Below are 111,851 nucleotides of genomic sequence, written 5' to 3'. Positions count from 1 at the left end.
GGTGATGCAAAGATCCCCGCCTGGGAGATGATCAAGTTCTCGGTGACGATCATGCGCGGCTGCTTTGGCGGCTGCACCTTCTGCTCGATCACCGAGCATGAGGGCCGCATCATCCAGAACCGTTCGGAGGGCTCGATCCTGCGCGAGATCGAGAAGATCCGCGACAAGACGCCGGGCTTCACCGGCGTGATCTCCGACATCGGCGGCCCTACCGCCAACATGTACCGGATGGCGTGCAAGGATCCGAAGGTCGAGGCGGCGTGCCGGCGGCCGTCCTGCGTCTTCCCCGAGATATGTCCGAACCTCAACACCTCGCATGACGATCTGATCCGGCTCTATCGCAAGGTGCGCGAGACCCGCGGCATCAAGAAGGTGATGGTCGCCTCCGGCGTGCGCTACGATCTCGCGGTCGAGAGCCCCGAATACATCAAGGAGCTCGTCACCCATCACGTCGGCGGCTATTTGAAGATCGCGCCGGAACATACCGAGCGCGGCCCGCTCGACAAGATGATGAAGCCGGGCATCGGCGCCTACAACCGCTTCAAGCGGATGTTCGATGAAGCCGCCGAGCAGGCCGGCAAGAAATATTATTTGATCCCCTATTTCATCGCGGCACATCCCGGCACGACCGACGAGGACATGATGAATCTCGCGCTCTGGCTGAAGAAGAACCGCTATCGCGCAGATCAAGTGCAGACCTTCCTGCCCTCGCCGATGGCGACCGCCACCGCGATGTACCACACCGGCGTCAACCCCTTGCGCGGCGTCCGCCACGGCGGCAGCGACAAGGTCGAGGCGATCAAGGGCCTGCGCCAGCGCCGCCTGCACAAGGCGTTTCTGCGCTACCACGACCCCGACAATTGGCCGGTGCTGCGCGAGGCGCTGAAGGAGATGGGCCGCGCCGATTTGATCGGCTCGCAGCCCCACCAGCTCGTCCCCGCGCACCAGCCCCCCGGCACCGGCAAGGCCGCCGGCACGAAGCGCCCGGTGCGCCCCGGCGGCAGGACGCAGCGGTTTACAACCAAGGGCGTGCGGGTGATGAAGTAGCGGGACGAGGGAGCTTTCGTGCCCCCCGCAACAAAAAATGTCGAAAACAACCCCATGCACAGTAGCCGCCCCTAGCGGGATCAATGGCTTGGACACCTTGCAGAGACGCTGACCCGTCGGGCAAAAAGTCGTTGCCCCGTCGGGCAACACAGGCGCATGATGGCATCATTGGGCAGGCGGGATAGAGCGAGCCCGGTCTCTGCCCGCATCGATATCCTCGAGCTTCACACCGCGTCCCGCGCGCAGGCTGTCACACGCCTGTTCGACGCGTGCAGGGGGATATACTCCCCGGGGAATTAGCACTTTGGCACCGTGTGACACCGGCTTCACCCTTCGCGGCTGGTGGTCCACGCCCGAGCCGTCACAGCTTCGTCAACACGGCCGACACCAAATCCGAGGCGCTAGGGCGTGCATTTATCGATCAGCCCCCAAGCAGGCTGCGTCCGTTCTGCCTTCGAAAGCAGACCTGGCCGGTTCGCCTTTGGAAGTCAGCTAAGGGCCACATGCTGAAGCGAAGAGACTTCACGCCCCTAATCCGCTCTCCACCTCAAAGCAGACGGTCGTTGCATGGTCGGGCGAGGCAGCTACAGGCCAAGAGGGTGCATCGGCGCGAGAGCCAGCAGTTGGTGTTAAGTTGTCCGCTCTATGATACAATTTTCACCATGGCACAGGTTGCGACATCACTCTACGACCTCAGCGTTCCGACTTTCCTGCAGACCGCTAGGGCCGTCGGAGGCTTTCTCGACCGCACGACCAAACATTGCGCCGAGACCGGGGCCGGCCTGGAAGAAGTTGTGAAGGCCCGCCTCTTCCCCGACATGGCACCTTTTCACTTCCAGATCGAAGCCCTGACGCATCATGCAATATGGGGGATGGAGGCTGTGAAGACCGGCGTGTTCGCCCCACCGCCCCTGGTCGGCGCGATGCCGTTTGCCGACCTACGAACGATGGTCGGCCACGCAATAGTGGCGCTGGAAGCGTTCTCACCCGATGAGGTCAATAGTTGGTCCGGCAAGAATCTGGACATCGAAATCTATCAGCCGCTCGACGTGGACAATCCCACAACTTCGGGCTGGGTCCCGCGGACATTGGCCCTCACGCCAGAGACTTTCCTCCTCTCGTACTCACTACCCAACTTCTATTTCCATGCTGTCACAGCGTACAACATCCTGCGCACGCGGGGCATACCGCTTGGAAAATACCATTTCCAGGGACAGTTGCGCACCAGACCGATCTAAGCCAACGGCGCATGCACTCTAATGGAGGCGAGTAGTCGGCTAGCAGAGCATGCATCTTGCCGACGGCACGCGCCCATAGATGCCCGCTCCGGGTCACGAGCAGCGATCGCGCTGGGGCCGAACTATGTCCAGTTAGTCCCAGCGAGCAGACTTACGGATGGAGCATTCGGTCTTCAGCAGGCCAACAGGCGACATTCTGACGAGCGACGCCGCGAAGCGAGGCGGCTTACTCGCGTCGTCAAACCTTGACCACTGAGATGACCAAGATCGCAGCCAGTCCCGGCAACAAGATTGAACTCGCCACGATGCCCAGAAGCAACGGGCGAATGAACGTCCCGATCATTGATCTCTAGTCCGGGACTTGGGGGCTGTAAACACGGGATCGCCAATGTGTTAGGCTTTGCCCAGCCGATCAGGGAGAAAAGCCATGACCGCCGAGTTCGATGAAGACCGCTTCAATATGGCTATCCGTAAGTTTCTGAAGCATGTCGGAGTTACATCGCAGCGTGAAATCGAGAATCTAGTGCGTAGCGGGGCGGTGAAAGGTGGCGAGCTCAAACTGCGAATGACGCTGTCCGCTGAGGGGACGCCGCTGAAACATGTTGTCGAGGAAACAGTCGCACTCTGACGAGGGCACACCGACCCAACGTCCGTTCAGGGTCAGAACCAGCCGTTTAATAGCGAGGACCGCCGTTGATAGCGTCTCGGCGCTCTGACGTGATCGAGAGCCATCGGCGAAGCTCAGGCGTTGGCGGCCGAATGACTTGCTTTGCGCGACGGCCAATCGATCTGGCATGTCGGAAGAACCCATACGCGGTGAGCAGGATCACAACCATTGTGGTCGCGAAGTAACCAGCCTCAAAAAAGACGATACACCACGCGACGAAGAACACGACCTGCCAGAGCAAGGCGAACCCGAGATAAGTTTTGCCGGTTGGGATGCCTTTGCTCATACTGATCACTTATGCATCCTTGCAATCCGCGGCACCCCCCAAGTTGATCCTTCCGGCTTGCGACGAGCCCATGGTAAAGATTGCGTTGCGCGTCGAAACGCGGAACTTCCGCTCCGGGTCAAAAGCGCCTATTGGGCAGCTGGAGTGCCATTTCCGGTTTGCCCTGACGAGGAGATGGCTGAACGGTGAGACCCGACTTCGCATTCGGCCCACAATCGGACTCATCCAGTGCAGAACAACCATCAAAGATCTTCCCGCAGTGCGCCTTGAAAGAGCCGTGGGTAAGCAGCGGTGGGTGCCCAGCTCGATTATAGATCGAGAGGGCAGTTCAGTTGGACTTAAAGCCCTGAAGAAGGTTGCCAGGTAGTACGACAGCCAGAACGACGGTGATATCGATGACTGTTAAGGCGGCCTGTTTAGCTGAACCATGGCGCATGCCAACGCCTCCTTCAGTTCGACACGCCGAGTACCCTCCATGGTCGCCTGTTTTGGCCTGGCGCTTGGAACTCGATGGCCTGGCCAACCGATAAGTCGAACAACGCAGTTCCAACCGGCGCAAGAACCGAGATGCTTAGCGAAGGATTGTTCCAGGTTCTCCAGCATCAGACACGAAGCATGCGATGCGGCGGGTGCCCCGGCTAACTGGCCTTGGTGCGATACACCTTGCTGTATGTAAATGCGTGCCATGGCCGAAGTTGCCAGATTTTCCCGCGGGTCCAGCGAACGGGCAAGTCTTAAAAGAAGAGGGGCTGGCAATGCACTACGTCCGCGCGCACGAAGTTGTAGTTCTTCACGACCGCCTTGAAGCGCTCGTTTTTCAACTTGCCGAGTTGGAACAGTTGCGAGCGCAAGTGCTTTTAGCCGAGCAGAAGGCGGAGAGAACTGGAGGAAAGTGCGAGCGCGGGGAGGCTCACGGGAAGCGCCAGTTGCCTGCGAAATAGGGCCGCTGCCGGAAGGCAACAACCGGTGCTCCGGTCTGCGCCTCTTTGCGGCAGGTAAGGGACATTACCAGCACAGAGGCAAGATTTTCGGTCTCCGTCGGTTGAATTCAGGCGACGATAATGAGCCAGTACGTAGAGGCGCGTTACGCGCTCCTGATATTGCAAGAAGCGCGGGAGACCTGCGAAGATCAAGCAGCAATATTGCTCAACAATCTAATGCAAGACCTTAGGCCAGCACAGCAAGATGACCCGCGTCGTGCCGGTGCGTTAGCTTCTATCCGGCATTTGGCCGTAATTTTACGCGAGCACCGGATGCCCGCATCGTCTTATTGGGAAGCGGCGCTAGACGCTGCGCAGGCATGGCGAGACCATGCAGAGCGATGACGGGGCCTCGGCTCTGGGCTGTCGGGCGAAGATGTTTTCCAAATGCGTCGCTGTCGGCAACATTTAGTCGTCTGTTCAGCGTCAAAACGCGACGCCGACCCCAGAGGCCCGAACGCCTGCGATGGGTCAAACTGCGAAATGACGGCGTTGTCTGCTTAGGTCTGCTTCTCCCCAAAGGGCGGCACTTGCGAGTACACGCCTTCCGCTCTGTCCAACTTTCCTCCAGCCGTATCGCAAACTCCTGCGATCATACTTACTTTGCCTCCATGAAAAAGATTGGATTCTTGTCCTTCGGACACTGGACGCCCTCGCCGCAGTCACAGACCCGCTCGGCCGCGGACACGCTGCTGCAATCGATCGAGCTTGCGGTTGCGGCGGAACAGCTCGGCTTGGACGGCGCCTATTTCCGCGTCCACCATTTCGCCCGGCAGCTCGCATCACCCTTTCCGCTGCTCGCCGCCGTCGGCGCCAAGACCAGCAGGATCGAGATCGGCACGGCCGTGATCGACATGCGTTACGAGAACCCGTTCTACATGGTGGAGGACGCAGGAAGCGCCGACCTCATCGCCGGAGGGCGGCTCCAGCTCGGCATCAGCCGCGGCTCGCCCGAGCAGGTGATCGACGGCTGGCGCTATTTTGGCTATCGCCCGGCCCAGGGCCAGAGCGATTCCGACATGGGTCGGCGCCACGCGGAAGTCTTCCTCGACCTGCTCCGCGGCGAGGGTTTTGCCGAGCCCAATCCGCAGCCGATGTTTCCCAATCCGCCCGGGCTGTTGCGCCTCGAGCCGCATGCGCAAGGCTTGCGCGAACGCATCTGGTGGGGCGCCGGCTCGAACGCCACCGCGGTGTGGGCAGCAAAGCTCGGCATGAACTTGCAGAGCTCGACGCTGAAGAACGACGAGACCGGCGAGGCTTTTCATGTGCAGCAGGCGGCGCAGATCCGCGCCTATCGCGCGGCGTGGAAAGAGGCGGGGCACAGCCGCGAGCCGCGTGTATCGGTGAGCCGCAGCATCTTCGCGCTGATCGACGATCGCGACCGCGCTTATTTCGGCGGGGAGCGCGGAGGGGAGGATCAGATCGGCTTCATCGACCCGCGCACCCGCGCGATCTTCGGCCGCTCCTATGCGGCGGAGCCTGACGTGCTGATCGAGCAACTGCGCCAGGACGAGGCGATCGCGGAAGCGGACACGTTGCTGCTGACGATTCCCAACCAGCTTGGCGTCGCCTATTGCGCGCATGCGCTCGAGGCGATCCTGACTCAGGTGGCGCCGGCGCTGCGGTGGCGGTGAGGCAAACGACCGGCAGCTGTCGCTCGTACGATGCCGTTCAGTTTTTAGAAAGCGGGCGACGTAGGGCTGACGAGGTCGTCGAGAATTCCTTGCAGCTATGCAGCCCCGGCTTCTTGCATTCAGAAACCGGGGCCTTTGCATTTAGTGCATGTGGCCAATGAGATAGATGCCACCGCCGACAACCAGGATCGCCGGCACGGCCCAGAGAATCAATACAGGCATTATCCTCTCCTCCGAATAACTGCTCCCGAGGAAGAAACAGGAAAAAACGGCAAACGTTCCGCGTTCCTGCGGAACGGCCGAGCTGATGGCGAGTTCATCGCAGCGCCGCATCAAGCGGCGAGGGAGAATGCGATGAAGAAGTTCATGCTGATTTCGGCCGCCGCTCTGCTCGTGTCGACGAGCGCGATGGCGCAAACCACCGTCACCACGACGACCGGGGCCGGACACGGCGCGACCGTGCAGATCGAGCCGGAATACCGCACCAAGATTCGATCTTACGTCACCGAGCACAAGATCCGTCCGGTCGAGACCCGCGAAAAGATCGTGGTCGGCTCGCCGGTCCCGCGCGACGTCGAGCTCGCCAGCGTGCCGGCCGATTGGGGCCCGTCGCTGACGAAGTATCGCTACGTCTATTCGGGTAACCGGGTCATGCTGGTGGACCCCGAGACCCGCATGGTGGTCCAGGAGGTGGATTAACTGCGCCGCGCGGCGGGCCGTGGAGGAGCGGCTCGCCGTGCATCCTGCTTTCATTTCGCGGTAGGGGGCCCGATGCCCATCATTCGATATTTCCTGTTTGCAGGCGCATTGGTCGTGGCGCTGCTCTTCGCACTCGATCGCAATCTGCCGCCACTTGGCGAGCGCTCCGTCGGCCCGGAGGTCGACAGAAGCATCATTCGCATCCACTCCGCACGAGCCTTGCCTGAAAAAATCATCTTCGACACGTCCACTCAGATCGCCGCCACCGTCTCTTCGCCTCTGCTCGCCGCCGATCCGCCGGGCCACGTTACGAGCAACGCATTGGCGATGGCTGAACCGCGGAAGCCAGACACGAACACGCCCGCACCTCAGCGCGCCACGACGCGAGCAGCCGGTCTCCGTTCAAATCGCGCAGCTCGCTCGGCGTCCTCACGTCGACTCTACGATCGCCAGGTGATGGTCGGGGCATTCTGAGATGTGCTGATGCAGCGTGATCGCGGCGCAAGAGGCGCGCAGCCGTTCGCGCTCGCTCCAGATGAACGCCAGATGAATAAGAGGATGCGTGGCCGTGTTCGCGGATCGCGGAACTTCACTTCAGGTTGCGCAAGAGCGTCAACGTGTCCGACGCAAGGAACGTTTGCGTGTTTGCCAATTTATCCCGTGCCTGATTTGGCGATTTGTTTTTGGAAACCCTGGAGGAAATGGACATGAGGATCCTGAAGCTTTCCGCGGCTGCGGCCGCGCTGTTGGCCGGCACGGCACTCGCTGTTGCGCAATCGAGTTCGACGGTCGGCACCGGCGGCTCTTCGGCCGGCGGCGGCACCAGCAACTCGACGGTCGGAACCGGCGGTTCATCAGCAGGCTCGGGCAGCGGATCAGGCTCCGCGTCAACGCTGGGCACTGGCGGCTCGTCTGCAGGCGGCGGCACCAGCAGTTCGACTGTCGGTACCGGTGGCTCCGCGGCCGGCAGCGGCTCGGGAAGCGGCTCGGCCTCGACGCTCGGCACCGGCGGTTCGTCGGCTGGTGGCGGCAAGAGTTCGTCAAGCGTCGGCACCGGCGGCTCGGCGGCTGGCTCGGGCTCCAACTCCGCATCGACGGTCGGCACCGGCGGCTCTTCGGCCGGCGGCGGCAAGAGCGGCTCGACGGTCGGCGCGGCCGGCTCGTCTGCGGGCCATGCCAGCGACATGGGCATGGAGAAGGGCAAAGGCCACCACAAGGACGAGATGAAGAAGGACAAGGATTGAGCCTTTACCCGGAGCGGCAGCAATGCCGCTCCTTCGTCTTTGTTGGAGGAGGACGCGCATGAACAGATCAATCATAGCGATCGCAGCGTTGGCTTTGATGAGCGGCGCGGCTCAGGCAACAACCATGGAAAAGACAGGAAAGACGGCTTCGGGCGAGACCTGCAAGGTGACGGTCGAGAAGCACGCTGACGGTAGCATTACCGCGGTCGGCTCATCTGGTTCAGGCACGACCGGATCGACCTCATCGAGCGGTTCGCTGTCGAGCTCAAGCTCGGCCGGCGGATCATCGGTGCACGTGCAGGCCGGCGGCGGCAACGTCTCGAGCTCGTCGTCGACGGCTGGCGGTCCTGGCTCCACCAGTGCCAGCACCATCACCGTCAATGGCTGCACAATCTCGACCTCGTCACCCTAAATTTATAGAGGATTGAAACATGAGAAACTTACTCACGACCGCGGCGGCCGCGGCCCTGCTTGCTGCCGCTTCGCCGGTTCTTGCACAGAAGAGCGTCACCGGCGGAAGCGGCGGCTCGGCTGCCGCGGGCGGCACCTCCGCCTCCACCGTCGGCACCGGCGGCACGTCCACGTCGCCGACCGGCAGCACCGGCTCCTCGATCGCGGCCGGTGGAAGCGCCGCTTCCGTCAACGGCAAGTCCCAGACCGGCGTCAGCATGAACAAGGGCAACGGGCCCGTGCTGAATTCCAACGCGCGGGCGCAGGCCCATGAAGGCGGCACGTTCAGCCGCTCGCATACGCGCACCAAGGTCAAGGCCGGCGAAGAGGTCGGCTCGACCACCAAGTCGATGTCGCATGTACCGGGCTCGAAGCCGACCATGTCGACGACATCGACGACGGCTCGCTAGGGCGTATCGGTTCTGGTTGAATCAGAACCGAAGCTCCTTGTCTTGAAGCTCCTTGACGCGTTTTCGTCGCGAACCAGTATCCACGTCGCTAGAAAACGCGCTCATCCTCACGACCTGCTGCCCGAGTCGCTCGGGCAGCCTTTTTTGTGTTGTTTGTGTTGTCTTCCGGTCAACCGGCACTCAGGCTGTGGCTGATGCGCGTCACGATGCCGTCCCATTGCCGCTTCTCAGCCGCCGGATAATTGATCAGCACGCAATGGACGTAGCGCCGCGAGAAATTGCAACGGTCGTACCAGATCTTGCCGCGCTTGATGCTGGAGACTACGAAAAATCTCGGTGTGATCCGTTTATAGATGATCCCGGACGGCGGATTCTTCCTGGCGAGAAATTCGGCCGGCGAGAGACCTTGATTGGGAACAGCTTGCACGGTGAGATCGGCGCGGCCATCGGAGGTGCGAAATTGCTGGCCGTATCCGTCGGGCTTTCCGGCGGGCTCGGTGAAAAGCGAGGCGGGAATGTCGGCCGACGTTCCGGATTCCGGAATCCGGTAGGTCGTCCAGCTGTCTGCCCCGGCAACGGATGATGTCGCCCAGAGCGCGATGACCACAGCAGCTGCTGTCCTCATGTCGGCCTCATCAATGACGCGGCGCCAGTTGCAATTCCATCAAGGCGATCCTCTGCAAGGCGGCGGGGTTGCGCTCACCCGCACCGGCCGTGCGCAGGACGGATTCGGCGAGTGCATTGACGTGCGAGGAATGCACGGGCTCCGGCAGGGTCGCAATCGCAGCTTCCAGCGCGGTGGTCATCAGCTCGATCACCTCGGGGGAAAACTCGGTATTGGCAAAGTTCTTCATCGGTGGACCGTGCGAGCCGCCTGCTCAACGTCGGGAAAAAGTGGAAGTTCCTGCGGGGCGGCAAGCCCGGCATCAATCCGAGAGGGCGACGCGGATGACTGGGCAATGGCAATTCGATGATGCCCGGCCCGCCGTTACAGAGCGTTCTTTGTGTCCATCCTTCGAGACGCCCGCCTCTGTGGCGGGCCCTCGAGGGCTCGTCTCGCGGCGAAGGGCGATTTTACTGGCGCGACCTCAGAATAATGCGGCCTTCAGCGCCTGTCCGTAGATCATGGCGGCAACGAGGAAGATTAGCGCCCACGCTCCCGCGAAGATCATGAGGATCTTCAGGGTCTCGACGTCGATGGTGATTCTCATTGCACGGGATAGTGCTTTTGCCAGTGCAGCCATCATCGCCAGCTCCGGACCAGGCCGCGCAGAGCGCGGTCTGATTCGTCTAGCGTCATTGGGGGCGTTTGCGTGTGAAACAGATTACACGCGGCGGTCAGCTGAGTTCAGAAGAGCACTTATGCCGAAGACCATCATTGCTTCAGCTCAATGATGTGGCACCAAGTTCGAGGGACGGCTGACGGCCGTGACATGGAGACGCTGGAACGAGAATGCGAAGCACGGCGTTCGCCCGAAGGAGTCCCCCATGCCGACCAAACCGACCATCGCCCGCATCTGGCGCGGCCGTACTCGCCGCGAGGTCGCTGACGCCTACCAGGCCTACCTGCAGGCGGAGGGCATTCCGCCGCTGTTGAAGACGGCGCTCGGCGTGCAGCAGCTGCGCGAGGACCGCGATAAGGAGACGTGGTTCACGACCATCTCCTACTGGGCGGACGTCGAGGCCATGACGGCTTTCACCAAAGGCGAGCCGATCAAGGTGCATCATCTCCCGCGCGATCCGGAATTCCTGATCGAGTTACCGGAACGCATCGAGATCCACCGCATCCTGATCGACGAACAGGGGCTGCGGTGATTGCCACCACGCGTATCCCAGCCGAGCGAGGCTCCGGTTCGGGATACGATGTCGAGCGCATTTTGACCACGGCGCCGTCGCGCGTCACCGCCCCTGATATTCGGCCCAGCAGTCCGCCGTTTCGTAAACGCGGACAGCCGAGATTTGCCGCATGCTCGGCACCAGCCGGTCCCATATCCAGATCGCAATGTTCTCGGCCGTCGGGTTCTCGAGCCCCTCGACGTCGTTCAGGCACCTGTGGTCCAACGCGCCCACGATGTCGGCGAAGCACTTCTCGAGATCGAAAAAGTCCACGACGAAGCCCGTGCGCGGGTCGACCGGTCCGTCGAGCTGAACCTCTACTCGGTAGGAATGACCATGCAGCCGGCTGCATCGGTGCGTCTCGGGCACCTTCGGCAGCCGATGCGCCGCCTCGAATTTGAATGCCTGCGATATCTTCATTTGGTTCCCGACAGGGCGCGGCCGATCCGCGATCTCGGATGCCGGTTGCCTGACCGGCGTCAAGGAATGGCGCGCCCGGAACGATTCGAACGTCCGACCCTCAGATTCGTAGTCTGATGCTCTATCCAGCTGAGCTACGGGCGCGTTTTTCGCAAGCAGCGATGGCGGGCATGGCCCGCGACGCATCTCCCGGAGGGCCGGGAGGGGTGCGAAAGAGCGCTCTGACTAGCCGCTCTTGTCCCTGTTGGCAAGATCCGGGATGGGGAGATTTTGCAAGGAGATGACCGTCAGCGTGACCCCGCCAAGCGAGAAGTGCGGAATCTCGCGCCGAAACCTCTGATTCCGCGCCCGTCCCTTTGGGCCGTCCCGGAATGACGAGAGACTGTCGGCTGGCCGGCTACGCCCGCGCCCGCTCGTTGCGGATGGAGAGCAGTTCCACGGGGCGGTCGGGGATGACGATACGGAAGGTGGCGCCGATGGTGCCTTCGACGAGGTGGATGTCGCCGCCATGGGCGCGGACGAGCTCGGCGGCGATGGCAAGGCCAAGGCCGCTGCCGCCGGGGCGACCGGAGGTTTGGAACGCCTCGAACAGGTGCTCCCGGGTTTTCTGGGGCACGCCCGGGCCGGTGTCGGAAACCTCCAGGATGGCGACCGCGCCCTCGCGTTTTCCGGTGATCCGGATCTGCTGCACGCCGCCGTCGCCGGACGAGGCATGGCTTTCCAGCGCCTGGGCGGCGTTACGGACGAGGTTGAGCAGCACGCGGAACAGCTGGTCGGGATCGGCATCGACCGCAAGCCCGCGCTCGATCGCCGAAACCCAGGCGATCGAGGCGTCGTTGGCGAGGCCAGCGGTCTCGCGCACCTCCAGCACCACCGGCTCGATCAGGATCATGCGGCGGTCTGGTGCGGCCTCCTGAGCGCGGCCATAGGACAAGGTGGATTGGCAGAAGGCGATGGCGCGCTCCAGCGAGCGCACCAGTTTTGGCGCGAAGCGCTGCACCCGCGGATCCGGCACGCTGGCGAGTTGGTCCGACAAAAGCTGCGCCGAGGCCAGCAGGTTGCGCAGATCGTGGTTGATCTTGGAGACGGCGAGGCCGAGGGCGGCGAGCCGGCTCTTCTGATTCAGCATCGACATCAGGTCGCGCTGCATGTCGGACAATTCGCGCTCGGCCACCCCGATCTCGTCGCTGCGCTGGCTCGGCACGATGATCCGCGCCGAGCTCTCGGGATTCTCGTGGAAGCCGACCAGGCTCGCAGTGAGCCGCCGCATCGGGCGCACGAAGAGATAATGCAGAGCGAGATAGACGAGGCCCGCGGTCAGCGCCGCGATGATCAGCGCAACCACCACGACATTACGGGAGAAGCGGTACATCTGCTGCCGCAGCGGCAGCTCGTCGGTGACGATCTCGATGAATTGGGCGTTGCCGACGCCCGGCCCAACGATGCGGATGGCTTGGTTGCCGGTCTCCAGCATCATCCGGAACGAGCCGGTGATCGCCTCCCACGCCGTCACGTCGCGCAGATCGATGTCATGCTCGATGGCCGTGGGAAGGTTGTCGCTGGCGAGCAGCCGGCGCTGCTGGCCCATCTTGATGGCGACGGCGCGGGCATTGATGCTCTTCAATATCTGCCGCGACAGCGAATCGGGAACCATGCCGAGCGGCGCGGCGTCCAGCACCAGCGCCGCGGTGTTGGCCGCCGCCACCCGGTCGTTGAGCCGGTTGACCCAGAAGTTGGCGATGGCGGGCACGTAAAGCAGGCTGGCCGCGATCATCACCAGCGGGACGGTAAGCAGCAGCAGCTTGCCTGACAGCCCGAGCCCGCGCGAGCCGCGCGGCCGCATCGCCGGCTGGTCCGGCTGATCCAGATCCTGGATCGGCTGGCGATCTGTGGCTGCCACGAAATTCGCCCCTGTTGGCCTTGGCTGATGCAAGATGCGACCGGCCCCGGGCCCGGTCAAATTACGGATCGCTAATCTGCCGAGGTGAGATGTAAGCGCTGATAAAGCGAGTCGCTACCTCAAGGGTTAAAAACCCCGCACAAACAGCGATATTCACTGGAAACGCGCGCTTGTGCGGCGTTGACGAAAACAAGGCGCTCGCTTATAAGCCGCGCGAATTGTCCGCGATGACCCGGTGCGACACCGGGAGCGGCTCTCTTGGGGCCGGAAAAGGGCCCGTTTTGGGCCGCATCTTCCGGACTTTACCATCAATTCTACAGGCAAATTGCCCGGTCAGCGGAGAAAAACCCGTGAAGCGGACTTATCAACCCAGCAAACTGGTGCGCAAGCGCCGTCACGGCTTCCGTGCCCGTCTCGCCACCGCCGGCGGCCGCAAGGTTCTCGCCGCCCGCCGCTCCCGCGGCCGCAAGCGTCTGAGCGCCTGAGCCGGACCCCCTTTTTCCGGGATTCATCATGGATCGGCTGAGGCAGCGGGCGGATTTCCTCGCCGTTGCCAATGGCGCGCGGGTGAATAGTCCCGCGTTCGTCCTGCAAAGCCGTCGCCGGGACGACGGCGGCCCGATCCGGATCGGCTTTACCGTTACCAAAAAGAACGGCAACGCCCCCGAGCGCAATCGTATCCGGCGCCGGCTTCGCGAACTGGTGAAGCGGTTAGATCCGGTGTCGATGCAACCCCATCATGATTATGTGCTGGTCGGCCGAAGGGACGCGCTCTCGCGCGACTTCGCGACCATGCTCGACGATCTGCGCATAGCATTCGCGAAGCCCGCGCGGCATACGCCCAAGGGACCGGCGAAAGCCGGGCCCCGCGATAAGCCGCAAACCGGATTGATGACGAGAGAATGATGACAGACAATCGCAACACCATCCTCGCCGTCATTCTGTCCGGCCTGGTGCTGATCGCCTGGCAGTATTTCTACAACGTGCCGCAGATGGAGAAGCAGCGCGCCCAGCAACAGACGCAGGCCGAGCTCCAGAAAGGCACACCGCAGCCGACGGCGTCGCCGACGCCGGGTGCCGCGCCGCAGGCGGGCGGCACTCCCTCGGCTCCCCCTGTCGCGAACCAGCCGGCCCAGCCGATCGTCAGCCGCGAGGCCGCGATTGCCGCCTCCCCTCGTGTCAAGATCGAAACGCCTCGTTTGACCGGCAGCATTTCCTTGAAAGGCGCGCGCATCGACGACCTCGCGCTCGTGCAGTATCGAGAAACGGTCGACCCCAAGTCGCCGCCGATCATCCTCTATTCGCCCTCGGGCACGGCGGAGCCGTATTACGCCGAATTTGGTTGGGTGGCCGCGACAAGCGACACGAAGGTGCCTGACCGGACCACCGATTGGCAGCAGGAGGGCTCCAACAGCCTGACGCCGTCCACGCCGCTGGTGCTGAAATTTGATAACGGTCAGGGCCTCACCTTCCGCCGCACCATCACGATCGACGACCGCTACCTGTTCAGCATCAAGGACGAGGTGACCAATGTCGGCAACGCGCCGGTCAAGCTCTTTCCGTTCGCATTGATCTCGCGCCACGGCACGCCGCAAGTCTCAGGCTACTACATCCTGCATGAAGGCCTCATCGGCTATCTCGGCGACCAGGGCTTGCAGGAGAAGGCTTATAAGGCCGTCAGCGAAGCCCCTGCGATCGGCAACGGCGGACACGGATTCGAATTCAACAAGGTCACCAATGCCTGGCTCGGCATTACCGACAAATACTGGGCATCCGCGCTCCTTCCCGACACGTCGGCAACGCTCAAGGCACGTTTCGTCGCCGAACCAGGTACCCAGATCCGATACCAGACCGACTACCTGCAAGATGCGCAGACCGTCGCAATCGGCGGCACGACGACAGCCAACACGCGGCTGTTCGCGGGCGCCAAGGAAGCCGGCGTGGTCGGCATCAACTTCCCGCTCGCAGGCCTCGGCGGCTACAACAAGGAGCTCGGCCTCAACCATTTCGATCTCTTGATCGACTGGGGCTGGTTCTACTTCATCACCAAGCCGATGTTTCTCGGCCTCGACTTCTTCTATCGCTTCTTCGGCAATTTCGGCATCTCGATCCTGCTCGTCACGGTGATCGTGAAGCTGTTGTTCTTCCCGCTGGCGAACAAGTCTTACGCCTCCATGGCGAAGATGAAGTCGATCCAGCCGCAGCTTCAGGCGCTGAAGGAGCGCTATCCCGACGACAAGGTGAAGCAGCAGCAGGAGATGATGGAGATCTACCGCAAGGAGAAGATCAACCCGGTCGCCGGCTGTCTTCCCGTGGTGATCCAAATCCCGGTGTTCTTCTCGCTCTACAAGGTGCTGTTCGTCACCATCGAGATGCGGCACGCACCGTTCTATGGCTGGATCAAGGACCTCTCGGCGCCCGATCCCACCAACCTGTTCAACCTGTTCGGGCTGATCCCGTTCGACCCGACCACGATCCCCGTGTTCGGCCACTATCTCGCGCTCGGCATCTGGCCGATCATCATGGGCATCACGATGTGGTTCCAGATGAAGCTGAATCCGACGCCGCCGGATCCGACGCAGCAGATCATCTTCAACTGGATGCCGCTGATCTTCACCTTCATGCTGGCCGGCTTCCCGGCGGGCCTCGTGATCTACTGGGCCTGGAACAACCTGCTCTCGGTGGTCCAGCAGAGCTACATCATGCGCCGCAACGGCGTGAAGGTGGAGCTGTTCGACAATCTCAAGGCGACGTTCGCGAGGAAAGCGACGTAGGCCGAGGACTTCGAACCTCATCCTGAGGAGCGGCCGCGAGGCCGCGTCTCGAAGGATGGCGACGGGCTCCCGGGCCTGCATGGTTCGAGACGGCGCTTGCGCGCCTCCTCACCATGAGGAACTAGCACTGGGCCTTGAGCATGACCGACGACAAAGATGCGAAGCTGATCGAGGCCGGGCGCAAGCTGTTCGCGCGCGACTGGCAGTTCATCTGGGCCTCGCCCTCGATTGCCACGTTGCCGCCGATGGCGGGGCTGGAGATCGCCTTTGCCGGCCGCTCGAACGTCGGCAAGTCCAGCCTGATCAACGCGCTCACGGGGCGCAACGCGCTGGCGCGCACCTCGCATACGCCGGGCCGCACCCAGGAGCTGATCTTTTTCGAGGTCCCGGGAAAGAGTGACCTGCGCCTCGTCGACATGCCCGGCTACGGCTATGCCAAGGCGCCCAAGAGCCAGGTCGCGTCCTGGACCGAGCTGATCCACAAATTCCTGCTGGGACGTGCCTCACTCGCGCGCGTCTACGTGCTCATCGACGCGCGACATGGTCTCAAGGACGTCGATCTCGAAGTTCTGAAGACACTCGACCGCTCCGCCGTCAGCTACCAGGTCGTGCTGACCAAGGCCGACCAGGTGAAGGCGTCCGAGCTGCAATCGCGCATCGCCGAGACCGAGGCCGGGCTGGCCAAGCATCCCGCTGCATTCCCGAACGTGCTCGCGACCTCGTCGCGGAGTTCGATCGGCATGGCCGAGCTGCGCGCCGCCATGGCGAAGCTCTTGGAAGAGCGGACCGCCTGATGACGGCACAACGCCTGCTGATTGGGCTTGCCGGCTTGATGGGCGCCGCCGGCGTTGCGCTGGCGGCCGCCTCGGCGCATGACGGCGATGCGAGCCGGCTGGCATCTGCCAGCGCCATGCTGCTGTTTCATGCAACTGGCATACTTGCAACCGTCGCCTTGCTCGCGCGCGGCCTTCTGCATGGCGGAATTGGCCTCGTTGCCGCGTTCGGCCTTGCAGCAGGCGCCGCGCTGTTCGCGGGCGATCTCACCTTACGGCAATATGCGGGATCTGGGCTATTTCCGTATGCAGCGCCGACGGGTGGAACGGTGATGATGTTGGGCTGGCTGGCGGTGAGCGTGGCGGCGGTGGCGGTGAAGACGTAGCTCTCTTTCTTACCCTCGCCTGGAGGGAGCGTAAGAGCACTTTGCGCCACGCCCGCCAATCGGATAGAACGCAGCCCGCGTTAGTCCCGCCAGCGAGATCCGCCTCATGACCGACATCTCCCCGCTCGACCAGGCCCGCATCCTGTCCGAAGCGCTGCCGCACATGCAGCAGTATGACGAGGAAACCATCGTCATCAAATATGGCGGCCATGCCATGGGCGACGAGGAGACGGCCAAGAACTTTGCGCGCGATATCGTGCTGCTGGAGCAGACCGCGATCAACCCGGTGGTGGTGCATGGCGGCGGGCCGCAGATCGCGACCATGCTCAAGCGCCTCGGCATCGTCTCGGAATTCGCCGCCGGCCTGCGCATCACCGATGCCGCGACCATCGAGATCGTCGAGATGGTGCTCGCCGGCTCCGTCAACAAGCAGATCGTCGGGTACATCAACGAAGCTGGCGGCAAGGCCGTGGGTCTGTCGGGCAAAGACGGCAACATGGTGAAAGCGTCGAAGACGACGCGGACCATCATCGATCCGGACTCGAACATCGAGAAGGCGATCGATCTCGGCTTCGTCGGCGATCCCGAGAAGGTCGATCTCACCCTGCTCAACCAGCTGATCGGCTACGAGCTGATCCCGGTGCTGGCGCCGCTCGCGACCTCTCAGGACGGCCAGACGCTGAATATCAACGCCGACACGTTTGCGGGTGCGGTGGCCGGCGCGCTCAAGGCCAAGCGCCTCTTGCTACTCACCGACGTGCCTGGCGTGCTCGACAAGTCCAAGAAGCTGATCCCGCAATTGTCCGTCAAGGACGCGCGAAAGCTGATCGCCGACGGCACCATTTCCGGCGGCATGATCCCGAAGGTCGAGACCTGTATCTACGCGCTCGAACAGGGCGTGCAGGGCGTCGTCATCATCGACGGCAAGATGCAGCATGCGGTGCTGCTCGAGCTCTTCACCAACCAGGGCACGGGAACGCTGATCCACAAGTGATGCGGGAACGGGCAAGGAAAGAGGGCGTCATGCCCGGGCTTGTCCCGCCTGCGCGGCCGAAGCCGCTTCGGCGAGGCGAAGGCCCGGCCATCCACGACTCTCGCATTGCTCGGTCATTTCGGAGCGCCCGAAGGGCGAATCCGGAATCTCGAGATTCCGGGTTCGATGCTTCGCATCGCCCCGGAATGACTGGATCGCAGCACCGCCGCTCGCCCCTCACCCGCTGCCTGATGACGCTGCCTGCCGCAGCCGCCTCGTTCTTCTTCTCCTCCGCGCCGGCCTTTGCGGACCTCAAGATCTGCAACCGCATGTCCTATGTCGTCGAGGCCGCGATCGGCATCGACGACAAGGCCGCGACCGCGACGCGGGGCTGGTTCAGGATCGATCCCGCCACCTGCCGCGTGGTGGTGCAGGGCATGTTAACCGCCGACCGCATCCTGCTCAATGCGCGCGCGCTCGGTGTCTATGGCGCCTCGCCGATCCCGCAGAACGGCCGCGACATGCTGTGCGTGGCGCAGGACAATTTCGTCATCGCGGCGGCGCGGCAGTGCCGCAGCGGCCAGACCCAGGCCGCGTTCACGCAGGTGACACCGACGCAAGGCGCGGACGGCAACCTCATTGCCTATCTCGCCGAGGATTCCGAATATGACGACGAGCAGGCGCGCCTCGCCGGCATCCAGCGGCTGCTGGTGATCGCGGGCTACGACGTCGGCGCGATCGACGGCGTCGATGGGCCGAAGACGCAAGCCGCGCTGGCTGCCTTTTTGAAGGGCCGCGGGCTGTCGTCCGACGTGGTGTCGTCGCCAAATGTCTTCAAGACCATGATCGATGCGGTGCAGACGCCGTCGGCGACTGGCCTCACCTGGTGCAACGACACGCCGCACAAGGTGATGGCGGCGGTCGCGACCGACGACGGCAAGTCGGTGACGAGCCGAGGCTGGTATCGCATCGATCCAAAGACATGCCTGCATCCTGATGTGACCGGCCAGCCCCGGCAGATCTTCAGCTTCGCCGAAGCGGTCGATGCCGACAACCGCGTCATCAAGCTGAAGGACCGGCCGCTGAACTGGGGCGGCGACAAGCAGCTCTGCACGCGCGAGACCAAATTCGAGACGAGCGAGCAGGCCGATTGCAGCGCGCGCGGATTTGCGGCAACGGGGTTTGGGGCGGTGGATATGTCGAGCGGCGGCAAGACGCTGCGGTTTGCGATGCCGTGAGCGAGAGTGTTGTGATGAAATCTCCCCGCGCCTTTGCTCAGGTCGACACCTGGGTGTTCGATCTCGACAACACGCTCTATCCGCATCACGTCAATCTGTGGCAGCAGGTCGATGCGCGGATCGGTGAGTTCGTGTCGAGCTGGTTGAACGTGACCCCAGAGGAAGCGCGCAAGATTCAGAAGGATTATTACCTGCGCTTCGGCACCACCATGCGCGGCATGATGACCCTGCACGGCGTCTCCGCCGACGACTACCTCGCCTACGTCCACAAGATCGACCACTCGCCGCTGGAGCCGAACCCGGCGCTCGGTGCAGCCATCGCTGGACTGCCGGGCCGCAAGTTGATCCTGACCAACGGCTCGGTCGACCATGTCGATGCGGTGCTGGCGCGGCTGGGCTTCGCCTCGCATTTCGACGGCGTGTTCGACATCATCGCCGCCGAGTTCGAGCCCAAGCCGGCGCCGCAGACCTACCGCAAATTCCTCAGTCAGCACGCCGTCGATCCGACCCGCGCCGCTATGTTCGAGGATCTCGCCCGCAACCTCGCCGTCCCGCACCAGCTCGGCATGACCACGGTGCTCGTGGTGCCCGACGGCGCGAAAGAGGTGGTGCGCGAGGACTGGGAGCTGGAGGGCCGCGACGCCGCTCATGTCGACCACGTCACGGATGATCTGACGGGGTTTTTGGCCAAGCTGTCGGGGTAGGCCTTATCGCTCAACCATGCATCGTCATTCCGGGGCGCCCGAAGGGCAAACTACGGTGCGCAATTGCGCACCGGAGAATCTCGAGATTCCGGGTTCGATGCTTCGCATCGCCCCGGAATGACGGTGGAGATACCCGGGGCAAGCCCGGTAGCGACGAATGTGCGCTTGACTTGACCTTTCCAAATCCCGAAAAAGCGCCCCAATCCATCAAAATTCCCGTTTCCTTTGAGGAAATCCCGATGTCCCTTGCAGCCCTCGAATCCACCATCAACAGCGCCTTCGACGCGCGCGAGACCATCTCGACCACGACCAAGGGCGAGGTGCGCGAGGCCGTGGACCAGGCGCTGGAAATCCTGGACAAGGGCGAGGCGCGCGTTGCCGAGCGCGGCAGCGACGGCAAGTGGAAGGTCAACCAATGGCTGAAGAAGGCCGTGCTGCTCTCCTTCCGCCTCAACGACATGGACGTCATTCCCGGCGGATCGGGCAAGGCGACCTGGTGGGACAAGGTGCCCTCGAAGTTCGAAGGCTGGGGCGAGAACCGCTTTCGCGATGCCGGTTTCCGTGCCGTCCCCGGCTCCATCGTGCGCCGCTCGGCCTTTATCGCCAAGAACGTCGTGCTGATGCCGTCCTTCGTCAACCTCGGCGCCTATGTCGATGAGAGCACCATGGTCGACACCTGGGCCACCGTCGGCTCCTGCGCCCAGATCGGCAAGCGCGTGCACATCTCCGGCGGCGCCGGCATCGGCGGCGTGCTCGAGCCGCTCCAGGCCGAGCCCGTGATTATCGAGGACGACTGTTTCATCGGCGCGCGGAGCGAGGTCGCCGAAGGCGTGATCGTGCGCAAGGGCGCGGTGTTGGCGATGGGCGTGTTCCTGGGCGCCTCCACCAAGATCGTCGACCGCGAGACCGGCGAAATCTTCATGGGCGAAGTGCCCGAATATTCCGTGGTGGTGCCGGGCGCGCTGCCCGGCAAGCCCATGAAGAACGGCCAGCCCGGTCCGAGCACCGCCTGCGCCGTCATCGTCAAGCGCGTCGACGAGCGCACGCGGTCGAAGACGAGCATCAACGAGCTGCTGCGGGATTGATCGGACGCGCATGACCGATGCTCTCTCCATTGCCCGCGATCTCATCCGCTGCCCCTCGGTAACCCCGGCCGATGCCGGTGCGCTCGGGGTGCTTGAACAAGCCCTGAACGCAGCAGGCTTCACCTGTCACCGCGTGACCTTCAGCGAACCCGGCACCGCCGACATCGACAATCTCTATGCGCGGATCGGCAGCGAGGGCCCGCACATCACCTTTGCCGGCCACACCGACGTGGTGCCGCCCGGTGACGAGAGCGCCTGGAGCGTCGGCGCGTTCTCGGGCGAGGTCCGGGATGGTTTCCTGCACGGCCGCGGCGCGGTCGACATGAAGGGCGGCATCGCCTGCTCGGTGGCGGCGGTGCTGGAGCATCTCGCCGCCAATGAGGGCAAGCCGCGCAAGGACGGCAAGGGCTCGATCTCCTTCCTGATCACCGGCGACGAGGAAGACGTTTCGATCAACGGCACGGTCAAGCTGCTGGAATGGGCCGCCGAGCGCGGCGAAAAGTTCGACCATTGCGTGCTGGGCGAGCCCTCCAACGTCGAGACGCTCGGTGACACCATCAAGGTCGGCCGCCGCGGCTCGCAATCCGGCACGCTCTATGTCGACGGCGTGCAGGGCCATGTCGCCTATCCGCATCGCGCCTCCAACCCGGTGCCTGATATCGCGCGGCTGATCGTGGCGATCTCCGACGAGCCGCTCGACCATGGCAGCGCCCAGTTCCAGGCCTCCAATCTCGAATTCACCTCGGTCGACGTCGGCAACAAGGCCAGCAACGTCATCCCCGGCGAGGCCCGCGCGAAATTCAACATCCGCTACAACGACAACCACACGCAAGCATCCTTGCGCGAATTGGTCGAGGCGCGCCTCGCCAAAGCCTGCGGCAACCGCATCCGCGCCCGCATCGTCTGGGATCACTCGAACTCCAACGTGTTCGTGACCAAGCCCGGCCCGTTCACCGATCTTGCAGTGTCCGCGATCGAAGAAGTGACGGGCCGCAAGCCGGAGCTGTCGACCTCGGGCGGCACGTCGGACGCGCGCTTCATCTCCAGCTACTGCCCAGTGATCGAGTTCGGCCTGGTCGGCCAGACCATGCACCAGATCGACGAGCGGGTGCCGGTGACGGATCTGGAGAAGCTGACGCGGGTGTATCGGGGAATTTTGGCGCGGTATTTTGCGTAAGGTGCTGCTGCTTTGCCTGCGGTGTCTTCGCCAAATCCTCCGCCGTCATGCCCGGGCTTGTCCCGGGCATGACGCTACTGGCGGCATTAGGCTCTAATAATCCACCTTCACCAGATACAGCCCCTGCGGCGGGGCGACGATGCCGCAGGCGGCGCGACTGCGGGCGGCGAGTGCGGCCGACAGATCATCGGCCGTCCAGCGTCCCTCGCCGACCCAGACCAGCGATCCCACCATCGAGCGCACCTGGCTGTGCAGGAACGAGCGCGCAGAGGTGACAATGGTGATCTCGCGGCCGTCGCGTATCACGTCGAGCTGATCGAGCGTCTTCTCCGGCGACTTGGCTTGGCACTCGGTATCGCGGAACGTCGTGAAGTCGTGCTTGCCGAGCAGACGCTGGGCTGCTGCATGCATCGCGTCACTGTCGAGCCGGCGCGGCACGCGCCAGGCGCGACCGACGTCGATGGCGAGATTGGCGCGGGTGTTGATGATGCGGTAGCGGTAGTGGCGCTTGATGGCCGAGAAGCGTGCCTCGAAGGTCTCGGGGACGATCTCGGCCTCGAGCACCGCGATCGGATGCGGGCGCAAATGCGCGTTGAGCCCGTCGCGAAAACGATCCGGCGCAAATTGCTTGCCGATGTCGACATGCGCGACCTGGCCAAGCGCGTGCACGCCGGCATCGGTGCGGCCAGCGCCATGCACCCGCGCGCCCGCGCCGGTCATCGCCTTGACCGCGGCCTCCAGCGCGCCCTGCACCGAGGGCAGCGTCTCCTGCACTTGCCAGCCGAAGAACGGCGCGCCGTCATATTCGATGGTGAGCTTGTAACGGGGCATCGTGTCCAGTTTCACCGTCATTGCCCGCGAAGGCGGGCAATCCAGTACTCCGCAGCCTATCAGATCAACCGAGAAGCCTCGGCGTACTGGATACCCCGCCTTCGCGGGGTATGACAGTGTCAGCTGAATTTCGCGCCCGCCCTCACAGGCACGCCGCGCAGAAAGTCCGCGGCCCGCATCCTGGCCTTGCCTTCGCGCTGCAGCTCGAGGATGCGAACCGCACCCTCGCCGCAGGCGATGGTGAGGTGGTCGTCGAGCACCTCGCCCGGCGCACCTGAGCCGTTCGCCAATTCACATCGCAGGATCTTGACGCGCGCATTTTCGCTGACGTCCACAAGCTCGGTCCAGGCGCCGGGAAACGGCGACAGGCCATGGATGTGGCGCAGCACCGCGCGTGCGGGTTTGGTCCAATCGATCCGCCCCTCGGCCTTGTCGATCTTAGCGGCATAGGTGACACCGTCCTCGCTCTGCTTTTTGAGCTGGAGCCCGCCGCGTGCGAGCGCCGCCATCGCGCGCACCATCAAATCGGCACCTAACCGGGACAGGCGATCGTGCAGATCGGCCGCGGTCATGCTGTCGGTGATCGCGATGCGCTCGGCCATGGCGACGTCGCCGGTATCTAAGCCGACATCCATCTTCATCACCATCACGCCGCTTTCGGCATCGCCCGCCATGATGGCGCGGTTGATCGGCGCGGCGCCGCGCCAGCGCGGCAAGAGCGAAGCGTGCAGATTGTAGCAGCCGAGCTTCGGCGCATCGAGGATCGCCTGCGGCAGGATCATGCCATAGGCGACGACGACGGCGGCATCGGCATCGAAGGCGCGAAACTCGTCGAGCGCTTCCGGCGTCCTCAACGTCTTCGGCGTCAGCACGTGAACGCCGAGTTTTCGCGCGGCTTCTTCAACCGGAGTGGGCTGCAATTGCAGGCCGCGCCGTCCGCCCGGCTTCGGCGCGCGGGTGTAGACGGCGGCGATCTCGTGGCCATGCGCGACCAGCTCGAGCAGCGTCGGCACGGAGAAATCGGGCGTGCCCATGAAGATCAGGCGGAGGGGCATGTGGAAGACCTGCGAAAGGCGCAATCCCGTGACAGTCATTCCGGGGCGGCGCGAAGAGCCGAACCCGGAATCTCGAGGTTCCGGGTTCGATGGTTCGCATCGCCCTGGAACGACAGAAAGCCTACTCTACCCCGCGCGCTTGGCGGCCTTCTCGAACTTCTTCATGACGCGGTCGCGCTTCAGCTTCGACAGGTAGTCGACAAACAGGACGCCGTTGAGATGATCGATCTCGTGCTGGATGCAGGTGGCATAGAGGCCTTCGGCATCCTCTTCGTGCAGCTTGCCGTCGAGATCGGTGAAGCGCACGCGCACCTTCGCCGGGCGCTCGACCTCCTCGTAATATTCGGGGATCGAGAGGCAGCCTTCCTCGTACACTGAAAGTTCCTCCGAGGAGGAGAGAATCTCCGGATTGATGAAGACGCGCGGCTCGTGCCTGGTCTCGCCGTCCTCGTCGCGCTTGGCGAGGTCCATGGTGATCAGCCGCAGCGGCTGCGCGACCTGGATCGCGGCGAGGCCAATGCCAGGCGCGTCGTACATGGTCTCGAACATGTCGTCGGCAAGCTTGCGGATCTCCGACGTGACCTTCTCGATCGGCTTGGAGACCAAACGCAGCTGCTTGTCGGGCAGGATGATGATTTCTCTTAGGGCCATGGCCGCGATTTAAGCTGCGTGTCGGGTGCGGTCAATCCGGCGCGGAACTCCGTTAACCCTCCGCTAACCATAAAACTTCAGATTTCGTTAACCATAAGAATCAACGGGACTTTGGCCATAGACGTTCGCTATTCGTTCGTGGAGCCCGGCGAATCGGCTAGAAGGGTCGGCATGAACGAGATCATCTTCGTGCTCGGCGACTGGCCGGTGCGCACCATCGACGCGCTGATCGGCTTCGGCGCCCTCGTCCTCATCCTGCTGGTGGTGATTGCCGTGGTGATCGCGCGCTCCGGGCGGCGCGGCGCGGAACTCGCGATGGCCAATGCCATCCGTGCCGACGAGCTCGAGGAGCGCGTGAGCGAGGTGCTGCGGGCGCAGAGCGAGGCTTCGGGCCGGGTCGACGCCATGACCCAGGCGCTGGCCGGCCGCCAGGCCGAGATGGCACGGGCGGTCAATGAGCGGCTGGATTCGGTGACGCATCGCGTCGGCCAGTCCATGGAACACTCCACCCGCAACACCATGGAGAGCCTGCGCGCGCTGCATGAGCGGCTCGGCATCATCGACAGCGCGCACAAGAACCTCACCGACCTCACCACCCAGGTGACGACCCTGCGCGACGTGCTCGCCAACAAGCAGTCGCGCGGCGCCTTCGGCCAGGCGCGGATGGAGGCGATTGTCCAGGACGGTCTTCCAAAGGGGTCCTACGAGTTCCAGTTCACGCTCTCGACCGGCAAGCGGCCGGATTGCGTCGTGTTCCTGCCCGACCAGCGCCCGCTCTGCATCGATGCAAAATTTCCGCTGGAGGCGGTGACGGCCCTGCACGATGCCCGCACCGACGAGGAGCGGCGGATTGCCACGCAGCGGCTACGCGGCGACGTGATGAAGCACGTCAGCGACATCGCCGAAAAATACCTCGTCACGGGCGAGACCCAGGAGATGGCGCTGATGTTCGTGCCGTCGGAATCGGTCTATGCCGAGATCCATGACGGCTTTGACGACGTGATCCAGAAAGCGTACCGCGCTCGCGTGGTGCTGGTGTCGCCGTCGCTTTTGATGCTCGCGATCCAGGTGATGCAGCAGATCATGAAGGACGCGCGCATGCGCGACGCAGCCGACCAGATCCGCACCGAGGTTATCAAGCTCGGCGACGATTTGAGTCGTCTGCGCGACCGAGTGCTGAAACTGCAAAAGCATTTCTCCGACGTCAACGAGGACGTCCGCCAGGTTCTGATCTCGGCCGACAAGATCGAAAAGCGCGCCGGACGTATCGAGGAGCTCGATTTCAGCAAGAGCGATGCCCCCGATGCCCCACGGCTGGTAGCGACGGGCGCGGGCGAGGTGTTCCCGAGGAAGCTGCAGGCAGGGGAGTGAGATTTGGGGCACACTGTCATGCCCCGCGCAGGGGGCATCCTGTACGCCGCGGCAATCGTGGTTGAGCCGAGGCGCTGGTGATTACTGGATCGTCCGCCTTCGCGGACGATGACAGCAGTAGGGGTGTCGCATGAGTGCACGCCATTACTACGTCTACATTCTCGCCAGCAAAATTGGCGCAACGCTCTATATCGGCGTGACAAATGACCTCATCCGCCGGGTCGCAGAGCACAGATCAAAAACTCGTCGAGAGCTTCACGGAAAAGTACGACGTCGCAAGGCTGTCTACTTTGAGCAGTTCGATGATCCCGAGAACGCAATAAAGCGCGAGAAGCGCCTTAAGAAGTGGAACAGGGCCTGGAAGATCCGGCTGATTGAGCAGCACAACCCGAACTGGGATGACTTGTATCCCGGAATAGCCGGGCTGCCATAAGGTCGTCATGCCCCGCGAAGGCGGGGCATCCAGTACGCCGCGGCGGTCCTATTGGATCGAGACGCTGGTGGATACTGGATCGTCCGCCTTCGCGGACGATGACAGCGGAGAGGGCGACGACACCTCCCTTGTGGCGGCCAGAATCTGCTAACACCTCCGCATGACCGCACCCGACGCGACCTCCTCCGCCGGCGCTGCCGCCGCCTCTTGGCGTGACAGCCTTGCCGTGTACCTGCAACCGCGGGTGCTGATCGTGCTGTTCCTCGGCTTCTCATCCGGCCTGCCGCTGGCGCTGTCGGGCTCGACGCTGCTGGTGTGGATGCGCGAGGCCGGAGTCGATCTCAAGACCATCGGGCTGTTTGCGCTGGTCGGCACGCCCTACACGCTGAAATTTTTGTGGGCGCCATTGGTGGATGCGATGCATGTGCCGCTGTTCACCCGCGCCTTCGGGCGGCGGCGTGGCTGGCTCTTGTTCTCGCAGATGTTGCTGATCATCGCCATCCTGCTGCTGGCGCTCACCGATCCCGCGCGCTCGCCGTTCTACGTCGCGCTCGGCGCGCTGCTGGTCGCAACCATGTCCTCGACCCAGGACATCGTGGTCGATGCCTTCCGTGTCGAGAGCTTGCCCGAGAGCGAGCAGGCAGCCGGCATGGCCGCTTATGTCGCGGCCTATCGCATCGGCATGCTGGTCTCGACCGCGGGCGCGCTGTTCATCGTCTCCGGCTTCGAGGGCACCGGCATTAGCCGGCAATCGGCCTGGATGTGGGGCTATGTGGTGATGGCGGCGATGGTGCTGATTGGCACCATCACGGCGCTCCTCGCAACCGAGCCCGAGCAATCGGTGCGGGCGGAAGCTGCGACAAAGGCCGAGACCGCGTTCGCGCGCGTGCTGCGCGCCGCGATCGGGGCGTTCTCGGAATTCCTGTCGCGGAAAGACGCGCTCGCCGCGCTCGCCTTCGTCGTTCTGTTCAAGTTCACCGACGCGTTCTCCGGCACGATGACCGCGCCGTTCGTGATCGACCTCGGCTTTTCCCGCAACGATTATGCGGCGATCGTGAAGGGGGTCGGGCTCGCCGCGACGTTGCTCGGCGGCTTTGCCGGCGGTTTTGTCGCGCGGCGTTATTCGCTCGCGACCAGCCTGTGGATCGGCGGCGTGGTGCAGGCACTCGCCAACCTTTCGTTCTCCTGGCTGGCGTTCGTCGGCACCAGCCAATGGGCGCTCGCCTTCGCCATCACGGCTGAGAACTTCACCAGCGCCATCGGCACCGTGATCTTCGTCGCCTATCTCTCCGCCCTGTGCAAGAACCCGTTGCACACGGCGACGCAATACGCGCTGCTCACCGCGCTCGCGGCGGTGGGGCGAACGTATCTCTCCTCAGGTGCCGGCTTCGTGGCTGATACGACCGGCTGGGCGCTGTTCTTCGTGATCTGCGTGCTGGTGGCGATCCCGAGCCTGGTACTGCTGGCCTGGCTCCAGAAGCGCGGGCATTTCAAGACGCTGGGGCCAGTCAGGGTATAGGACCGACGTCTCGCCTTCATCGTTGCGAGGAGCTCTTGCGACGAAGCAATCAAGACCGTTTCCGCGGAAGAATTTCTGGATTTGCTTCTTCGCTCGCAATGACGGCGGAGAAAGCCGCGGCAAGGGGGCAATCGCGAGCCATTCCTACTGCTTCTTGATCAAACTCCACTTGGTGATCACGGCCTCGCTCATCTGGCCGGCATCGCTGGCGCAGGCGATCTCGTCAACCTTGACCGAGATTTCCTTGCCGACGAATGATTTCAGCTGCGCGGCCTGCGCGTCGCTGGAGGTGACGAGCTGGAAGGTTTCGGGGCCGGTCTCGAGATTGCACAGCCCGTTCGGGGGCGGCAGGCGGCGCGGCTCGGAGGTGATCTGGTAGGTTGCAACGCGCTTGCCGTTCTTGAGGTCGCGCACCTTCATCGCATTCAACTCGCCGGAGAGCACGTCGCCGGTGTTGATCGGCTTGCCGGGCTTGGACGGCGGCAGCGCCTCATCGCCCTGCTGCGCGGAGATGGCCGGGCTCACCAGCATCATCATCGTCGCAACCAAAGCCGATCGTATGGCGAAAGGTTTCGTCATGTCGTCCGTTCCGTAAATTCTGGATGGCTAGAACAGGGTACGCTGCCGCATCGCAGCCGATAGCGTACCTTCATCGAGATAATCAAGCTCGCCGCCGACAGGAACTCCATGGGCGAGCCGCGTCACCTTCACATTGGCGTCCTGGAGCAGGTCGGTGATGTAGTGCGCCGTGGTCTGGCCGTCCACCGTTGCGTTAAGCGCCAGAATGATCTCGTGCACCTGCGAATCATGCGCGCGCGCCACCAATGCGTCGATGGTGAGGTCCTGCGGGCCGACGCCGTCGAGCGGCGACAATGTCGCGCCGAGCACATGATAACGCCCCTGGGTGGCATTGGCCCGCTCCAGCGCCCAGAGGTCGGCGACGTCGGCGACGACGACGATGATGGAGGGATCGCGCTTCGGATCGGTGCAGACGGTGCAGGGATTCTGCGTATCGATGTTTCCGCAGGTCTTGCAGACCTCGACCTTGTCGAGCGCGACCTGGAGGGCCGACGAAAGCGGCACCATCAGCGCTTCGCGCTTCTTGATCAGATGCAGCGCCGCGCGCCGCGCCGAGCGCGGGCCGAGGCCCGGCAGCCGCGCGAGGAGCTGGACCAGCCGCTCGATCTCCGGACCTGCAACGGCGCCCATATTACTGGCCGAACAACCCCGGCGGCAGGCCGAGCCCGCCGGTCAGGGCCTGCATCTTCTCCTGCATCGCAGTCTCCGCCTTGCGGCGGGCATCGCCGAAGGCGGTGACGAGCAGGTCTTCCAGCACCTCGCGCTCGTCCGCCTTCATCAGCGCAGGGTCGATCTTGACGGCCTTAACGTCCATCTTCGCAGTCATGCGCACCGCGACGAGGCCGCCGCCGGAGATGCCTTCGACTTCCACGTTGGCGAGTTGGTCCTGCATCTCCTGCATCTTGGATTGCAGCTGCGCCGCCTGCTTCATCATGCCGAGAAAATCAGCCATCGGTGCTCGTCCTTGGAAAGAATGGCTCAGAGCTCATCGTCGCCGTCGGAACCGTCGGGCGGATCGTCACTGCCATAGTCGGCGTTAATATTGGCTTCCGGCAGCTCGGGGGCAAGCCTGCGGACCTCGACGACCTTCGCACCGGGGAAACGCGACAGCACCTCCTGCACGCGCGGATCGGCCTCGGCGGTGCGCGCATGCTCCTGCTTCGCGGCCTGGTTCACCGAGCGCAGCGTCGGCTGGCCCTGCTCGTTGGAGACGATCACGGTCCAGCGGCGCCCGGTCCACAGCTCGAACTTTTTCGCGAGCTCGGAGATCATGGTCTTGGAGGCGTTGGGCTCGAGCGCGACTTCCAGCCGGCCCTCCTCGAAGCGGACGAGGCGCATGTCGCCTTCGAGCGCGCTCTTGGTCATGATGTCGCGCTTCTGCCCGGCCAGCGCGACGAGCTGGGTGAAGCTGGTGACGCGCAGCACCGGCGCTGCAGCTTGCGGATCCGGCGCGGGCGCCGCCATTTGCGGCCGGGCGCTGGCACCGAACGGGGACGGCGCGGATGTCGGCATGCGAACCGGCGCAGCAGACGCGACCGGTGCGGAAGGCGCGCTGCGCGTGACACTGCCGCTGCTCACGACCGGCGAACCGCCGCCGTTCTGCTCCAGCATCCGGATCGCCTCGTCCGGCGTCGGCAGGTCGGCGACATAGGCAATGCGCACCAGCACCATTTCCGCCGCCGCGGCGGGACGCGTCGCGGCCTGCACCTCGGTGATGCCCTTGAGCAGCATCTGCCACATCCGCGACAGCACGCGCATGGAAATCTTGGACGCGAAGTCCCGCGCGCGGACCCGCTCGGTCTCGCCATAGGCGACGTTGTCGGCGGTCGCCGGCACGATCTTCACACGGGTGACGAAATTGACGAACTCGGCGAGGTCCGAGAGCACGACGATGGGATCGGCGCCGACATCGTACTGGTCGCGGAACTCCTTGAAAGCGGCCGCGATGTCGCCGCGCGCCAGTGAATCGAAGAGATCGATGACGCGGGTGCGATCGGCGAGGCCCAACATCTGCCTGACGGCATCGGCCTTCACGGTGCCAGCCGCATGCGCGATCGCCTGGTCGAGCAGCGACAGCGAATCGCGCACCGAGCCTTCGGCGGCGCGGGCGATGATGCCAAGCGCCTCGGGCTCGATCTCGACGCTTTCCTTGGCCGCGATGTTGGCGAGGTGCTTCATCAGCACGTCGGCCTCGACGCGGCGCAGGTCGAAACGCTGGCAGCGCGACAGCACGGTCACCGGAACCTTGCGGATTTCGGTCGTGGCGAACACGAACTTGGCGTGCTCCGGCGGCTCCTCCAGCGTCTTCAGGAAGGCGTTGAACGCCGCCGTCGACAGCATGTGGACTTCGTCGATGATGTAGACCTTGTAGCGGGCGCTGGCGGGGGCATAGCGCACGCTGTCATTGATCTGGCGGACGTCGTCGACGCCGGTGTGCGAAGCGGCGTCCATCTCCAGCACGTCCATGTGCCGGCTTTCCATGATCGCCTGGCAGTGCACGCCGAGGGTCGGCATGTGGATGGTCGGGCCCTTCACCGAAGCATCCGGCATCTCGTAGTTGAGCGCACGGGCGAGAATACGCGCGGTGGTCGTCTTGCCCACGCCGCGGACCCCGGTGAGGATCCACGCCTGCGGAATGCGACCGGTCTCGAACGCGTTGGAGACGGTGCGGACGACAGCCTCCTGGCCGATCAGATCATCGAAAGAGGAAGGGCGGTATTTGCGCGCCAGCACGCGGTAGGGTGCGGCGGCCTGGCTCGCGCTGTCGGGATCGGGAGGGGCGCCAGCGTCGATCATCGGTCGATCCGCAATGAAATGTCTGTTGGCCGGCTTTTGCGGAAAGGAGCGCGCCAGCGGGGGGCCGCTGGCGCAATTCGCTCGAAAAACAGGTAGGAGACTGACGAGCGACCCGATCCGGACCTCGTTAGGGCTGCTTCCTTCCGGACCTGACCCGGTTGGCGAGTGGCTCGTCCACCGCCAATCTCCCGGTCCCTATTTGGGGCCAAAGGAAGCGGAAAGCAAGTCGGCTGTCCACGGACATAGTTTCCCTGTCGGGGGCCATCCCCAATCCAGCATACCTGCCGGGTACCGCCAGATCGGATGCCGAGCGTGGTCAGGGCACCTGCCCCGGAACCTCAGCCATGTGCGCAAACTGCTTGCGATATTCGGCCGGCGTCACGCCGACGTGGCGAGCGAAAGCGCGCCGCAAGGTATCGGCATCCGCAAATCCACAACGAATCGCCACTTGCTTTGGCGCTTCGTTACCGAACTCCAGCAGCCGCCTCGCGGCGTCGACGCGGGCTTCTTCGACCCAGGTCGCAGGCGTGATACCTACCTCGGCATGGAACAGCCGCGCGAAATGCCGCGGGCTGAGTTCCATGCGTTTGGCCAGATTCGCAACCCGATGGTCCAGACCGGGATTGGCGGCGACCCAGCGTTGGAGCTCCTGCAATGCCGCACGCCCGGCAGGAACGGCCGCGCCCTTGCGGGTGAATTGCATCTGCCCACCGGGCCGCTTGAAGAACATCACGAGTTGGCTAGCGACTTTCATCGCGATCCCGCGTCCAAGGTCTTCCTCCACCAGTGCAAGCGCGAGATCGAGCCCTGCGGTCACGCCGGCTGCTGTGCGAAGTTTTCCGTCGATGACGTACATCGCGTCCTTGTCGACCGTGACCGACGGAAATTTACTCGCGAGGGTATCGGCGACTGCCCAATGCGTCGTAACCCGCCGGCCGTCGAGAAGGCCGGCCGCCGCAAGGAAGAATGCGCCGCTGCACACCGACCCGAACCGCCGCGTCCTGGACGCTCGCTGGCGAAGCCAGCCGACCACACTGGCATTCGCGGGGATCTCGGTAGCGTTCGGGCATCCGGCGACCAGCAGGGTGTCGATCGGCTCCTGGAAGTCGCGGTCGATGATTCGGTCCGGCATTAAGCGGATGCCGGAGGAGCTGAGGATCGGGCCCGGCTCGGTCGCAGCCACGAAAAGCGCATAGGCCGCACGGCCGGCCTGCACGTTGGCCTCGGCGAACACGTCGAGCGGCCCGGCGACGTCGAGAAGCTGCACCCCTGGCAGCGCAACGATCACAACAGTCCTCGATTTTGGCTTCCCATTCATGTCCGCCTCGGTGCAGATTTGTCCGTTTTAGACGTATCGCGTCAATTGCAGACAGAATAGCCCAGACTTAGCTTGCCAGCCACCAGAGATTTTCAGGAGAACGTCATGTCGAAAATCAACGAAGCCGCCCAGATTCCCGACAGCATGCTCGCGCGTGCCATTACCGAATATATCCGCGACACCGAGACGGACCTGCTCTTCAATCATTCCAGCCGCGTCTACCATTTCGGGGCGCTGGCAGGCATCCGCCGCGGACTGAAGTTCGACCGCGAGCTGCTTTACGCCGGCGCCATGTTTCACGATATCGGCCTGATGCCCGGCCATGGCAGCAAGCACGAGCGGTTCGAAGTCGATGGCGCCCACGCGGCGCGCGATTTCCTGCGCAGCCACGGCATCCCGGAAGCGGATGCCTACACGGTCTGGAGCGCGATCGCGCTGCACACCACGCCGGGCATTCCCCAGCACATGCATCCCGTCGTCGCGCTGGTGACCGCTGGCGTCGAAATGGACGTTCTCGGGCTCACCTACGACGAATATCCCGATGAGGAACGCGAGGCCGTGGTGAAGGCATTTCCGCGAACGGCGCACTTCAAGGAAGACATCATCCAGGCGTTCTACGACGGCATCAAGCATCGGCCCCAGACGACGTTCGGCAACGTCAAGGCCGACGTCATCGCCGACAAGGAGCCGCATTTACATCGCGGCAATTTCTGCAGCGTCATCCGCAACTCCCATTGGCACGGCTGAGCCCTCGGGACCCACATCATGTCGCGGCGCGCCGCCTTGCGCTCACACATCATCGATAAGGAAACCGTTAGATGACTGACAAGCCGCGAATGGGTTAGGCGTCTTCGCGCCTATCGCAAGGCGATCCGGATGGAATTCGGCGATACCAGAGAGGCACGAGGCTGGTCACTACGAGTCTTCGTCAAACGAGTCCCTCGGCAATGGTCCCGGATCGGCGCGCTTGTCCAGGGCGACGATCGCGTATGCAGTGGCGGCGGAGCCTCAACCTTCCCCTCGCTGACTCCGTATCGTATGGTCGGCTCCAACAAGCCCGAACCCGTCGGGCCCATCCGGAACCTCCATGCCCGAACCCGCCTGGTCGCTGCACTCCCGCCTGAAAGAGGACACGATCGACATCGGCGATCTGCCGCTGTCGAAGGTGCTGGTCATCAAGGACGCGCATTATCCCTGGCTGCTGCTGGTGCCGCGGCGGCCCGATGCGATCGAGATCATCGATCTCGACGAGGTGCAGCAGGCGCAGCTGATGACCGAGATCTCCCGCGTCTCGCGCGCGCTGAAGGAGATCACCAAATGCGACAAGCTCAATGTCGCCGCGCTCGGCAATCTCGTGCCGCAGCTTCATGTTCATATCATCGCGCGCCGCACCAGTGATGCGGCTTGGCCGCGGCCGGTGTGGGGCGTGATGCCGCCGCTGGCGCACGACGCCACTGAAGTGCAGAATTTCATCAGCGCGCTCCGCCGCAAGATTTGGTTGGGTTGAAAGAAAAAAATGTCAGCATTCGACGCGTTCCCGCTGGGACAGCCGGCCTTCGTCACCAACGTCCTCGATCGTGCCGCGCATCTGCGCCGTGACGACGAAAAGCTGTTCGCGCTGGAGCAGAAGCCGTCATCGCGCGCCTATGTGGTCTATCGCGACTCGCTCCTGGTGAAGCGCGAGGGCGAGAAGGTACGGGCGCTGCTGGGAATTGACGAGGCAGTGAAATGCGGCGCCAATCCCGGCACGGTCTTTCTGGGGCTGCGCGACGGCGCAGCAATGTTCGGCATGGGGATGTCGCAGGCGGCGGCCGAGAAGCTCGTCGGCCGCGACGACTACACCGTGACCGAGCTGCGCGGCATGGCGATGCAGGGCGCGCTTCCGCCACAGGAGCTGTCGGCGATCGCGATGGCGAAGTCGATGGTGAGCTGGCACCAGCGCCACGGCTATTGCGCCAATTGCGGCGCGCGCACCAGCATGAAGGAAGGCGGCTGGAAGCGCGACTGTCCTGCCTGCAAGGCCGAGCACTTTCCGCGCACCGATCCCGTCGTGATCATGCTGGTCGCCTCCGGCGACAAATGCCTGCTCGGCCGCCAGAAGCAGTTTCCACCCGGCATGTATTCCTGCCTTGCCGGCTTCGTGGAGGCGGCCGAGACCATCGAGGACGCGGTGCGCCGCGAGATCCTGGAAGAGTCCGGGATCCGCTGCACCGACGTGCACTATTACATGACGCAGCCCTGGCCATATCCGTCGTCGCTGATGATCGGCTGCAGCGCGCGGGCGCTGAACGAGGACATCGTCGTCGATCGCATGGAGCTGGAAGACGCGCGCTGGTTCACGCGCGAGGAGGCCGCTCTGATGCTGACGCGGACGCACCCCGACGGGCTCGCCGGCCCTCATCCCTTCGCGATCGCCCATCACCTGCTCGGCCGCTGGGTGCACGACAAGAGCCGCTCCTGAGCTGAGAGCGCCCATGACCGGAACGGGACACGCGCCGGGCATCCTCTGCATCGGCATTCCCGTGCGCGACCTCACCTTCCGCGTCGAACACGTGCCAGCGCGCGGCAGCAAGGCCCACGCGAGCCAGCTTGCGGAGATCTGCGGCGGCAACGCGCTCAATGCCGCGATTGCCATTGCGCGACTCGGTGGTCGTGTCGCGTTCGCTGGGCCGATGGGCGATGCGCGGGAGACGTCGAGCAGCTTCATCCTCGAACGGATGGCGCTGGAGGGCATCGACGCCAGCCATATCGTTCGCATGCCGGGCCTGTCCACGCCGGTCTCGGCGATCATGATCGAGCCTTCCGGCGAGCGGACCATCACCATCTATCGTGATCCGGCTTTGTGGAGCGTGGAACTGCCGGACCTGGACGAATTGCTGGCCGATTGCCGCGCGGTCCTCGTCGAAAGCCGCTGCGCCTCGTTCGCGACTTCCCTCTGCACCGAGACACGGCGGCGCGGCATTCCCCTCATCGTCGGCGTGGACCGCGCGATGTCGTTGCAGGACGGCCTGCTCACGGCCGCCTCGCATCTGCTGTTCGCCAGCGAACAGGTGCAGGAGACCGCCAGCATCGCCGACGACGGCGAGGCATTGAAGCGCCTCGCCAAGCTGACGCCGGCCTTCCTCGCCACCACACGCGGTCCCCTCGGCACGATCTGGCTGAACGAGACAGGCGAGTTGAAGGAGACGCCAGCCTTCCCTGTTCAGGCAGTGGATACGCTCGGCGCCGGCGACGTCTTCCATGGCGCATTCACGCTGTGCCTTGCCGAGGGTGAGGGGACGCGGGAGGCGCTGCGATTCGCCGCGGCCGCCGCGGCGCTGAAATGCACCCGCCATGGCGGTGGCCTAGCCGCCCCACAACGCGTTGAAGTTGAAGAGTTTTTGAGAGGGCAGCAGGCGACGATGCCCGGTCAGGCGCCAGCACTATAGACTTGCTATAGAATGATTTTCTCTGTATCAGGGAAATTCGCCCCTGAAATGGAACAAAGTTCTTCAAATGACCGACCTTGCTGTCCAGATCCCCGAGACCAGCCGCCGCCTCGATTCCATCGACCGCAAGATCCTGATGGTGCTCCAGGAAGATGCCTCCCTCTCCGTCGCCGAGATCGGCGACCGCGTCGGCCTGTCCTCGACCCCCTGCTGGAAGCGCATCCAGCGGCTTGAGGCCGACGGCGTGATCATCAAGCGCGTGGCCCTCGTCGACCAGAACAAGATCGGGCTCGGCATCTCCGTGTTCGTTTCGGTGGAGAGCGCCGATCACTCGGACGCCTGGCTGAAGCGGTTCGCCGAAGCCGTCAGCGCCATGCCCGAGGTGATGGAGTTCTATCGCATGGCCGGCGACGTCGATTACATGCTGCGCGTGGTGGTGGCGGACATGCAGGCCTATGACGTCTTCTACAAGAAGCTGATCAGCGCCGTGCCGCTGAAGAACGTCACCTCGCGCTTCGCGATGGAGAAGATCAAGTCGGTCACTGCGCTGCCGATCCCGGCGGTGGTCGCGGCATAGAGCGGCAGGCTCGCGAGGGCTCGGCTTTCTTCTACCAGAGATTTACGCTCGGTTAGCTTCGTGAAGCTATGATCCTCGGAGATGGAGTCGGGGAACGTCCTCAGAACAAGCTGGCTGCCGGCAGCAGCGTTGCTGCTGGTGAGCTGGGTCGCGGTCGCAGCACTTTCGCTGCAGGCGCGACCGAACGCTGAGGTGGTGGCAGTGGCATTCCCGCCCTGGTGGGACGCCCAGCAGGCGTTGCTGGCCGCCGCATCGGCGAACGCCGCGTTTGTGCGGATGACGGCCGCGCCGGCCGTTCTGGTGCTGCGTCCCGACAGCCACGATGGATTGAAGAAGCTGCACGAGGCGGGGGCCTGGCTGACCCTCGACCCGCAAGCGATCGATGCCTGTTTCACGAACAAGCCATTGGGGACTGGGGAATGACCTTCGAAGGTGATGAACTGGCGGTCCTGCGCGCGGGCACGAGCAAGATCCTGCTCGTGGCGCTCTGGCTGCATGTCCCGCTCGCGGTCGTGGTCGGCGTGATCTTGGGCACCGGGTGGTTGCTACCGGCCATTTTCATGGCCGCGATGGCCTCGGCCGCAAGCATCGCGTGGTCGGCTGGAGGAAACGGACCTTCGACCCAAATGATCGTTGCCGTTGCGCTGATGGGCGGCGTTTCGATGCTGGTGTTCCAGTTCGCCGGTCACCCGTGGCAGGTCGACATGCACATGTACTTCTTCGCGGCGCTAGCCTGTCTCGTCGCGTATTGCGACTATCGTCCGATCGTCGCCGGCACGGTTGCAGTCGCTTTGCATCACCTGACGCTGAATTTCGTTCTGCCGGCGGCCATCTACCCCGGCGGCGCGGATCTCGGCCGCGTGGTGCTCCACGCCGTCATCGTTCTGATCGAGGCCGGCGTCCTGATCTGGCTCGCGCATACGGTCACCGGGATCTTCGCAATGGCGGCTCAGAAAACCGCCGAGGCCCAGGCTGCGAGCGCCGCTGAAGCCCGCGCCAACGCAGACCGACAGGAGGCAGCACGCGCCAAACAAAAGCGGGACGACGCCCGTCGCAACCTTGCAGCCGGTTTCGAGCACAGGATCAGCGGTGTCGTCGAAGCGGTGGCGCGCGCTGCGGGCGAGATGCAGGACCTATCCGCGTCGATGCGGGGCAGTAACGTCGAAGCGATGCGGCAGAGCACGGCTGCTGCCACGGCTTCGACCTACGCGACGGCCAATGTAGAGACCGTTGCGGCGGCAACCGAAGAGTTCACGGCTTCGATCAACAGCATCTCCGAGCAGGTGACGCGATCGGCCCAAATCGCGGCGAAAGCCGCTGAGGAAGCGCGTCGGACCAATACGGTTGTCGAAATGCTCGCAACCGGCACGCAAAAGATCGGGGAGGTCGTGACGCTGATCCAGAGTATTGCCAGCCAAACCAACCTGCTGGCCCTGAACGCGACCATCGAAGCGGCGCGAGCCGGTGAGCATGGTCGGGGCTTTGCGGTCGTCGCAAGCGAGGTCAAGGCACTGGCCAATCAGACCGCCAAGGCAACTGAAGAGATCTCCGCCCAGATCCAGGACATCCAGGCGGCCACCGGTGAGGCGGTCGGCGCGATCGAGGCGATCGGCGGCACTATCGCCGAAATCGACCGCATCTCCGGTGAGATTGCCGCTGCGGTCGAGCAGCAGGGCGGAGCGACGCGTGAGATTGCCAACAATTTGCAACAGGCTGCCGACCGGACCAGAGACGTTAACAAGAACATCCTCAGTGTCAGCCGGGCATCGGAAGACGCGAGCAAGGCCACTGACCGGCTGCTAGAGGCAGCCAACGGCTTGTCGTCGCAATCCGATCAGTTGAAATCCGAGGTGAACGGCTTTCTCGGTGCGCTGCAGGCGGCGTGAGCCGCCCGCGCATGGCATAGTCGGCTGCACTCGCCTCGACTCAGGCCGCCGCGGTTCGGCGCGCTTCAGATCTTCTGGTTGTACTCGCCGACCTCGGGATGCGTGCGCAGCACGCTGTTCACCATCTCGAACATGTCGTGCATGCGCTGCTCCGAGACCGGGCTCTCGACCACGACGACGAGTTCGGGCTTGTTGGAGGAAGCGCGCACCAGGCCCCAGCTGCCGTCTTCGACCGTGACGCGCACGCCGTTGACGGTGACGAGATCACGGATCGCCTGGCCGCCGATCTTGGCGCCCTTCGCCTGCAACTCCTCGAAATGCTTCACAACGGCGTCGATGACGCCGTATTTGACCTCATCGGCGCAGTGCGGCGACATGGTCGGCGACGACCAGGTCTTTGGCAGCGCGTTCTTCAGGTCGGCCATCGACTTGCCCGGAGCGCGGTCGAGCATGTCGCAGATCGCGATCGCCGAGACCAGGCCGTCGTCATAACCGCGGCCGAACGGCTTGTTGAAGAAGAAGTGTCCCGACTTCTCGAAGCCCGCCAGCGCGCCCATCTCGTTGGTGCGGCGCTTCATGTAGGAATGACCTGTCTTCCAATAGGCGACCTTCGCGCCCTGCTTCTGGAGCACGGGATCAGTGACGAACAGGCCGGTCGACTTCACGTCGACGACGAACTGCGCGTCCTTGTGGATCGCCGACATGTCGCGCGCCAGCATCACGCCGACCTTGTCGGCAAAGATCTCCTCGCCGCTGTTGTCGACGACACCGCAGCGGTCGCCGTCACCGTCGAAGCCGAGACCGACATCGGCTTTGTGATGCAGCACCGCGTCCCGGATCGCGTGCAGCATCTCCATGTCCTCGGGATTTGGATTGTATTTCGGGAAGGTGTGGTCGAGCTCGGTATCGAGCGGGATCACCTCGCAGCCGATCGCCTCCAGCACCTGAGGCGCGAATGCGCCGGCTGTGCCGTTGCCGCAGGCCGCAACGACCTTGAGCTTGCGCTTCAGCTTCGGACGAGAGGTGAGATCGGCGATGTAGCGCGCCGGATAGTTCTCGTGGAACTGATAGGAGCCGCCGGCCTTGTTCTTGAACTCGGCGCCCAGCACGATCTGCTTCAGCCGCGTCATCTCGTCGGGACCGAAGGTCAGCGGGCGGTTGGCGCCCATCTTCACGCCGGTCCAGCCATTGTCGTTGTGCGAGGCTGTCACCATGGCGACGCAGGGCACGTCGAGATCGAATTGCGCGAAATAGGCCATCGGCGTCACCGCAAGGCCGATGTCGTGCACCTTGCAGCCGGCCGCCATCAGGCCGGAGATCAGCGCGTATTTGATCGAGGCCGAATAGCCGCGAAAATCATGGCCGGTGACGATCTCCTGCCTGACGCCGAGCTCGGCGAACAACGCGCCCAGGCCCATGCCGAGCGCCTGCACACCCATCAGGTTGATTTCCTTCTGGAACAACCAGCGCGCGTCGTACTCGCGAAAGCCCGTCGGCTTCACCATCGGCTCGGATTCGAAGGCATAGGTGTTGGGCAACAATACGGACTTCGGCTTCGGGAACATTGAGACGGTCTCGTGAAAAGGGAGGCAGGATTTGCTGCAGCCTTAACGAATGCTGGGCCGCAGCGGAAGGCGGGAATGAAGGCTTATGGCCGATAATTGCGGCAGTTTGGTAACGAAGCGCGCGCGATATAGATGTCTGACCAGAATGGGCTAACGCTGTAGTCGTGCAACCTCCTCTTCAAGGACCTCCCTGAGGGGCGGCAGAGCCCGTTGAACAGTCTCCCACACGAAATGGGCGGCAACGTCCTCATAGTTGTGGCGATAGACATTGCCGGCGGCTGCCATCTGTTTCCACGCGATCGCCGGGTGCCTCGCCTTCAACTCCTCGGGCAGACGGCGGGATGCTTCTGAAATAATCTCCAGACACCGCGTAACTGCGTAGACGGTCCGCAGATCCGCCGCGAATTCCTCGCGATCAAGACGTCTGGCGAATTCAGCCGCCAAATCGATGTGATGCAAGATGTCTCGCAGAGTCGCAGGGATGCGATCAGAAGGCATAGATAGCGTCGGCCGTTGCGGCGGGAGCGACGTATGATTTCAGGCCGTCACGGTTGACGACGTCAACGGGTTCATCAAAAAGCTTGGCAATATATTCCTTGAGCTCGACGTAATCGAAGACCGTGATCCCCGCATTCGGATCGATCTCGACCATGATATCGACATCGCTGCCGGGATGATTTTCACCCCTCGCCACCGAGCCGAACAACGCGACATGCAAAACGCCCCGCTCGCGCAGGGCAGGCTCGAACTGTCGCAGAATCGCTATCGCATCGGGGCCGTTCATGAATCGAATATAGCACCCCGCCTGCTCCGGTGGGAGAGCCTCTTCGGCCGCTAAAGCGAACTTACTGCTCGAGCACCATCTGGCCGTTGGCGTATTCGAAGCGCTTGAGGCGGGACAAGAAGGAAAGGCCGAGCAGGTTCTCCGACAGCGCTGCGTCCGGCAGCACCATGGCATCGACGTCACGCACGATGAGGCCGCCGACCTCGAGCATGGCGATGCGGGTGCGCGCGGCCCTGATGGTGCCGTTGGCAGTGGAGACGGTCGCGTTGTATTCGCTGCGCGAGGGACGCAGACCGAAGCGGGCCGCCGAGGTCTCGTTCAGCGCAACGACGGACGCGCCGGTGTCAACCATGAAGCCGATACGCTGGCCTTCGATCCGGCCCTCTGCCTGGAAATGACCGCGGCCGTCGCGAGAGATGGCGAGGCTGCGGCCGCCGGCCGGCGCGGAGGAAGCGACTGCCACCGTCGTGCGCGGCACCGAGGTGGCGGAGGCGGAGCTCATCTTGTCCGCCATCTGCGCCATGAAGGTGCCGAGGCCGATCATGACGGCCGCGAAGATCACTATGTTACGCATCACACCACTTCCGAGCCGGAAAGCTCGATTTCACCACGCGGCACGCCCGTCCACGAGCGAAGCCACGGCTGGACCGATGCCATTTTGACGAAAAGGATGAGCGGACGGTTAATGCGGCCGCCTGACCTCTCCCCGCCTGCGGGAAGAGCGAGAAGACATCTCACGTCCCACGCGGCTTCGCCCGCCTTGTCGGCAGCGCGCTGGCCGGATCATCCGGCCAGGGATGGCGCGGGTAGCGGCCGCGCAGGTCGGAGCGTACCGCATTGTAGCTGCCGCGCCAGAAGCCGGGAAGGTCGCGCGTCACCTGCACCGGGCGCTGCGCGGGTGACAGCAATTCCAGCACCAACGGCACCTTGCCGGCGGCGATCGAGGGATGGGTGTTGAGGCCGAACAATTCCTGCAGCCGCACCGCGATCGTCGGCCCCTGCTCGGCCTCGTAGTCGATCGCCAGCATGCTCCCGGTCGGCGCCTCGAAATGCGTCGGCGCCTCGCGGTCGAGCCGCGTGCGCATGTCCCACGGCAGCAGCGCCATCAGTGCATCGGAGAGATCGCCGGCGGAAACATCCTTGAGCGCGGTCTTGTCATAGAGCGCCGGCACCAGCCAGTCGTCGCGCCGTGCGACCAATCCGTTGTCGGACAGGTCAGGCCAGCTCTCGCCCTCGGCCTTGCGCAGGAACATCACCCGATCACGCCACTGCTTGGCGGCTTTTGACCAGGGCAGCCGGTCGAGGCCGGCGGCGATCAGGCCATCGGCGAAGATGCGCGCCGTTTCCTCCGAGGGCGACACGGCAAGCGTCGCCTCGGAGAGCGTGATCGCGTGCAGCGCGCGCTTGCGCCGCGCCCGCAACGCCATCGCGCCGCGATCGAAGAATATCTCGTCGGTGCTCTCGATATGCGAAGCGAAATGCCGCTCGATCTCGTCCTGCGTGATCTGCGCGGCGAGCAGAATGCGTCCGCTCGCGGCCGTTCCCGTCATTTCGCCGATTGCGATGTAAGGCGCGCGGGCCAGCGAAGAGGTCTGCTCGACGGAAGCGCCGCGGCCGTTGGCCAGCACGAAACTGCCATTGCCGCGGTTGCGCGCGACACGATCCGGAAAGGCATAGGCGAGCATCAGGCCGGTCGAAAGTTCCTCCTGCTGCCCCGCTGTCTCCGATGCCGCCACCTGCGAGGCCCAGCGCCGCGCCAGCTCGCGCGCGCTCGCGGCACGCGGCGAGCGGTCGCGGCGGAACTGGTCGCGCCGGTGCTCGAGATCGACGCTGTCGCCGCCGAGCCCACGCTCGGTGATAATGGCCGCGATCTCAGCAGCCGCCTCGCCGCTGCCGGCGCGATGCGAATCCACGATCATGCGCGCCAGCCGCGGCGGCAGCGCCAGCGCACGCAGGCTCCTGCCCTCCGCGGTGATGCGGCCGTCGCCATCGAGCGCGTTGAGCTCCAAGAGCAGGCTCTTGGCTTCTTTCCAGGCCGGCTGCGGCGGCGGATCGAGGAACGACAGCGCTGCAGGATCGGCAACGCCCCATTGCGCGAGATCGAGCACCAGCGACGACAGATCGGCGCTGAGGATTTCCGGCTGGGTATAAGGCGCGAGCGAAGCGGTCTGCGGCTCGTCCCACAGGCGGTAGCAAACGCCGGGCTCGGTGCGGCCGGCGCGGCCACGGCGCTGGTCCACCGCCGCGCGCGAGGCGCGCACGGTCTCGAGCCGGGTCAGCCCAATGTCGGGCTCGTAGCGCGGCACGCGGGCGAGACCGGAATCGACGACGATACGCACGCCCTCGATGGTGAGCGAGGTCTCGGCGATCGATGTCGCCAGCACCACCTTGCGTATGCCCTTGGGCGCCGGCGCGATGGCGCGGTCCTGCACGGCGGCATCGAGCGCACCGAACAGCGGCACGATCTCGATCGAAGCGTCCTGCACACGTTCGGCGAGAAAGTTTTGAGTGCGGCGGATTTCGGCGGCGCCGGGGAGGAACGCCAGCACCGAGCCGCTATCGGCGCGCAGTGCCGCCGCGATCGCGTCGGCCATCTGCCGCTCTAGCGGTGCGTCCGCTTTGCGGCCGAGATAGCGGGTCTCGACCGGAAAGGCGCGGCCCTCGCTCTCGACGACGGGCGCCTCGCCGAGCAATCTTGCCACGCGCGCGCCATCGAGCGTGGCCGACATCACGAGGATACGGAGATCCTCGCGCAGGCCGGTTTGCGCATCGCGCGCCAGCGCCAGGCCCATGTCGGCATCGAGCGAGCGTTCGTGGAATTCGTCGAACAGGATCGCGGCAACGCCCGAAAGCTCGGGGTCATCGAGGATCTGACGGGTGAAGATGCCTTCGGTCACGACTTCGATGCGCGTGGCGCGCGAGATCTTGGAGCCAAAGCGGACCCGATAGCCGACGGTCTCGCCAGCGCGCTCGCCAAGCGATTTGGCCATGCGGTCGGCACTAGCGCGGGCGGCGATGCGGCGCGGCTCCAGCACGATGATCTTCTTATCCTTGGCCCAGGGCGCATCCAGCAGCGCCAGCGGCACCCGCGTGGTCTTGCCCGCACCCGGCGGCGCCACCAGCACGGCCGCGTTATGCGCCTCCAGCGTGCGCGAGAGGTCATCGAGCACGGCATCGATCGGGAGGGGCGTGTCGAAGCTGCGGGGCAAGTATCTGTCCGTTCGTCGTGCCCGGGTTGGTCCCGTGCATCCACATCCTTGGACTAAAAAACAGACGTGGATGGCCGGGACCCGGCTCCGCGAATGCTTCGCCGGGCTTACAGAATCGGGCCGGCGAAGCCTAGGCGAAAGACGGCAAGCCCAGCCATGACGGAATTATTTGGCGGCAGATCGTCAGCCCTGAACCGACGGGCGGCCGATGCTCTCGTAGACGAAGCCGGCGGCTTCCATCTCCTCGGGGCGGTAGATGTTGCGGAGATCGACGACCACGGGCTTTGCCATGGTCGCCTTCAGCCGGTCGAGATCGAGCGCGCGGAACTGCACCCATTCGGTGACGATGACGAGCGCATCGGCGCCTTGCGCGCAGGAATAGGCATCCTCGCAATAGATGATGTTGGGCAGCTCACCCTTGGCCTGCTCCATGCCGACGGGATCGAACGCCTTGACGCTCGCGCCCATGTCGATCAGGCCGGTGACCAGCGGGATCGAGGGTGCATCGCGCATGTCGTCGGTATCAGGCTTGAAGGTGAGACCGAGCACCGCGATGGTCTTGCCGCGCAGCGAACCGCCGAGCGCCTGGCTCACTTTGCGCGCCATCGCGCGCTTGCGGTTCTCGTTGACGGCGAGCACGGATTCGACGATGCGCAGGGACACGTCATAGTCCTGCGCGATCTTGATCAGCGCCTTGGTGTCCTTCGGAAAGCACGAGCCGCCGAAGCCGGGGCCGGCATGCAGGAATTTGGTGCCGATGCGGTTGTCCAGACCAATGCCGCGCGCGACCTCCTGGACGTTGGCGCCGGCCCTTTCCGAGAGATCGGCGATCTCGTTGATGAACGTGATCTTGGTCGCCAGGAACGCGTTGGCGGCGTATTTGATCATCTCGGCGGTGCGGCGCGCCGTGAACATCAGCGGCGCCTGGTTCAGCGACAGCGGGCGGTAGATGTCGCCCATCAGCTTGCGACCACGCTCGTCCGAGGTACCAACCACGACGCGGTCGGGGAATTTGAAGTCGCGGATCGCCGCGCCTTCGCGCAGGAATTCGGGGTTAGAGGCGACCACGACGTCGGCTGACGGATTGGCTTCGCGGATGATGCGCTCGACCTCATCGCCGGTGCCGACCGGAACGGTCGACTTCGTCACCACGACGGTGAAGCCGGTGAGCGACTGCGCGATCTCACGAGCGGCGGCGTAGACGTAGGAGAGGTCAGCGTGCCCATCACCACGACGCGAGGGCGTGCCGACCGCGATGAACACGGCATCGGCCTCCGCGACCGGTTTGGACAGATCAGTGGTGAAATCCAGCCGCTTGGCTTTCACATTGTTCGCCACCAGCTCGTCCAGCCCTGGCTCGTAAATCGGGATTTCGCCGCGATGAAGCGCCGCGATCTTCTTCTCGTCCTTGTCGACGCAGGTGACGTCGTGACCGAAATCCGCAAAGCAGGCCCCGGACACCAATCCCACATAGCCCGTGCCGATCATCGCGATGCGCATGAAAATCCCTGTCTTAGATTGGTTAATGAAACCCCGACGCGGGGCGGTTTAGCATTTTCCCGAGGGGAGGGAAGAGTCCGCATGCAAAAAAGCGGCACGGGAATTGAACCGGTAAAGAAGTCTGAAACCGCAAGGCGCCACACTGCCCCGCTGACAGACGGAGAGCGGCGGAACACGCCTCAAAAGGGGACACCATGGCACGATCAGGCACAATCGCTGCAGGCGGCCGTTCCAAGCCCCCTTCTGCCGCGCGTGTCGACTGGGTCGACTACGCCAAGGGCATCTGCATCGTCATGGTCGTGATGATGCATTCGGTGCTCGGGGTTGAGCTCGCCGCTGGCCAGACAGGCTTCATGCATGTCGCCGTCGCCTTCGCAAAGCCGTTCCGGATGCCGGATTTCTTCCTGATTTCGGGCCTGTTCCTGGCCCTGGTGATCGATCGGGACTGGCGAACCTATCTCGACCGCAAGGTGGTGCATTTCGCCTATTTCTATGTCGTCTGGGTGACAATCCAGTTCGGCTTCAAGGCGCCGGCCTTCGCGGCGGAAACGAACTGGCGCGAAGTTGGCCTCTTGTACCTCGAATCCTTCATCGAGCCGTTCGGCACGCTCTGGTTCATCTATCTGCTGCCGATCTTCTTCGTCGTCACGAAACTGACACGCAAAATCCCGCCGCTCGCGATCTGGCTCGCCGCCGCGGCGCTGGAGACGGCACGCATCACGACCGGCTGGACCGTCATCGACGAGTTCTGCGCGCGCTTTGTCTATTTCTATTCGGGCTATCTGTTCGCGCCTTACGTGTTCGCGCTGTCGGATCGCGCACGCAGCCGTCCCGCCCTTGCGCTTGCGGCGCTCGCGGGCTGGGCCTTGGTCAATGCCGGCCTCGTCGCGCATGGGGCCAGCGAATGGAAGATCGTCTCGCTCGTGCTCGGTTTCGCCGGCGCTTGCGCCATCATCACGATCGGCACGCTGCTCGCGCGCGCGCAGTGGCTGAACTTTCTCCGCTTCTGCGGCGAGCATTCGATCGTGATCTATCTCGCCTTCTTCCTGCCGATGGCGGCGACGCGGACGCTGCTGCTGCGCACGGGCGTCATTGGCGACATCGGCACGGTCTCGCTGATCGTCACTGTTCTCGGCGTGCTCGGGGCACTCGCGATCTGGCAGATTGCGCTGCGGCTCCATGCGCACTTCCTGTTCGAGCGGCCCGATGCGTTCTGGATCGCGCCGAAGAAAAAAGCCGGGGCGGTGTTGCAGGCGGCGGAATAGCTGTCATGCCCTCGCGGAGGCGGGGGATGACCGTGGGGATAGCGAGCCAAAAATCCGCCTCCGAAGGCTGTCAAAGCCCGCAAAAACTCATACATTGCGGCCATGCCCAAGACATCCCCGAAGACCACCGCCATAGCTGACACCAAGGCCGCACCTAAGGCGGCCGCCGAGAGCAAATCGTCTGCTGCCAAAGCTGCTGCCAAGCCGGTCGCGGCGAAGGCGGCCGGCAAGGGCGACCATGTCTTCCTGGTCGACGGTTCCTCCTACATCTTCCGCGCCTATCACGCGCTGCCGCCGCTGAACCGCAAGTCCGACGGCCTCCAGGTCAATGCCGTGCTCGGCTTCTGCAACATGCTGTGGAAGCTGTTGCGCGAGATGCCCGAGGACAACCGGCCGACGCATCTGGCGATCGTCTTCGACAAGTCGGAAATCACTTTCCGCAACACGATCTATCCCGACTACAAGGCGCACCGGCCGCCGGCGCCTGATGATCTGATCCCGCAATTTTCACTGATCCGCGAGGCCGTGCGCGCCTTCGACCTGCCTTGCCTGGAACAGGTGGGGTTCGAGGCCGACGATCTGATCGCGACCTATGTGCGGCAGGCCTGCGAGCGCGGCGCGAGCGCGACCATCGTGTCCTCCGACAAGGACCTCATGCAGCTCGTCACCGATTGCGTCACGATGTACGACACCATGAAGGATCGCCGCATCGGCATCCCCGAGGTGATCGAAAAGTTTGGTGTGCCGCCGAACAAGGTGGTCGAGGTGCAGGCGCTCGCGGGCGATTCGACCGACAACGTGCCCGGCGTGCCCGGCATTGGCATCAAGACCGCGGCGCAACTGATCACCGAATATGGCGACCTCGACCAATTGTTGTTCCGCGCCGGCGAGATCAAGCAGCCCAAGCGGCGCGAGGCGCTGCTCGAGAATGCGGAGAAGGCGCGCATCTCGCGGCAGCTCGTGCTGCTCGACGACAAGGTGGGCCTCGAGGTGCCACTCGACGATCTCGCCGTCCACGAGCCGGATGCACGCAAGCTGATCGCCTTCCTGAAGGCGATGGAATTCACGACGCTGACGCGGCGCGTCGCCGAATATTCCCAGATCGATCCCGCCAGTGTCGATGCCGATCCCGGCTATACGAGCGGCGCCAGCGTGTTCTCGCCGTTGCCACCCTCGGACGTCGTGCCCGCGCCGAGCACCGGCACGCCGGCACAAGCGGCTCCCGGCCAACGCAATAAATCGGCGAGCAAGGAGGACAAGGCCGCAAGCCAGAAGGGTGCGCCGATCTCGCTGGCCGCCGCGCGCGAAGAGGCACTGCGCAAGCTTCCGGTCGAGCGCAGCAAGTATCAGGCGATCAAGACGCTCCAGGAGCTCAACGCCTTTATCGCCCGCATCCATGACGCCGGCCACGTCGCGATCGAGACGAGAGCCAACTCCATCGATCCGATGCAGGCCGATCTCTGCGGCATCGCGCTGGCGGTGGCGCCGAACGAGGCCTGTTATGTGCCGCTGGCGCACAAGCAATCCGGCGGTGGTGCCGGCCTGTTCGACGCGGGTCTGGCACCCGACCAGATCAAGCACACTGATGCCATCGAAGCGCTGCGGCCGGTTCTGGAATCGTCAGGCATCCTCAAGATCGGCTTCGACGTCAAATTCACCGCCGTGATGCTGGCGCAGCACGGAATCACGCTGCGCAACATCGACGATGCGCAGCTCATCTCCTACGTGCTCGACGCCGGCCGTGGCTCGCATGCGATCGAGCAGCTCGCCGAGCGCTGGTTCGGCCATGCCATGCTGAAGGAGAGCGAGCTGCTCGGCAGCGGCAAGGGCAAGATCACGTTCGACCAGGTGACGATCGACAAGGCCGCGCCGCTCTCGGCGGAAGCTGCCGATATTGCCCTGCGAGTCTGGCGCGTGCTGAAGCCGCGCCTCGTCGCCGAGCACATGACCACTGTCTACGAGACGCTGGAACGGCCGCTGGTGTCCGTGCTCGCGCGCATGGAGCGGCGCGGCATCTCGATCGATCGCCAGGTGCTGTCGCGGTTGTCGGGCGAATTCGCCCAGACCGCGGCGCGGGTCGAGGCCGAGATCCAGGAGATTGCGGGCGAGCCGGTCAATGTCGGCAGCCCCAAACAGATCGGGGACATCCTGTTCGGCAAGATGGGACTGCCCGGGGGCACCAAGACAAAGACCGGCGCGTGGTCGACAACCGCCCAGGTGCTCGACGAGCTCGCCGAGCAGGGCCACGACTTCCCGAAGAAGATCCTGGAGTGGCGCCAGGTCTCGAAACTGAAATCGACCTACACCGACGCGCTGCCGACCTACGTCAATCCGCAGACCCACCGCGTCCACACCACCTACGCGCTGGCCGCGACCACGACCGGCCGGCTATCGTCGAACGAGCCGAACTTGCAGAATATCCCGGTGCGCACCGAGGACGGCCGCAAGATCCGCCGGGCCTTCGTCGCGACGCCCGGACACAAGCTGGTCTCCGCCGACTATTCGCAGATCGAGCTGCGGCTGCTGGCCGAGATCGCCGACATTCCCGTGCTGAAGCAGGCGTTCCGCGACGAGCTCGACATTCACGCCATGACGGCGTCGGAAATGTTCGGCGTGCCGATCAAGGGCATGCCGAGTGAAATCCGCCGCCGCGCCAAAGCGATCAATTTCGGCATCATCTATGGCATCTCCGCATTCGGCCTCGCCAACCAGCTCGGCATCGCCCGCGAGGAAGCGGCCGCCTACATTAAGAAATACTTCGAGCGTTTCCCCGGCATCCGCGCCTATATGGACGAGACGCGCGACTTCTGCCGCAGCCACGGCTACGTCACCACGCTGTTCGGCCGCAAATGCCACTATCCGGATATCAAGGCCTCCAATGCCTCGGTGCGCGCCTTCAACGAGCGCGCCGCGATCAACGCACGGCTCCAGGGCACCGCTGCCGACATCATTCGCCGCGCCATGACGCGGGTGGAGGACGCGCTGGCCGAGAAGAAGCTCTCGGCGCAGATGCTGCTCCAGGTGCACGACGAACTGATCTTCGAGGTGCCGGACGACGAGGTCGAGGCGACGCTGCCGGTGGTGCAGCACGTGATGCAGGACGCGCCCTTCCCAGCCGTGCTGCTATCAGTGCCACTGCATGTCGATGCGCGGGCGGCGACGAACTGGGACGAGGCGCATTGATCCTACTTTCACCGGATGTTGCGTGGCGCACGGTTTCACGTGCGCCACGTCCGGGACCCGAGTACTCAATTGTCCTCCGAGCAATTGTGCGATGGCGAGGCGATCCCACGCATATTAGAACCGTGCCGTCTGCCGCACCGGTCGCCCCATGCCCCACACCCCCGCCCTGCTCGGCTTTGCCCTCGTTTGCCTCGGTCTCGTGCTCACGCCCGGGCCGAACATGATCTACCTGATCTCGCGCTCGATCACGCAGGGGCCGATGGCGGGCATTATTTCGCTCGGCGGCGTGGCGCTGGGTTTCGTGTTCTACATGCTGTGCGCAGCTTTCGGCATCACGGCGCTGCTGCTCGCGATTCCCTTCGCCTATGACGCACTGCGCTTTGCCGGCGCCGGTTATCTGCTGTGGCTCGCCTGGCAGACGGTGAAGCCGGGCGGACGCTCGCCGTTCCAGGTCAGGAAGCTCGCAATCGACAGCCCGCGCAAATTGTTCGCGATGGGCTTCGTCACCAACCTGCTCAACCCGAAGATCGCGATGCTGTATCTGGCGCTGCTGCCGCAGTTCATCGATCCCACTGCCGGCAGCGTGCTGGCGCAGTCGGTGGTGTTAGGGGCGATCCAGATCGCAATCAGCGTCAGCGTGAATGCGATGATCGCGCTCGCAGCCGGATCGATTGCGCTGTTCCTCGCAAGTCGGCCGAGCTGGATGCTGGTGCAGCGCTGGCTGATGGGCACGGTGCTGGCCGGGCTCGCTGTGCGGATGGCGGTCGAGGCGAAGAAGGTGTGAGCTTTCTGACCCTCTCCTGGAAGGCCCTCCAGGGGAGGGTAAGCGAAATTAATCCAGCTTCGCCTCCATGCCCCGCTTCACGGCGGGCCGTGCCATCAGCGCCTCGTACCAGCGCTTGACGTTGGGGAAGTCGGCGAGGTCCACCTTGTGGCGAGGATGGCGCCAGGCCCAGCCCAGGATGGCAAAATCGGCAACCGAGAGGTCGCCGGCGACGAAGTCGCGACCCTCCAGCCGGCGGTCGAGCACGCCATAGAGCCGGCGCGTCTCCGCCATGAAGCGCTTGAGGCCATAGGCGCGGTCCTGCTCGTTTTCGAGCGCGATGAAATGGTGCACCTGTCCGGGCATGGGGCCGAAACCGCCCATCTGCCACATCAGCCATTCATAGACGGGGATGCGCCCGCCAAGCGATTTCGGCAGGAATTTGCCGGTCTTTTCGCCGAGATAGAGCAGGATGGCGCCGGATTCGAAGATGCTGACGGGCTTGCCGTCGGGACCCTCGGGGTCGACGATCGCGGGGATCTTGTTATTGGGGGAGAGCTTCAGGAACTCCGTGGCCATCTGCTCGCCCTTGGTGATGTTCACCGGGATCACCTTGTAAGGCAGCCCCATCTCCTCCAGCGCGACCGAGATCTTGCGGCCGTTCGGCGTGTTCCAGGTGTGCAGTTCGATGCTCATGCCTTGCTTCCTTGCCCCTGAAAGGTTCGGCCCTCACCTACTCCAGAAGGTTGCACCCCCACAACCGGCGGACCGGGATAGCCGATCCCTGTTGACGGGGGACGCCCCCTCTGGAATGTGGCGGCGGTCGCGGATAAATTCCGCCTCCTCCAAAAATGCTTCCGAGGGACCGCCGTGTCGAAATCAGCCTCCCGCGCCCGCCTGTTCGAAATCATCCGCCGGCGTTCATTCGGCCGCGGCGAGGTGACGCTCGCGTCGGGCCGCAAGAGCGATTTCTACTTCAACCTGAAGCCGACCATGCTCGACCCCGAGGGCGCGACGCTGCTCGCCGAGTTGACCTACGAGGCGCTGAAGGACGACCAGCTCGATTTCATCGGCGGGCTCGAGATGGGCGCGGTGCCGCTCGCCGGGGCGCTGGCGCAGATCTCCTGGATCAAAGGCCATCCGATCGCGGCATTCTTCGTGCGCAAGAAGCCGAAGGAGCACGGCGCCAAGCTCGCGATCGAGGGCCTGCCCAAGGGCGAGACCTTGGCCGGCAAGCGCGTCGTGATCGTCGAGGACGTCACCACCACCGGCGGCTCGGCAATGAAGGCGGTGGAATCCGTGCGCGAGACCGGCGCCAATGTGGTGCTGGTTCTGACCATGGTCGACCGCGAGGAAGGCGCCACCGACACGTTCGGTGCGGCCGGCCTGCCGTTCCGCTCGCTGTACAAGGCATCCGAGTTCTTGAAGGCTTGAGGCCGCGAAACAGCCCCGGCCGTCATGCCCGGGCGTGGCCCGGAAGCAACGATTTGTCGGAAGCTGTGCCCGGCCTCAAAGAGGTCACGGCCTCGACTTGAAACCGCCTCCGCTCAACTGCTCATTTACCATCCCGCTTTATGGTGAACCATGTGCCAAGACCTCGCTGGTCTCGGCCGGTTCAGTAGCGTCGGGTGGAGTAGCGCATTGCGTACAATCTCGTCCCATGCGCGCCGGCGGCGTCGCGCGATGTTTGTGGCCGCCAGCCTTGCCGCTCCGCTGCTCGCGGCCCCGGCCCCGGTTGCGGCCGAAGGCCTGTTCGACTTCTTTTTCGGCGCCATGCAGCAACAGCGCCCGCAGCGCGAGGTGCCGCAGCAGGCGGGCTCCTACGCCGATCCCTTCACCGGCCAGCAGAATACCGCAACCCCGCAATACGTGCCGCCGACCCGTTCGGCGGCGGCCGGCGGCTCCGGCCCGGCCTTCTGCGTGCGCAGCTGCGATGGTAAATATTTCCCGCTGATGCGCGGGCTCGCCTCGCCTGCCCAGATGTGTCAGGCGTTCTGTCCTGCAAGTGCGACGAAGGTTTATTTCGGCTCCTCGATCGAGGCGGCCGCGTCGCAGACCGGCGAGCGCTACACCGACAGCGAGAACGCGTTCGCGTATCGCAAGGCGCTGCGCGCCGACTGCACCTGCAACGGCCGCGAGCCGGTCGGCCTCGCGCCGGTCGATCTCGCGCTGGATTCATCGCTGAAAGCCGGCGACGTGATTGCCACGGCCGACGGCCTCGTCGCCTATACCGGCATCCGTGTCGGCAACGACCAGGCTGCGGACTTCACCCCGGTTGCCTCTTATCCCGGCCTCACCGCACAGGTCCGCGCGCGGCTCGGCGAGATGAAGGTGGCGCCGGTGCGGGCCGAGACGGTCGCGGCGGATGCCCCGGCCGCCGAGATCGTGCGCGAGGCGCTGCCTGACGTCACGGTGCCGAAGACGGCAAAGCCGGCCAAGCGCGCAGGGTAGGATTAGTGGAATGAGTTGTCATTCCGGGGCGATGCGTCAGCATCGAACCCGGAATCTCGAGATTGCGGGTTCATCGCTGCGCGATGCCCCGGAATGACGGCAACTGAGCCGTCACCTCCCGATGATCACCCCGATCACATTCGGCGCCGCCAGATATTTCTCCTCGATCGCCGTGCGCGCAGCGGCGCGGTTTTCCGGCGTGAGGAGGCCGCGCTTCTCGGCCAGGATCATCCAGCAAAAGCCCCACCAATCGGTCAGCATGCCCTGATCGTCGACGAGGTCATAACCCTGCTCGGCCGCGAAGATGCGCGCATGCGCTTCGTCCAGCGTGTCGAGGAACAGATGGTCGTCGGTCGAAAACAGCTCGTCGCTGATATCGTCGATGGTGTAGCCCCAGATCGACTGGCACACCGCATTGAACTCGCGGTCGAACTGGTCGTCATCGATCCTCTGGCGCCGCGCCGCCCGATGCAGAAGCGACAGCGACCGCGCAAAATCGGCGATCCGGGTGAGGGCAAATTGATCGAAGGCAATGGTGGACATGTAGTCCTCGCAAAGTCTGACGGACGCTAGATATTGTGTCGGCACGGCGCCGAATCACTATGATATATCAAAGACTTGCTAAAGTGTTCTTAATTCGTTCTGATGAGTCCAGAAGGTCGTCCCGGCCTTTGCCGAGAAACAACCCGCGTGAAAGCCTTCGCCCAAACGAACGCTGATTCCGCGGTACGATCCCTCGCCTCACCTCGCCGCCGACATCAACTTGTCTCCGCACGCGCTCGCATAAAACTTGCCGCCGCATTGGCGCTTGATGGCGGCGCAGCGTGCTGCTGACGTTGCGTTTTGCGGGAGGGAGACGGCGCAACTGAGGCCATCGGCGCTGCGGCCCGGCCTGCCGGCGGCGGAGGCGGCGGTGGAGACGGTGATGCAGACGACGAGCAAGGTCGCAGTGGCGATTTCGATCAGCAGTCTCATCAGAGGTCTCAACGGTCTCCTCCATAGTGATGGCTGAATTGGCCTGCATTCTAGCAGCAAATCCGTGTTTCTCCGTGCTCGTCCGGGTTCCCAAGCCGGCGCGTTCCTTGCATAAGTTTAAGCCAGCGCAGTGCACGGCCGCACCAGTGACGGTTCCGGCGCAGAAGCAAGACGCGTAGGGTGAGTGTTCAGTCGACCAGGAAGTGAAGGCCTTGCAAGATCAATCGTTCCAGCCGAATTTTCCCGCTCCCGGACAGCCTATCGACGAGCTCGCGCTGGCTGAGATCAAGGGCGCGATCCTCGCCAAGCTGCGCCTTGCCATCGGCAAGGACGCAGGCATGGCGACCCGGCACGATTGGTACCAGGCCGCAGCGCTCGCGCTGCGCGACCGCATCGTGCATCGCTGGCTGAGCGCGGAGAAGCTGAGCTACGATGCCGGGCGCAAGCGCGTTTATTATCTCTCGCTCGAATTCCTGATCGGCCGCCTCTTCACCGACGCGCTCAACAATATGGGGCTCCTGAAGATCTTCGAGGTCGCGCTCGGCGACCTCGGTGTCTCCCTGCCCGAGCTGCGCAAATGCGAACCGGATGCGGCGCTCGGCAATGGCGGCCTCGGCCGGCTCGCCGCTTGCTTCATGGAGAGCATGGCGACGCTGTCGATCCCTGCGATCGGCTACGGCATCCGCTACGATTACGGCCTATTTCGCCAGATCATCAATCAAGGCTGGCAGCAGGAATATCCGGACGAATGGCTGAGCTTCGGCAGTCCCTGGGAATTGCAGCGGCCGGAGGTGATCTACGACATCAATTTCGGCGGCGCCGTCGAGCATGTCGACGATAAGGGCCGCGACCGCGCCATCTGGCATCCGGGCGAGACCGTGCAGGCGATCGCCTACGACACGCCGATCGTCGGCTGGCGCGGCCAGCACGTTAACGCGCTCCGCCTGTGGTCGGCGCGCTCGCCCGATCCGCTCAGGCTCGATGCCTTCAACAAGGGCGACTATGTCAGCGCCAGCGCCGAGCAGGCGCGCGCGGAGGCGATCTGCAAATTCCTCTATCCGAACGACGAGAGCCCGGCGGGCCGCGAGCTGCGGCTGCGGCAGGAATATTTCTTCGTCTCCGCCTCGCTCCAGGATCTGGTGAAACGGCACCTCGCCTCCGACGGCCAGCTGCGCAGCCTCGCCAGCAAGGTCGCGGTCCAGCTCAATGATACTCATCCGAGCCTTGCGGTCACCGAGCTGATGCGGATCCTCGTCGACCTGCATAATTTCCGCTGGGACGAGGCCTGGAAGATCACCGTCGCCACGCTCTCCTACACCAACCATACACTGCTGCCCGAGGCGCTGGAGACCTGGCCGGTCGAGCTGTTCGAGCGACTCTTGCCGCGGCATCTGGAGATCATCTACCGCATCAACGTGCAGCATCTGGCGCTCGCGGAAGCGCGCTGCCCCGGCGACATCGACTTCCGCGCTTCGGTCTCGCTGATCGACGAGAAGAGCGGCCGCCGGGTGCGCATGGGCCAGCTCGCCTTCGTCGGCTCGCACCGCATCAACGGCGTCTCGGCGATGCATTCCGACCTGATGCGCGAGACCGTGTTCCACGATCTCAACCATCTCTATCCCGGCCGCATCACCAACAAGACCAATGGCATCACCTTCCGCCGCTGGCTGATGCTGGCGAACCCGAAGCTGACCGATCTCTTGCGCGAGACCTGCGGCGAAGCCGTGCTCGACGATCCCACCCAGCTCAGCCTGATCGAAGCTCGCGCCAGCGACGTCGAATTCCAGAAGAAATTCCGCGCCGTCAAGCACGCCAACAAGGCGGCGTTGGCGCGGCTGATCGGCGAGCGGCTCGGCATCAAGGTCGATCCCGGCGCGCTGTTCGACGTGCAGATCAAGCGCATCCACGAATACAAGCGCCAGCTCCTCAACGTCATCGAGACGGTCGCGCTGTACCAGTCGATCAAGGACGATCCCAACGGCAATTGGGTGCCGCGGGTGAAGATCTTTGCCGGCAAGGCGGCGGCGAGTTACCGCTATGCCAAGCTGATCATCAAGCTGATCAACGACGTCGCAGAGGCCGTCAACAACGATCCCGCTATCAGCGGCAAGCTCAAGGTCGCCTTCCTGCCCGACTACAATGTCAGCCTCGCGGAAGTGATCATTCCCGCGGCCGATCTGTCCGAGCAGATCTCGACCGCCGGCATGGAGGCCTCCGGCACCGGCAACATGAAGCTGGCGCTGAACGGCGCTATCACCATCGGCACGCTCGACGGCGCCAATATCGAGATCCGCGACCATGTCGGAGCTGAGAACATCGCAATCTTCGGCTTGGAGGCCGGCGACGTGATGATCCGCCGCAAGCAGGGCCTGGATGCGTCCGACATTATCCGCAACTCGCCGAAGCTCCAGCGCGCCATCAATGCGATCGCGACCGGCGAATTCTCGCCCGGCGATCCCGGCCGTTTCGAATCCATCGCGCACGCGCTGCGCTATCTCGACCATTACATGGTCAGCGCCGATTTCGATTCCTATTATGAGGCGCAGCGCGCGGTCGATGCGCGCTGGCAGGTGGCGCCGGCCTGGACGCGCGCCTCGATCCTCAACGTCGCGCGCATGGCGTGGTTCTCGTCGGACCGTACCATCCGCGAATATGCCGAGGAGATCTGGAACGTGCCGGTCAATCCGACCACGCCGCTGCTGCCAAATCTGCGCGACGTCGCAGGCTGATTTTCCGCGACGTGAAATCGGCGTTACCTGCGAGGTTATTGCATCGGGCGCTGCGGATGATGATATGGTCGTCATCATCTCCAAGGCGTCGATATCGAGGCCGCTACCTCAAGCGCCGTCATTGCGAACGCAGCGAAGCAATCCAGAATCCCTAGTCTCGATTTGCTTCGCTGCGCCCGCAATGACGTTGGTGAGACACCGAGGACCAACAATGCACGCCAAGCTCCCGCACCCCTTCGATGACGCCACCCGCGTCAGCGCCGGCGACTCCAGTTGGCTGGGGCATACCAGCGACGATTATTGGGCCTTTGTCGGCCCGTTCGGCGGCGTCACTGCCGCGACGATTTTGCGCGCGCTGATCGACCATCCGGACCGCGCCGGCGATCCGCTCGCGCTCACCGTCAATTACTGCGCGCCGATCGCCAAGGGTCCGTTCGATCTCGACGTGCGCCTGGTGAAGGCCAATCGCTCCAGCCAGCATTGGAGCGTCGAGCTGAGCCAAGGCGGCGGCGGCGTGGCAACGCTCGCCACCGCGGTGTTCGCCGAGCGGCGACCGTCCTGGGAGCAGAGGGTGGCGAAGTGCCCGGATGCCAAACCGTTCGAACAGACGCTGCCGTTTCCGAAGATCTCGGCGTCCTGGGCCAACCAGTATGAATTCCGCTTCGTCGAGGGCGAGATGCGGATCGGCCCGCCGCAGACCGAGCCCGCCAGCACCTATTCGAAAATCTGGATCAGCGACCGCACGCCGCGCAAGCTCGACATGCTGTCGCTGATGTCGATGTCGGACGCCTTCTTCGGCCGCATCTTCCACGCACGGCGCGAGCTGGTGCCGTTCGGCACGGTATCGCTGACGACCTATTTCCACACCGATGCCGAAGAGCTTGAGGCTGAGGACATCACCCGCGTGCTGGCGACGGCCGATGCGAAGATCTTCCACAAGAGCTATGGCGACCAGAACGGCGAACTGTGGTCCCCGAACGGACGGCTGCTCGCGACTACGACGCAGATCGCTTATTTCAAGGCGTAGCTGCTTCCGCAAAACTCGTCATTGCGAGCGCAGCGAGCAATCCAGACTGTCTCCGCGGAGAGATTCCTGGATTGCTTTGCTGCGCTCGCAATGACGCTGGAGAGATATCGCGTAAGCAAAAAGGGCGGCCTCGCGGCCGCCCTTTGCATTCCAAGGCGCGAGGCCTACTCCGCCGCGAGCTTCAGGTCGGGCGCGGCTGCGCGCACTTCGGCGTCGACCTGGGCTTCGAACTTGGCGAAGTTCTTCTGGAACATGCCGACCAGCGCGCGAGCGGTCTTGTCGAACTCGTCCTTGTCCTTCCAGGTGTTGACCGGGTTGAGGATCTCGGCCGGTACGCCCGGCAGCGCGGTCGGGACCGCAAAGCCGAAATATTTGTCGGTGCGGAATTCGACGTTGCGAAGCGATCCGTCGAGTGCGGCGGTCAGCAGCGCGCGCGTCACCTTGATCGGCATGCGCGAGCCGACACCATATTTGCCGCCGGTCCAGCCGGTGTTGACCAGCCAGCAATCGACATTGTGCTGGGCAATCAGCTCGCGCAGCATGTTGCCGTAGACGGATGGATCGAGCGGCAGGAAGGGCGAGCCGAAGCAGGTCGAGAATTCCGGCTGCGGCTCGTTGCCGAGACCGCGCTCGGTGCCGGCAACCTTGGCAGTGTAGCCGGACAGGAAGTGGTACATCGCCTGCGCCGGCGAGAGCTTGGCGATCGGCGGCAGCACGCCGAACGCGTCGGCGGCGAGCATCACCACGTTCTTCGGCTGCGGCGCGCGGCCGGTGTGCGAGGCGTTCGGGATGAAATCGAGCGGGTATGCAGAACGCGTGTTCTCGGTCTTGGAGCCGTCGTCGAAATCGACGATGCGGGTGTCCTCGTCGAGCACGCAGTTCTCGAGCACTGCGCCGAAACGCGTCGACGCCGCGTAGATCTCGGGCTCGGCTTCCTTCGACAGCTTGATGCACTTGGCATAGCAGCCGCCTTCGAAATTGAACACACCGTTCGGGCCCCAGCCGTGCTCGTCGTCGCCGATCAGGGTGCGGTTCGGATCGGCCGATAGCGTCGTCTTGCCGGTGCCGGACAGGCCGAAGAAGATCGCGGTATCGCCCTTGGCGCCGACATTGGCCGAGCAGTGCATCGGCATCACGCCGCGCTCGGGCAGATAGTAGTTCAGCGTGGTGAAGACCGACTTCTTCATCTCGCCGGCATAATAAGACCCGCCGATCAGGACAATCTTGCGGGCGAAATCGATTGCGACGACGTTCTCCGAGCGGCAGCCGTGACGTTTAGGATCGGCGCGGAAGCTCGGCATGTCGATGATGGTGAGCTCCGGCACGAAGGTCGACAGCTCGATCGCCTCGGGGCGGATCAGAAGCGTGCGGATGAACAGCGAGTGCCAGGCGAGCTCAGTGAAGACGCGCGTCTTGATCCGATAGGCCGGATCGGCGCCGCCGTAGAGATCCTGCGCGAACAGCCTCTTGCCTTCGGCGTGCTTGAGGAAATCCTGGTAGAGCGTCTCGAACTGCTCTGCGGTGATCGACTGGTTGCCGGCCCACCACATCTTCTTGTCGGTGGTGGCGTCACGCACCGTAAACTTGTCCTTCGGGCTGCGGCCGGTGAACTCGCCAGTATCGGCGCAGAGTGCACCGTCCGCTGACAGCACCGCCTCACCCGCGGAGAGCGAGTACTGATAGAGTTGCGGCGCACCGAGGTTCCAGTGAACCTGCTTGAGATTCTTTAAACCGAATTTATCGGCGCCGAAGGCACCGTTGCGCACGCCCGTCTCTTGCACGAAAAAGTCCTCCTAGAACCCGCGACACTCAGCGCGACCAAGCTTTGGCACCATCGCGGTCACCGTGAATAATAGGCCCGTTTGGCCTCGGCTGGAACGACCTAATACTGATGAACGCTGGCGTTGCCAAGCTGATCCCGTAGGATTTGGTTTATTCAAAGACCGCGCCAAACGTCGCGCATGTCAGCTCTGAGCAAGCGCATCAAAAAGTCCGAATGATCGCGCAACCAAACGCGCGTTCGCGGGTTACGTCAGGTTATTGCGACGCACAATGCCGAGTTGGCTTCCCATCTTACCTCGGCTTTGCCGATGCGTGCGAACCGCTCCCACATCGCGGGTAGGCATTGCGGTGACGAGGCGGCATCGAGATAAGTCAGCATCACACGCGCAAGGCTTTGCCGCGACCGATCTTCGGTAGTTCTTGTTGACGTGGTCAAACGCGTGGCCGCTTCCGAATTCACCGCTCAATGCGACACAAGAAGCGCGCAGGCACCGGCATAGAAGAACGAGCGCGCCAATCCCGACCGGGCCTCGGCCCGGCTTGTCGCCCGCGATGTGTTGCAGGTCGACAGCACAATCCGGTCCGCATTGAGCTTGAGCTGGGTGACTTCGCTCGCAGTGAGCAGGCCGTCGTCGAGCTCCGATGGCTGATCGGGATCAAGAGTGCAAGCGAGGGCTCACCGAGTCCTTTTGATGTCGCAGCGAAAAGGCCGTGGGTAGCAAAGTTGATGATGCCATCTTGAGCAAGCGCTGCACGCTCGAGCGTCGTTTCACTGGCGTCGCAGCCGAGGTGGATGTCGGCATCCGTCGCCGACATCGCTCGCCACCGCGTTCAACTCGGCGGTATTCGGCAAGCACCCATGAGCGGGTTGATCCACGCGCCCGCCGCGGCAAGACTTCCTTTCTGGGCAAGGGCTGGCGTGGTGATCAATGCGCTCGCCGCGGGCGCGAGGTCTGCGATCAGCGCCGGCCGATTCCATCTTGCGAGCACCATTCTCGCTGCGCCGTCGGACCGATTACGGTCTTGGATCGCAGCGATGAGCCGCGACGTTCAACGTGTTGCGCCTTGGTCCAGCTTCTTGCGCGCGTCACCGGCGAGGCGGACCAGCATCTTGCGCAGTGCCGTGCCATCCGTCACCCGCTCCGGGAACTCCAGCCGGAGCGCGGTCTGATCCATTTGCATGTCGAGACCCTCCGGATCGCAGCCGGTGCAGCGCCAGTCACCCTCGGGCGCGCCGAGGAGCCTCGTCGCATAGAGGTTCATGGCGTCGCGATGGTCGGCATTCATGTGCTCCACGGCGCCCTGTTCCGCCGCCAGGAGATCCTCGGCGCCGGTGAGGTCCGTGAGGAACTGCTCAGGCTTGAGGTCAACGATCCGGCCGAAGCCGGCGACCAGATGGGCTCCCGTGGGCCGGATCCGAAAGAAGGAGAAATCCTTAAACGAAACAAAGCCTTCCGCCGACGGATGGGCATTGAGATAGCGCCGCTGAAGCAAGTCCTTGTCGGCGTCAGCCTGCTCGGCCCGGCCGGACAGCATGATCCGGGCCCCTTCCAGGGGATCGCCGGCCGCGCGCTCGTCCAGCATCAGCGAGACCCTGCTGTCCGCCAGGATGTTCCTGGTGTGCACGGCGAGGCGCGAGATCAGCAGGATCGGTGAGCCATCGGGGTGGCTCGCCAGATTGACCAGGGAACAATAGGGATCGCCGCTGCCGGCCATCAGGGTCGCCAGCGCCCCCTGCCGCGGCCGTCGCAGCAGCGATTTGGCGAGTTTCGCGGGGTCGAAATCCGGGGTCGGTTGCATCGGCTTTCTCGGGTCGGGTGGTTGCAAGAGAGGCCTTTTCTCGGGTAAACGGGGGTCAGGTTATGGGTCGAGATGCGGCGAATCTGCCGCGTTTCGTGGAACTTGGTCACACTTCAGCCCAGCTTGCATTGCTCGGTGACAAAGTTCGAATGCCGATTTCGGCACCCATGTATGCGGCGCATCACTGGATTGCTCGCCGTTTCAAGCCACGACCCAAAACGGAAAGCAGAAAGCAGAGGCTCATGCCCACAATCGCTTTGGTCGACGACGACCGCAACATTCTCACATCCGTCTCGATCGCGCTGGAAGCCGAAGGCTACCGCATCATGACCTACACCGACGGCGCTTCCGCACTTGACGGTTTCCGCACCACCCAGCCCGATCTCGCCATCCTCGATATCAAGATGCCGCGCATGGACGGCATGGAGACGTTGCGCCGTCTCAGGCAGAAGTCCGACCTGCCGGTGATCTTCCTGACGTCCAAGGACGAGGAGATCGACGAGCTGTTCGGCCTCAAGATGGGCGCCGACGACTTCATCCGCAAACCGTTCTCGCAGCGCCTTTTGGTCGAGCGCGTCAAGGCGGTGCTGCGCCGCTCGGCGCCGAAGGACCCGACCGTCGCGCCGAAGGAGAACGACGCCAAGGCGCTCGATCGCGGCCTTTTGCGCATGGATCCGGAACGGCATACCTGCACCTGGAAAAACGAGCCGGTGACGCTGACCGTCACCGAATTCCTGATCCTCCAGGCATTGGCGACCCGGCCCGGCGTGGTGAAGAGCCGCAATGCGCTGATGGACGCCGCCTATGACGACCAGGTCTATGTCGACGACCGCACCATCGACAGCCACATCAAGCGGCTGCGCAAGAAATTCAAGGTGGTCGACAACGAGTTCGAGATGATCGAAACGCTCTACGGCGTCGGCTACCGCTTCAAGGAAGCCTGAGACTCGCGCAGTTTCACGAAAGAGGAGAGCATCGCTGGTTCTGATTCCATCGGAACCGGGATGGCTCTAGGATGCGGGGACCTTCTCAACGAGCTGTCCTAACGCGGGCGTAAGCATTGCTTGACCGAACGCAGCCTGATCCAAACCAGAGCGCCGAGGATATCGCATCCGACGGCGTTCCGGAGCACGTTGCCGAAGACAAGCCGCAGGGCTGGCGGCCGCTGAACTGGCTGAAGCGCGCCGGTCAGTTCTTCTTCGCGCTGTCCTTCTCGAGCCTGACCCGCCGCATCGTCTCGCTCAACCTCGCCGGCCTGGTCGCGCTGGTCGCCAGCATCCTGTATCTGTCGCAATTCCGCGCCGGCCTGATCGACGCGCGGGCGCAGAGCCTGCTGGTGCAGGCCGAGATCATCGCCGGCGCGATCGCGGCCTCTGCGACCGTGCAGACCAACGCCATCACCATCGACCCCGACCGGTTGCTCGATCTCAAGCCAGGCGAGACCTATGGCGGCTCGGACGAATATTCGCCGCTGGATTTCCCGATCAATCCGGAGCGGGTGGCGCCGGTGCTGCGCACGCTGATCTCGCCGACCAAGACGCGCGCGCGCATCTACGATCCGAACGGCAGCCTGCTGGTCGACAGCCGCAACCTCGAAAACGTGCTGCGCTACAATCTGCCGCCACCGGCCGAGAAGCCCGGCATCGTCGAGCGCGGCATGGTCGCGGTGCGAACCTGGCTGAACCGCGGCGACCTGCCGCTCTACCGTGAGCTCGGGCCCGAGAATGGCAATGGCTACGCGGAGGTGGGCGATGCGCTCCACGGCCAGAAGCGCTCGATGGTGCGGGTCAACGCACGCGGCGAGGTGATCGTCTCGGTCGCGGTCCCCGTGCTGCGCTCGCGCGCAATCCACGGCGCCTTGATGCTTTCGACCCAGGGCGACGACATCGACCAGATGGTCACTGCCGAGCGCCTCGCCATCCTGAAGGTCGGCGGCGTTGCCGCAGCGGTCATGATCATGCTGTCGCTGCTGCTTGCCAGCACGATCGCAGGTCCGGTGCGCCGGCTCGCCGACAGCGCCGAGCGCGTCCGCCGCCGTATCAAGGCCCGCATCGAGATTCCCGATTTCACCCGCCGCCGCGACGAGATCGGCCACCTCTCGGGCGCGCTGCGGGACATGACCAGCGCGCTCTACAGCCGTATCGAGGCGATCGAGATGTTCGCCGCCGACGTCGCCCATGAACTGAAGAACCCGCTGACCTCGCTGCGCTCGGCGGTCGAGACGCTGCCGCTGGCGCGCAACGAGACCAGCCGCGCACGCCTGCTCGAGGTGATCGAGCACGACGTCAAGCGGCTCGACCGTCTGATCTCGGACATCTCCGACGCCAGCCGCCTCGATGCCGAATTGCAGCGTCAGGATGCGATCCCGGTCGACGTGCGCCGCCTGCTGACGACACTGGTGTCGGTCGCCAACGAGACCAAGCTCGGCCACGACGTCGCGGTCGAGACCCGCTTCGAGGGCCGCGGCCCGACCGACACGTTCTCCGTGACCGGTCACGATTCGCGGCTCGGACAAGTGGTCTCCAACCTGCTGTCCAACGCGCAATCCTTCTCGGAAGCCGGCAGCAAGGTGCGCCTCACCTGCCGCCGCGTGCGCGGAGAGATCGAGATCGTGGTCGACGACGACGGGCCCGGCATCCGCGAGGACGCGCTGGAGCGCATCTTCGAGCGCTTCTATACCGATCGTCCGCACCAGGGCTTCGGCCAGAACTCCGGCCTCGGGCTGTCGATTTCCAAGCAGATCGTCGATGCCCATGGCGGGCGGATCTGGGCCGAGAACCGCGCAGGCCCGCTGGATGCCGAAGGCGCGCCGACGGTCGCCGGCGCGCGCTTCGTGGTGAGGCTGCCGGCGCTATGAGCGACGGCAGCCCCAGCGTGCACGCCTCCGCCGTCAAGGTCGGGACTTTTGCCGTGCTGATCCGCGGTCCCTCCGGCTCCGGCAAGTCGCGCCTTGCCTTCGATTTGATCATGGCGGGCCGGTCAGGCCTGATCGAAAGGGCCGTTCTGGTCGGAGATGACCGTGTCCATCTGGCGACAGTCGGCCATGAAATTGAAGTCCGCCCCGCTCCGGTCTTGGCTGGCCTGATCGAGATCCGGGGCTTGGGAATTCGCCGCTGCGACTTCGTGGAGCACGCGATCGTCGGCCTCGTGGTCGATCTGGACGCACCGGATGCCGAGCGTCTGCCTGCGACAGAATCGCTGAAAGCCAGCATTTCTGGTGTCGAAATACCGCGCATCCCGGTCGAGCGCGGCTATTCGCCCCTCCCGCTGGTTGTCGCGGCCTTGACCACTACCAAGAGTTCATCTTCCGTTAACCCCTCAGGCGATTGTTTGAAGGGAAATGGTAACCATATGAACCGCACTATCGCGACCGAGTAGACCGGCGCAGCTTCCCTCATCCATCCGTCTAGGTTCAGGGAGATACGCAACATCCCCTCTTGCGCGGGGGCTCTGGATGGTCAAAGTGGCGCGTTCGTGCGGTGCACCAAAAGCGCCCGCGAGGAGTTTTCCGATGATTGGTCTAGTACTTGTGACCCACGGGCGCCTTGCCGACGAATTCAAGGCAGCGCTTGAGCATGTCATGGGCCCACAAAAGCAAATCGAAGCGATCACGATCGGTGCCGAAGATGATTCCGATCTCTGCCGAAGCGACATTATCGAGGCGGTTAACCGCGTCGATTCCGGCGACGGCGTTGCGATCCTCACCGACATGTTCGGCGGCACGCCGTCGAACCTCGCAATATCCTGCATGAGCCGGCCGAAGGTCGAAGTGCTCGCGGGCATCAACTTACCCATGCTGGTGAAGCTCGCCAAGGTGCGCGAGGAACGTCCGCTGCCCGACGCGATCGCGATGGCCCAGGAAGCGGGCCGCAAATACGTCACCATCGCCAGCCGCGTGCTCGCCGGCAAATGAGCGACGACGCGCCGCAAGCCGCAGCGGGCGTGCCCGCAGGCGCGATCTCCAAGGAGCTCCTGATCATCAACAAGCGCGGCCTGCACGCCCGCGCCTCGGCGAAATTCGTCCAGGCCGTCGAGCGCTTCAACGCGCAAGTGTGGGTGACGCGCGGCGGTGAGACCGTCGGCGGCACTTCGATCATGGGCCTGATGATGCTTGCCGCGGGTCCTGGCACGACCATCACGGTCGCCGCGGCCGGCGAGGAAGCCGAAGCGGCGCTCGCGGCGATCACCGAACTCGTCGAGAGCAAGTTCAACGAGGAAGGGATTTGAGCCAAGCGCTCGACGCCGGGTGGGCAAAGGCGCAATGCGCCGTGGCCACCATCTCTCTCATCGTGTGCTGAAATTGATGGGCACGCTTCGCGTTGCCACCCTACGATATCCCGATCACTTTCCCGGCGGCACGATGTAGACGTTCCAACTCATCGCCGGGCCGGCCTTGCCGTGGGTGAAGCGGCGCGTCGTCATCACCATGCGCTCGGCATTCGGCGCGATCGCCGACACCCATTTCTCGAACGCGAGCAGGCGTTCGTCGGTCGGATCGAACACGCCGATGAAGCCGTAGGTCTTGACATCGTCGAGCGAGGTCAATCCCGACGCCCAGGCTTCGTTCGGCGTGAACGGGCTGGGGTGATCGGGGCTGTAGAACACCATCGGCTGAATGGTCTCCATCGTACCGGCAACGACCGCCCAGCGTGAGGCAAAGCGCGCGTGCCAGGCCTGCGTCAGCTCGCGCGCGAGCTCCGAACGCGCGCCATAGGTTGCGGTATTGCCGGCATTGGCCGCCATCTCGCGCGCGGCGATCCACGGCGAGGCCGCGAGCGTGGCTGCGCTGAGCACGAGCCAGATCGCGGCGATGTTGAACAGCACAGAGCTCTGCACCCGCAATGCGGGGATCGCGACCAGCGCCAAGGGCACCAGGAAGAACAGCGAGATGCCCCAATCGGTCTTCATGTAGATGCTGAAGGCCAGCGCGCCGAGCGGCGGACCGAACGCCACGATGATCTGGATGATCCAGATGTTCAGCGCCTGCGAGAGGTTGACGCCCGGGTTGACCCCGCGCGCCCAGGCCCGCGTGACGATGCGCGACGGCGCCCGCACCAGCAGCGTGAGCCACGGCGGCGCCAGCGCCATGGCGAGCGCGGCCAGCGCGACCGGCAGGGCCAGCAGTGCCAAATTATGCAAGACGTAGCCCGCGACGAGCTGATGCACCTGGCTCGAGTCCTGGAGGCTGTAGGTGTCGCCGGCATAGGTCAGCGGCACGAAATGCGCATCCGCCAGCCAAACGAAGTGCGGGATCATCGCCACCGCCATCGCCGCGACCGCGACCCATGGCGCCGGCGACGACAGGAAGCGCAGCCGCTCGGGATGGATCAGCGCGGCAAGGCCGATGGCGCCGATCATGGTCAGCACCCAATATTTGGTCATCAGCGCCAGCGCACCGGCAAGCCCGAGAAGGATTCCGGATTGCCAGCTCCGCTTCGCGAAGGCGTTGAGGTAAGCGAGCACGAGCAGCGGCAGCGTGACGAGCTGGAGCAGATCCGGATTGTACTTGAAACCCTTGAAATTGAAGATCGGATAGAGAGCGATCATCACCATGACCAGGAACGCGCGCCGCGCGTCGACCACGCGCAAGGCAACCATCCAGCAGACCACCATGCCGATACTGACGGTCGCCATCGCAAGCGCATAGGTCGCCCAATCCGCCGCCGGAAACAGCTTGAACCAGAGGCCGACGACCCAGCCCGACAGTGGCGGATGCTTGCCGTAACCCCACAGGAATTTCTGGCCCCAAGCATAAGCTTCTGCGACGTCCATGTGAACGTCCTGCGCCGCCTTGAGATTGATCAGGATGAAGGTCCAGAGCACTGCATGCAGGATGGCGAGCTGGATCACCAACCAGAGGCGGGCCTCGGGCCGGATCGCGCAGGCAACCAACCAAGCCCGGAAGCGGGCATAGCTCACCCGGGTCTTCGCGCGCGCTTTGGCAGAGGGGATCGAAGTCGTCGACATGAGCGGTTGCCTAGCGTGTTTTGGCCGATCGTGGAATGAGCTTGGCGTGAACAAAGGCCCTGAAAATACAGCAATATGGTTGCCGCACGGGGATGTGAGTGGTATCCCGCGCCCATGACGACCGTCCCCATTTCCAACATCCGCAATTTCTCCATCGTCGCCCATATCGACCATGGCAAATCGACGCTGGCCGACCGCCTGATCCAGATGACCGGCGGCCTGTCCGACCGCGAGATGGCGGGCAAGGAGCAGGTGCTCGATTCCATGGACATCGAGCGCGAGCGCGGCATCACGATCAAGGCGCAGACGGTGCGGCTCCAATACCGCGCCAAGGACGGCAAGGATTACATCTTCAACCTGATGGACACGCCCGGCCATGTCGACTTCGCCTACGAGGTCTCGCGGTCGCTGGCGGCCTGCGAGGGTTCCCTGCTGGTGGTCGACGCCAGCCAGGGCGTCGAAGCGCAGACGCTCGCCAACGTGTACCAAGCGCTCGACAACAACCACGAGATCGTCCCGGTCCTGAACAAGGTCGACCTTCCCGCCGCCGAGCCCGAGAAGATCAAGCAGCAGATCGAGGACGTCATCGGCATCGACGCCTCCGACGCGGTGATGATCTCGGCCAAGACCGGCTTAGGGGTCCCCGATGTGCTGGAAGCGATCGTCACCCGCCTGCCGCCGCCGAAGGGCGATCGCGAGGCGACCTTGAAGGCGCTGCTGGTCGACAGCTGGTATGACGTCTATCTCGGCGTCGTCGTGCTGATCCGCGTCGTCGACGGCGTCATGAAGAAGGGCAGCCGCGTGCGCATGATGGGCACCGGCGCTGCCTACGACGTCGAGCGCGTCGGCTTCTTCACGCCGAAGATGCAGCAGGTCGACGAGCTCGGTCCCGGCGAGATCGGCTTCATCACCGCCGCGATCAAGGAAGTGGCCGACACCCGCGTCGGCGATACCATTACCGATGACCGGAAGCCGGTGACGGAGATGCTGCCCGGCTTCAAGCCGGCGATCCCGGTGGTGTTCTGCGGACTGTTCCCTGTCGATGCCGACGACTTCGAAACGCTGCGCGGCGCCATGGGCAAGCTGCGGCTGAACGATGCCAGCTTCTCCTTCGAGATGGAGACCTCGGCTGCACTCGGCTTCGGCTTCCGCTGCGGCTTCCTCGGGCTGCTGCACCTCGAGATCATCCAGGAGCGGCTGTCGCGCGAGTTCGATCTCAATTTGATCGCGACCGCGCCGAGCGTCATCTACAAGATGAAGCTCACCGATGGCCAGGAGATCGAGATCCACAATCCCGTCGACATGCCCGACGTGGTCAAGATCGCCGAGATCGACGAGCCCTGGATCGAGGCGACGATCCTCACGCCCGACGAATATCTCGGCAGCGTGCTGAAGCTGTGCCAGGACCGCCGCGGCGCGCAGAAGGAGCTCACCTATGTCGGCTCCCGCGCGATGGTGAAGTACGACCTGCCGCTCAACGAGGTCGTGTTCGATTTCTACGACCGCCTGAAGTCGGTCTCCAAGGGCTACGCCTCGTTCGACTATCATCTCACCGACTACAAGCCGGCCGACCTCGTCAAGATGCAGATCCTGGTCAATGCCGAGCCGGTCGACGCGCTCTCGATGCTGGTGCATCGCACCCGCGCGGAAGGGCGCGGCCGCGCCATGGTCGAGAAGATGAAGGAGCTGATCCCGCCGCACATGTTCCAAATCCCGATCCAGGCGGCGATCGGCGGCAAGGTGATCGCGCGCGAGACGGTGCGCGCGCTCCGCAAGGACGTCACCGCAAAATGCTACGGCGGCGACATCACGCGTAAGCGCAAGCTTCTTGAGAAGCAGAAGGAAGGCAAGAAGAAGATGCGGCAGTTCGGCAAGGTCGACATCCCGCAGGAAGCTTTCATTGCCGCGCTGAAGGTGGATAGCTGAGGCGGGCTTAGGCCTGTTTCAAGCGTGACGAGATTGGTTGGTCCGGGACGTTTGGGACCCGAAAAAGATAATATCGAAAAACAACCCCATGCACAGTAGCCGGGGTCTTGTTTGTATTGCGTTTTTTCGATTTTACGAAATCCATTTGACCCGTCGGGCAAAACAGGGGCATGATGGCATCATCGCAACGGGCGTGAGGCCGGCGCCGATCAGCACGCAACATCTCGACCGCCGACCGACTAGCCTTCGATCTCGGGATCCGAACGCCACATCGGTGATGGCTTTGCGTCGGCTTCCGGGCCCCCTGCGGGAATGCCGGCGAAACAATTCGCCGCGGTCGGCAAACTGCATTGGCAAAGGCCCGCGAACATCCTCGGACTTCCGAAAGGCATGGCGCAAGTTGACGGTTCGACCAATCAACTTGATCCCGCCTCTCTTCGGTTGCCCTGGATGCTAACTGAGTGTCTCAGCGGGCGGTGCACACTGGCTCCTACACGGTCTGCGGTAAGTTAGGTCGCATAGGAACAATTGGTGAACTCCGCCGTTCGTCGCGCGAGGAGACGTACCTGAAGAGGGAAGCCGTGATGCCACGCGGAGACAAACGCAGCTACATCCATAAGCAGAAGCGATAGGCCGAACACATCGAGGAAGGCCACGAATCCCGAGGTGTACCCGACACGGAAGCCGAACGGCGGGCCTGGGCGACCGTCAACAAAGAAACCCATGGCGGGAAGAAGAGCGGGTCCCGCAGAGGCACCGAAGCAGACACCTCGCCGTCACGCAAGGGCGGCAGACTTGGTGGAAAAGCGCCAGCCAGCCGACCGGCCGATGAACGTACCAGGTCAGCCAAGAAGGCTGCTCAACTCGCAAACGCCGCGCGGCGTGAAGGAGGCACAATGTCGACATGCGAAACCTGCGGCAATGATTATGACAAGGCTTTTCAGGTGGTGATGAACGGCCAGGCGCACACGTTCGACAGCTTCGAGTGCGCAATTCATGCCTTGGCGCCAACGTGCAAGCATTGCGGAACGCGCATCGTGGGGCACGGCCTGGAAAAGAGCGGCACCTACTATTGCTGCGACCACTGCGCCCAGAAGGAAGGCGTGACCGACCTCCGCGATCGTGTGTAATGGACGACCGACGAGCCTGCGGTCTCCGCTAGCCATGCCTTGCTTGAGACGATCTCAGGACGAGTTGCGCCATGGCGCCCGCACATAATCGCCTTGTTACGGTGTTCGGTGGAACGGGGTTTCTCGGCCGCCGCGTTGTTCAACACCTGCTCCGGGCACCTGAGTTTTTCGTTCGGATTGCATCAAGACATCCCGAGCGAGGCAGACAGCTTTTTGGTCATGACGACCCACGCCTCCAATCTGTGAACGTCGATTTACGCGACGAGGGTTCGATAGCCGCTGCTGTTGATGGCGCATACGGCGCCATCAATACAGTCAGCCTCTATGTCGAACACGGACAGGAGACTTTTCATTCCGTGCATGTGGAATCAGCCCGGCGACTGGCGGCCCAAGCACATCAAGCTGGCGTCAAGCGGCTTATCCACGTTTCCGGAATCGGCTCTGACGCCACTTCGCCGTCCCTCTATATTCGCAAGCGTGGCGAAGGCGAACTCGCGGTCCGCGCAGTATTTTCTGAGGCTACGCTGGTTCGCCCGGCGGTAATGTTCGGCCCGGATGATGCGTTTCTCACCATCATCCTCAAGCTTGTCCGCCGATATCCGATCTATCCGATGTTCGGCCGCGGATTGACGAGATTGCAGCCGGCCTATGTTGACGATGTGGCCGACGCGATCACAAGAGCGCTTCTGAGAGCCGAAACAAGCGCAATCACATATGAATGCGCTGGTCCTCGCATCTACACATACGAAGAGCTTCTCAAAAAGGTTGCGCACGCAGCCGGCCGCAGCCCTATGCTCGTTCCAGTGCCGTTTGCTGCTTGGCATGTAGCGGGATGGATTTCGGAGCTGCTTCCAAGGCCACCCATCACCCGGAATCAGGTGGAGTTGATGCAGCTCGACAACATAGCGTCAGTGGGAATGCCAGGATTTTCCGAGCTTGGAATCCCGCCGCAGTCAGTCGAACAAGTTGTACCAACAATGTTACGGGAAAGTATCGGGCGAACCAGCTCTTGAGGCTGGTGCCTTTGATTTGGCCAGGAGTATGGATCGCGGTCCACTGATGGCTCTTCACAAACAGCCTCAAAACCCAGCGCGATCAGTGCGCAATAACCAGGATTAGCACCGCGAGCACGACGGCCCCGAGCAGCCCGGTCAGGAAGATTGCTCTCCTTGCCGGTGTAGCGAACTCGCATTCGCGCAAAATGGCGACGCCTGCTGAATAGCGGGTATCGGCTCATGCATCAGGAAAGCTGTGTTGACGCATAACCATCCGCCACGAGTCAATTAGCGGCATAAGAACAGCTCCCTCCGCCGCGTCACCGCACGTGTCGTTCGATTTTTGCGAAGGGGCTCAGGCCGAGGTGAAGGCATCGAGCCCGTCCCAGCTGGGCTACCGCTAGCACGGGATTTTGAACTGGAAAGGTCCGGCCCTAGAGGATTACGGTTCTCCTATCTTCTCGGAGGAGTACCGCCATGAGCCTCAATCAAGGTCACGATATCCAATCAGCGAGCCCGCGCAGTTCGATCGACATTGCGCGGGAACTCGGGCCCGTGTTCCAACGACGGGCCGAGCAGGCGACGGACGAAGATTGCTTTGTAGCCGAGAACTATGAGGACTTGAAATCGTCGGGATTGGTCGAAGCCGGCGTCCCCACCGAGCTCGGGGGCCGTGGAGCGGAGGTCGATGAGCTGGCCGAGATGCTCCGTGTCCTGGCGTATCACTGCGGATCCACAGCGCTTGCATTCTCCATGCACACCCACCAGGTCGCCATCACCGCTTGGCGCTGGCGGCATCAGAAAGTGACGGCGGTGGAGAACCTGCTGACACGTATCGCCCAGGAACGCATTTTCCTGCTCTCAAGCGGCGGTTCGGATTGGGTCGGCGGCTCCGGCAAAGCCGAGAAGGTGGACGGCGGCTATAAGATCACCGCTCGAAAGGTTTTCTCCTCGGGCTCGCCAGCCGGGACTCTCATGATGACGGGCGCGGTGCTGCAACAGGAGTGTGAGCCGCCAATGGTGCTTCACTTTGGTGTGCCGATGAGCTCACCCCAGGTGAAGATCTTGGACACTTGGCGAGTTTTGGGTATGCGCTCGACCGGTTCGAATGACGTGATGATTGATGGCTACGTAGTGCCTGAAAGTGCCGTATCGGCGCGTCGCAAGGCTGGTGAGTGGGATCCCTTATTCCAGACGATCGCAACCATCGCACTGCCACTGATTTACTCGGTCTATGTGGGCGTTGCCGAGAGCGCACGGGATATTGCTCTCTTGCTCGCGCGGCGCAAAGAGCTCGATCATAACGTTGTACAGCTGGCTGGCCGCATGGATACCGAGCTTGCTGGCGCACGGATGGCACGGCAAACCATGCTTGCAGCTGTGCGCCTGAATAAGCCGTCGGCCGAAACAGTGAACCAGGTGGTGATCGGCCGCCATCTCGTAGCGCGGCATGCAATCGCAGCGGTGGAGTTAGCAATGGAGCTCGCTGGCGGCGCGGGGTTCTATCGCGCGGCCGGTCTAGAACGGCGCTTCCGCGACATACAGGCCGCACGCTATCATCCCCTGCAGCCCGGCGCCCAAGCAAGATATACGGGTGCAATGGCTCTTGGGCTCCCAGTCGACCAAATTTACTGACGTCCCTACAGCGGGACGAGAGCCTGGTGTCTCGGCCAGTGCAGCGTCTGCGCGATAATCGCGGCCTCGCTCGATCACGACATTGCGCAGGAGATCTTCAATACGCCGCCCGGCATCCTAGCCTGGGCGCGATCGCGCATGAGGCGCGCGGTCGAGGGCAGTTATCGCGTCACGGCACGCTGGGATCTTGCCTCGGGCTCGCGGCAGGCGAGCACCTCGAGGTAGCGCGCAAAATTATCGAGGATCGCCTGCCAGCCGCCTAGTGATTCGCTTCGCTATCGAAGACGACGCGGACGACAATGCCATTGGGGCCCGGCACGAACTCGACCTCGGCTTTTCGATCGCCGAATGCGTATTCGATCCGCTTGTGCTCGACGATCTCAGTGTAGGTGCCGGCGAAGTCGCCGAAATGGCTGTAGACCCCGACGAGCTTGTCGAGCTGAGGGGCACCGCCCCGCGTGCCGACCGGATAGCCGTCAGCCGCGCCGTAAAGATCGGCATCGGGACCGCTGTCTGAAAAGACCGGCCCCGGCTCGCCGGTTCGAATGTCCTCTGCGCATACTGAAGGTGCCCAGACTGCGGCGGCGAAAATGACGGGCAAGGCAAGCCTGCGGCGCCCACGCGGCCTGCACAGCGCTCCCCATTTCATTGGATTTGCCTCCTCGCACGTTGATGTGTGTGCGCTTGTGAGAACAACATCGCAGGCCGGTGATGTGAGGTATGATATCATTGCGGACGGGCCGTGTCAGCCCGCGGTGGCAACCCGCCTTGCTCTCGCCCGGCAGATAGGCCACCATCCCCTGCGCGCACCATCAACAAAATCAAAAGCGCTAGGGAAACGCATGAGCAAGCCGTCAAGCTTCGACTATGGCTGGGTCGTTGTCGCCGCGGGTGCGCTGATGACCTGTGTCGGATTCGGCACGATGCTGTCGCTGGCGGTGTTTTTGCAGCCGATCTCGGAAGCGATGGGCTGGTCGCGCGCCGGCGTGTCGGCGGCGGCGACGCTGGATTTTCTCTGCATGGGGGTGGCCGCGTTCCTCTGGGGCACGCTGTCGGGCCGGTTCGGCACCCGCATCGTAGTGCTTGCCGGAAGCCTGCTGCTGGGGCTCGGTCTCGTGACCGCGAGTCAGGCAGCAAGCCTGTGGCAGTTCCAGCTTTGCTTCGGCGTACTGATCGGCATTGCCGCCGGCAGCTTCTACGCGCCGATGATGGCGCTCGCGAGTGCCTGGATCGAGCAGAACCGCAGCCTCGCGGTGGCGCTGGTCTCTGCCGGCATGGGCGTCTCGCCAGTGACGATCGCGCCGACCGCGAGCTGGGTGATCACGGCCTATGACTGGCGCACCGCGATGCTGGTGATCGGCATCGCCGCCTGGGCGCTGCTGATCCCCGCCTGCTTCCTGGTGCGTCCGGCGCCCGCAGTGGCAGGCCCTGCAGCGGCGGACGCAGCGCCGGAGGTCGAGCTGACCGCGGCGCAGGCGCTGCGCACACCGCAGTTCGTCGCGCTCGCCGCTGCCCATTTCGCCTGTTGCGCCGCGCATTCCGGTCCGATCTTCCACATGGTGTCCTATGCGATGGTCTGCGGCATCGCGCCGTTGACGGCGGTGACGGTGTACAGCGTGGCCGGCGTCTCAGGCCTCGGCGGCCGCCTGCTGCTGGGCGCGCTGGCCGATCGCAGCGGCGCAAAGCCCGTGCTGGTCGGCGGGCTGCTCGTGCAAGCCATGTGCATCGCGACCTATCTTGCGGTGGCGCAACTCGGCGAGTTCTACGCGCTCTCGGTCGTGTTCGGCCTCGCCTATGGCGGCGTGATGCCGCTCTATGCGGTGCTGGTCCGCGAATTCTTTGGCGCGCGCATCATGGGCACGGTGTTCGGCGCGGTGTCGGCCTTTGCCAGCCTCGGCATGGCACTGGGGCCATGGGCCGGCGGGCTCGTGTTCGACAATTTCCAGCGCTACACGTGGCTGCACGCCGGCTCGTTCACGATCGGGCTCGCAGCGGTCGCGGTGGCACTGAGCTTTCCGACCAGACGCCGGCCATCGCTCGACTTTGGCCGCGCTGCGGCCTGACGAGGTGGCGCATGAACAGATCGCGGGCCTTCGATCTCGTCGAACGTGCCCGGGCGATCGCGCCGCTCATCGCGCGTGAAGCCGACGAGATCGAGCGGACGCGGCGGCTGACGCCTGCTGTGGTCGCCGCACTGATCGAGAACGGGCTCTACCGCGCGCTGCTGCCGCAAAGCCTCGGCGGCAGCGAAGCCCCGATCGATATCTTCATGCAAATGCTGGAGGAGATCGCGACGGCGGACGCCTCGACCGCCTGGTGTCTCGGCCAGTGCGGCGTCTGCGCGATGATCGCCGCCTGGCTCGATCACGACACCGCGCAGGAGATCTTCAATACGCCGCCGGGCATCCTTGCCTGGGGCGCGATCGGGCATGCGGCGCGTATCGTGGACGGCGGCTATCGCGTCACGGCGCGCTGGGATTTTGCCTCCGGCTCGCGGCAGGCGAGCTGGCTGGGGGCGCATGTCCGTATCGTTAATGCCGACGGCACCCCGCGGAAAAATGCCGATAGCTCGCCGGAGGTGCGCACCATTCTGTTTCCGGTCGCGAGCGCCGTGCTGCACGACGTCTGGCAGGCGATCGGGCTCGCCGGCACCGGCACCGATTCCTACGAGGTCACCGATCTCTTTATCCCCGAGCGTTTCACGGCGTTCCGCGACGTGCCGTCCGCGCTGCGCGAAAAGCGTCCTCTCTATAGAATCGGCACCGGCTCGACCTTCAGCCTCGGCTTTGCGGCAGTCTCCCTCGGCGTGGCGCGCGCCACGCTGGATGCGGCCATCGCGTTGGCGCGTGGAAAACACCAGTCACTCGCGGTCAGCGCCATGCGCGATAACGGGGCGGTCCAGGGACTGATCGGCCGCACCGAGGGCGATCTTCGCGCCGCCCGCGCCTATCTCTATGCCACCGCGCACGCGATGTGGCGCGATCTCAGCGCGACCGGCGAATTCAGCCCGACGCATCGCAGCGCGGTTCGTCTCGCCGCGACCTGGACCATCCACCAATCGGCGAAGGTGGTCGACGCCGCCTATCACGTGGCCGGTGCGACGGCCGTGTTCCGCAGCAATCCGTTTGAGCGACGGTTTCGCGACATGCATGCTATCGCGCAGCAGATCCAGGCGCGCGACACGCATTATGAGGATGTCGGGAAGGCGATTCTCGCGGGGCATTGATAGCGTCCTCGTCGTCCGCATCAATGCCGCGCTGTGCGGCGAGGAGGATGATCTCCGCATTCGGCCTTGCCTTGCTGAACAGAAGCCGTGACCCTCATGGCAGCCCTCGGTGCGGAGACAGCAGAGCTCGAGTTCGGTCTCTACACTTTCGGCGGTGATGGTGACCTCGAGGCCCTTGCCCAGGCTGATGATGGGCGGATGATCGCTGGCGGTTCGCGCCGTCCAATCCCGAAGCTGGCTTCCTCTAATCGTGACGATCCGCCATCTCGCTGCGATCCGCCAATTCCGCGCGAGCGCTGTCGGTCGCTGCCCACCACTCACCCAGCGCATCTATCAGCGGCACGAGCGCGTGGCCGGACGGGGTCAGATCATATTCGACGCGCAACGGATATCCCTCGAACTCCGCGCGCTGGACAATGCCGGCGTCCTCGAGCTTGCGAAGCTCCAGGGCCAGCATCTTGTGCGAGATGGTAGGGTTGTCCCGGCGCAGGTCGCTGAATCGCTTGGTGCCCTCCTTCAGATAGTAAATCAGAAGCGTGGGCCAGCGGCCGCTGAGCACCTGCATCACTTCCTCGATGGGACAGCGGGAAACGAGATCTTTCATTGAGGGCTCGTGGTTACCAAAAAGTGCGTAATTTACTCGGCGGCACGGCCGAGTAGGTTCTGACTTCGCTGCGCAGCGTGATCATCAGAAGTCACGGAGAACAAGGCCATGGAACCGATCTTATTGTACGGCTTCCCGTTGGGAAGCTCTATGGGGCTCGTCGCCGCGCTCGAATGGCTGGGCAAGCCCTACCGGCTGTGTCGCGTCGATATGCTTGGCGAGATGCGCGAGCCTTCCTACGCCCGCATAAACGCCCGACACGAGACGCCGGTATTGATCACCGCGGAGGGACACGTGCTGACGGAGACTATGGCGATTGCCGCCTGGCTCGAGGCCCGAGATCCGGAGCGGCGCATCAGCTTCGACCCGCTCTCGCGTGAGGCCGACCGGATGCACCAGTTGTTGGCATTCCTAAATACCGGCTTCACGGCCGCATTCAGCCCGTTGTGGTTTGCGATGGAAATGAAGTCGCCCGACCCGGCGATGCAATCGGCGTTGCGGACCTGGGGGCGCGAGCGCGTGATTGAGCGCCACGACAAGCTCGAGCAGATGATTGAGGGAAGCACCTTCCTGGTCGGCGACCGCCCGACCTTGGCCGATGCCGTGTTCATCGGCGTAGCGCGCTGGCTCGAATTTCATAAAGTTGCCGACAAGGAACGGTGGCCGAAGATGGCGACTCTGCGCCAGCGGCTGGAAGCCGATTCCGCCGTCATTTATGCGGCCGATCTGGAGAAAGGGGCGACCAACCGTGGAAACGGGGCGCGCGCGGGCGACGTTGAACTCGCGGAGGTCATCGAGCGGTTCGGAACATAGAATGCCGCGCCGAAGGTCGTCGCGGCGGCATCCGAAGACACAGGTTACGGCGGGCTGAAAGTCTAATTCTTGGCCCTTGAGACGGCGTTGGGCTATAAAGTCCCGGCATGAGTCCCCGCCGTCTCACCCTCCTCCTGCTTCTGGCTGCGCTTCTGATTGCCGGCACCGCGCTGGCCCAGGACAAGGGCAGCGTCACCCCGAAGCCGCTGCCGCCGCTCGCCAATCCGAACGATCCCACGCTCGCTGCCAAGGAGCTGTTCGCGCGCAAGCTGCTGCCGTCGAAAGGATCGGCGCATGTCTTCGGCTCCTACACCAAGGGCTGCATCGGCGGCGCCATGCAGATGCCGCTCAACGGCGACAATTGGCAGGTGATGCGGCTGTCGCGCAACCGCAACTACGGCCATCCCGACATGATCGCCCTGATCAAGCGGCTCGCGGCCAAGGCGCACAAGGACGCCGGCTGGCCTGGCATTTTGGTCGGCGACATTGCCCAGCCGCGTGGCGGGCCGGCGCTGTCGGGCCATGCCAGCCACCAGATCGGTCTCGATGCCGACATCTGGCTGACGCCGATGCCGGACCGCCGGCTCTCGCGCGAGGAACGCGAGGAGATGTCGGCGGTGATGATGGTGCGTCCCGATCGACTCGATATCGATCCGAACGTGTTCACATCTGGCCATGTGCTGGTGCTGCGCGACGCGGCGCGGGAGCCGGCGGTGCAGCGCATCTTCGTCAACGCCGCGATCAAGAAGGCGTTGTGCCGCGAGGCCAAGGGCGACCGCGCCTGGCTATCGAAGATCCGCCCCTGGTGGGGCCACGACTATCACTTCCATATCCGCATGCACTGCCCGGCGGGCGCTGGGGACTGCGAGGGTCAGCCGTCGCAAGCCGAGGACGAAGGCTGCAAGCCTTCCGATCTTACTTATTGGTTCTCGGATGCAGTGCTGCACCCAAAACCGCCGCCGGAGCCGCCGAAACCGAAGCCGCCGATGACGCTCGCCGACATGCCGACCGCATGCAAGGCGGTGCTGCACGCGCCGGATGCGAAGCCGTGACAGGCGCGCGGTAAAAACTCTGTCAGCGGCTGGTCCATGACCTCACGAATGCGCTATGGTGCAGCGTCGCGCTGCCGTAAGCGTGCGACACCCGCCGGGACGCGCATCCCGCTCCAGCCCATCCCGTCCGCACGCGCGGCGCTATCGCCGTGCGCCAGCCACCGCGAGAACTCCATGCGCATCAGTGCACGCAATCAGATCAAGGGCAATGTCGTCGAGGTCACAAAGGGCGTCACGACCTCGCACATCCGCGTCGACATCGGCAACGGCACGATCGTGACGTCCTCGATCACCAACGAAGCCGTCGACGACCTCGGCATAAGGGCAGGCGGCAAGGTCACCGTTGTGATCAAGGCCTCCGACGTCATGATTGCCGTGGATTGACCCTCTCGGCCGGGGCTTGGGTTGACGTGGTCCAGGACGGGCATGTCCTCAAGCCCGTGGCCTTTAGCGCGCGACCGATTGCGACGGCATCCGCAAGATCATGAAATATCAGCTGTCGGCACAGCTCTTCGTGCTCCAGGCCAGCGGCGCCAAGGACAATTCGGTCTCGATCGCGATCCTGCCGGCGCAATAGGCGCGCCTGGTTAGACAAACGCTCGCCTTTGACCTAAGACATGTGCCTGCTATCTTTGGGCAGCGATATCCCTGCCTGGCCGTAAGCCGCCGTGGGGCTCCGTGGAACAGCGCGTCCGCCCGTCGCATCAGACCCGCCCAACGCCAAATTTGCGCGCGTCACCGCGCGAGTTCGCACGGAGCGCTATCCATGTTTCGTATTGCCGCACTTGTCACCGCCTTCGGCATCCTCGCGGGCGCGAGCCTGTCGCCCGCTAGTGCCGAGGACAAGACCATCACCGTGTTCGCCGCCGCCTCGATGAAGAACGCACTCGACGAGATCGACGCCGCCTACACCGCCAAGACCGGCGTTAAGTTCAGTGTCAGCTATGCTGCGAGCTCGGTGCTTGCGAGGCAGATCGAGCAGGGCGCGCCGGCCGACGTGTTCGTCTCCGCTGACACCGACTGGATGGACTACGCCATCGCCAAGAAAGCCGTCAACGAATCCACCCGGGTCAACCTGCTCGGCAACAGCATCGTGCTGATCGCGCCGAAGGACTCCAAGGTCGACAACGTCACGATCGCGCAAGGCCTCGACCTCGCCAAGCTCGCCGGCGACGGCAGGATCGCGACCGGTGACGTGAAATCCGTGCCGGTCGGCAAATACGCCAAGGCTGCGCTCGAAAAGCTGGGCGCCTGGCGGGCCGCCGAGCCGAAATTCGCCATGGCCGAGAGCGTGCGCGCCGCGCTGACGCTGGTGGCGCGCGGCGAGGCCGTGCTCGGCATCGTCTATGCGACCGACGCCAAGGTCGAGCCGGACGTGAAGATCGTCGGCACCCTCCCGGCCGATTCTCATCCCGCGATCATCTATCCCGTCGCCGCGACCACGACCGCGAAAAGCGAGACCAGCGACTATCTCGCCTTCCTGCGCTCGACGGCCGCCAAGACCATTCTGGAGAAATACGGCTTCAAGTTCCTTATCAGCCCCACCACATGATATCTCCGGCTTGATGTCCGAGATTTCACCCGCGGAATGGACGGCGATCCTGCTTTCGCTCAAGGTCGCCGTCATCGCAACGCTGGTGGCGACGCCGTTCGGCATCGCGCTGGCATGGCTGCTCGCGCGGCGCGATTTCTGGGGCAAGTCGCTGCTCGACGCACTCGTGCATCTGCCGCTGGTGCTGCCGCCTGTGGTCACCGGCTATCTGCTGCTGCTTAGCTTCGGCCGCCGCGGTCTCGTCGGCGGTTTCCTCGCCGACAATCTCGGCATCGTCTTCTCTTTCCGCTGGACCGGCGCTGCGCTCGCCTGCGGCGTGATGTCGTTTCCGCTTCTCGTGCGGCCGATGCGGCTGTCGATCGAGGCGATCGACCGCCGGCTCGAGCAGGCCGCCGAGACGCTGGGCGCGGCGCCGTGGAAGGTGTTCTTCACGGTGACGCTGCCGCTCGCGCTGCCCGGCGTGCTCGCCGGCATGGTGCTCGGCTTTGCCAAGGCGATCGGCGAGTTCGGTGCCACCATCACCTTCGTCTCCAACATTCCTGGTGAGACCCAGACGATCTCGTCCGCGATCTATTCGCTGATCCAGACGCCCGACGGCGACGCCGCGGCGGGACGCCTCGTCATCGTCTCGATCGTGCTCGCGCTCGGCGCTCTGATCGCGGCCGAGTGGTTCGCCCGCCGCGCCACCGCGCGGCTGCACGGGAATTGACCATGCTGCATGTCGATGTCGAAAAACAGCTCGGCGAATTCTCGCTGCACGCGTCATTCACCAGCGAAGGCCGCGTCATCGGGCTGTTCGGCGCCTCGGGCGCCGGCAAGACATCGCTGGTCAACATGATTGCAGGCCTGTTGCGGCCCGACCGCGGCAGCATCGTGATCGATGGCGAAACCGTCGAGGACACCGCGGCCCGCATCCATGTGCCGACCTGGCGCCGCCGCGTCGGCTACGTCTTCCAGGATGCGCGGCTGTTTCCGCATCTCAATGTCGCGCAGAATCTCGACTATGGACGGCAGATGAACCGCCTCGCACCCGATCCGGCCCAGCACAAGCGCATCGTCGACCTGCTCGACATCGGCGCCCTGCTCGGCCGCCGCCCCGGAAAGCTCTCCGGCGGCGAGCGCCAGCGCGTCGCGCTCGGCCGCGCGCTGCTGTCGAAGCCACGCCTCCTGCTGCTCGACGAGCCGCTCGGCGCGCTCGACGAAGGCCGCAAGCTCGAGATCCTGCCTTATCTGATGCGGCTCCGCGATGAAGCCAACGTGCCGATGGTCTATGTCAGCCACGACGCCGCCGAGCTGCGCCAGCTCGCCACGCAGATCGTGATGCTGAAGCAGGGTCGCGTGACCTCGTTCGGCGGGGTGAAGGTGCTGACATAAAGACGCAGCGGCCATATCATTCAGAGCTACCAGCCTCGCTCGACGTTGCGCACCTCACCGGTCCTCGCGTCAACATAGACTTCCATCCAGCGGCCTGCACGATCCCGCCCATCAATCTCCCATTCGTCGCCGAGGAAGTTGGTGTGCGAGACCGTCACGACGCCGAGATCTGTCGCGACATCGAGCGCGACCTGCATCGAGATCTGATCGCCGGTATCGTAGGCCATCGCCGGTGCGGCAGCGCCGAGCGCGAGGGCTGTTGCGATCGGAAGGATGAACTTTCGCATGGCATACTCCTGTCGGTCCAAGCTGTTACGCGGCTTAGAACGAGCGGCATGGCAGAGTGTTCCGGGTTTCGACGTCACGAAATCGCGCAAATCTTCGGCCGTTGCGGCGATTTGGTGGCGGTTCCTCATCGTGATTGTCCTGGCAAAAGCCGGGACGACAGCCAAGTCAAACCCCCGCCACCGACGCCCAGACGTCGGCGAGCTTGCGCCGTAGCGCCTGCGCACGGGTCGGCGGCGCCGGGGTCTCGTCCTCTTCCGGCAAGCGCAGGCCGACGACGTTGACGCGGCCGCCGGAGATCGAGCGCGCGACCAGCACAATCGTATCCAGCGCAAGCTCGGCGCCCTCTTTTGGCGCGTGATCGAGATGAACGTCGAAATAATCGGCCAGCGTCAGCTTACTTTCCTCCTTGTCGACCTTCACGCCGTAGATCTCGGCGAGCTCGGCGAGCGTGTGCTCGCCCGAGACCATGAAGTCGCCGAGCAGATGCGGATCGGGCGCCGAGCTCGGCTGCATGTCGACGAAGAAGCGATCGAGTGCCTCCGCCTTTTCCGGCGGCGCCAGCAGGTAAATGTAATCGCCGGGCGCGATTGGATCGGCCTCCACCGGCGTCAGGATATTCTCGTTGCGGATGACGAGCGTCGGCTTGGACCAGGATGGAATCAGGCCGCGGCGGAAATACAGGCTCTTCGGCCGCACCGGATAGCCGACCAGCTGCTGCTCGAGCTGGCCCGGCAGATCGAGTTCGACGCGGCGCGGCCCGCGCTCGGCGCGCGGCAGCGCCACGTGCAGCTTGCGCGCGGCGGGCGCCAGCGTCCAGCCTTGCAGCAGCAGCGAGATGATGACGACGACGAAAGCGACGTCGAAATAGAGATACGCCTTGGACAGGCCGACCAGCATCGGGATCGAGGCCAGGAAGATCGCGACCGCGCCGCGCAGGCCGGTCCAGGCGATGAAGACCTTCTCGCGCCAGTTGAAGCGGAACGGCGCCAAGCACAGGAACACGGCGAGCGGCCGCGCGACCAGCATCAAGACGAGCGCGACGCCGACGGCCGGCAGCACGCTGGCGCCAAGCCGGCTCGGCGAGACCAAGAGGCCGAGCAGCACGAACATCACGATCTGCGCCAGCCAGGTCGCGGCGTCCAGGAAGGCCACCACCGAATTATGCGCGCGCGTCGGCCGGTTGCCGATAATGATTCCGGCGAGATAGACCGCAAGAAAACCGGAAGCGTGCATGATCTGCGAGCCGCCGAAGATGACGAGCGCGCCGGTCGTCACGAACGGCGCATGGAGGCCCTGCGGCAGCGCCACCTGGTTGAGCGCGATGACGACCAGGCGTCCACCGATCACGCCGACGACGGCACCCAGCACCGCCTCCTGGACGAACTCCATCAGCACATGGCCGGGCGAGCTCGAGCCGAGCGAGATGTACTCGACCAGCATGAGCGTGAGGAAGATCGCAAACGGATCGTTGGTGCCGGATTCCGCCTCCAGCGTCGCGCCGACGCGCGGGCGCAGGCGCAGGCCCTGGGTGTGCACCAGCAGAAAAACCGCGGCGGCGTCGGTCGAGGCGACCACAGCGCCGACCAGCAGCGATTCCGACCAGTTGAGATCGAGCGCGTATTTCGCGAATGGCGCCGTGATCAGCGCCGTCAGCAGCACGCCGATGGTCGCCAGCACCACTGAGGGCGCGAGCACGGTGCGGATGCTGGCAAAGCGCGTCCGCAAGCCGCCGTCGAACAGGATCAGGGCGAGCGCGACCGAGCCGACCAGATAGGTGGTGCGGACGTCGTCGAACTGGAGCTGCCCGGGCCCGGAATCGCCGGCGAGCATGCCGATCGCAAGGAAGACAAGCAGCAATGGCGCGCCAAAGCGCAGCGCGAGCAGGCTCGAGAGGATGCCGGCCATGACGAGAACAGCGCCGAGCAATATGGCGAGGCTGACGGAGTCGAGGGAGGCCATCCACCTTCCGGGTAAAAATCGCTGGATTTGCATCCTTATCGTCGGCGGACTCGCGCGCCAACCTATTTTCTCCCGCTCGCGGCAATCTGCCCGCATTTTGCGGCCTTAACGCGCATCACTTCGCGGTGTATCGATGGTCCGGCCGTGCCCTTTGTGGGATTCTGCGGCGCCCTCGAATCAGAATCCTCCCGCCCGCTTTCCCGACGAGACCGACCCGATGGACATGGACCTCAAGGACTTCATGGAGTTCGTGCAGACGACCGGGCGCAGCGTCGGGGCGGAAATCTCCTCACCCTGGTTCTACCTGCAATTCGGTCTCATCCTGGCCGCCGCCGGCATCGCCTATGCCGCGGAGGCCGCCATTCGCAGCCGCCTCGACATGACGTCGCTGGCGATGCGCTGGCCGCTGCCGCTCCGGCACTTCGTCCGGGTGATGGTCGCGAGCGCCTCGACCGCGGTTTTCACCCTGCTCGTGATCATTTCGCGCGTGGTGATGTACCACGCGACCTGGCCGAGCCGCAGCTACCTGTTGATGGTCGCGGCCAAGCTCGGACTGGCGTGGCTGGTGATCCGGCTCCTCACTTCGGTGCTGCGCAACGCCTTCATCGTCAAGCTGGTGTCGATCACGGCGTGGTTCATCGCCGCCCTCTCCATCCTCGGCCAGCTCGATGCGACCGTCGAGCTGCTCGATTCCTTCGCGATCGTGCTCGGCGGCCTGCGCCTGACCCCGCTCTTGGCGCTCAAGGCCGGCGCGCTGCTGCTGATCGCGCTCTGGCTGACCAACATCGCGAGCAATTTCGCCGAGAGCCGGATCAATGCGACCACCGATTTGACGCCGTCGGTGCAGGTGCTGCTGGTCAAGATCATCCGCATTGGGCTGCTTGCGGTCGCGATCGTGATCGCGCTCGGGGCGGTCGGGATCGATCTGTCGGCGCTCGCGGTATTCTCCGGCGCGGTCGGTGTCGGCATCGGTATCGGCCTGCAGAAGATCGTGGCCAATTTCATTTCCGGCATCATCCTGCTCGCCGACAAGTCGGTGAAGCCCGGCGACCTCGTCACCATCGGCGACAATACCGGGCGGATCAGCGCGATGAAGACGCGCTATATTTCCGTCGCGGCCGGCGACGGGCGCGAATTCCTGGTGCCGAACGAGGATCTGGTGACGCAGAAAGTCGTGAACTGGACCTACACCGACAAGAACACGCTGGTGAAGATCGCCTTCGGCACCAATTACGACGCCGACCCGCGCCTCGTCTGCAAGCTCGCCGCCGAGACCGCCGCCGCCCACCCGCGCGCGCAGAAGGGCAAGCCGCCGAACAGCATTTTGACCGAGTTCGCCGAGGCCGGCATGAAGTTCTCGCTGACATTCTGGATCGCGGACCCCGACGGCATGGACAACGTCAAGAGCGACGTGATGCTGGCGCTGTGGGACGCCTTCAAGCGCGAGGGCATCCGGGTTCCCTATCCCGTCCGCGAAATCCGCGTGCGCGGCGCCCTGCCGGTCGAAACGGCCGTAGAAGTCCCGAATTAGGCCCGCTTTCGCGCGCAAACATCACGCTTGGCTTGCATGAAGGCCCGCAATCACTAGATTGGAGCCTGAAATCAGGCCTTTCCGCCGACATCGAGCCCCTTTGGAAGATCGCGCCCGCATGAGTTACGTCGAAGCCACCGAGACCTCCCTGCGCAAGACCGGACAGATCAAGCTGCATGGGCCGAGCGCCTTTGCCGGCATGCGCAAGGCGGGGGCGCTGGTGGCCAAGTGCCTCGACGAGCTCACCGATATCGTCGGGCCCGGCGTGCCGACCTCGCGCATCGACGAATTCGTCCGCGACTTCGCCTTCAGCCACAACGCCTATCCGGCGACGCTGATGTACCGCGGCTACCGGTACTCGACCTGCACCTCCCTCAACCACGTGGTCTGCCATGGCATGCCCGGCGACCGCCCGCTGAAGGAAGGCGACATCGTCAACATCGACGTCACCTTCATCGTCGACGGCTGGTACGGCGATTCCAGCCGGATGTATGCGGTCGGCCCGATCGCGCGCAAAGCCGAGCGGCTGATCGAAGTCACCTATGAAGCGATGATGCGCGGCATCGCCGCGGTGAAGCCCGGCGCCACCACCGGCGACATCGGCCACGCCATCCAGAGTTTCGTCGAGCCGCAGGGCATGAGCGTGGTGCGCGATTTCTGCGGCCACGGCCTCGGGCGCATGTTCCACGACGAGCCGAACATCATCCATATCGGCCGGCCCGGCGAGGGCGTGCAGCTCAAGCCCGGCATGTTCTTCACCATCGAGCCGATGATCAATCTCGGCAAGCCGCATGTGAAAATCCTCTCGGACGGCTGGACCGCGGTCACCCGCGACCGCTCGCTGTCGGCGCAGTTCGAGCATTCGGTCGGCGTCACGGCGACGGGTGTCGAGATCTTTACGCTATCGGAGCGGCACGGCGAGAAGCAGATCGGGTGAGGCTTTGGGCCGCCGGCCTACAATGAACGGCGTTTGCCATCGCAATTGACGGTTGCAAAACTGCGGTTCCGCGGCAATGCTGGCGGCCGATGCCCACCAAGCCGGACCACGACAAGAGCAAATCTGAGGATACGCCGCACTATCACGGCCATCGCGAGCGGCTGCGCGAGCGCTTCTACAGCGCGGGCGCGGATGCGCTCAGCGACTACGAGCTATTGGAGATGGCGCTGTTTGCCGCGCTGCCGCGGCGCGACACCAAGCCACTCGCAAAGACCTTAATCAAGACTTTTGGTTCGTTCGCCGAGGTCGTGCATGCGCCGGTGGCGCGCCTGCGCGAGGTCGAGGGCATCGGCGAATCCGCGATCAACCAGCTCAAGCTGATCGCAGCAGCGGCGCACCGCGTTGCCAAAGGCGACGTCAACAGCCGCAACGCGCTGTCGTCCTGGAACGAGGTGATCGACTATTGCCGCACCAGCATGGCCTTCGCCGACAAGGAGCAATTCCGCCTGCTCTTCCTCGACAAGCGCAACCAGCTCATCGCCGACGAGGTGCAGCAGACCGGGACCGTCGACCACACCCCGGTCTATCCCCGCGAGGTGATCAAGCGCGCGCTGGAGCTGTCGGCAACCGCGCTGATCCTGGTGCACAACCATCCCTCAGGCGATCCCTCGCCCTCGCAAGCCGACATCCAGATGACGAAAGCGATCATCGATATCGCAAAGCCGCTCGGGATTTCCGTGCACGACCACATCATCGTCGGCAGGAACGGGCATGCCAGCCTGCGCGGGATGCGGTTGATCTAGCAGGCCGGGACGTCAATTCATGGCTCGACCCAGCGCTGCACCGCTTCGACTGTGTCGGCCGGCGTCGTGTTGAAGCAGATCGCGGCTTCCGGCGCCAGGCGGTGGACGAGGTTGAGCACCTTCTCGAACAGCAGCAGCCGTTCCTTCGGCTCGCGCAGGCCGGCGCCGATCACGATGCAGTCGAAGCGCTCGTCGCGCAGCGCCGCCGTTACGGCAGCCTCCGCAGTCGCATCGAGATCGATCAGACAGCTCGTGACCTCGAAGCCGAGACCGCGCAGCCGCAGGAGCTGGGCCTCGATGTAGCTGCGGACATGTTCGGGCGTGAGCTGCGGGAATGCGCTATAATCCGCATTGCCGGGCTCAATGCCGATCGCGAGGATGCGCTTGGCCATGCGGATCTCCCAACGAAATCGCTCTTTCGTCAACGGCTGCCCTGGCGGCCGGTTCCGCGTTCACGCCCGTTGTTCGGCAGCGCTGAAGGCTTGCCTATTGACGCAGCATGAGCAAGGGATCGGCGGTATCGGGGACGCGCCGCCACTGCGCGTTGTCGTCGGCCTCGAACTGCCAGGCCTCGCCTGATTTCGACATGAGGAGGATCTGACCGCGCTCGAGCCGCCATTGCGTCGGGTTGAATTGCGCGATCGCCGCGTCGCATTTCGGCTTGAGGAAGACCTGGAAATTGTCCGCGCCCGCCTCGGTGTTGGTCAGCGTCAGCCCACACACCGGCTGGCCGTTGCCGCGCACCATCGACCAGTCACCAATCATCTGGTCCATCGATTTGGCCATCGATCGCGCCGCGGCGAGATCCTGCAGGATGTAGACACCCTCGCCCTGGCGCAGGCCCTCGAAGATGCCGGCCTCGACCTCGGTAAAGTCGATCACGGCTTCACCGGTGGCGTCCTGCAAGCGGACGATGTCGAGACCCCGGACGTTCCAGGCAACGATGTCCTTGGTGAAGGGCAGCGCGGTCTTGCAGGCCGGCTCCAGCTCCAGCTTAAAACCCTGGCCCTTGGCGTCGCCCTTGAGGGTGATGACGCAGGTCTTGTTGCGCTCGGTGGTCGAGAGCTCCCACTGCCCGGGCATCTGCTTCTTCAGGGTCGCCGCATCCTGCGCGTGCGCAGGATCGATCGCGGCAGCACATGCCGCGATCATCAATGCAACGCCTCGAAGAGCTCTCATCAGCGCCCCCTAAACGGCGTTTCCGCAACCGGCGTCAGCGGCGCCTTGCCGGCGAACCAGGCCTTGAGATTGTCGACCACGAGCTGATCCATCGCGTTGCGCGTCACCACCGAGGCCGAGCCGATATGCGGCAGCAGCACCACGTTTTGCATGGTCTTGAGCTCGTCCGGCACGTTCGGCTCCGCCGCGAACACGTCGAGGCCGGCGGCGAGGATGCTGCCTGATTTCAGCGCCTGAACCAGCGCCGGCTCGTCGACCACCGAGCCGCGCGCGACGTTGATGAGCACGCCGCGCGGGCCGAGCGCCTTGAGCACCTCGGCGTTGATCATCTTGTCGGTGCTGGCGCCGCCGGGCACGATCACCATCAGCGTGTCCACCGCCTTCGCCATCTCGATCAAATCAGGATAGTGCTTGTAGGAGACATTCTTGGATGGGTTGCGGGAATGGTAAACCACAGGCACCAGCGAAGCATCGAGCCGGCGCGCGATGGCCTGGCCGATCCGGCCCATGCCGACGATGCCGACCTTGCGGTCACGCAGCGAGCCGACGCTGAGCGGATAGTTCTGCGTCTGCCACAGTCCGGAGCGGACGTAGCGATCGGCCTTGATGAACTCGCGCAGTGTGGAGATGAGAAGGCCCATCGCAACGTCGGCGACCTCCTCGGTGAGGACATCGGGCGTGTTGGTGACGATGATATTGTGCTCGGCCGCGTATTTGGCGTCGATGTGATCGTAGCCGACGCCGAAGCTCGCCACCATTTCCAGCTTCGGCAGCTGCGACAGTGAATCCTTGTCGGCGCGCACGGTGTGATAAGTCACGGCGACGCCGCGGATCCTGTCGCGGACCGCCGGCGTCAGCCGCTCGAGGTCACCGCGCGTCTCGGCCTTGTGCACGACGAAATGGTCGGAAAACCCGTTCTCGAGGATCGGCCGCACTGGTCCATAAATCAAAAGATCGATCTTTTCGGACGAAATTGAACCGGCGGTCATCAGTTTTCCTTTCCAAGCGCGCTCTCATGCCAGCGGCGTAAAACGAGGTGCGAAACTAGCGCCAGCACCCCATAGATGACAATCCCGGCGAGCGACAACAAAAGCAGCGCAGCGAACATGCGGGGTATGTTCAATCGATAGCCTGACTCGGCGATCCTGTAGGCGAGCCCGGAGCCAGCACCGGCCGTTCCCGCTGCAATCTCGGCCACAACCGCGCCGATCAGCGACAGGCCGCCGGCGATGCGCAAGCCGCCGAGGATGTAGGGCAGCGCCGCGGGCAGCTTGAGAAAGCGCAGCGCCTGCGGCTTTGATGCGCCATAGAGCTGGAACAGGCCGGCGAGATTGCGGTCGACCGAATTGAGCCCGAGCGTGGTGTTGGACAGCACCGGGAAAAAGGCGACGATGAAGGCGCAGACCACCACCGCGGTCTGCTGCTCCAGATAGATCAGCAAGAGCGGTGCAATCGCGATGACCGGCGTCACCTGGAGCACGATGGCATAGGGGAACAGCGAATATTCCACCCATTTCGACTGGTTGAACAAGAGCGCCAGCCCGATGCCGCCGATGCTCGCCGCCACAAAACCTTCGAGCGTGGTCAGAAGCGTGGTGGCGAGCGACTGCGACAGCACCGCCCAGTCCTTGATCAGCGTCAGAAAGATGACGGAGGGCGCCGGCAGCACGTAGGGCGGAATCTCCTTGATACGGACCACCAGTTCCCAGGCGAGAAGGCCGGCCGCGAACACGAGGACGGGCGGCACGAGGCGCATTGCACGTTGCGCGCCGGACGGCTTTGCGGTGACGGCAGCTTGCACGTTCATAGCGTCGATTGCCCCGCATAGGACGGCGCCAGCGTCGCCGACACCCTGCGGCAATAATCGGAATAGGCGACTGAAGTACGAAACTCCTCGCCCCGCGGCTCGACCGTCTCGATGCGGAGGTCGGCCTGGATGCGGCCGGGCCGCGCCGTCATCACCACCACGCGCTGCGACAGGTAAACTGATTCGAACACCGAATGGGTGACGAAGATGACGGTCTTGCCGAGGCTGCGCCACAGCGCGAGCAAATCATTGTTGAGGCGGAAGCGCGTGATCTCGTCGAGCGCCGCGAACGGCTCGTCCATTAGCAGGATATCGGGATCGGTGACGAGCGCGCGCGCCAGCGACACCCGCATCTTCATGCCGCCGGAGAGCTCGCGCGGAAAGGCATCGGCAAAATCGGCAAGCCCGACGCTGGCGAGCGCCGCCTCGGCACGCGCGCACGCCTCGGCCTTCGGAACGCGACCAAGCCTCAGCGGTAGCCGCACGTTCTCGCGCACGCTGGTCCAGGGCATCAGGGTCGGCTCCTGGAACACGAAGCCGATGCCGCGGCCCGGCTGCGGCGCGCCCTCGCGGCGCGCCACCCGCACGATTCCAGAAGAGGGCGTGCTGAGCCCCGCGATCAGCCGCAGCGCCGTCGATTTGCCGCAACCGGACCGACCCAGCAGCGAGATGAACTCGCCCTTGCGCACGGCGAGGTCGAGCGGGCCGAGCGCCATGACGCCGTTGTCATACGCTTTCGTCACGCCGCGCAGGCTGATGGCGAGCGCCGTCAGGCTGGCCTCGACGGCGGGCGAGGTTGAGCTCTCTAGCATTGGTCGCAGGCTGTTGTGAGACGCGGTCGGGCCGCGTCTTTCACCTCTCCCCATCGGGGAGAGGTGTGGGACACCGAGCCGCCTGCGCCAGATCTCAACATGCGTTACGGCTTGCTCGGGCGCAGCTCGACGCCGACGCCCTTGTTGACGAAGCGCAGCGTATAGGACTTGCGGAAGTCGAGATCGGGCTTCACCACGCCCGCCTTCACCATCTTGTTGAAGAAGGAAGCGTAGCGCTCGTCGCTCATGGCGCCGATGCCGTTCTTCAGGCTGTCGCCGGAATCGACGATGCCGTGCTCTTTCATCTTGGCGACGGAGTAGGCGAGCAGATCATCGGTCATCTCGGGGTTGAGCTTCTTGATCATGGCATTGCCAGCGGAATTGTCGCGGTAGATGTAATTGTACCAGCCGATGATGGAGGCATCGACGAAGCGCTGCACCAGATCGGGCTTCTTCTCGACCACGTCGCGGCGGGTTTCGATCAGGGTCGAATAGGTATTGAAGCCGTAATCGGCGAGCAGCAGTACGTTGGGCTTGAAGCCGGCCGCCTTCTCGACCGCGAAGGGCTCGGATGTCACGTAGCCCTGCATGGCGCTCTTGGGGTTGGCGATGAAGGGCTGAGGATTGAAATTATAGGGGCGGACATTTTTCTCGCTGAATCCATATTCGGACTTCAGCCACTGGAAGTAGCTGGTCATGCCCTCCTTGGAGACGAACAGCGTCAGGGGCTTGAGGTCCTCGATCTTGCTGATCTTGGCATCGGGCTGCGTCAGCATCACTTGCGGGTCCTTCTGGAAGACCGCGGCGATGGTCACGACGGGGACGTTGTTGGCCACCGCATCGAACGACATCAGCGTGTTCGCGGCCATGAAGAAATCGATCTTGCCGGCGATCAGCAGCATCCGGTTGTTCTCGTTGGGCCCGCCCGGGACGATGGTGACGTCGAGCCCGTAACGCTTGTAGGTGCCGTCGGCGACCGCCTGGAAGAAGCCGCCATGCTCGGCCTCGGCGACCCAATTGGTGCCGAAGGTGACCTTGTCGAGCGTTTCGGCCTCCACCGGGACGCTTCCGATCAAAGCGGCCATCAGGCCCGCCGTTAACGCTCGCCGCAGATGAGAGGGGCTCATGAAGGGACTCCGTCGATCGTTGCTGGCCCAATCGCGTCTGGCTCATGTGAACGCAACGCGATAAAACTGCATGAAGTTCGGGGACGCGAGCCGTTCGGGCCCGCGTCCCCTCATACCCCAAATTACGTGACAAATGCGGGCAAAGAAACCTCCAAGGAAAGCTCAATGATGCCGTCCCGCGACTGGACCGAGATCCTCTGGGCCGATGTTGCCCCGGCCGAGGCCTCGGGTTGGATCGCCGTGCTGCCGCTGGCGGCGACCGAGCAGCACGGCCCGCATCTGCCGCTCGAAACCGACGTGCTGATTGCGGATGCCTATCTCGCGCGCGTGCGCAAGCTGCTGCCCGAAACCGTTCCGGCCAGTTTCCTGCCCGTTGAACCGGTCGGCATTTCCACCGAGCATATCGACTATCCAGGCACGCAGACGCTGCCGACCGACGTTGCGCTGAAGCGATGGACAGCTATCGGCGAAGACGTCGCGCGGCGCGGCGTGACGAAGCTTGTCATCATCACCAGCCATGGCGGCAACAGCGCGGCGATGATGCTGGTCGCACAGGATCTTCGCGCGCATCAAAAGATGTTCGTGGTGACGACGTCGTGGTCGCGGCTGTCGGGCGCCGACAGACTGTTCCCGGCCGACGAAGTGCGCCACGGCATCCACGGCGGCGCGATCGAGACCTCGATCATGCTGGCGCGCTATCCTCACCAGGTGCGCACGGATGCGATCGCGGATTTTCCCGCGAGCAGCATCGCAATGGAGCGGCAATATCGCTTTCTGTCGACGCAGCGGCCCGCGCCGTTCGCCTGGCAGGCGCAGGATCTCAATCCCAGCGGCGCCGTCGGCAACGCGACGCTGGCTGATCCGGCCAAAGGCGAACAGCTCCTTGACCAGGGCGCCCGCGCCTTTTGCGAATTGCTGGGCGAGGTCGATGATTTCGACGTGAACAGGCTCGCCAAGGGGCCGCTTGGTTAGCTGCGGCGCCTCATCCCGTCTCGCGCCTCGCGCCGGGCTGTCCCGCCAGGAGGGTCATTGGTTTTTGGGCCCGCTGGAATCGTTGCAGCCCCGTCACACAGAGGTGCGAACCATCACCTGCGGCAATCCGCACCAGTTGCTATTGCGAATTAATCGCAATAGCGTTCAAAGAAGGTCGCGAAACCTGGGAAGAATCGGCGTCGAGCCGAGATCATCCCGGGCGATTGCGCGGGTATTAGAACTGATGACAGGGCCGCTGCGAATCGGCGGGGATGTCGGCTGCGGCGAATGGAATACATTGGCCTTTGGGGGCGTGCGTTTTGACGTTGAGAGGTCACCGTTACAGGTACTTGCGGACGGCCGCGGCGATTGCGACGGGCGTGCTGGCTTTTCCCGCCACTGGCACCGCGGCCGATCTGCCGCTGAAGGCCTCGGCGCTGAGAGCGGTCTATGACTGGACGGGGCTCTATATCGGCGCGCATGCCGGCTATGGCCGCGGCTCGTCGCACTTTGCGCTGAACGACGGCGCTGCACTCAACGACAGCGGCGTCTTCAGCGGCATGATCGGCGGCGTCCAGGCCGGCTACAATTACCGGCTGAATTCCGGCTGGCTGGTGGGCGTCGAAGGCGATTTCTCGTTTCCCAACTACATCACCTCGAACTCGATCGTCTCCTTCCTGGCGACGACCGCCAACACCGTCACGCAGCAATGGGACTACACTGCGAGCCTGCGCGGCCGCGTCGGCTACACCAGCGGTCCGTGGCTGCTCTACGTCACCGGCGGCTTTGCCTGGATGGGCGAGCGCTATTTCGACGCGCCGGCTTCCGGTGCCGAAATCCCAAAAATCCTGAACACGCGGCCCGGCTGGGTCGCAGGCGCCGGCATCGAATACGGCTTTGCGCCCCATTGGAGTGCGCGGCTCGAATATCTCTACAGCCGCTTCGACGGCGCCAACGTCGCCTTCTCGACGGGGGCCCAATACAGCTCCTCGTCGCTCGACTTCCAGCAGATCAGGCTCGGCCTCAACCGCAAGGTCGATTGGGAGGGCCTGCCAAGCTACGTCCCGAAGAGCTCCCTGACCGACACGGACTCGGACCGCTGGGAGATTCACGGCCAGAGCACCTATCTGCCGCAAGGCTATCCGTTGTTCCCCGCCCTCTACACAGGGCCGAATTCGCTCTCACCGTCGGCGCAGGCCAAGGCGACCTGGAGCAACAGCCTGTTCCTGAACGCACGGCTCTGGGACGGTGGCGAGGTCTATTACAATCCCGAGCTGCTCCAGGGGTTTGGACTGAACGACACCGTTGGCGCCGCCGGCTTCCCCAACGGCGAAGCGCAGAAGTCGAACTTCCCCTATCCGCATTACAACACTTCGCGCCTATTCGTGCGCCAGACCTTCGGCTTCGGTGGCGAGCAAGAGGAGCTCGCGAGCGGCCAGTTGCAGCTCGGGCAGAAGGTCGACGTGTCCCGCCTCACCTTGCAGGCCGGCAAGTTCGCGGTGATCGACGTGTTCGACGGCAATGCCTACGCCAAGGACACCCGCAAGGACTTCATGAACTGGTCGCTATGGGCGCCGGGCGCCTTCGACTATTCCGCCGACAAGGTCGGCCTCACCTACGGCGTCACCGCCGAGCTCAACCAGAAGCACTGGGCCCTGCGTGGCGGCTATTTCCTGATGGTCTCCGAGTCCAATTCGAATCATTTCGACACCAGGGTCGGGGAGCGCGGCCAGTACGTGCTCGAGCTCGAGACGCGCTTCTCGCTGTTCGGCCAGCCCGGCAAGCTCAGGACCATGGGCTGGCTCGACAGCGCGAACATGGGCAGCTTCCGCGAGACGCTGGACAATGCCGCGCTCAATCTCGATATCACGCAGACCCGGCGCGGCCGTTTAAAGTACGGCTATGTGCTCAATCTCGAGCAGGCGATCACGGACGATGTCGGGCTGTTCGGCCGCTGGAGCTGGAACGACGGCCGTTTCGAAACGCTGGCCTTCACCGACATTCATCGCAGCCTGTCCGCCGGACTGTCGATCAAGGGCACGAAATGGGGCCGGCCTGACGACGTGATCGGCATCGGCGGCGCGCTCAACGCGATCTCGCAGGATTATCGTGACTTCCTGGCCGCCGGCGGCCTCGGCGTGCTGATCGGCGACGGGGCGCTGAACTATCGCAAAGAGCGCATCCTCGAGACGTATTACGCCTACGCGCTGAACAAAAACCTCACCCTCACAGCCGACTACCAGCTCATCGTCAATCCCGCCTACAACGCCGACCGCGGACCGGTGTCGGTGTTTTCGGGACGGCTGCACGGCGAGTTCTGAACGCAGCTCGGGCGGGATGAATGCGCGCGTAGTCCTTCGAGACGCGCAGGGATTCGCTTTTCAAATACGATTTCCGAGCGGGAAGAGTTGTTCGGAGGCGACGGCGAAGCCGCGGCCGGCCTCGCCGGCGCGCAGGAACCATCGATCATGCGGTTCCCGAGGCGCCAGATGCGGCGGGATTGTGTCTCGCTGAATACCTATATCAAGGCCTGGGCGCCCAGCCACAGTCGCTTACCGCGGAACATCAATGCTCTCGATCGAACTCGTCATCGTCGTCGTCCTGATCGTCATCAACGGCCTGCTGTCCATGTCCGAACTCGCCGTCGTGTCGTCCCGCCCGGCGCGGCTGTCGCTGCTCGCCGCCAAGGGCGTGCGCGGCGCCGAGCGGGCGCTGACGCTGGCGGCCGATCCAGGCAAATTCCTCTCGACGGTGCAGATCGGCATCACGCTGGTCGGCGTGCTTTCCGGCGCATTCTCCGGCGCGACGCTCGGGCAGCGGCTGACGCAATGGCTGCTCGAGCTCGGTATGTCCCCAGGCATTGCCGACATCGTCGGCGTCGGCATGGTCGTCACGCTCATCACCTACGCCACCCTGATCGTCGGCGAACTGGTGCCGAAGCAGGTGGCACTGCGCGACCCCGAGAGCATCGCCGTCAGGGTCGCGCCCGCGATGCACCTGCTGGCGCGGATCTCGCTGCCGCTCGTCGTCCTGCTCGATGTCTCGGGCAAGGTGATCCTCGCGCTGCTCGGTCGCGGCGGCAGAGCCGAGGAAAAGGTCTCGGAGGACGAAATCCATCACCTCGTCAGCGAGGCCGAAAGCGCCGGCGTGCTCGAGCCCGGCGAGAAGGAGATGATCGCGGGCGTGATGCGGCTCGGCGATCGGCCAGTCGGCGCGGTCATGACGCCGCGCACCGAGGTGGACGAGATCGACCTGAACGACGATGTGAAGACCATTCACGAGATCATCGCGAAGAGCCCGCATTCGCGTTTCCCCGTTTCGGACGGCGATCGCGACAAGCCGATCGGCGTGCTCCAGGCCAAGGACCTGCTGATCGCTTATATGAACGAGCGCACGCCGGATCTGCGCGCGCTGGTGCGCGAGGCGCCGGGCATTCCGGCCTCGGCCGATGCCCGCGACGTGCTGGCCATCCTGAAAGCTGCGCCGGTTCACGTCGGTTTCGTCTACGACGAATACGGCGCCTTCGAAGGCATGGTGACGGCCGCCGATATCCTCGAGTCGATCGTCGGCGCCTTCCATTCCGAGGAAGGACCGCCCGAGCCGGCCTTTATCAGGCGCGACGACGACTCGCTCCTGATCTCCGGCTGGATGCCGGTTGACGAGTTCGGCGAACTGCTCGGCATCGAGCTGCCGCCACATCGCTACAACACGGTGGCAGGCCTCGTGCTGCAACAGTTCAGCATGCTGCCCAACGTCGGCGACGCCTTCGATTTCGCCGGCTGGCACATGGAGGTGGTCGATCTCGACGGACGACGGATCGACAAGATTTTGGCGAGCCGGCGGGGCGAACAGGCGGCGGCGTGAGGGCGCGCAATTGTATGCACCGAGCGCGGGACGCCGCACCCACTCGTCCCGGCGCAGGCCAAACGCAAAACCTTCACCCGAACCTCACCCCGATCCGCTTTTCCTTGCGCCAGACCACGGTGCACGATCGATGCGTCCCGTCGGCCTGGACGAACAGGGTGAAATGTTCGGGGATGCCGACTGGGCTGGTGACGTCGAGGGCTGCGCCGGTGTCGGACAGATTGCGGATGGTGCAGTCGATCGCGCCGCCGCCGAACTCGATCGTCCCGGCCTTCAGCACGCGATGTCTCGCCTTGTCGCGCCGTTCGTCCATGGGCACAATTTACACCCAAAGTTGAACCAAGAGTTAACCGCAGCCGAGCTCGCGATGTTTTTACGCGCCGGGACCGGCGTCCTTGCGGGGCGGCGCGACACTCACTGCGCGGGCTGGAACGTCTCGGAGCGTGCCATCCGCCAGGCGTCGCGAAACCGCGGATCTTCCGTGCCTTCGAGCAGCTCGCCCGGGCGCAGCGCCGGATAGAGCTGTGCGAAGGATTGCACCTGGGTGGTCGACGTCCGCTGGCTGAAGTGGATCGGACGCAGCTGCTGCGGATGTTCGAGGCCGGCAGCGGCGATCAGCTCGGTCAGCGAGTGCAGCGTCGCATGGTGGTAATTGTGCACGCGGTCGATCTTGAGCGGCACGTAGAGCGCGCGCGCCCGCGTCGGGTCCTGCGTCGCGACGCCCGTGGGGCAGCGGTCGGTGTGGCAGCTCAGCGACTGGATGCAGCCCAGCGAGAACATGAAGCCGCGCGCCGAATTGCACCAGTCGGCGCCAATCGCCATGGCGCGCGCCATGTCGAAGGCGGTGGCGATCTTGCCGGACGCCCCGATCTTGATACGGTCGCGCGCATTGATGCCGACCAGCGCGTTGTGGACGAAATTGACGCCCTCGCGCATCGGCATGCCCAAATGATCCATGAATTCCAGAGGCGCCGCGCCGGTGCCGCCCTCATTGCCGTCGACGACGATAAAATCAGGATAGATGCCGGTCTCTATCATCGCCTTGCAGATCGCCAGGAACTCCCAGGGATGGCCGATGCACAGCTTGAAGCCGGCCGGTTTGCCGCCGGACAGGCGGCGCATCTCGGCGATGAACTGCATCATGCCAACCGGCGTGGAGAAGGCGCGGTGCGAGGCCGGCGAAATGCAATCCTCGCCCATCGCGACACCGCGGATCTTGGAAATCTCTTCCGAGACCTTTGCGGCCGGCAGCACGCCACCATGGCCGGGCTTGGCGCCCTGGCTGATCTTGAGCTCAACCATCTTGATCTGGTCCTCGCCGGCGACGCGCGCGAACGCCTCGGAATCGAAGCTGCCGTCGAGATGACGGCAGCCGAAATAGCCGGAGCCGATCTCCCAGATGATGTCGCCGCCCATCTCCCGGTGATAGGGGCTGACGCCGCCCTCGCCGGTGTCATGCGCGAAACCGCCCTTCTTCGCGCCGGCATTGAGCGCACGCACCGCGTTGGGGCTGAGCGCGCCGAAGCTCATCGCCGAGATATTGAACACAGAGGCCGAATAGGGTTTTGCGCAATCCGGCCCGCCGATGACGACGCGGAATTTTTCCTCGGCATGCGCCTTCGGCGAGACCGAGTGATGCATCCACTCGTAACCCTCGCGATAGACGTCCTCCTGGGTGCCGAACGGACGCTTGTCGAGCTCCATCTTGGCGCGCTGATAGACCACCGCGCGGGTATCGCGCGAGAACGGCATACCGTCCTTCTCGCTCTCGAAGAAATATTGCCGCATCTCGGGGCGGATTTCTTCCAGGAGGAAGCGGATGTGCGCGGAGATCGGATAGTTGCGCAGCACCGCGTGACTCTTCTGCAGGAGATCGCGGACGCCGAGCAGCGTCAGCGCGCCGAAGATCAGGATCGGGACCAGCAGGATGTCGAAGATCTTGCGGTCGACGATACCGATGGCGATCAGCAGCGCAGTGACAACCGCGCAGATCGTCAGCACGATAAAGCGCGGCGAGAACGGAAGCAGCAGGGTTTCCATGACCCCCTCTTCCGCCAGGGGCAGGCGTTTGGGAGCTTCGTGCGTCTTGTTGTCCTCGGCCACGATCCGATCCTCTCGCCAGCATGAGGCGATACGATACGCCTGTGCCTGTCATACGGATATGACGCGGCCCTTGTTTCAGGCTAGCGAATTCGGCTGAGACAAATCAATCAGCCCGATGGGCGGGCTTTTGCAGTGCAGCAGAAGGGGAAAGGGACGCGGCTAAGCGGGCAAAGGCGCCTCACCCGCCGCTGTCCTCCTGGCGAAAGCAAGGACCACCCCTAAGCGGGCGTTGTTGCGAAGACTGGCAACGACCAAGCCTTCGCCAAACTTCACCCGGTCGGTACTGGTCCTGGCCTTCGCCAGGACCACACCGACGACGAAGAGGGGGGCTTAGCGCTCGACGAACGCCTTTTCGATCACGAAATGGCCGGGCTTGTTGCCGGAGCCTTCGACGAAGTCGCGGCCTTCGAACATCAGCTTCAGCTCTTCGAGCATCGCGGGGCTGCCGCACATCATGATGCGGTCGGTTGCGATGTCGAGCGGGCCTTGACCGATGTCGTTGAAGATCTGCTCGGAGCTGATGAGATCGGTGATGCGGCCGCGGTTGCGGAACGGCTCGCGGGTCACAGTCGGATAGTAGACGAGCTTGTCCGCGAGCAGCTCGCCGAACACCTCGTCCTCACGCAAATTCGCGACCAGCTTCTCGCCATAGGCGAGCTCGGAGACCTGGCGGCAGCCGTGCACCAGCACGATCGACTCGAACTGATCATAAACCTCGGGATCCTTGATCAGGCTCGCAAACGGCGCAAGGCCGGTTCCGGTCGACAGCAGCAGCAGCCGCTTGCCGGGAAGCAGATTGTCGGTGATCAGCGTCCCGGTCGCCTTGCGACCGACCAGAATGGTGTCGCCTTCCTTGATCTTCTGAAGGCGCGAGGTCAGCGGACCGTCCTGAACCTTGATCGAGAAAAACTCGAGCTGTTCCTCGTGATTGGCGCTCGCCATGCTGTAGGCGCGCAGCAGCGGGCGGCCGTCGACCTCGAGGCCGATCATGGCGAACTGGCCGTTCTGGAACCGGAAGCCGGTATCGCGCGTGGCGCGGAAGCTGAACAGCGTGTCGGTCCAATGGTGGACGGAAAGAACCTTCTCTCGGTAAAACGCGCTCATGATTTTCGATATTCCGAATATTTGCGGTTTTCGGACAAAAGGATTGCCAGGCCCCTGACGGCGGGGCGAGCACCATTTGCCATGGCGGAGGATTTCGCGTGTGTGATCTACGCCATTGAGACCAATAATCAACCTCGTTTCGGAAGCAATTAGTGCCCGCCAAACCGGCATTTGGGCGGAATTGGGCGCATCATTAATGAATTTGCTGCCCCGCGCGCGCGGCGGGCAATTTCTTTTCCCTCCGGGGCTCGATGGCAGCAGTTAATTTCCGTCGCGCTAACGAGAATTTCATTAAGAATAGCTCTGATTTTCACCCCGGTTTGGCGCCGTTTCCCGCATTTTTGCGGCTTTTGGCGACAGGAACGACCGAAACCATGACGAGCGAGCGGATCTTCATCCAGGCGATCAGGCGCTATTGCGCGGACCATGGCATTGCGGTCGATGTCCACGCCAGTGGCTGGCTGGTTGCGATGCGCCGGGGCAAGACGCGCCGCTTCGCCTTCGGCTACGACATCGGCCTCAACAGCGCCATCGCGCATCGTCTCGCCAGCGATAAATCGGCCACCGCCGAGGCGCTGGCGCTGGAGGGCGTGCCGTGCATTCCGCATCATCTGTTCCTCAACCCGAAGCTCGGCAAGAATGTCGTTGGCCCCACCTGGCGAGATGCAATGCTTGAGCTGCTTCACGGCCATCCGCAAGGCGTGGTGGTGAAGCCGAATGAGGGGACATCGGGGCGCTCGGTGTTCAAGGTGACGACGGAGGCGGAGCTGGATCACGCGGTTGGCGAAGTTTTCTCGATGAATGCCGGGCTCGTGATCTCGCCCTATGTCGCGATCGAGGACGAGGTCCGCGTGGTGCTGCTCGATGATGTCCCCCTCGTCGTCTACGGTAAGCAGCGTGGCACAGATTGGCGACACAATCTTGATGCCGGCGCAAAGCCGGTATTGCTGGGGAGCGGCGAGGTTCGAACGGCTTGCGTCAAGCTCGCGATCGATGCTGCGCGCGCGATCGGCATCGCCTTTGCGTCGATCGACGTGGTGCGCGTCGATGGCGATTGGCGCGTGCTCGAGATCAATTCCGGCGTGATGATGGAGTCGCTGGCGAAGCTGCATCCGGAGTTGGTGCAGGCGACGTACGACGCGGCGCTGGACCGGGTGTTTGGGAGGCGAGCTGACTGCTAAGCGCAGGGTGGAACCCTTCTACCCTTGCGGGAGAAGGTGGCGCGAAGCGCCGGATGAGGGGTTCTCTCCACTCGCGAGGCTGCTCGTGCGGATAGAGACCCCTCACCGTCTCGCCGCTGCGCGGCGAGCCAGCCTCTGGTGCACTGAGCTCGCGGCTCAATTATTCGCGCCCGGCGAATCGTCCATCGCCTTGAAGGCTTCTTCCAGCTGCAGCGAGATCGGTACGTTCAGCCGTTCGCCGGTGGGAAACCTGGCGGTGAACCATTTGTTGTAGAGCGGGATAAGGTCGCGGTTCGAGCCGAGCTTGCGGAAGGCGCGTTCGACCACGGCGGCGAGTTGCGGCTCGCCCTTCCTGAACATGATGCCGTAGGGATCGTAGGACAGATAGTCCCCGACCACGCGAAAATATTCCTGTGCCTTGTGACGCGCAATCAGGCCGTAGAGCAGGATGTCGTCGGTCGCGAACGCATCCGCCTTGCCGTCGTTCACCATCTGAAACGACTGCTCGTGATCCGGCGCGGTCACGATGTTAAGACCGAGCGAGAGCTTCTTGTCGGCTGCCTGGATCGCCTGCTCGTTCGTGGTGCCCTTCGTCACCACGATGGTCTTGCCCTTCAGATCGGTCAGCGACCGGACGTTCGACGCCTTCGGCACCATCAGCTTGGTGCCGGCGACGAATATCAGCGGCGAGAAGGCGACGCGCTTGCCACGTTCGGCATTGGCGGTAGTCGAGCCGCATTCAAAGTCGATCTTGTTCTGGAGCACGGCGTCGATGCGGTCGTCCGAGGTGACCTTGACGTAATCTATCCTGAGATTGGGATCGTCGACCTCGATGCCGATCTCCTCGACGATGGCCTCGCACAGCTCGAGGCTGTAGCCGATCGGGCGCCCCGCCTGGTCGAGGAAGGAGAATGGCGGCGAGCTCTCGCGATATCCGAGCCGCACGGTGTGCGCCTGCTTGATGGCCGACAGCGTCGGGCTGAGCCCTTCGCTGCCGGTCTGGGCGAACGCCGAGCTCACGAACAACGAAGTCATCAGCAAACATGCCGCGAGCCATAAGCAGAATGAGGTCAGTGACCTCGCCAGGAACTGGCCCATGGTTCGCTCCTACCCATGGCCGGCCATGGCGGGCACTTCACCGGGCACCATATCCTCGGGCACCGCATCACTAGGTCCAAGCTCGTGCTCGGGCCCGAGCTCACCTTCCCATTTGGCCACGACCGAGGTCGCCAGCGTGTTGCCGATCACGTTGGTGGCACTGCGGCCCATGTCCAGGAAGGTGTCGATGCCCATGATCATCAAGAGGCCCGCCTCGGGGATGTTGAACTGCGCCAGCGTCGAGGCGATCACGACGAGCGAGGCGCGCGGCACGCCGGCGACGCCCTTGGAGGTGATCATCAGCGTCGCCAGCATGGCGAGCTGGGTGCCGAGCGGCATGTCGATGTGGTAGCTCTGCGCGATGAAGACGCTGGCGAAGGTGCAGTACATCATCGTGCCGTCGAGGTTGAAGGAATAGCCGAGCGGCAACACGAAACTCGAGATCCGCGACGAGGCGCCGAAACGGTTGAGGCCCTCCAACGTCTTCGGATAGGCCGCTTCCGAGCTCGCGGTCGAGAATGCGATCATCAGGGGCTCGCGGATCAGCTTCAGCAGATGACCGTAGCGTGGCCCGATCACGATGAACCCGACGATAACCAGGATGGTCCACAGGATCGCCAGCGAGAGATAGAAGCCGCCCATGAAGACGACGAGCTTCCAGAGCACCAAGAGTCCATTCTTGGCGACCGTCGCGGTGATGGCGGCCCATACCGCGAGTGGCGCGAACAACATCACGTAGCTCGTCACCTTCAGCATGATGTGGCCGATGTCGTCGATCAGCGCCAGGATCGGCTTGGAGCGCTCGGGCATCGCGCCCATCGCCACCGAGAAGAACACGGCGAAGATCACGATCTGGAGGATTTCGTTCTGCGCCATCGCGTCCGCGATCGAGGTCGGGATCAGATGGGTCAAGAATTTCTCGATCGAGAAGGCGGAAACCGGCAGGCCTGTCGATTGGCCCGCCGCGGGCAGCGTGCCCGGGAAGTTCGCGCCAGGCTGAAGCAAATTCACCATGATGAGGCCGAGCAACAGCGACACGAACGAGGCGCTGACGAACCAGCCCATGGTCTTGGCGAAGATGCGGCCGAGCTTGGAGCCGGAGCCCATATGGGCGATGCCGCCGACCAGGGTCGCGAACACCAGCGGCGCGATGATCATCTTGATCAGGCGCAGGAACATCATAGCGATCAGGTTGATGGACGAGGCCCAGTCGGCGCGCGTGTCGGGCAGGAAATTGTAGATCGCCGAGCCCATGACAATGCCCAGCACCATCGCGGCCAGAATGTATTGCGTGAACCTGTTGGACATCGCTTACCCCCACGTACACCGGCGCTTCATGATGTCGCAGATATCACAGCGACGCAACACGCTTTGCGTGTGCTCGTGTTGGCCGGATGTTCTCGTTGTGAAATGGAACGCCGCGATCTAGCTTTCATGCAGCGCACAACGCATGCGGCTTGCACGTTTTCTTGGCTGCCGCTGCATCAATAATCGCCAAACGATCGGAGAGGGGAACGCCATGAGCGGCAACATCAATCGCCAGATTCTCCTGGTGGAAAAACCCAGCAGCAAGCTCGGGCCCGAGCATTTCAAGATGGTGGAGCACGCAGTGCCGGAGCCGAAGGACGGCGAGGCCCTGCTGCGCGTGCGATACATCTCGCTCGACGCCGCCAACCGCGCCTGGATGCATGGCGCGACCTATCGCTCCGCCGTCGAAGCCAACAGCGTGATGGCCGGCGGCGCCATTGCCGAGGTTGTCAGCTCGAAGGCGCCGGAGCTGGCGGCGGGCGACATCGTGTTCGGCGACACCGGCTGGCAGGAATATGCCGCGGTGCCGGCGAAGCATCTCACCAAGATGCCGAAGCTCGAGCCGATGACGCATCTGCTCAGCGTGTTCGGCATCGCCGGCCTGACCGCCTATTTCGGCCTGCTGGAGATCGGAAAGCCCAAGGAGGGCGAGACGGTCGTGGTCTCCGCGGCCGCGGGCTCGGTCGGCTCACTCGTCGGACAGATCGCCAAGATCAAAGGATGCCGCGTGATCGGCATCGCCGGCGGCGCCGACAAATGCAATTGGCTGACTTCCGAGCTCGGCTTCGATGCGGCCGTGGACTACAAGGACGGCGCGGTGTTCAAGGCGCTACGCGCAGCTGCAGCCAAGGGGATCGACGTCTATTTCGACAATGTCGGCGGCGACATTCTGGAAGCCTGCCTGCCGCAGATGAACAATTACGGCCGCATCGCCTGCTGCGGTGCAATCTCGCAATATGACGGCGCGCCCGCCGCACACGGCCCGCGCGGCGTGCCCGGCTTGATCGTGGTGAAGCGGCTCGTCATGCAGGGCTTCATCGTGATGGACTACATGAAGGACAGCCAGCGCGCACTGGCAGACCTCCAAGCGTGGGTCAATTCGGGCAAGCTGAAGGTGCAGGAGGACATTATCGATGGCCTCGAGAACACACCGAACGCGCTGATTGGATTGCTGGCGGGCGAGAACCGCGGCAAGCGCATGATAAGGCTCTGAGACGCCGCCACGGCGCAATTGCACCTGCATAATTGGCTTGCAGGAGAGATCAAAGCGGCGAATGATGCCACGCGCGAGGCATCATTCGCGACGATTGCGATTGCATTATATTTTAAGAGTCGTCGGCGTGACCGGCAGGGCAGGAAATCAGTCAGATGCTCAACACGTTGAGACATGCATCAACGCGCAAGGTGTTGCTGGCGGCAGCGTTCTTCGCAATTGCAACAGGCGCGTTCGCGCAGGCGCCGACCGAGGCGCAGAAGGGCGCCATCCGCTCGGCATGCCGCTCGGACTTCATGGCGCATTGCTCGAGCGTGACGCCCGGCGGGGTGGAAGCGTATCAATGTCTGGCAAAGAACATGTCCAGCCTGTCATCGGGATGCCAGACCGCGGTTCGCGCGGTCGAGCCTGCTTCGGCGCCGAAGACCGAAGCTGCGCCGAAGACCGAGGCTGCGCCCAAGCCGGCAGCGGCGCCTGCCACGCCGAAGGCTGACTCCGCTCCCGCTGCAAAGCCGGCCGCCGCGCCGGCGCCGAAGGCTGCTGCCGCCACGCAGCCGAGCAGCGCGCAGGTTGCGGCGGTCAAGAGCGCGTGCCGCGCCGATTATCCCAAGGTGTGCGCCAGTGTGCCGCCGGACGGCGCCCCCGCGCTCGAATGCCTGGAGAAGAGCAAGGCCAAGGTCTCGCCGGCCTGCCAGAGCGCGTTGAGTGCGGCGTCCGGCGGTGGCGCGGCTGCAACGGCAGCGCCCGCGGGTGCGGCTCCCGCGGCAGCAGCACCGGCGGCCGCGCCAGCGGCGATCGTTTTGCGCCCGCTGCGGCCGCGCGAAGAGCTGTTCATCGCAAGGTCGGCCTGCGGCGCCGACATCCGCACGCTCTGCGCCGGCGTCGCGCCCGGCGGCGGCCGCATCATTCAATGCATCTCCAGCAATGCCGCCTCGCTATCGCCGGCGTGCAAGGACGTGCTCGCCCCGTTCGCAGTGCGATGAGGCAGCGCACGATCGCGCGCCAAGGCACAGGGGCAATGCTTGGCGGCCTGCGCGAATGAATTCCCGCACGCCTGCAACGACAAGTCTTTTGCAAGGACCCGATTTCGATCACGGCCAGACCAGGAGGACAACATGCGTTCATTGCTGCTCGTCGCTTCTGCACTCCTTGCCTTCGCAGCGACCATGACGTTCGAGGCCACCGACGCCAATGCGGTGGTCTGCGCCCGCGGCGTGTATCGCGCCGGCTGCGCCGGGCCGAGCGCGGCGGTCGTGGTCCGCAAGCCGGTTCCGGCCGTCCGCTGCACCAGGGTGCTGGTGAACGGGGTCTACGTGAAGCGCTGCGTCTGACGGTGCGCATGGCCAAGCCCGCGTAGTTTGGCTATGCTTGCGCGCGAAACTGCTTCGGACACGCGCCAAACGCGCGTTCGGGAGTGAGCTTCGGCGCGCCTCGCCTTTCATAATTCCGCTGGCGCCGGACGCCGGAGCACATTAGTCTACCCCTAGATAGTGAGTATACTGTCAATTAGGGAGGCAGACGTTGCGGATCGCCGTGATTGGCGGGGGGCCCGGTGGGCTCTACTTCGCCTATCTCTGGAAGAAGCGTCACCCCGAGGATCAAGTCGACCTGTTCGAACAGAACCCGGCCGACGCGACCTGGGGCTTTGGCGTCGTGTTCTCGGACCAGGCTTTGGAATTCCTGCGCGCCGACGACCCCGAAACGGTCGACGCGATCGCGCCGCATATGGAGAGCTGGGAGAACATCACGCTGAACCTGCACGGGGACAGCGTCGCCATCGACGGGGTCGGCTTCTCCTCGATCGGACGGCTCGAGCTGCTCAAGTTCCTGCAGCAGCGCGCGCTCGATGCCGGCGTCGCCCCGTGCTTCGACACCCAGATCCATGCGATCGACCAACTCAACGGCCACGATCTCATCGTCGCCGCCGACGGCCTCAACTCGCTGGTGCGCCGGGCCTATGAGGGCGATTTCGGCACCTCGCTGTCCTACTCCTCCAACAAGTTCGTCTGGTACGGCACCTCGAAACGCTTCGATACGCTGTCGCAGACTTTCGTGAAGACCGACCGCGGCGCCTTCAACGCCCATCACTACCGCTACTCGCCGAACATGAGCACCTTTCTGGTCGAATGCGATCACGCGACATGGCAGGCCTATGGCTTCGCCTACAAGGACGTCGAGCAGTCCAAGGGCGTTTGCGAGGAGGTGTTTGCCGACACGCTTGGTGGCCATTGCCTCGTCTCCAACAAATCGGTCTGGCGCAACTTTCCCTGGGTCTGGAACGAGCACTGGTCGTTCAAGAACATCGTGCTGCTCGGAGATGCCCTGCACTCGGCGCATTTCTCGATCGGATCAGGCACGCGGCTCGCGATCGAAGACGCCATCGCGCTGGTCAAGGCGCTGGAATCGGATGCGCATCTGTCGACCGCTCTGCATCGCTACCAGGCCACGCGCAAGCCGATCGTGCAGAAGCTCGTCGATGCCGCGCGCACCAGCGCGTTCTGGTACGAGCACTTCGCCGACCACATGAAGCTGCCCGTGATGGATTTCGCCTATAGCTACATCACCCGGTCCGGCCGCATCGACGATTCCCGGCTGCGGGCGATGTCCCCGGCCTTCATGGCGCGCTACGAGGCGGCCAAGAACGGCGGGGGTGCGGCATGAGCAACGAGATTCGCGACCAGGTGCCTGCGGACAGCCCCGGCGCACGCGAGATCGGCTTTGCCGTTCCGCAAATCTATAATGCCGGCCGCGTGCTATTCGACAATCTCGATCAAGGGCGCGGCGACAAGCTCGCGCTCATCGGCCCGGCGGGCACGCGGACCTATGCCGAGCTCTGCGCCGAGGCTTGCCGCTGGGGCAACGGGCTTGCCTCGCTCGGCCTCAAGCGCGGCGACCGCGTGCTCTTGTTTCTCGACGACACGCCGGCCTATCCCGCCGCCTTCTTCGGCGCGGTGCGCGCCGGCTTCGTGCCGCTCCTGATCAACACGCTGACGCCGCCGGACCTCTTGCAGTTTTATCTTGCCGATTCCGGCGCTGCCGTTGCGGTGGCGGATGCCGAATTCTGCGCGCGCTTCAATGCGGAAGCTTGCAGGGACACGGGTCTGCACACGCTGATCGTCGTCAATGGCGAGGTGCGCGACCACGCCGCGCCTGTTGCGATCGCAGCGGCAAGCTGGCTCATGCAGTCCCCGGCCGAACTCGCGGAAGCCAACACCGATCGCGACGAGATGGCGTTCTGGATGTACTCCTCCGGCTCAACCGGCCGGCCCAAGGGCATCGTGCATCTTCAGCACGATATGGCCTATAGCGAAGCCGCCTTTGCCCGGAGCGTGTTGAAGCTGACGTCTGGCGACATCTGCTTCTCGGTACCAAAGATCTTCTTCGCTTACGGCTTTGGCAATTCCGTCACCTTCCCATTCTCGGCGGGCGCGGCAACGTTGCTGTTGCCGGGCCAGCCGAAGCCCGCATCGATCTTTTCGGCGATCGAGCAATACAAGCCGACGGTGTTCTTCGGCCTGCCGACGCTCTACACGGCACTGACCAAGGCCGAGGGCGCCGACAAGACCGACTTTTCGTCGCTGCGCATGGCGCTCTCTGCGGCCGAGGTGCTCTCGGTCGAAGTCTTCAACGGCTGGAAGGCGCTCACAGGCCTCGAGATCGTCGAGGGTCTCGGCTCGACCGAGGTGCTGCACATCTATCTCTCCAACCGTCCTGACAAGAGGAAGCTCGGCGCCGCCGGCCTGCGCGTGCCCGGCTACGAGGTTGCGCTACGCGACAAGGACGGCCGCGACGTCGCCGATAACGAGGAAGGCATCTTGTGGGTGCGCGGCGATTCCAACACGCCGCTGTACTGGAACCGGCCGGACAAATCCGCCGAGACCATTCGCGAGGGCGGCTGGATCTACACCGGCGATCGCTTCGTGCGCGATGCCGACGGCTTCCACTTCTTCCGCGGCCGCGCCGACGATCTCATCAAGATCTCCGGCCAGTGGGTCTATCCGCTGGAGGTCGAACTCTGCCTCGCCGACCACCCTGATATTCGCGAATGCGCGGTGTTCGCCGCCGAACTGCCGGATCGGCGCATGACGCTGAAGGCCGTGGTGGTGATGAACAACCGCGCCACTGATCAGAGCGAGACGACGCGCAAGCTCCAGGATTATGTGAAGGGCAAGCTATTGCCGTACAAATATCCGCGCGAGGTAATCTTCATCGACGAGCTGCCGAAGACCGGCACGGGGAAGATCGACCGGCAGGCGTTGCTGCGGATGTGAGGCCGAGGATGTGAGGGATACGCTCACGTGACCATACCCACGCTGTCATCGCCCGCGAAGACCTCACCCGCCCTTCCCCAGATGTTCCAGCGCATCCTCGGCCCGCAGCGGCACGCGTGAGGCTTCGTTGTTGAGATCGACGAGCTGCACCAAGAGCTCCAGCAGCGCCTTGCGGTCGGCGGGTTTCAACGGCTCCAGCATGCGCGCCTGGGCTCGCTCTACGGCGGGGATGATGTCGCGCAGGATCGCGGCGCCTGATCTGGTCAGATAGAGCAGCTTGATCCGCTTGTCCTCGGGCGCCGGCTTGCGCTCGATATAGGCCTTGGCCTGAAGCCGCTCGATCACGCTGCCGAGCGTGGAGCGATCGAAGGCGATCACCGCCGACAGACGCGTCGCGTCGATGCCGGGATGGGTGTGGACCGCGATCAGCGCCGCATATTGCACCGGCGTCAGGTCGAACGCCTTGCACTCCTCCATGAAGATCGAGACCGCGATCTGCTGCATGCGCCGGAACAGATAGCCTGGCGCGGCATAGACCGCATCCATCGTGATCGGAGGAAGAGGCTTACTCGGCATCGGGCTGCTTCTCCGGCGCGGCATTGGCGAAGGCCGGCATTGCCTTGGCGGCGGCTTCTGCCTGAAGCAGGCGCGGATAGGCCGACACATCGACGCCGAAACGGCGCGCATTGGCGAGCTGCGGCACCAGACAGAGATCGGCCAGCGTCGGCGCGTCTCCGAAGCAGAACGGGCCCGGCTCGCCCCTGATCAGCGTCTCGCAGGCCGACAATCCCTCGCGGTTGACCCAGGCCGCCCAGTCCTGGACCTTCTCCTCGGCAAGGCCGAGCTCGCGCAGCCGCGCCAGCACCTTCAGGTTCTGCACCGGATGTGTGTCGCAGGCGATCGCGAGTGCGAACGCGCGCACCTTGGCACGGCGCAGCGGGTCCTTCGGCAGCAGCGGCGGATTGGGATGCGTTTCGTCGAGCCATTCGATGATCGCGACCGATTGGGTCAGCACTTCGCCCGCATCGTCCTCCAGCGCCGGGACCAGGCCTTGCGGGTTGATGGCGAGATAGGCGGGCGCGCATTGCTCGCCCTTGCGCAGATGATGCGGCAGATGCTCGGCACCGAGGCCCTTGAGGTTCAGCGCGATCCGCACGCGATAGGCGGCGCTGGAGCGGAAATAGCCGTGCAGCTTCATTGAGACCTCCCTTGTTTCTTGTCGTTCCGGGGCTCGCGGAGCGAGAACCCGGAACCTCGAGATTCCAGGTGCGCAAGTGCGCACCATAGTTCGATGCTGCCGCATCGCCCCGGAATGGCGACCAACATCCCTCACGTTGACGCTACCTATATCCTCAGTATACTGTCAATCGACAAAACGAACGGAGCCGCACCATGGAAGCCGTGACCAAGACGCCGGAACGCGAGGCATTTTACCGGAAGATCGACGGCGAAAATCTCACCGCGCTGTGGACGGTGATGAGCGATTTGATCACGCCGGAGCCGAAGAGCGCCTGCCGGCCTCACTTATGGAAGTTCGAAATCATCCGCGACTACATGACGGAAGCCGGCAAGCTGATCACCGCCAAGGAAGCCGAGCGGCGCGTGCTGGTGCTGGAGAATCCGGGCCTGCGCGGCCAGTCCAAGATCACGACCTCGCTCTATGCCGGGGTGCAGATGGTGGTGCCCGGCGACGTCGCGCCCGCGCACCGCCACAGCCAGTCCGCGCTGCGCTTCGTGCTCGAAGGCAAGGGCGCCCACACCGCGGTCGACGGCGAGCGCACCGCGATGGAGCCCGGCGACTTCATCATCACGCCGTCGATGACCTGGCACGATCATTCCAACGAGACCAGCGAGCCGATGTTTTGGCTCGACGGCCTCGATATCCCGCTGGTGCAGTTCTTCGATTGCTCCTTTGCGGAAGGCTCAAGGGAGGACCAGCAGAAGATCACAAGACCAGCCGGCGACAGCTTTGCGCGCTACGGCCACAACCTGCTGCCGGTCGACGTAAAGCGGAGCTCGAAGACCTCGCCGATCTTCAGCTATCCCTATGCCTACACCCGCGAAGCGCTGGAGAAAGCCCGCGCAAGCCAGGAATGGGACGCCTGCCACGGCCTGAAGCTGAAATTCAGCAATCCCGAGACCGGCGATTTCGCAATGCCGACCATCGGCACCTTCATCCAGCTGCTGCCGAAGGGTTTCAAGACCGCGCGCTATCGCTCGACCGATGCCACGGTGTTCTGCCCGATCGAAGGCCGCGGCCGCAGCCGGATTGGGGATGCGACCTTCGAATGGGGCCCGCGCGATCTGTTCGTGGTGCCGAGCTGGCACTGGGTCACGCACGAGGCGGATGAGGACGCCGTGCTGTTCAGCTTCTCGGACCGGCCGGTGCAGCAGAAGCTGGATCTGTTTCGGGAAGATCGCGGGAACGCGTGACGGAGCAGGTCTCGTAGCTGGCTTCGTAGCAACCATTAAGTGGCGGCAGTTTTTTGCTCCGCCCGGATGGTCTGCGCCTGCCATGATGATGCCGTGCTCGCGTCCGTCAAGGCGTGGCCTGGCAACAGACCACGTGAGGTTCGAGCGAGCGACGGCCATCCTTGACGGACGCTGCGCGCGACGTCATGA

The 111,851-nt window shown here is 63.9% G+C and carries 109 protein-coding genes, 1 tRNA gene, 1 other RNA gene and 7 pseudogenes (1 of these 118 running past the window's edge); 70 read left to right on the top strand and 48 right to left on the bottom strand.

Features of this window, described 5'->3' with window-relative positions:
* Both IVA87_RS21640 and IVA87_RS21635 read left to right on the top strand, forming a co-directional pair.
* Nucleotides 1-1,047, top strand: partial view of a YgiQ family radical SAM protein gene (locus IVA87_RS21640; RefSeq protein WP_247302883.1) — the 3' portion only. It extends 975 nt beyond the left edge of the window; only the last 1,047 of its 2,022 coding nucleotides appear in the window; the start codon falls outside the window, past its left edge; the stop codon is at nt 1,045-1,047.
* Nucleotides 1,048-1,709: 662 nt separating this feature from the next.
* Entirely contained in the window at nt 1,710-2,285 is a 576-nt protein-coding gene (locus IVA87_RS21635) for a DUF1993 domain-containing protein (protein ID WP_247302806.1), read from the top strand.
* Between the two features lie 238 nt (nt 2,286-2,523).
* On the opposite strand, the pseudogene IVA87_RS21630 reads toward IVA87_RS21635, so the two are convergent.
* Nucleotides 2,524-2,631, bottom strand: a pseudogene (locus IVA87_RS21630) (sulfite exporter TauE/SafE family protein); the annotation flags it as partial.
* An 81-nt stretch (nt 2,632-2,712) separates the two neighbouring features.
* On the opposite strand from IVA87_RS21630, the gene IVA87_RS21625 reads away from it, so the two are divergent.
* From IVA87_RS21625 to IVA87_RS21600, 6 genes are all read left to right on the top strand, one after another.
* The gene (locus IVA87_RS21625; protein ID WP_027547784.1) at nt 2,713-2,913 is read left to right on the top strand and encodes a DUF6494 family protein; all 201 of its coding nucleotides are present in this window, start codon (nt 2,713-2,715) and stop codon (nt 2,911-2,913) included.
* 166 nt (nt 2,914-3,079) lie between these two features.
* Nucleotides 3,080-3,427: a hypothetical protein gene (locus IVA87_RS21620; RefSeq protein ID WP_247302804.1), complete on the top strand. Its 348-nt coding sequence runs from the start codon at nt 3,080-3,082 to the stop codon at nt 3,425-3,427.
* A 1,402-nt stretch (nt 3,428-4,829) separates the two neighbouring features.
* Nucleotides 4,830-5,852, top strand: coding sequence for an LLM class flavin-dependent oxidoreductase (locus IVA87_RS21615; RefSeq protein ID WP_247302802.1), 1,023 nt, complete (start codon nt 4,830-4,832; stop codon nt 5,850-5,852).
* Between the two features lie 354 nt (nt 5,853-6,206).
* The gene (locus IVA87_RS21610) at nt 6,207-6,551 is read left to right on the top strand and encodes a DUF1236 domain-containing protein (protein ID WP_247302801.1); all 345 of its coding nucleotides are present in this window, start codon (nt 6,207-6,209) and stop codon (nt 6,549-6,551) included.
* Between the two features lie 114 nt (nt 6,552-6,665).
* On the top strand, nt 6,666-7,025 hold the full coding sequence (locus tag IVA87_RS21605; protein ID WP_247302799.1) for a hypothetical protein: 360 nt from the start codon (nt 6,666-6,668) through the stop codon (nt 7,023-7,025).
* 233 nt (nt 7,026-7,258) lie between these two features.
* Nucleotides 7,259-7,795, top strand: a complete 537-nt coding sequence (locus tag IVA87_RS21600) for a hypothetical protein (protein WP_247302797.1) — start codon at nt 7,259-7,261, stop codon at nt 7,793-7,795.
* 111 nt (nt 7,796-7,906) lie between these two features.
* Here the strand turns inward: IVA87_RS21600 and IVA87_RS21595 are convergent, their stop codons facing one another.
* The gene (locus IVA87_RS21595) at nt 7,907-8,176 is read right to left on the bottom strand and encodes a hypothetical protein (RefSeq protein ID WP_247302795.1); all 270 of its coding nucleotides are present in this window, start codon (nt 8,174-8,176) and stop codon (nt 7,907-7,909) included.
* 50 nt (nt 8,177-8,226) lie between these two features.
* On the opposite strand from IVA87_RS21595, the gene IVA87_RS21590 reads away from it, so the two are divergent.
* Nucleotides 8,227-8,655, top strand: coding sequence for a hypothetical protein (locus IVA87_RS21590; RefSeq protein WP_247302793.1), 429 nt, complete (start codon nt 8,227-8,229; stop codon nt 8,653-8,655).
* Nucleotides 8,656-8,824: 169 nt separating this feature from the next.
* Here IVA87_RS21590 and IVA87_RS21585 read toward each other — a convergent pair whose 3' ends face one another.
* From IVA87_RS21585 to IVA87_RS21575, 3 genes are all read right to left on the bottom strand, one after another.
* Nucleotides 8,825-9,280, bottom strand: coding sequence for a hypothetical protein (locus IVA87_RS21585; RefSeq protein WP_247302791.1), 456 nt, complete (start codon nt 9,278-9,280; stop codon nt 8,825-8,827).
* Between the two features lie 10 nt (nt 9,281-9,290).
* Nucleotides 9,291-9,509, bottom strand: coding sequence for a hypothetical protein (locus IVA87_RS21580; RefSeq protein ID WP_247334924.1), 219 nt, complete (start codon nt 9,507-9,509; stop codon nt 9,291-9,293).
* Nucleotides 9,510-9,743: 234 nt separating this feature from the next.
* A complete protein-coding gene (locus IVA87_RS21575) occupies nt 9,744-9,902 on the bottom strand; it encodes a hypothetical protein (protein WP_247302789.1) in 159 nt (52 codons plus the stop codon).
* A 241-nt stretch (nt 9,903-10,143) separates the two neighbouring features.
* On the opposite strand from IVA87_RS21575, the gene IVA87_RS21570 reads away from it, so the two are divergent.
* Complete coding sequence (locus tag IVA87_RS21570) at nt 10,144-10,470, top strand: hypothetical protein (RefSeq protein ID WP_247302787.1); 327 nt, start codon at nt 10,144-10,146, stop codon at nt 10,468-10,470.
* Between the two features lie 84 nt (nt 10,471-10,554).
* On the opposite strand, the gene queD is transcribed toward IVA87_RS21570, so the two are convergent.
* From queD to IVA87_RS21555, 3 genes are all read right to left on the bottom strand, one after another.
* On the bottom strand, nt 10,555-10,911 hold the full coding sequence (gene queD, locus IVA87_RS21565) for a 6-carboxytetrahydropterin synthase QueD (RefSeq protein ID WP_247302785.1): 357 nt from the start codon (nt 10,909-10,911) through the stop codon (nt 10,555-10,557).
* Nucleotides 10,912-10,978: 67 nt separating this feature from the next.
* Nucleotides 10,979-11,055: transfer RNA gene (locus IVA87_RS21560), tRNA-Arg, on the bottom strand.
* Between the two features lie 253 nt (nt 11,056-11,308).
* The gene (locus IVA87_RS21555; protein ID WP_247302881.1) at nt 11,309-12,754 is read right to left on the bottom strand and encodes a HAMP domain-containing sensor histidine kinase; all 1,446 of its coding nucleotides are present in this window, start codon (nt 12,752-12,754) and stop codon (nt 11,309-11,311) included.
* A gap of 407 nt (nt 12,755-13,161) precedes the next feature.
* Between IVA87_RS21555 and rpmH the strand changes: the two genes are divergently transcribed.
* From rpmH to dapE, 10 genes are all read left to right on the top strand, one after another.
* Nucleotides 13,162-13,296, top strand: a complete 135-nt coding sequence (gene rpmH / locus IVA87_RS21550) for a 50S ribosomal protein L34 (protein ID WP_212501943.1) — start codon at nt 13,162-13,164, stop codon at nt 13,294-13,296.
* Nucleotides 13,297-13,324: 28 nt separating this feature from the next.
* Nucleotides 13,325-13,717 (top strand): ribonuclease P protein component, encoded by a 393-nt coding sequence (rnpA, locus tag IVA87_RS21545; RefSeq protein ID WP_247302783.1) that lies wholly within the window; start codon nt 13,325-13,327, stop codon nt 13,715-13,717.
* On the top strand, nt 13,717-15,585 hold the full coding sequence (gene yidC, locus IVA87_RS21540) for a membrane protein insertase YidC (RefSeq protein ID WP_247302781.1): 1,869 nt from the start codon (nt 13,717-13,719) through the stop codon (nt 15,583-15,585). Before rnpA ends, yidC begins: the two co-directional genes overlap by 1 nt.
* A gap of 140 nt (nt 15,586-15,725) precedes the next feature.
* Nucleotides 15,726-16,379 (top strand): ribosome biogenesis GTP-binding protein YihA/YsxC, encoded by a 654-nt coding sequence (gene yihA / locus IVA87_RS21535; RefSeq protein ID WP_247302779.1) that lies wholly within the window; start codon nt 15,726-15,728, stop codon nt 16,377-16,379.
* The gene (locus IVA87_RS21530) at nt 16,379-16,744 is read left to right on the top strand and encodes a DUF423 domain-containing protein (RefSeq protein WP_247334922.1); all 366 of its coding nucleotides are present in this window, start codon (nt 16,379-16,381) and stop codon (nt 16,742-16,744) included. Before yihA ends, IVA87_RS21530 begins: the two co-directional genes overlap by 1 nt.
* 106 nt (nt 16,745-16,850) lie before the next feature.
* Complete coding sequence (argB, locus tag IVA87_RS21525; protein WP_247276433.1) at nt 16,851-17,738, top strand: acetylglutamate kinase; 888 nt, start codon at nt 16,851-16,853, stop codon at nt 17,736-17,738.
* Nucleotides 17,739-17,968: 230 nt separating this feature from the next.
* On the top strand, nt 17,969-18,955 hold the full coding sequence (locus IVA87_RS21520) for a DUF1036 domain-containing protein (RefSeq protein WP_247302879.1): 987 nt from the start codon (nt 17,969-17,971) through the stop codon (nt 18,953-18,955).
* 14 nt (nt 18,956-18,969) lie between these two features.
* A complete protein-coding gene (locus tag IVA87_RS21515; RefSeq protein WP_247334921.1) occupies nt 18,970-19,659 on the top strand; it encodes a pyrimidine 5'-nucleotidase in 690 nt (229 codons plus the stop codon).
* 239 nt (nt 19,660-19,898) lie between these two features.
* Nucleotides 19,899-20,744 carry a 2,3,4,5-tetrahydropyridine-2,6-dicarboxylate N-succinyltransferase gene (dapD, locus tag IVA87_RS21510; RefSeq protein WP_247302773.1) on the top strand — a complete coding sequence of 282 codons (846 nt, stop codon included), beginning with the start codon at nt 19,899-19,901 and terminating at the stop codon, nt 20,742-20,744.
* 10 nt (nt 20,745-20,754) lie between these two features.
* Nucleotides 20,755-21,921 (top strand): succinyl-diaminopimelate desuccinylase, encoded by a 1,167-nt coding sequence (gene dapE, locus IVA87_RS21505; RefSeq protein WP_247302770.1) that lies wholly within the window; start codon nt 20,755-20,757, stop codon nt 21,919-21,921.
* 93 nt (nt 21,922-22,014) lie between these two features.
* Here the strand turns inward: dapE and truA are convergent, their stop codons facing one another.
* From truA to def, 3 genes are all read right to left on the bottom strand, one after another.
* Nucleotides 22,015-22,752, bottom strand: coding sequence for a tRNA pseudouridine(38-40) synthase TruA (gene truA / locus IVA87_RS21500; RefSeq protein ID WP_247302877.1), 738 nt, complete (start codon nt 22,750-22,752; stop codon nt 22,015-22,017).
* A 119-nt stretch (nt 22,753-22,871) separates the two neighbouring features.
* Nucleotides 22,872-23,807: a methionyl-tRNA formyltransferase gene (fmt, locus tag IVA87_RS21495; protein ID WP_247302768.1), complete on the bottom strand. Its 936-nt coding sequence runs from the start codon at nt 23,805-23,807 to the stop codon at nt 22,872-22,874.
* Between the two features lie 126 nt (nt 23,808-23,933).
* Nucleotides 23,934-24,458 carry a peptide deformylase gene (def, locus tag IVA87_RS21490; protein WP_247302766.1) on the bottom strand — a complete coding sequence of 175 codons (525 nt, stop codon included), beginning with the start codon at nt 24,456-24,458 and terminating at the stop codon, nt 23,934-23,936.
* Nucleotides 24,459-24,629: 171 nt separating this feature from the next.
* Between def and rmuC the strand changes: the two genes are divergently transcribed.
* From rmuC to IVA87_RS21475, 3 genes are all read left to right on the top strand, one after another.
* Entirely contained in the window at nt 24,630-25,829 is a 1,200-nt protein-coding gene (gene rmuC, locus IVA87_RS21485) for a DNA recombination protein RmuC (RefSeq protein WP_247334920.1), read from the top strand.
* Between the two features lie 130 nt (nt 25,830-25,959).
* Nucleotides 25,960-26,262 carry a GIY-YIG nuclease family protein gene (locus tag IVA87_RS21480; RefSeq protein ID WP_247302762.1) on the top strand — a complete coding sequence of 101 codons (303 nt, stop codon included), beginning with the start codon at nt 25,960-25,962 and terminating at the stop codon, nt 26,260-26,262.
* A 160-nt stretch (nt 26,263-26,422) separates the two neighbouring features.
* A complete protein-coding gene (locus IVA87_RS21475) occupies nt 26,423-27,781 on the top strand; it encodes an MFS transporter (RefSeq protein WP_247302760.1) in 1,359 nt (452 codons plus the stop codon).
* Nucleotides 27,782-27,925: 144 nt separating this feature from the next.
* Here the strand turns inward: IVA87_RS21475 and IVA87_RS21470 are convergent, their stop codons facing one another.
* From IVA87_RS21470 to IVA87_RS21445, 6 genes are all read right to left on the bottom strand, one after another.
* Nucleotides 27,926-28,360, bottom strand: coding sequence for a hypothetical protein (locus IVA87_RS21470; RefSeq protein ID WP_247302758.1), 435 nt, complete (start codon nt 28,358-28,360; stop codon nt 27,926-27,928).
* 27 nt (nt 28,361-28,387) lie between these two features.
* Nucleotides 28,388-28,990 (bottom strand): recombination mediator RecR, encoded by a 603-nt coding sequence (gene recR, locus IVA87_RS21465; RefSeq protein WP_247302756.1) that lies wholly within the window; start codon nt 28,988-28,990, stop codon nt 28,388-28,390.
* Between the two features lies 1 nt (nt 28,991).
* On the bottom strand, nt 28,992-29,312 hold the full coding sequence (locus tag IVA87_RS21460) for a YbaB/EbfC family nucleoid-associated protein (protein ID WP_247276423.1): 321 nt from the start codon (nt 29,310-29,312) through the stop codon (nt 28,992-28,994).
* Nucleotides 29,313-29,338: 26 nt separating this feature from the next.
* On the bottom strand, nt 29,339-31,156 hold the full coding sequence (locus tag IVA87_RS21455; protein WP_247334918.1) for a DNA polymerase III subunit gamma/tau: 1,818 nt from the start codon (nt 31,154-31,156) through the stop codon (nt 29,339-29,341).
* A gap of 92 nt (nt 31,157-31,248) precedes the next feature.
* Nucleotides 31,249-31,345, bottom strand: an RNA gene (gene ffs / locus IVA87_RS21450) — signal recognition particle sRNA small type.
* 127 nt (nt 31,346-31,472) lie between these two features.
* Entirely contained in the window at nt 31,473-32,474 is a 1,002-nt protein-coding gene (locus tag IVA87_RS21445; protein ID WP_247334915.1) for a GlxA family transcriptional regulator, read from the bottom strand.
* A gap of 105 nt (nt 32,475-32,579) precedes the next feature.
* Between IVA87_RS21445 and IVA87_RS21440 the strand changes: the two genes are divergently transcribed.
* The 7 genes from IVA87_RS21440 (at nt 32,580) to IVA87_RS21410 (ending at nt 38,365) form a co-directional block, all read left to right on the top strand.
* A complete protein-coding gene (locus IVA87_RS21440; protein WP_247334913.1) occupies nt 32,580-33,221 on the top strand; it encodes an HD domain-containing protein in 642 nt (213 codons plus the stop codon).
* A gap of 340 nt (nt 33,222-33,561) precedes the next feature.
* Complete coding sequence (locus tag IVA87_RS21435; RefSeq protein WP_247276420.1) at nt 33,562-33,981, top strand: HIT family protein; 420 nt, start codon at nt 33,562-33,564, stop codon at nt 33,979-33,981.
* Nucleotides 33,982-33,990: 9 nt separating this feature from the next.
* Complete coding sequence (gene nudC, locus IVA87_RS21430; protein ID WP_247302748.1) at nt 33,991-34,935, top strand: NAD(+) diphosphatase; 945 nt, start codon at nt 33,991-33,993, stop codon at nt 34,933-34,935.
* A gap of 13 nt (nt 34,936-34,948) precedes the next feature.
* Nucleotides 34,949-35,902: a sugar kinase gene (locus IVA87_RS21425; RefSeq protein ID WP_247302746.1), complete on the top strand. Its 954-nt coding sequence runs from the start codon at nt 34,949-34,951 to the stop codon at nt 35,900-35,902.
* A 67-nt stretch (nt 35,903-35,969) separates the two neighbouring features.
* On the top strand, nt 35,970-36,479 hold the full coding sequence (locus IVA87_RS21420) for an Lrp/AsnC family transcriptional regulator (protein ID WP_247334910.1): 510 nt from the start codon (nt 35,970-35,972) through the stop codon (nt 36,477-36,479).
* 138 nt (nt 36,480-36,617) lie between these two features.
* Complete coding sequence (locus tag IVA87_RS21415; protein ID WP_346657763.1) at nt 36,618-36,902, top strand: hypothetical protein; 285 nt, start codon at nt 36,618-36,620, stop codon at nt 36,900-36,902.
* A gap of 89 nt (nt 36,903-36,991) precedes the next feature.
* Nucleotides 36,992-38,365 (top strand): methyl-accepting chemotaxis protein, encoded by a 1,374-nt coding sequence (locus IVA87_RS21410; protein ID WP_346658376.1) that lies wholly within the window; start codon nt 36,992-36,994, stop codon nt 38,363-38,365.
* Between the two features lie 65 nt (nt 38,366-38,430).
* On the opposite strand, the gene IVA87_RS21405 is transcribed toward IVA87_RS21410, so the two are convergent.
* The 6 genes from IVA87_RS21405 to IVA87_RS21380 all read right to left on the bottom strand — a co-directional run bounded on the left by IVA87_RS21405 (nt 38,431) and on the right by IVA87_RS21380 (nt 45,423).
* Entirely contained in the window at nt 38,431-39,930 is a 1,500-nt protein-coding gene (locus IVA87_RS21405; RefSeq protein ID WP_247334907.1) for a phosphomannomutase/phosphoglucomutase, read from the bottom strand.
* 150 nt (nt 39,931-40,080) lie between these two features.
* Nucleotides 40,081-40,389: a HepT-like ribonuclease domain-containing protein gene (locus IVA87_RS21400; RefSeq protein WP_346658375.1), complete on the bottom strand. Its 309-nt coding sequence runs from the start codon at nt 40,387-40,389 to the stop codon at nt 40,081-40,083.
* Between the two features lie 28 nt (nt 40,390-40,417).
* Complete coding sequence (locus IVA87_RS21395; RefSeq protein ID WP_247302740.1) at nt 40,418-40,714, bottom strand: nucleotidyltransferase family protein; 297 nt, start codon at nt 40,712-40,714, stop codon at nt 40,418-40,420.
* A 61-nt stretch (nt 40,715-40,775) separates the two neighbouring features.
* A complete protein-coding gene (locus IVA87_RS21390) occupies nt 40,776-41,288 on the bottom strand; it encodes a TIGR02281 family clan AA aspartic protease (protein ID WP_247302738.1) in 513 nt (170 codons plus the stop codon).
* A gap of 160 nt (nt 41,289-41,448) precedes the next feature.
* On the bottom strand, nt 41,449-43,923 hold the full coding sequence (gene hrpB, locus IVA87_RS21385) for an ATP-dependent helicase HrpB (RefSeq protein WP_247302736.1): 2,475 nt from the start codon (nt 43,921-43,923) through the stop codon (nt 41,449-41,451).
* 183 nt (nt 43,924-44,106) lie between these two features.
* Nucleotides 44,107-45,423 carry a UDP-glucose/GDP-mannose dehydrogenase family protein gene (locus IVA87_RS21380; protein WP_247302734.1) on the bottom strand — a complete coding sequence of 439 codons (1,317 nt, stop codon included), beginning with the start codon at nt 45,421-45,423 and terminating at the stop codon, nt 44,107-44,109.
* Nucleotides 45,424-45,617: 194 nt separating this feature from the next.
* Between IVA87_RS21380 and IVA87_RS21375 the strand changes: the two genes are divergently transcribed.
* The 3 genes from IVA87_RS21375 (at nt 45,618) to IVA87_RS21365 (ending at nt 50,655) form a co-directional block, all read left to right on the top strand.
* Nucleotides 45,618-46,688, top strand: a complete 1,071-nt coding sequence (locus IVA87_RS21375) for an acyltransferase family protein (protein ID WP_247302732.1) — start codon at nt 45,618-45,620, stop codon at nt 46,686-46,688.
* Between the two features lie 102 nt (nt 46,689-46,790).
* Entirely contained in the window at nt 46,791-49,871 is a 3,081-nt protein-coding gene (polA, locus tag IVA87_RS21370; protein WP_247334904.1) for a DNA polymerase I, read from the top strand.
* A gap of 148 nt (nt 49,872-50,019) precedes the next feature.
* Nucleotides 50,020-50,655, top strand: coding sequence for a LysE family translocator (locus IVA87_RS21365; protein WP_247302728.1), 636 nt, complete (start codon nt 50,020-50,022; stop codon nt 50,653-50,655).
* Nucleotides 50,656-50,703: 48 nt separating this feature from the next.
* On the opposite strand, the gene IVA87_RS21360 is transcribed toward IVA87_RS21365, so the two are convergent.
* On the bottom strand, nt 50,704-51,330 hold the full coding sequence (locus IVA87_RS21360; protein ID WP_247302727.1) for a glutathione S-transferase family protein: 627 nt from the start codon (nt 51,328-51,330) through the stop codon (nt 50,704-50,706).
* Between the two features lie 174 nt (nt 51,331-51,504).
* Between IVA87_RS21360 and pyrE the strand changes: the two genes are divergently transcribed.
* Together pyrE and IVA87_RS21350 are read left to right on the top strand one after the other, a co-directional pair.
* On the top strand, nt 51,505-52,068 hold the full coding sequence (gene pyrE, locus IVA87_RS21355) for an orotate phosphoribosyltransferase (RefSeq protein ID WP_027575142.1): 564 nt from the start codon (nt 51,505-51,507) through the stop codon (nt 52,066-52,068).
* 249 nt (nt 52,069-52,317) lie between these two features.
* Complete coding sequence (locus IVA87_RS21350) at nt 52,318-53,085, top strand: DUF2865 domain-containing protein (protein ID WP_247335036.1); 768 nt, start codon at nt 52,318-52,320, stop codon at nt 53,083-53,085.
* A 111-nt stretch (nt 53,086-53,196) separates the two neighbouring features.
* On the opposite strand, the gene IVA87_RS21345 is transcribed toward IVA87_RS21350, so the two are convergent.
* Nucleotides 53,197-53,628 carry a hypothetical protein gene (locus IVA87_RS21345; RefSeq protein WP_247276404.1) on the bottom strand — a complete coding sequence of 144 codons (432 nt, stop codon included), beginning with the start codon at nt 53,626-53,628 and terminating at the stop codon, nt 53,197-53,199.
* A gap of 198 nt (nt 53,629-53,826) precedes the next feature.
* On the bottom strand, nt 53,827-54,060 hold the full coding sequence (locus IVA87_RS21340; protein WP_247302722.1) for a hypothetical protein: 234 nt from the start codon (nt 54,058-54,060) through the stop codon (nt 53,827-53,829).
* 212 nt (nt 54,061-54,272) lie between these two features.
* Here IVA87_RS21340 and IVA87_RS21335 point away from each other — a divergent pair, with 212 nt between their 5' ends.
* Both IVA87_RS21335 and IVA87_RS21330 read left to right on the top strand, forming a co-directional pair.
* Nucleotides 54,273-56,789, top strand: coding sequence for a glycogen/starch/alpha-glucan phosphorylase (locus IVA87_RS21335; protein ID WP_247334902.1), 2,517 nt, complete (start codon nt 54,273-54,275; stop codon nt 56,787-56,789).
* Between the two features lie 211 nt (nt 56,790-57,000).
* On the top strand, nt 57,001-57,816 hold the full coding sequence (locus IVA87_RS21330; protein WP_247334901.1) for a thioesterase family protein: 816 nt from the start codon (nt 57,001-57,003) through the stop codon (nt 57,814-57,816).
* 164 nt (nt 57,817-57,980) lie between these two features.
* Here the strand turns inward: IVA87_RS21330 and IVA87_RS21325 are convergent, their stop codons facing one another.
* The 3 genes and pseudogenes from IVA87_RS21325 to IVA87_RS21315 all read right to left on the bottom strand — a co-directional run bounded on the left by IVA87_RS21325 (nt 57,981) and on the right by IVA87_RS21315 (nt 61,398).
* Entirely contained in the window at nt 57,981-59,597 is a 1,617-nt protein-coding gene (locus IVA87_RS21325; RefSeq protein ID WP_247276400.1) for a phosphoenolpyruvate carboxykinase, read from the bottom strand.
* 251 nt (nt 59,598-59,848) lie between these two features.
* A pseudogene (locus IVA87_RS21320) lies at nt 59,849-60,451 on the bottom strand (CHAT domain-containing protein); the annotation flags it as partial.
* Between the two features lie 197 nt (nt 60,452-60,648).
* On the bottom strand, nt 60,649-61,398 hold the full coding sequence (locus IVA87_RS21315) for a DUF2470 domain-containing protein (RefSeq protein WP_247302715.1): 750 nt from the start codon (nt 61,396-61,398) through the stop codon (nt 60,649-60,651).
* 242 nt (nt 61,399-61,640) lie between these two features.
* Between IVA87_RS21315 and IVA87_RS21310 the strand changes: the two genes are divergently transcribed.
* The 5 genes from IVA87_RS21310 (at nt 61,641) to IVA87_RS21290 (ending at nt 65,625) form a co-directional block, all read left to right on the top strand.
* The gene (locus IVA87_RS21310) at nt 61,641-62,342 is read left to right on the top strand and encodes a response regulator transcription factor (protein ID WP_008542552.1); all 702 of its coding nucleotides are present in this window, start codon (nt 61,641-61,643) and stop codon (nt 62,340-62,342) included.
* 116 nt (nt 62,343-62,458) lie between these two features.
* Nucleotides 62,459-64,255 carry a sensor histidine kinase gene (locus IVA87_RS21305; RefSeq protein ID WP_247334900.1) on the top strand — a complete coding sequence of 599 codons (1,797 nt, stop codon included), beginning with the start codon at nt 62,459-62,461 and terminating at the stop codon, nt 64,253-64,255.
* Nucleotides 64,252-64,776 (top strand): HPr kinase/phosphatase C-terminal domain-containing protein, encoded by a 525-nt coding sequence (locus tag IVA87_RS21300; protein WP_247334899.1) that lies wholly within the window; start codon nt 64,252-64,254, stop codon nt 64,774-64,776. Before IVA87_RS21305 ends, IVA87_RS21300 begins: the two co-directional genes overlap by 4 nt.
* A gap of 133 nt (nt 64,777-64,909) precedes the next feature.
* Entirely contained in the window at nt 64,910-65,311 is a 402-nt protein-coding gene (locus IVA87_RS21295) for a PTS sugar transporter subunit IIA (RefSeq protein WP_007597752.1), read from the top strand.
* Entirely contained in the window at nt 65,308-65,625 is a 318-nt protein-coding gene (locus tag IVA87_RS21290) for an HPr family phosphocarrier protein (protein ID WP_247276396.1), read from the top strand. The genes IVA87_RS21295 and IVA87_RS21290 overlap by 4 nt, the downstream gene beginning before the upstream one ends.
* Before the next feature lie 114 nt (nt 65,626-65,739).
* Here IVA87_RS21290 and IVA87_RS21285 read toward each other — a convergent pair whose 3' ends face one another.
* Nucleotides 65,740-67,365: a glycosyltransferase family 39 protein gene (locus tag IVA87_RS21285; RefSeq protein WP_247334898.1), complete on the bottom strand. Its 1,626-nt coding sequence runs from the start codon at nt 67,363-67,365 to the stop codon at nt 65,740-65,742.
* 114 nt (nt 67,366-67,479) lie between these two features.
* On the opposite strand from IVA87_RS21285, the gene lepA reads away from it, so the two are divergent.
* The 6 genes and pseudogenes from lepA to IVA87_RS21255 all read left to right on the top strand — a co-directional run.
* Entirely contained in the window at nt 67,480-69,291 is a 1,812-nt protein-coding gene (gene lepA, locus IVA87_RS21280; RefSeq protein ID WP_247276394.1) for a translation elongation factor 4, read from the top strand.
* A gap of 641 nt (nt 69,292-69,932) precedes the next feature.
* A pseudogene (locus tag IVA87_RS21275) lies at nt 69,933-70,177 on the top strand (plasmid stabilization protein).
* Between the two features lie 10 nt (nt 70,178-70,187).
* Nucleotides 70,188-70,421 carry a hypothetical protein gene (locus tag IVA87_RS21270; RefSeq protein ID WP_247276393.1) on the top strand — a complete coding sequence of 78 codons (234 nt, stop codon included), beginning with the start codon at nt 70,188-70,190 and terminating at the stop codon, nt 70,419-70,421.
* A 71-nt stretch (nt 70,422-70,492) separates the two neighbouring features.
* Nucleotides 70,493-71,434, top strand: coding sequence for a complex I NDUFA9 subunit family protein (locus IVA87_RS21265; RefSeq protein WP_247302706.1), 942 nt, complete (start codon nt 70,493-70,495; stop codon nt 71,432-71,434).
* A 459-nt stretch (nt 71,435-71,893) separates the two neighbouring features.
* Entirely contained in the window at nt 71,894-73,051 is a 1,158-nt protein-coding gene (locus IVA87_RS21260) for an acyl-CoA dehydrogenase family protein (RefSeq protein WP_247302705.1), read from the top strand.
* A gap of 15 nt (nt 73,052-73,066) precedes the next feature.
* Nucleotides 73,067-73,264 (top strand): annotated as a pseudogene (locus IVA87_RS21255) (acyl-CoA dehydrogenase); the annotation flags it as partial.
* On the opposite strand, the pseudogene IVA87_RS21250 reads toward IVA87_RS21255, so the two are convergent.
* A pseudogene (locus IVA87_RS21250) lies at nt 73,213-73,457 on the bottom strand (SRPBCC domain-containing protein); the annotation flags it as partial. The pseudogenes IVA87_RS21255 and IVA87_RS21250 sit on opposite strands and share 52 nt — an antisense overlap.
* Before the next feature lie 436 nt (nt 73,458-73,893).
* On the opposite strand from IVA87_RS21250, the gene IVA87_RS21245 reads away from it, so the two are divergent.
* The gene (locus tag IVA87_RS21245; RefSeq protein WP_247334897.1) at nt 73,894-75,114 is read left to right on the top strand and encodes an MFS transporter; all 1,221 of its coding nucleotides are present in this window, start codon (nt 73,894-73,896) and stop codon (nt 75,112-75,114) included.
* Nucleotides 75,115-75,125: 11 nt separating this feature from the next.
* Nucleotides 75,126-76,277 carry an acyl-CoA dehydrogenase family protein gene (locus IVA87_RS21240; RefSeq protein ID WP_247334896.1) on the top strand — a complete coding sequence of 384 codons (1,152 nt, stop codon included), beginning with the start codon at nt 75,126-75,128 and terminating at the stop codon, nt 76,275-76,277.
* Here IVA87_RS21240 and IVA87_RS21235 read toward each other — a convergent pair.
* Nucleotides 76,204-76,469 (bottom strand): annotated as a pseudogene (locus tag IVA87_RS21235) (hypothetical protein); the annotation flags it as partial. The gene IVA87_RS21240 and the pseudogene IVA87_RS21235 overlap by 74 nt on opposite strands.
* Nucleotides 76,470-76,521: 52 nt before the next feature.
* Complete coding sequence (locus tag IVA87_RS21230) at nt 76,522-76,881, bottom strand: helix-turn-helix domain-containing protein (RefSeq protein WP_247276386.1); 360 nt, start codon at nt 76,879-76,881, stop codon at nt 76,522-76,524.
* A gap of 108 nt (nt 76,882-76,989) precedes the next feature.
* On the opposite strand from IVA87_RS21230, the gene IVA87_RS21225 reads away from it, so the two are divergent.
* From IVA87_RS21225 to modC, 7 genes and pseudogenes are all read left to right on the top strand, one after another.
* The gene (locus tag IVA87_RS21225; RefSeq protein WP_247302700.1) at nt 76,990-77,694 is read left to right on the top strand and encodes a glutathione S-transferase family protein; all 705 of its coding nucleotides are present in this window, start codon (nt 76,990-76,992) and stop codon (nt 77,692-77,694) included.
* 107 nt (nt 77,695-77,801) lie between these two features.
* A complete protein-coding gene (gene mepA, locus IVA87_RS21220; protein ID WP_247334895.1) occupies nt 77,802-78,746 on the top strand; it encodes a penicillin-insensitive murein endopeptidase in 945 nt (314 codons plus the stop codon).
* A gap of 174 nt (nt 78,747-78,920) precedes the next feature.
* A complete protein-coding gene (locus IVA87_RS21215; RefSeq protein WP_247302696.1) occupies nt 78,921-79,130 on the top strand; it encodes a TOBE domain-containing protein in 210 nt (69 codons plus the stop codon).
* Nucleotides 79,127-79,323, top strand: a pseudogene (locus IVA87_RS21210) (hypothetical protein); the annotation flags it as partial. The gene IVA87_RS21215 and the pseudogene IVA87_RS21210, both read left to right, overlap by 4 nt.
* Nucleotides 79,324-79,512: 189 nt before the next feature.
* On the top strand, nt 79,513-80,298 hold the full coding sequence (modA, locus tag IVA87_RS21205) for a molybdate ABC transporter substrate-binding protein (protein ID WP_247302694.1): 786 nt from the start codon (nt 79,513-79,515) through the stop codon (nt 80,296-80,298).
* A gap of 13 nt (nt 80,299-80,311) precedes the next feature.
* Nucleotides 80,312-81,007 carry a molybdate ABC transporter permease subunit gene (gene modB, locus IVA87_RS21200; RefSeq protein WP_247302693.1) on the top strand — a complete coding sequence of 232 codons (696 nt, stop codon included), beginning with the start codon at nt 80,312-80,314 and terminating at the stop codon, nt 81,005-81,007.
* A gap of 2 nt (nt 81,008-81,009) precedes the next feature.
* Nucleotides 81,010-81,672: a molybdenum ABC transporter ATP-binding protein gene (gene modC, locus IVA87_RS21195; RefSeq protein ID WP_247302691.1), complete on the top strand. Its 663-nt coding sequence runs from the start codon at nt 81,010-81,012 to the stop codon at nt 81,670-81,672.
* Nucleotides 81,673-81,698: 26 nt separating this feature from the next.
* Here modC and IVA87_RS21190 read toward each other — a convergent pair whose 3' ends face one another.
* Both IVA87_RS21190 and IVA87_RS21185 read right to left on the bottom strand, forming a co-directional pair.
* On the bottom strand, nt 81,699-81,959 hold the full coding sequence (locus tag IVA87_RS21190; protein ID WP_247302689.1) for a PepSY domain-containing protein: 261 nt from the start codon (nt 81,957-81,959) through the stop codon (nt 81,699-81,701).
* Nucleotides 81,960-82,125: 166 nt separating this feature from the next.
* Nucleotides 82,126-83,919: a potassium/proton antiporter gene (locus IVA87_RS21185; protein WP_247302687.1), complete on the bottom strand. Its 1,794-nt coding sequence runs from the start codon at nt 83,917-83,919 to the stop codon at nt 82,126-82,128.
* A 217-nt stretch (nt 83,920-84,136) separates the two neighbouring features.
* On the opposite strand from IVA87_RS21185, the gene IVA87_RS21180 reads away from it, so the two are divergent.
* From IVA87_RS21180 to radC, 3 genes are all read left to right on the top strand, one after another.
* Complete coding sequence (locus IVA87_RS21180; RefSeq protein WP_247302685.1) at nt 84,137-85,450, top strand: mechanosensitive ion channel domain-containing protein; 1,314 nt, start codon at nt 84,137-84,139, stop codon at nt 85,448-85,450.
* Nucleotides 85,451-85,568: 118 nt separating this feature from the next.
* A complete protein-coding gene (map, locus tag IVA87_RS21175; protein ID WP_247302683.1) occupies nt 85,569-86,387 on the top strand; it encodes a type I methionyl aminopeptidase in 819 nt (272 codons plus the stop codon).
* Between the two features lie 89 nt (nt 86,388-86,476).
* Nucleotides 86,477-87,190, top strand: coding sequence for a DNA repair protein RadC (gene radC / locus IVA87_RS21170; protein WP_247302681.1), 714 nt, complete (start codon nt 86,477-86,479; stop codon nt 87,188-87,190).
* A gap of 17 nt (nt 87,191-87,207) precedes the next feature.
* Here the strand turns inward: radC and IVA87_RS21165 are convergent, their stop codons facing one another.
* The 6 genes from IVA87_RS21165 to IVA87_RS21140 all read right to left on the bottom strand — a co-directional run bounded on the left by IVA87_RS21165 (nt 87,208) and on the right by IVA87_RS21140 (nt 92,115).
* Nucleotides 87,208-87,582, bottom strand: a complete 375-nt coding sequence (locus IVA87_RS21165) for a hypothetical protein (protein WP_247276373.1) — start codon at nt 87,580-87,582, stop codon at nt 87,208-87,210.
* A 94-nt stretch (nt 87,583-87,676) separates the two neighbouring features.
* Nucleotides 87,677-88,369: an AprI/Inh family metalloprotease inhibitor gene (locus tag IVA87_RS21160; RefSeq protein ID WP_247302680.1), complete on the bottom strand. Its 693-nt coding sequence runs from the start codon at nt 88,367-88,369 to the stop codon at nt 87,677-87,679.
* Entirely contained in the window at nt 88,369-89,358 is a 990-nt protein-coding gene (locus tag IVA87_RS21155) for a 2-hydroxyacid dehydrogenase (RefSeq protein WP_247302678.1), read from the bottom strand. Before IVA87_RS21155 ends, IVA87_RS21160 begins: the two co-directional genes overlap by 1 nt.
* A complete protein-coding gene (locus tag IVA87_RS21150) occupies nt 89,358-90,176 on the bottom strand; it encodes an ABC transporter permease (protein WP_247302676.1) in 819 nt (272 codons plus the stop codon). Before IVA87_RS21150 ends, IVA87_RS21155 begins: the two co-directional genes overlap by 1 nt.
* Complete coding sequence (locus IVA87_RS21145; RefSeq protein WP_247334892.1) at nt 90,173-90,988, bottom strand: ABC transporter ATP-binding protein; 816 nt, start codon at nt 90,986-90,988, stop codon at nt 90,173-90,175. Before IVA87_RS21145 ends, IVA87_RS21150 begins: the two co-directional genes overlap by 4 nt.
* 104 nt (nt 90,989-91,092) lie before the next feature.
* Nucleotides 91,093-92,115 (bottom strand): ABC transporter substrate-binding protein, encoded by a 1,023-nt coding sequence (locus tag IVA87_RS21140; RefSeq protein ID WP_247302672.1) that lies wholly within the window; start codon nt 92,113-92,115, stop codon nt 91,093-91,095.
* A 165-nt stretch (nt 92,116-92,280) separates the two neighbouring features.
* Here IVA87_RS21140 and IVA87_RS21135 point away from each other — a divergent pair, with 165 nt between their 5' ends.
* The 3 genes from IVA87_RS21135 (at nt 92,281) to IVA87_RS21125 (ending at nt 96,951) form a co-directional block, all read left to right on the top strand.
* Nucleotides 92,281-93,087, top strand: coding sequence for a creatininase family protein (locus tag IVA87_RS21135; RefSeq protein WP_247302670.1), 807 nt, complete (start codon nt 92,281-92,283; stop codon nt 93,085-93,087).
* Between the two features lie 350 nt (nt 93,088-93,437).
* Nucleotides 93,438-95,408 carry a carbohydrate porin gene (locus IVA87_RS21130; RefSeq protein ID WP_247302668.1) on the top strand — a complete coding sequence of 657 codons (1,971 nt, stop codon included), beginning with the start codon at nt 93,438-93,440 and terminating at the stop codon, nt 95,406-95,408.
* Between the two features lie 247 nt (nt 95,409-95,655).
* A complete protein-coding gene (locus IVA87_RS21125) occupies nt 95,656-96,951 on the top strand; it encodes a hemolysin family protein (protein WP_247334889.1) in 1,296 nt (431 codons plus the stop codon).
* 73 nt (nt 96,952-97,024) lie between these two features.
* Here the strand turns inward: IVA87_RS21125 and IVA87_RS21120 are convergent, their stop codons facing one another.
* The 3 genes from IVA87_RS21120 to IVA87_RS21110 all read right to left on the bottom strand — a co-directional run bounded on the left by IVA87_RS21120 (nt 97,025) and on the right by IVA87_RS21110 (nt 100,158).
* Complete coding sequence (locus IVA87_RS21120) at nt 97,025-97,264, bottom strand: PilZ domain-containing protein (RefSeq protein WP_247302871.1); 240 nt, start codon at nt 97,262-97,264, stop codon at nt 97,025-97,027.
* A gap of 101 nt (nt 97,265-97,365) precedes the next feature.
* Entirely contained in the window at nt 97,366-98,991 is a 1,626-nt protein-coding gene (locus IVA87_RS21115; protein WP_247302870.1) for an FMN-binding glutamate synthase family protein, read from the bottom strand.
* Nucleotides 98,992-99,384: 393 nt separating this feature from the next.
* Nucleotides 99,385-100,158, bottom strand: coding sequence for a ferredoxin--NADP reductase (locus IVA87_RS21110; protein WP_247302664.1), 774 nt, complete (start codon nt 100,156-100,158; stop codon nt 99,385-99,387).
* Between the two features lie 374 nt (nt 100,159-100,532).
* On the opposite strand from IVA87_RS21110, the gene IVA87_RS21105 reads away from it, so the two are divergent.
* Nucleotides 100,533-101,339 carry a RimK-like protein gene (locus IVA87_RS21105; protein ID WP_247302662.1) on the top strand — a complete coding sequence of 269 codons (807 nt, stop codon included), beginning with the start codon at nt 100,533-100,535 and terminating at the stop codon, nt 101,337-101,339.
* Nucleotides 101,340-101,495: 156 nt separating this feature from the next.
* Here the strand turns inward: IVA87_RS21105 and IVA87_RS21100 are convergent, their stop codons facing one another.
* Nucleotides 101,496-102,437 carry an amino acid ABC transporter substrate-binding protein gene (locus IVA87_RS21100; protein WP_247302660.1) on the bottom strand — a complete coding sequence of 314 codons (942 nt, stop codon included), beginning with the start codon at nt 102,435-102,437 and terminating at the stop codon, nt 101,496-101,498.
* A 9-nt stretch (nt 102,438-102,446) separates the two neighbouring features.
* Nucleotides 102,447-103,745: a dicarboxylate/amino acid:cation symporter gene (locus tag IVA87_RS21095; protein WP_247276360.1), complete on the bottom strand. Its 1,299-nt coding sequence runs from the start codon at nt 103,743-103,745 to the stop codon at nt 102,447-102,449.
* Nucleotides 103,746-103,956: 211 nt separating this feature from the next.
* Here IVA87_RS21095 and IVA87_RS21090 point away from each other — a divergent pair, with 211 nt between their 5' ends.
* From IVA87_RS21090 to IVA87_RS21070, 5 genes are all read left to right on the top strand, one after another.
* Entirely contained in the window at nt 103,957-104,958 is a 1,002-nt protein-coding gene (locus IVA87_RS21090) for an NADP-dependent oxidoreductase (protein ID WP_247302658.1), read from the top strand.
* Nucleotides 104,959-105,113: 155 nt separating this feature from the next.
* Nucleotides 105,114-105,941: a hypothetical protein gene (locus IVA87_RS21085; RefSeq protein WP_247334886.1), complete on the top strand. Its 828-nt coding sequence runs from the start codon at nt 105,114-105,116 to the stop codon at nt 105,939-105,941.
* Between the two features lie 132 nt (nt 105,942-106,073).
* Nucleotides 106,074-106,289, top strand: a complete 216-nt coding sequence (locus tag IVA87_RS21080) for a hypothetical protein (RefSeq protein WP_247302655.1) — start codon at nt 106,074-106,076, stop codon at nt 106,287-106,289.
* Between the two features lie 190 nt (nt 106,290-106,479).
* On the top strand, nt 106,480-107,619 hold the full coding sequence (locus IVA87_RS21075; protein ID WP_247302653.1) for an FAD-dependent monooxygenase: 1,140 nt from the start codon (nt 106,480-106,482) through the stop codon (nt 107,617-107,619).
* Nucleotides 107,616-109,229, top strand: a complete 1,614-nt coding sequence (locus IVA87_RS21070) for a benzoate-CoA ligase family protein (protein ID WP_247334882.1) — start codon at nt 107,616-107,618, stop codon at nt 109,227-109,229. Before IVA87_RS21075 ends, IVA87_RS21070 begins: the two co-directional genes overlap by 4 nt.
* A 63-nt stretch (nt 109,230-109,292) precedes the next feature.
* Here the strand turns inward: IVA87_RS21070 and IVA87_RS21065 are convergent, their stop codons facing one another.
* Both IVA87_RS21065 and maiA read right to left on the bottom strand, forming a co-directional pair.
* The gene (locus tag IVA87_RS21065; RefSeq protein ID WP_247302649.1) at nt 109,293-109,805 is read right to left on the bottom strand and encodes a MarR family transcriptional regulator; all 513 of its coding nucleotides are present in this window, start codon (nt 109,803-109,805) and stop codon (nt 109,293-109,295) included.
* Nucleotides 109,795-110,427 (bottom strand): maleylacetoacetate isomerase, encoded by a 633-nt coding sequence (maiA, locus tag IVA87_RS21060; protein ID WP_247302647.1) that lies wholly within the window; start codon nt 110,425-110,427, stop codon nt 109,795-109,797. Before maiA ends, IVA87_RS21065 begins: the two co-directional genes overlap by 11 nt.
* Nucleotides 110,428-110,621: 194 nt before the next feature.
* Here maiA and gtdA point away from each other — a divergent pair, with 194 nt between their 5' ends.
* Complete coding sequence (gene gtdA / locus IVA87_RS21055) at nt 110,622-111,662, top strand: gentisate 1,2-dioxygenase (protein WP_247302645.1); 1,041 nt, start codon at nt 110,622-110,624, stop codon at nt 111,660-111,662.
* The last annotated feature ends 189 nt before the right edge of the window (nt 111,663-111,851 follow it).

This window comes from Bradyrhizobium sp. 147, assembly GCF_023073935.1.
Lineage (GTDB): Bacteria > Pseudomonadota > Alphaproteobacteria > Rhizobiales > Xanthobacteraceae > Bradyrhizobium.
The sequence above is the reverse complement of the archived record's forward strand: the minus strand, read 5'-3'. Positions and strand labels throughout refer to the sequence as shown.

Coding starts and splice junctions, on each gene's coding strand:
- IVA87_RS21635 (WP_247302806.1), top strand. CDS start 1,710: ATGGCACAGGTTGCGACATCACTCTACGACCTCAGCGTTCCGACTTTC.
- IVA87_RS21625 (WP_027547784.1), top strand. CDS start 2,713: ATGACCGCCGAGTTCGATGAAGACCGCTTCAATATGGCTATCCGTAAG.
- IVA87_RS21620 (WP_247302804.1), top strand. CDS start 3,080: ATGTCGGAAGAACCCATACGCGGTGAGCAGGATCACAACCATTGTGGT.
- IVA87_RS21615 (WP_247302802.1), top strand. CDS start 4,830: ATGAAAAAGATTGGATTCTTGTCCTTCGGACACTGGACGCCCTCGCCG.
- IVA87_RS21610 (WP_247302801.1), top strand. CDS start 6,207: ATGAAGAAGTTCATGCTGATTTCGGCCGCCGCTCTGCTCGTGTCGACG.
- IVA87_RS21600 (WP_247302797.1), top strand. CDS start 7,259: ATGAGGATCCTGAAGCTTTCCGCGGCTGCGGCCGCGCTGTTGGCCGGC.
- IVA87_RS21590 (WP_247302793.1), top strand. CDS start 8,227: ATGAGAAACTTACTCACGACCGCGGCGGCCGCGGCCCTGCTTGCTGCC.
- IVA87_RS21585 (WP_247302791.1), bottom strand. CDS start 9,280: ATGAGGACAGCAGCTGCTGTGGTCATCGCGCTCTGGGCGACATCATCC.
- IVA87_RS21580 (WP_247334924.1), bottom strand. CDS start 9,509: ATGAAGAACTTTGCCAATACCGAGTTTTCCCCCGAGGTGATCGAGCTG.
- IVA87_RS21575 (WP_247302789.1), bottom strand. CDS start 9,902: ATGATGGCTGCACTGGCAAAAGCACTATCCCGTGCAATGAGAATCACC.
- IVA87_RS21570 (WP_247302787.1), top strand. CDS start 10,144: ATGCCGACCAAACCGACCATCGCCCGCATCTGGCGCGGCCGTACTCGC.
- queD (WP_247302785.1), bottom strand. CDS start 10,911: ATGAAGATATCGCAGGCATTCAAATTCGAGGCGGCGCATCGGCTGCCG.
- IVA87_RS21555 (WP_247302881.1), bottom strand. CDS start 12,754: ATGCGGCCGCGCGGCTCGCGCGGGCTCGGGCTGTCAGGCAAGCTGCTG.
- rnpA (WP_247302783.1), top strand. CDS start 13,325: ATGGATCGGCTGAGGCAGCGGGCGGATTTCCTCGCCGTTGCCAATGGC.
- yidC (WP_247302781.1), top strand. CDS start 13,717: ATGACAGACAATCGCAACACCATCCTCGCCGTCATTCTGTCCGGCCTG.
- yihA (WP_247302779.1), top strand. CDS start 15,726: ATGACCGACGACAAAGATGCGAAGCTGATCGAGGCCGGGCGCAAGCTG.
- IVA87_RS21530 (WP_247334922.1), top strand. CDS start 16,379: ATGACGGCACAACGCCTGCTGATTGGGCTTGCCGGCTTGATGGGCGCC.
- argB (WP_247276433.1), top strand. CDS start 16,851: ATGACCGACATCTCCCCGCTCGACCAGGCCCGCATCCTGTCCGAAGCG.
- IVA87_RS21520 (WP_247302879.1), top strand. CDS start 17,969: ATGACGCTGCCTGCCGCAGCCGCCTCGTTCTTCTTCTCCTCCGCGCCG.
- IVA87_RS21515 (WP_247334921.1), top strand. CDS start 18,970: ATGAAATCTCCCCGCGCCTTTGCTCAGGTCGACACCTGGGTGTTCGAT.
- dapD (WP_247302773.1), top strand. CDS start 19,899: ATGTCCCTTGCAGCCCTCGAATCCACCATCAACAGCGCCTTCGACGCG.
- dapE (WP_247302770.1), top strand. CDS start 20,755: ATGACCGATGCTCTCTCCATTGCCCGCGATCTCATCCGCTGCCCCTCG.
- truA (WP_247302877.1), bottom strand. CDS start 22,752: ATGCCCCGTTACAAGCTCACCATCGAATATGACGGCGCGCCGTTCTTC.
- fmt (WP_247302768.1), bottom strand. CDS start 23,807: ATGCCCCTCCGCCTGATCTTCATGGGCACGCCCGATTTCTCCGTGCCG.
- def (WP_247302766.1), bottom strand. CDS start 24,458: ATGGCCCTAAGAGAAATCATCATCCTGCCCGACAAGCAGCTGCGTTTG.
- rmuC (WP_247334920.1), top strand. CDS start 24,630: ATGAACGAGATCATCTTCGTGCTCGGCGACTGGCCGGTGCGCACCATC.
- IVA87_RS21480 (WP_247302762.1), top strand. CDS start 25,960: ATGAGTGCACGCCATTACTACGTCTACATTCTCGCCAGCAAAATTGGC.
- IVA87_RS21475 (WP_247302760.1), top strand. CDS start 26,423: ATGACCGCACCCGACGCGACCTCCTCCGCCGGCGCTGCCGCCGCCTCT.
- IVA87_RS21470 (WP_247302758.1), bottom strand. CDS start 28,360: ATGACGAAACCTTTCGCCATACGATCGGCTTTGGTTGCGACGATGATG.
- recR (WP_247302756.1), bottom strand. CDS start 28,990: ATGGGCGCCGTTGCAGGTCCGGAGATCGAGCGGCTGGTCCAGCTCCTC.
- IVA87_RS21460 (WP_247276423.1), bottom strand. CDS start 29,312: ATGGCTGATTTTCTCGGCATGATGAAGCAGGCGGCGCAGCTGCAATCC.
- IVA87_RS21455 (WP_247334918.1), bottom strand. CDS start 31,156: ATGATCGACGCTGGCGCCCCTCCCGATCCCGACAGCGCGAGCCAGGCC.
- IVA87_RS21445 (WP_247334915.1), bottom strand. CDS start 32,474: ATGAATGGGAAGCCAAAATCGAGGACTGTTGTGATCGTTGCGCTGCCA.
- IVA87_RS21440 (WP_247334913.1), top strand. CDS start 32,580: ATGTCGAAAATCAACGAAGCCGCCCAGATTCCCGACAGCATGCTCGCG.
- IVA87_RS21435 (WP_247276420.1), top strand. CDS start 33,562: ATGCCCGAACCCGCCTGGTCGCTGCACTCCCGCCTGAAAGAGGACACG.
- nudC (WP_247302748.1), top strand. CDS start 33,991: ATGTCAGCATTCGACGCGTTCCCGCTGGGACAGCCGGCCTTCGTCACC.
- IVA87_RS21425 (WP_247302746.1), top strand. CDS start 34,949: ATGACCGGAACGGGACACGCGCCGGGCATCCTCTGCATCGGCATTCCC.
- IVA87_RS21420 (WP_247334910.1), top strand. CDS start 35,970: ATGACCGACCTTGCTGTCCAGATCCCCGAGACCAGCCGCCGCCTCGAT.
- IVA87_RS21405 (WP_247334907.1), bottom strand. CDS start 39,930: ATGTTCCCGAAGCCGAAGTCCGTATTGTTGCCCAACACCTATGCCTTC.
- IVA87_RS21395 (WP_247302740.1), bottom strand. CDS start 40,714: ATGAACGGCCCCGATGCGATAGCGATTCTGCGACAGTTCGAGCCTGCC.
- IVA87_RS21390 (WP_247302738.1), bottom strand. CDS start 41,288: ATGCGTAACATAGTGATCTTCGCGGCCGTCATGATCGGCCTCGGCACC.
- IVA87_RS21380 (WP_247302734.1), bottom strand. CDS start 45,423: ATGCGCATCGCGATGATCGGCACGGGCTATGTGGGATTGGTGTCCGGG.
- IVA87_RS21375 (WP_247302732.1), top strand. CDS start 45,618: ATGGCACGATCAGGCACAATCGCTGCAGGCGGCCGTTCCAAGCCCCCT.
- polA (WP_247334904.1), top strand. CDS start 46,791: ATGCCCAAGACATCCCCGAAGACCACCGCCATAGCTGACACCAAGGCC.
- IVA87_RS21365 (WP_247302728.1), top strand. CDS start 50,020: ATGCCCCACACCCCCGCCCTGCTCGGCTTTGCCCTCGTTTGCCTCGGT.
- IVA87_RS21360 (WP_247302727.1), bottom strand. CDS start 51,330: ATGAGCATCGAACTGCACACCTGGAACACGCCGAACGGCCGCAAGATC.
- IVA87_RS21350 (WP_247335036.1), top strand. CDS start 52,318: ATGTTTGTGGCCGCCAGCCTTGCCGCTCCGCTGCTCGCGGCCCCGGCC.
- IVA87_RS21345 (WP_247276404.1), bottom strand. CDS start 53,628: ATGTCCACCATTGCCTTCGATCAATTTGCCCTCACCCGGATCGCCGAT.
- IVA87_RS21340 (WP_247302722.1), bottom strand. CDS start 54,060: ATGAGACTGCTGATCGAAATCGCCACTGCGACCTTGCTCGTCGTCTGC.
- IVA87_RS21330 (WP_247334901.1), top strand. CDS start 57,001: ATGCACGCCAAGCTCCCGCACCCCTTCGATGACGCCACCCGCGTCAGC.
- IVA87_RS21315 (WP_247302715.1), bottom strand. CDS start 61,398: ATGCAACCGACCCCGGATTTCGACCCCGCGAAACTCGCCAAATCGCTG.
- IVA87_RS21310 (WP_008542552.1), top strand. CDS start 61,641: ATGCCCACAATCGCTTTGGTCGACGACGACCGCAACATTCTCACATCC.
- IVA87_RS21300 (WP_247334899.1), top strand. CDS start 64,252: ATGAGCGACGGCAGCCCCAGCGTGCACGCCTCCGCCGTCAAGGTCGGG.
- IVA87_RS21295 (WP_007597752.1), top strand. CDS start 64,910: ATGATTGGTCTAGTACTTGTGACCCACGGGCGCCTTGCCGACGAATTC.
- IVA87_RS21290 (WP_247276396.1), top strand. CDS start 65,308: ATGAGCGACGACGCGCCGCAAGCCGCAGCGGGCGTGCCCGCAGGCGCG.
- IVA87_RS21285 (WP_247334898.1), bottom strand. CDS start 67,365: ATGTCGACGACTTCGATCCCCTCTGCCAAAGCGCGCGCGAAGACCCGG.
- lepA (WP_247276394.1), top strand. CDS start 67,480: ATGACGACCGTCCCCATTTCCAACATCCGCAATTTCTCCATCGTCGCC.
- IVA87_RS21270 (WP_247276393.1), top strand. CDS start 70,188: ATGTCGACATGCGAAACCTGCGGCAATGATTATGACAAGGCTTTTCAG.
- IVA87_RS21265 (WP_247302706.1), top strand. CDS start 70,493: ATGGCGCCCGCACATAATCGCCTTGTTACGGTGTTCGGTGGAACGGGG.
- IVA87_RS21260 (WP_247302705.1), top strand. CDS start 71,894: ATGAGCCTCAATCAAGGTCACGATATCCAATCAGCGAGCCCGCGCAGT.
- IVA87_RS21245 (WP_247334897.1), top strand. CDS start 73,894: ATGAGCAAGCCGTCAAGCTTCGACTATGGCTGGGTCGTTGTCGCCGCG.
- IVA87_RS21240 (WP_247334896.1), top strand. CDS start 75,126: ATGAACAGATCGCGGGCCTTCGATCTCGTCGAACGTGCCCGGGCGATC.
- IVA87_RS21230 (WP_247276386.1), bottom strand. CDS start 76,881: ATGAAAGATCTCGTTTCCCGCTGTCCCATCGAGGAAGTGATGCAGGTG.
- IVA87_RS21225 (WP_247302700.1), top strand. CDS start 76,990: ATGGAACCGATCTTATTGTACGGCTTCCCGTTGGGAAGCTCTATGGGG.
- mepA (WP_247334895.1), top strand. CDS start 77,802: ATGAGTCCCCGCCGTCTCACCCTCCTCCTGCTTCTGGCTGCGCTTCTG.
- IVA87_RS21215 (WP_247302696.1), top strand. CDS start 78,921: ATGCGCATCAGTGCACGCAATCAGATCAAGGGCAATGTCGTCGAGGTC.
- modA (WP_247302694.1), top strand. CDS start 79,513: ATGTTTCGTATTGCCGCACTTGTCACCGCCTTCGGCATCCTCGCGGGC.
- modB (WP_247302693.1), top strand. CDS start 80,312: ATGTCCGAGATTTCACCCGCGGAATGGACGGCGATCCTGCTTTCGCTC.
- modC (WP_247302691.1), top strand. CDS start 81,010: ATGCTGCATGTCGATGTCGAAAAACAGCTCGGCGAATTCTCGCTGCAC.
- IVA87_RS21190 (WP_247302689.1), bottom strand. CDS start 81,959: ATGCGAAAGTTCATCCTTCCGATCGCAACAGCCCTCGCGCTCGGCGCT.
- IVA87_RS21185 (WP_247302687.1), bottom strand. CDS start 83,919: ATGGCCTCCCTCGACTCCGTCAGCCTCGCCATATTGCTCGGCGCTGTT.
- IVA87_RS21180 (WP_247302685.1), top strand. CDS start 84,137: ATGGACATGGACCTCAAGGACTTCATGGAGTTCGTGCAGACGACCGGG.
- map (WP_247302683.1), top strand. CDS start 85,569: ATGAGTTACGTCGAAGCCACCGAGACCTCCCTGCGCAAGACCGGACAG.
- radC (WP_247302681.1), top strand. CDS start 86,477: ATGCCCACCAAGCCGGACCACGACAAGAGCAAATCTGAGGATACGCCG.
- IVA87_RS21165 (WP_247276373.1), bottom strand. CDS start 87,582: ATGGCCAAGCGCATCCTCGCGATCGGCATTGAGCCCGGCAATGCGGAT.
- IVA87_RS21160 (WP_247302680.1), bottom strand. CDS start 88,369: ATGAGAGCTCTTCGAGGCGTTGCATTGATGATCGCGGCATGTGCTGCC.
- IVA87_RS21155 (WP_247302678.1), bottom strand. CDS start 89,358: ATGACCGCCGGTTCAATTTCGTCCGAAAAGATCGATCTTTTGATTTAT.
- IVA87_RS21150 (WP_247302676.1), bottom strand. CDS start 90,176: ATGAACGTGCAAGCTGCCGTCACCGCAAAGCCGTCCGGCGCGCAACGT.
- IVA87_RS21145 (WP_247334892.1), bottom strand. CDS start 90,988: ATGCTAGAGAGCTCAACCTCGCCCGCCGTCGAGGCCAGCCTGACGGCG.
- IVA87_RS21140 (WP_247302672.1), bottom strand. CDS start 92,115: ATGAGCCCCTCTCATCTGCGGCGAGCGTTAACGGCGGGCCTGATGGCC.
- IVA87_RS21135 (WP_247302670.1), top strand. CDS start 92,281: ATGATGCCGTCCCGCGACTGGACCGAGATCCTCTGGGCCGATGTTGCC.
- IVA87_RS21125 (WP_247334889.1), top strand. CDS start 95,656: ATGCTCTCGATCGAACTCGTCATCGTCGTCGTCCTGATCGTCATCAAC.
- IVA87_RS21120 (WP_247302871.1), bottom strand. CDS start 97,264: ATGGACGAACGGCGCGACAAGGCGAGACATCGCGTGCTGAAGGCCGGG.
- IVA87_RS21115 (WP_247302870.1), bottom strand. CDS start 98,991: ATGGAAACCCTGCTGCTTCCGTTCTCGCCGCGCTTTATCGTGCTGACG.
- IVA87_RS21110 (WP_247302664.1), bottom strand. CDS start 100,158: ATGAGCGCGTTTTACCGAGAGAAGGTTCTTTCCGTCCACCATTGGACC.
- IVA87_RS21105 (WP_247302662.1), top strand. CDS start 100,533: ATGACGAGCGAGCGGATCTTCATCCAGGCGATCAGGCGCTATTGCGCG.
- IVA87_RS21100 (WP_247302660.1), bottom strand. CDS start 102,437: ATGGGCCAGTTCCTGGCGAGGTCACTGACCTCATTCTGCTTATGGCTC.
- IVA87_RS21095 (WP_247276360.1), bottom strand. CDS start 103,745: ATGTCCAACAGGTTCACGCAATACATTCTGGCCGCGATGGTGCTGGGC.
- IVA87_RS21090 (WP_247302658.1), top strand. CDS start 103,957: ATGAGCGGCAACATCAATCGCCAGATTCTCCTGGTGGAAAAACCCAGC.
- IVA87_RS21085 (WP_247334886.1), top strand. CDS start 105,114: ATGCTCAACACGTTGAGACATGCATCAACGCGCAAGGTGTTGCTGGCG.
- IVA87_RS21080 (WP_247302655.1), top strand. CDS start 106,074: ATGCGTTCATTGCTGCTCGTCGCTTCTGCACTCCTTGCCTTCGCAGCG.
- IVA87_RS21070 (WP_247334882.1), top strand. CDS start 107,616: ATGAGCAACGAGATTCGCGACCAGGTGCCTGCGGACAGCCCCGGCGCA.
- IVA87_RS21065 (WP_247302649.1), bottom strand. CDS start 109,805: ATGCCGAGTAAGCCTCTTCCTCCGATCACGATGGATGCGGTCTATGCC.
- maiA (WP_247302647.1), bottom strand. CDS start 110,427: ATGAAGCTGCACGGCTATTTCCGCTCCAGCGCCGCCTATCGCGTGCGG.
- gtdA (WP_247302645.1), top strand. CDS start 110,622: ATGGAAGCCGTGACCAAGACGCCGGAACGCGAGGCATTTTACCGGAAG.